Annotated in this window: 90 protein-coding genes and 1 tRNA gene (1 of these 91 running past the window's edge); 35 read left to right on the top strand and 56 right to left on the bottom strand. The window is 39.0% G+C overall.

The features are described from left to right. Positions 1 to 481: 481 nt before the first annotated feature. Positions 482 to 688: a hypothetical protein gene (locus QQK06_RS08100; protein WP_284244153.1), complete on the bottom strand. Its 207-nt coding sequence runs from the start codon at positions 686 to 688 to the stop codon at positions 482 to 484. A 152-nt stretch (positions 689 to 840) separates the two neighbouring features. Here QQK06_RS08100 and QQK06_RS08095 point away from each other — a divergent pair, with 152 nt between their 5' ends. Both QQK06_RS08095 and QQK06_RS08090 read left to right on the top strand, forming a co-directional pair. Next, a complete protein-coding gene (locus QQK06_RS08095) occupies positions 841 to 1,218 on the top strand; it encodes a hypothetical protein (RefSeq protein ID WP_284244152.1) in 378 nt (125 codons plus the stop codon). Positions 1,219 to 1,298: 80 nt separating this feature from the next. Beyond that, positions 1,299 to 2,273 (top strand): S41 family peptidase, encoded by a 975-nt coding sequence (locus QQK06_RS08090; protein WP_284244151.1) that lies wholly within the window; start codon positions 1,299 to 1,301, stop codon positions 2,271 to 2,273. A 22-nt stretch (positions 2,274 to 2,295) separates the two neighbouring features. Here the strand turns inward: QQK06_RS08090 and QQK06_RS08085 are convergent, their stop codons facing one another. Further along, the gene (locus tag QQK06_RS08085; protein WP_284244150.1) at positions 2,296 to 3,291 is read right to left on the bottom strand and encodes a substrate-binding domain-containing protein; all 996 of its coding nucleotides are present in this window, start codon (positions 3,289 to 3,291) and stop codon (positions 2,296 to 2,298) included. Positions 3,292 to 3,375: 84 nt separating this feature from the next. Further along, positions 3,376 to 4,152 (bottom strand): AraC family transcriptional regulator, encoded by a 777-nt coding sequence (locus QQK06_RS08080; protein ID WP_284244149.1) that lies wholly within the window; start codon positions 4,150 to 4,152, stop codon positions 3,376 to 3,378. A gap of 159 nt (positions 4,153 to 4,311) precedes the next feature. On the opposite strand from QQK06_RS08080, the gene QQK06_RS08075 reads away from it, so the two are divergent. After that, entirely contained in the window at positions 4,312 to 5,472 is a 1,161-nt protein-coding gene (locus QQK06_RS08075; protein WP_284244148.1) for a trans-sulfuration enzyme family protein, read from the top strand. A 154-nt stretch (positions 5,473 to 5,626) separates the two neighbouring features. Then, positions 5,627 to 6,853 carry a S41 family peptidase gene (locus QQK06_RS08070; RefSeq protein ID WP_284244147.1) on the top strand — a complete coding sequence of 409 codons (1,227 nt, stop codon included), beginning with the start codon at positions 5,627 to 5,629 and terminating at the stop codon, positions 6,851 to 6,853. A 77-nt stretch (positions 6,854 to 6,930) separates the two neighbouring features. Here QQK06_RS08070 and QQK06_RS08065 read toward each other — a convergent pair whose 3' ends face one another. From QQK06_RS08065 to QQK06_RS08055, 3 genes are all read right to left on the bottom strand, one after another. Beyond that, positions 6,931 to 7,365, bottom strand: a complete 435-nt coding sequence (locus QQK06_RS08065) for an organic hydroperoxide resistance protein (protein ID WP_284244146.1) — start codon at positions 7,363 to 7,365, stop codon at positions 6,931 to 6,933. A gap of 126 nt (positions 7,366 to 7,491) precedes the next feature. Then, positions 7,492 to 7,938, bottom strand: a complete 447-nt coding sequence (locus QQK06_RS08060) for a MarR family winged helix-turn-helix transcriptional regulator (protein ID WP_284244145.1) — start codon at positions 7,936 to 7,938, stop codon at positions 7,492 to 7,494. A 58-nt stretch (positions 7,939 to 7,996) separates the two neighbouring features. Further along, positions 7,997 to 8,263: a hypothetical protein gene (locus QQK06_RS08055; RefSeq protein WP_284244144.1), complete on the bottom strand. Its 267-nt coding sequence runs from the start codon at positions 8,261 to 8,263 to the stop codon at positions 7,997 to 7,999. A gap of 159 nt (positions 8,264 to 8,422) precedes the next feature. On the opposite strand from QQK06_RS08055, the gene QQK06_RS08050 reads away from it, so the two are divergent. Continuing rightward, entirely contained in the window at positions 8,423 to 9,658 is a 1,236-nt protein-coding gene (locus tag QQK06_RS08050; RefSeq protein WP_284244143.1) for a Zn-dependent hydrolase, read from the top strand. Here QQK06_RS08050 and QQK06_RS08045 read toward each other — a convergent pair. After that, entirely contained in the window at positions 9,653 to 10,186 is a 534-nt protein-coding gene (locus tag QQK06_RS08045; RefSeq protein WP_284244142.1) for a TetR/AcrR family transcriptional regulator, read from the bottom strand. The two genes, QQK06_RS08050 and QQK06_RS08045, sit on opposite strands and share 6 nt — an antisense overlap. A 118-nt stretch (positions 10,187 to 10,304) precedes the next feature. On the opposite strand from QQK06_RS08045, the gene QQK06_RS08040 reads away from it, so the two are divergent. Further along, the gene (locus tag QQK06_RS08040; protein WP_284244141.1) at positions 10,305 to 10,808 is read left to right on the top strand and encodes a DUF8051 family protein; all 504 of its coding nucleotides are present in this window, start codon (positions 10,305 to 10,307) and stop codon (positions 10,806 to 10,808) included. 20 nt (positions 10,809 to 10,828) lie between these two features. Here the strand turns inward: QQK06_RS08040 and QQK06_RS08035 are convergent, their stop codons facing one another. Together QQK06_RS08035 and ppc are read right to left on the bottom strand one after the other, a co-directional pair. Beyond that, a complete protein-coding gene (locus QQK06_RS08035) occupies positions 10,829 to 11,047 on the bottom strand; it encodes a DUF6500 family protein (RefSeq protein ID WP_284244140.1) in 219 nt (72 codons plus the stop codon). 128 nt (positions 11,048 to 11,175) lie between these two features. Next, on the bottom strand, positions 11,176 to 13,737 hold the full coding sequence (ppc, locus tag QQK06_RS08030; RefSeq protein ID WP_284244139.1) for a phosphoenolpyruvate carboxylase: 2,562 nt from the start codon (positions 13,735 to 13,737) through the stop codon (positions 11,176 to 11,178). Positions 13,738 to 13,818: 81 nt separating this feature from the next. Between ppc and QQK06_RS08025 the strand changes: the two genes are divergently transcribed. Both QQK06_RS08025 and QQK06_RS08020 read left to right on the top strand, forming a co-directional pair. Then, positions 13,819 to 14,766: a LysR substrate-binding domain-containing protein gene (locus QQK06_RS08025; protein ID WP_284244138.1), complete on the top strand. Its 948-nt coding sequence runs from the start codon at positions 13,819 to 13,821 to the stop codon at positions 14,764 to 14,766. 115 nt (positions 14,767 to 14,881) lie between these two features. Continuing rightward, complete coding sequence (locus QQK06_RS08020; RefSeq protein WP_284244137.1) at positions 14,882 to 16,711, top strand: SLC13 family permease; 1,830 nt, start codon at positions 14,882 to 14,884, stop codon at positions 16,709 to 16,711. On the opposite strand, the gene QQK06_RS08015 is transcribed toward QQK06_RS08020, so the two are convergent. Continuing rightward, positions 16,706 to 17,593 (bottom strand): LysR family transcriptional regulator, encoded by an 888-nt coding sequence (locus tag QQK06_RS08015; RefSeq protein ID WP_284244136.1) that lies wholly within the window; start codon positions 17,591 to 17,593, stop codon positions 16,706 to 16,708. The genes QQK06_RS08020 and QQK06_RS08015 overlap by 6 nt on opposite strands. Before the next feature lie 166 nt (positions 17,594 to 17,759). On the opposite strand from QQK06_RS08015, the gene QQK06_RS08010 reads away from it, so the two are divergent. Further along, the gene (locus QQK06_RS08010; protein WP_284244135.1) at positions 17,760 to 18,446 is read left to right on the top strand and encodes a hypothetical protein; all 687 of its coding nucleotides are present in this window, start codon (positions 17,760 to 17,762) and stop codon (positions 18,444 to 18,446) included. Between the two features lie 96 nt (positions 18,447 to 18,542). On the opposite strand, the gene QQK06_RS08005 is transcribed toward QQK06_RS08010, so the two are convergent. Next, on the bottom strand, positions 18,543 to 20,858 hold the full coding sequence (locus QQK06_RS08005; protein WP_284244134.1) for a CocE/NonD family hydrolase: 2,316 nt from the start codon (positions 20,856 to 20,858) through the stop codon (positions 18,543 to 18,545). 186 nt (positions 20,859 to 21,044) lie between these two features. On the opposite strand from QQK06_RS08005, the gene QQK06_RS08000 reads away from it, so the two are divergent. Beyond that, positions 21,045 to 23,162: a winged helix-turn-helix domain-containing protein gene (locus QQK06_RS08000; RefSeq protein WP_284244133.1), complete on the top strand. Its 2,118-nt coding sequence runs from the start codon at positions 21,045 to 21,047 to the stop codon at positions 23,160 to 23,162. A gap of 18 nt (positions 23,163 to 23,180) precedes the next feature. On the opposite strand, the gene QQK06_RS07995 is transcribed toward QQK06_RS08000, so the two are convergent. Then, complete coding sequence (locus tag QQK06_RS07995; protein ID WP_284244132.1) at positions 23,181 to 24,959, bottom strand: sensor domain-containing diguanylate cyclase; 1,779 nt, start codon at positions 24,957 to 24,959, stop codon at positions 23,181 to 23,183. Between the two features lie 217 nt (positions 24,960 to 25,176). Here QQK06_RS07995 and QQK06_RS07990 point away from each other — a divergent pair, with 217 nt between their 5' ends. Further along, on the top strand, positions 25,177 to 25,926 hold the full coding sequence (locus QQK06_RS07990; RefSeq protein ID WP_284244131.1) for a substrate-binding periplasmic protein: 750 nt from the start codon (positions 25,177 to 25,179) through the stop codon (positions 25,924 to 25,926). An 18-nt stretch (positions 25,927 to 25,944) separates the two neighbouring features. Here the strand turns inward: QQK06_RS07990 and QQK06_RS07985 are convergent, their stop codons facing one another. The 3 genes from QQK06_RS07985 to maoP form a co-directional block, all read right to left on the bottom strand. Next, a complete protein-coding gene (locus QQK06_RS07985; protein ID WP_284244130.1) occupies positions 25,945 to 27,933 on the bottom strand; it encodes a flavohemoglobin expression-modulating QEGLA motif protein in 1,989 nt (662 codons plus the stop codon). Beyond that, complete coding sequence (gene gshB, locus QQK06_RS07980; RefSeq protein ID WP_284244129.1) at positions 27,917 to 28,963, bottom strand: glutathione synthase; 1,047 nt, start codon at positions 28,961 to 28,963, stop codon at positions 27,917 to 27,919. The genes QQK06_RS07985 and gshB overlap by 17 nt, the downstream gene beginning before the upstream one ends. Positions 28,964 to 29,109: 146 nt before the next feature. Next, positions 29,110 to 29,466 (bottom strand): DUF413 domain-containing protein, encoded by a 357-nt coding sequence (maoP, locus tag QQK06_RS07975; protein WP_284244128.1) that lies wholly within the window; start codon positions 29,464 to 29,466, stop codon positions 29,110 to 29,112. A 209-nt stretch (positions 29,467 to 29,675) separates the two neighbouring features. On the opposite strand from maoP, the gene QQK06_RS07970 reads away from it, so the two are divergent. The 5 genes from QQK06_RS07970 (at position 29,676) to QQK06_RS07950 (ending at position 35,875) form a co-directional block, all read left to right on the top strand. Further along, positions 29,676 to 30,506 carry a LysR family transcriptional regulator gene (locus QQK06_RS07970; protein WP_284244127.1) on the top strand — a complete coding sequence of 277 codons (831 nt, stop codon included), beginning with the start codon at positions 29,676 to 29,678 and terminating at the stop codon, positions 30,504 to 30,506. Between the two features lie 222 nt (positions 30,507 to 30,728). Beyond that, entirely contained in the window at positions 30,729 to 32,312 is a 1,584-nt protein-coding gene (locus QQK06_RS07965) for an alkaline phosphatase (RefSeq protein ID WP_284244126.1), read from the top strand. A gap of 11 nt (positions 32,313 to 32,323) precedes the next feature. Further along, positions 32,324 to 34,138 (top strand): alkaline phosphatase, encoded by a 1,815-nt coding sequence (locus QQK06_RS07960; RefSeq protein WP_284244125.1) that lies wholly within the window; start codon positions 32,324 to 32,326, stop codon positions 34,136 to 34,138. Between the two features lie 99 nt (positions 34,139 to 34,237). After that, positions 34,238 to 34,945, top strand: coding sequence for a hypothetical protein (locus tag QQK06_RS07955; protein WP_284244124.1), 708 nt, complete (start codon positions 34,238 to 34,240; stop codon positions 34,943 to 34,945). 51 nt (positions 34,946 to 34,996) lie between these two features. Beyond that, the gene (locus QQK06_RS07950; RefSeq protein ID WP_284244123.1) at positions 34,997 to 35,875 is read left to right on the top strand and encodes a kinase; all 879 of its coding nucleotides are present in this window, start codon (positions 34,997 to 34,999) and stop codon (positions 35,873 to 35,875) included. 26 nt (positions 35,876 to 35,901) lie between these two features. Here QQK06_RS07950 and QQK06_RS07945 read toward each other — a convergent pair whose 3' ends face one another. From QQK06_RS07945 to QQK06_RS07920, 6 genes are all read right to left on the bottom strand, one after another. Next, complete coding sequence (locus QQK06_RS07945; protein WP_284244122.1) at positions 35,902 to 36,891, bottom strand: WD40 repeat domain-containing protein; 990 nt, start codon at positions 36,889 to 36,891, stop codon at positions 35,902 to 35,904. Next, on the bottom strand, positions 36,888 to 37,349 hold the full coding sequence (locus QQK06_RS07940; RefSeq protein WP_284244121.1) for a methyltransferase family protein: 462 nt from the start codon (positions 37,347 to 37,349) through the stop codon (positions 36,888 to 36,890). Before QQK06_RS07940 ends, QQK06_RS07945 begins: the two co-directional genes overlap by 4 nt. 145 nt (positions 37,350 to 37,494) lie before the next feature. Continuing rightward, on the bottom strand, positions 37,495 to 38,025 hold the full coding sequence (locus QQK06_RS07935) for a VOC family protein (RefSeq protein WP_284244120.1): 531 nt from the start codon (positions 38,023 to 38,025) through the stop codon (positions 37,495 to 37,497). Between the two features lie 153 nt (positions 38,026 to 38,178). Next, positions 38,179 to 39,960, bottom strand: a complete 1,782-nt coding sequence (locus QQK06_RS07930; RefSeq protein WP_284244119.1) for a M61 family metallopeptidase — start codon at positions 39,958 to 39,960, stop codon at positions 38,179 to 38,181. Between the two features lie 73 nt (positions 39,961 to 40,033). Then, the gene (gene purU, locus QQK06_RS07925; protein ID WP_284244118.1) at positions 40,034 to 40,894 is read right to left on the bottom strand and encodes a formyltetrahydrofolate deformylase; all 861 of its coding nucleotides are present in this window, start codon (positions 40,892 to 40,894) and stop codon (positions 40,034 to 40,036) included. A 111-nt stretch (positions 40,895 to 41,005) separates the two neighbouring features. Further along, positions 41,006 to 41,236, bottom strand: coding sequence for a VF530 family protein (locus tag QQK06_RS07920; protein WP_284244117.1), 231 nt, complete (start codon positions 41,234 to 41,236; stop codon positions 41,006 to 41,008). 163 nt (positions 41,237 to 41,399) lie between these two features. On the opposite strand from QQK06_RS07920, the gene QQK06_RS07915 reads away from it, so the two are divergent. Both QQK06_RS07915 and QQK06_RS07910 read left to right on the top strand, forming a co-directional pair. Then, positions 41,400 to 43,280, top strand: coding sequence for a methyl-accepting chemotaxis protein (locus QQK06_RS07915; protein ID WP_284244116.1), 1,881 nt, complete (start codon positions 41,400 to 41,402; stop codon positions 43,278 to 43,280). 252 nt (positions 43,281 to 43,532) lie between these two features. Then, complete coding sequence (locus QQK06_RS07910; RefSeq protein WP_284244115.1) at positions 43,533 to 44,354, top strand: substrate-binding periplasmic protein; 822 nt, start codon at positions 43,533 to 43,535, stop codon at positions 44,352 to 44,354. A gap of 63 nt (positions 44,355 to 44,417) precedes the next feature. Here QQK06_RS07910 and QQK06_RS07905 read toward each other — a convergent pair whose 3' ends face one another. Together QQK06_RS07905 and QQK06_RS07900 are read right to left on the bottom strand one after the other, a co-directional pair. Then, positions 44,418 to 45,146 (bottom strand): glutathione peroxidase, encoded by a 729-nt coding sequence (locus tag QQK06_RS07905; RefSeq protein ID WP_284244114.1) that lies wholly within the window; start codon positions 45,144 to 45,146, stop codon positions 44,418 to 44,420. 137 nt (positions 45,147 to 45,283) lie between these two features. Further along, positions 45,284 to 48,151, bottom strand: a complete 2,868-nt coding sequence (locus tag QQK06_RS07900) for an ATP-binding protein (protein ID WP_284244113.1) — start codon at positions 48,149 to 48,151, stop codon at positions 45,284 to 45,286. A 178-nt stretch (positions 48,152 to 48,329) separates the two neighbouring features. Here QQK06_RS07900 and hutG point away from each other — a divergent pair, with 178 nt between their 5' ends. Both hutG and QQK06_RS07890 read left to right on the top strand, forming a co-directional pair. After that, entirely contained in the window at positions 48,330 to 49,115 is a 786-nt protein-coding gene (hutG, locus tag QQK06_RS07895) for an N-formylglutamate deformylase (protein ID WP_284244112.1), read from the top strand. A 38-nt stretch (positions 49,116 to 49,153) separates the two neighbouring features. Beyond that, a complete protein-coding gene (locus QQK06_RS07890; RefSeq protein ID WP_284244111.1) occupies positions 49,154 to 50,515 on the top strand; it encodes a formimidoylglutamate deiminase in 1,362 nt (453 codons plus the stop codon). 69 nt (positions 50,516 to 50,584) lie between these two features. Here QQK06_RS07890 and QQK06_RS07885 read toward each other — a convergent pair whose 3' ends face one another. Next, positions 50,585 to 50,944: a hypothetical protein gene (locus QQK06_RS07885; protein WP_284244110.1), complete on the bottom strand. Its 360-nt coding sequence runs from the start codon at positions 50,942 to 50,944 to the stop codon at positions 50,585 to 50,587. Positions 50,945 to 51,088: 144 nt separating this feature from the next. Here QQK06_RS07885 and ccoG point away from each other — a divergent pair, with 144 nt between their 5' ends. The 3 genes from ccoG to QQK06_RS07870 all read left to right on the top strand — a co-directional run bounded on the left by ccoG (position 51,089) and on the right by QQK06_RS07870 (position 54,218). After that, positions 51,089 to 52,516, top strand: a complete 1,428-nt coding sequence (gene ccoG, locus QQK06_RS07880) for a cytochrome c oxidase accessory protein CcoG (RefSeq protein ID WP_284244109.1) — start codon at positions 51,089 to 51,091, stop codon at positions 52,514 to 52,516. Between the two features lie 14 nt (positions 52,517 to 52,530). Beyond that, entirely contained in the window at positions 52,531 to 53,505 is a 975-nt protein-coding gene (locus QQK06_RS07875; RefSeq protein WP_284244108.1) for a serine/threonine protein kinase, read from the top strand. An 80-nt stretch (positions 53,506 to 53,585) separates the two neighbouring features. Beyond that, positions 53,586 to 54,218 carry a thiol:disulfide interchange protein DsbA/DsbL gene (locus QQK06_RS07870; protein WP_284244107.1) on the top strand — a complete coding sequence of 211 codons (633 nt, stop codon included), beginning with the start codon at positions 53,586 to 53,588 and terminating at the stop codon, positions 54,216 to 54,218. A 56-nt stretch (positions 54,219 to 54,274) separates the two neighbouring features. Here the strand turns inward: QQK06_RS07870 and QQK06_RS07865 are convergent, their stop codons facing one another. The 4 genes from QQK06_RS07865 to QQK06_RS07850 form a co-directional block, all read right to left on the bottom strand. Further along, complete coding sequence (locus QQK06_RS07865; protein WP_284244106.1) at positions 54,275 to 56,410, bottom strand: SHOCT domain-containing protein; 2,136 nt, start codon at positions 56,408 to 56,410, stop codon at positions 54,275 to 54,277. A 49-nt stretch (positions 56,411 to 56,459) separates the two neighbouring features. Further along, positions 56,460 to 57,113, bottom strand: a complete 654-nt coding sequence (locus QQK06_RS07860; protein ID WP_284244105.1) for a single-stranded DNA-binding protein — start codon at positions 57,111 to 57,113, stop codon at positions 56,460 to 56,462. Between the two features lie 142 nt (positions 57,114 to 57,255). After that, the gene (locus tag QQK06_RS07855) at positions 57,256 to 58,227 is read right to left on the bottom strand and encodes a PEP-CTERM sorting domain-containing protein (protein ID WP_284244104.1); all 972 of its coding nucleotides are present in this window, start codon (positions 58,225 to 58,227) and stop codon (positions 57,256 to 57,258) included. Positions 58,228 to 58,387: 160 nt separating this feature from the next. Continuing rightward, positions 58,388 to 58,464 (bottom strand) — tRNA-Arg (locus QQK06_RS07850). Between the two features lie 210 nt (positions 58,465 to 58,674). Here QQK06_RS07850 and QQK06_RS07845 point away from each other — a divergent pair. From QQK06_RS07845 to QQK06_RS07820, 6 genes are all read left to right on the top strand, one after another. After that, positions 58,675 to 59,667 (top strand): efflux RND transporter periplasmic adaptor subunit, encoded by a 993-nt coding sequence (locus tag QQK06_RS07845; RefSeq protein ID WP_284244103.1) that lies wholly within the window; start codon positions 58,675 to 58,677, stop codon positions 59,665 to 59,667. Between the two features lie 5 nt (positions 59,668 to 59,672). Beyond that, positions 59,673 to 62,699: an efflux RND transporter permease subunit gene (locus QQK06_RS07840; RefSeq protein ID WP_284244102.1), complete on the top strand. Its 3,027-nt coding sequence runs from the start codon at positions 59,673 to 59,675 to the stop codon at positions 62,697 to 62,699. 18 nt (positions 62,700 to 62,717) lie between these two features. Further along, on the top strand, positions 62,718 to 64,775 hold the full coding sequence (gene prsK / locus QQK06_RS07835) for an XrtA/PEP-CTERM system histidine kinase PrsK (RefSeq protein WP_284244101.1): 2,058 nt from the start codon (positions 62,718 to 62,720) through the stop codon (positions 64,773 to 64,775). Between the two features lie 13 nt (positions 64,776 to 64,788). After that, positions 64,789 to 66,141, top strand: coding sequence for a PEP-CTERM-box response regulator transcription factor (gene prsR, locus QQK06_RS07830; RefSeq protein WP_284244100.1), 1,353 nt, complete (start codon positions 64,789 to 64,791; stop codon positions 66,139 to 66,141). Between the two features lie 51 nt (positions 66,142 to 66,192). After that, positions 66,193 to 68,961 (top strand): XrtA/PEP-CTERM system TPR-repeat protein PrsT, encoded by a 2,769-nt coding sequence (gene prsT, locus QQK06_RS07825; protein ID WP_284244099.1) that lies wholly within the window; start codon positions 66,193 to 66,195, stop codon positions 68,959 to 68,961. Positions 68,962 to 69,139: 178 nt separating this feature from the next. Continuing rightward, on the top strand, positions 69,140 to 70,009 hold the full coding sequence (locus QQK06_RS07820; RefSeq protein WP_284244098.1) for a PEP-CTERM sorting domain-containing protein: 870 nt from the start codon (positions 69,140 to 69,142) through the stop codon (positions 70,007 to 70,009). Positions 70,010 to 70,085: 76 nt separating this feature from the next. On the opposite strand, the gene QQK06_RS07815 is transcribed toward QQK06_RS07820, so the two are convergent. Genes QQK06_RS07815 through QQK06_RS07795 form a run of 5 tightly spaced genes read right to left on the bottom strand, consistent with a single transcriptional unit; the run spans position 70,086 to position 75,836 of the window. Further along, entirely contained in the window at positions 70,086 to 71,114 is a 1,029-nt protein-coding gene (locus QQK06_RS07815; RefSeq protein ID WP_284244097.1) for an XrtA/PEP-CTERM system-associated ATPase, read from the bottom strand. Between the two features lies 1 nt (position 71,115). Beyond that, positions 71,116 to 72,711 (bottom strand): TIGR03016 family PEP-CTERM system-associated outer membrane protein, encoded by a 1,596-nt coding sequence (locus tag QQK06_RS07810; RefSeq protein ID WP_284244096.1) that lies wholly within the window; start codon positions 72,709 to 72,711, stop codon positions 71,116 to 71,118. Then, a complete protein-coding gene (locus QQK06_RS07805; protein WP_284244095.1) occupies positions 72,674 to 73,558 on the bottom strand; it encodes an XrtA-associated tyrosine autokinase in 885 nt (294 codons plus the stop codon). Before QQK06_RS07805 ends, QQK06_RS07810 begins: the two co-directional genes overlap by 38 nt. Positions 73,559 to 73,560: 2 nt before the next feature. Then, entirely contained in the window at positions 73,561 to 75,150 is a 1,590-nt protein-coding gene (locus tag QQK06_RS07800) for an XrtA system polysaccharide chain length determinant (protein WP_284244094.1), read from the bottom strand. Between the two features lie 50 nt (positions 75,151 to 75,200). Further along, positions 75,201 to 75,836, bottom strand: a complete 636-nt coding sequence (locus QQK06_RS07795) for an XrtA/PEP-CTERM system exopolysaccharide export protein (protein WP_284244093.1) — start codon at positions 75,834 to 75,836, stop codon at positions 75,201 to 75,203. A 223-nt stretch (positions 75,837 to 76,059) separates the two neighbouring features. Between QQK06_RS07795 and QQK06_RS07790 the strand changes: the two genes are divergently transcribed. After that, a complete protein-coding gene (locus QQK06_RS07790; protein WP_284244092.1) occupies positions 76,060 to 77,463 on the top strand; it encodes a TIGR03013 family XrtA/PEP-CTERM system glycosyltransferase in 1,404 nt (467 codons plus the stop codon). 32 nt (positions 77,464 to 77,495) lie between these two features. Further along, positions 77,496 to 78,581 carry an adenine nucleotide alpha hydrolase family protein gene (locus QQK06_RS07785; RefSeq protein ID WP_284244091.1) on the top strand — a complete coding sequence of 362 codons (1,086 nt, stop codon included), beginning with the start codon at positions 77,496 to 77,498 and terminating at the stop codon, positions 78,579 to 78,581. Between the two features lie 45 nt (positions 78,582 to 78,626). Here QQK06_RS07785 and QQK06_RS07780 read toward each other — a convergent pair whose 3' ends face one another. From QQK06_RS07780 to QQK06_RS07730, 11 genes are all read right to left on the bottom strand, one after another. After that, a complete protein-coding gene (locus QQK06_RS07780) occupies positions 78,627 to 82,394 on the bottom strand; it encodes an Ig-like domain-containing protein (RefSeq protein ID WP_284244090.1) in 3,768 nt (1,255 codons plus the stop codon). Between the two features lie 136 nt (positions 82,395 to 82,530). Then, positions 82,531 to 84,228, bottom strand: a complete 1,698-nt coding sequence (locus QQK06_RS07775) for an asparagine synthase-related protein (RefSeq protein WP_284244089.1) — start codon at positions 84,226 to 84,228, stop codon at positions 82,531 to 82,533. Next, positions 84,229 to 85,392 (bottom strand): carboxylate--amine ligase, encoded by a 1,164-nt coding sequence (locus QQK06_RS07770; RefSeq protein WP_284244088.1) that lies wholly within the window; start codon positions 85,390 to 85,392, stop codon positions 84,229 to 84,231. 13 nt (positions 85,393 to 85,405) lie between these two features. Continuing rightward, entirely contained in the window at positions 85,406 to 86,383 is a 978-nt protein-coding gene (locus tag QQK06_RS07765) for a polysaccharide deacetylase family protein (protein ID WP_284244087.1), read from the bottom strand. Between the two features lie 2 nt (positions 86,384 to 86,385). Beyond that, a complete protein-coding gene (locus tag QQK06_RS07760) occupies positions 86,386 to 87,549 on the bottom strand; it encodes a hypothetical protein (protein ID WP_284244086.1) in 1,164 nt (387 codons plus the stop codon). A gap of 30 nt (positions 87,550 to 87,579) precedes the next feature. Continuing rightward, entirely contained in the window at positions 87,580 to 88,758 is a 1,179-nt protein-coding gene (locus QQK06_RS07755) for a glycosyltransferase family 4 protein (RefSeq protein ID WP_284244085.1), read from the bottom strand. Positions 88,759 to 88,838: 80 nt separating this feature from the next. Further along, positions 88,839 to 89,963, bottom strand: coding sequence for a glycosyltransferase (locus tag QQK06_RS07750; protein ID WP_284244084.1), 1,125 nt, complete (start codon positions 89,961 to 89,963; stop codon positions 88,839 to 88,841). Further along, entirely contained in the window at positions 89,953 to 91,299 is a 1,347-nt protein-coding gene (locus QQK06_RS07745) for a phenylacetate--CoA ligase family protein (protein WP_284244083.1), read from the bottom strand. The genes QQK06_RS07750 and QQK06_RS07745 overlap by 11 nt, the downstream gene beginning before the upstream one ends. Before the next feature lie 9 nt (positions 91,300 to 91,308). Next, positions 91,309 to 92,814, bottom strand: a complete 1,506-nt coding sequence (locus QQK06_RS07740) for an oligosaccharide flippase family protein (protein ID WP_284244082.1) — start codon at positions 92,812 to 92,814, stop codon at positions 91,309 to 91,311. A gap of 18 nt (positions 92,815 to 92,832) precedes the next feature. Next, positions 92,833 to 94,173 carry an O-antigen ligase family protein gene (locus QQK06_RS07735; RefSeq protein WP_284244081.1) on the bottom strand — a complete coding sequence of 447 codons (1,341 nt, stop codon included), beginning with the start codon at positions 94,171 to 94,173 and terminating at the stop codon, positions 92,833 to 92,835. Between the two features lie 48 nt (positions 94,174 to 94,221). Beyond that, a complete protein-coding gene (locus QQK06_RS07730) occupies positions 94,222 to 95,277 on the bottom strand; it encodes a GNAT family N-acetyltransferase (protein WP_284244080.1) in 1,056 nt (351 codons plus the stop codon). Positions 95,278 to 95,400: 123 nt separating this feature from the next. Here QQK06_RS07730 and QQK06_RS07725 point away from each other — a divergent pair, with 123 nt between their 5' ends. The 3 genes from QQK06_RS07725 to QQK06_RS07715 are packed head-to-tail and all read left to right on the top strand — an operon-like array spanning position 95,401 to position 99,969. Beyond that, positions 95,401 to 96,474, top strand: coding sequence for a glycosyltransferase family 4 protein (locus QQK06_RS07725; RefSeq protein ID WP_284244079.1), 1,074 nt, complete (start codon positions 95,401 to 95,403; stop codon positions 96,472 to 96,474). Between the two features lie 11 nt (positions 96,475 to 96,485). Beyond that, positions 96,486 to 98,003, top strand: a complete 1,518-nt coding sequence (locus QQK06_RS07720; protein ID WP_284244078.1) for a hypothetical protein — start codon at positions 96,486 to 96,488, stop codon at positions 98,001 to 98,003. 13 nt (positions 98,004 to 98,016) lie between these two features. After that, positions 98,017 to 99,969, top strand: coding sequence for an acyltransferase family protein (locus tag QQK06_RS07715; protein ID WP_284244077.1), 1,953 nt, complete (start codon positions 98,017 to 98,019; stop codon positions 99,967 to 99,969). Positions 99,970 to 99,987: 18 nt separating this feature from the next. Here the strand turns inward: QQK06_RS07715 and QQK06_RS07710 are convergent, their stop codons facing one another. From QQK06_RS07710 to QQK06_RS07670, 9 genes are all read right to left on the bottom strand, one after another. Then, positions 99,988 to 101,109, bottom strand: a complete 1,122-nt coding sequence (locus tag QQK06_RS07710; RefSeq protein ID WP_284244076.1) for a glycosyltransferase — start codon at positions 101,107 to 101,109, stop codon at positions 99,988 to 99,990. A 126-nt stretch (positions 101,110 to 101,235) separates the two neighbouring features. Beyond that, positions 101,236 to 102,225, bottom strand: coding sequence for a THxN family PEP-CTERM protein (locus QQK06_RS07705; RefSeq protein ID WP_284244075.1), 990 nt, complete (start codon positions 102,223 to 102,225; stop codon positions 101,236 to 101,238). A 161-nt stretch (positions 102,226 to 102,386) separates the two neighbouring features. Then, positions 102,387 to 103,658: an exosortase gene (gene xrt / locus QQK06_RS07700; RefSeq protein WP_284244074.1), complete on the bottom strand. Its 1,272-nt coding sequence runs from the start codon at positions 103,656 to 103,658 to the stop codon at positions 102,387 to 102,389. A gap of 81 nt (positions 103,659 to 103,739) precedes the next feature. Further along, on the bottom strand, positions 103,740 to 106,445 hold the full coding sequence (prsT, locus tag QQK06_RS07695; RefSeq protein WP_284244073.1) for an XrtA/PEP-CTERM system TPR-repeat protein PrsT: 2,706 nt from the start codon (positions 106,443 to 106,445) through the stop codon (positions 103,740 to 103,742). 50 nt (positions 106,446 to 106,495) lie between these two features. Next, positions 106,496 to 107,350, bottom strand: a complete 855-nt coding sequence (locus QQK06_RS07690) for a ThiF family adenylyltransferase (protein WP_284244072.1) — start codon at positions 107,348 to 107,350, stop codon at positions 106,496 to 106,498. Between the two features lie 129 nt (positions 107,351 to 107,479). Further along, complete coding sequence (locus QQK06_RS07685; protein WP_348541176.1) at positions 107,480 to 108,241, bottom strand: PEP-CTERM/exosortase system-associated acyltransferase; 762 nt, start codon at positions 108,239 to 108,241, stop codon at positions 107,480 to 107,482. Between the two features lie 214 nt (positions 108,242 to 108,455). Continuing rightward, a complete protein-coding gene (locus QQK06_RS07680; protein ID WP_284244070.1) occupies positions 108,456 to 109,478 on the bottom strand; it encodes an NAD-dependent epimerase/dehydratase family protein in 1,023 nt (340 codons plus the stop codon). Between the two features lie 29 nt (positions 109,479 to 109,507). After that, a complete protein-coding gene (gene tviB / locus QQK06_RS07675) occupies positions 109,508 to 110,788 on the bottom strand; it encodes a Vi polysaccharide biosynthesis UDP-N-acetylglucosamine C-6 dehydrogenase TviB (RefSeq protein ID WP_284244069.1) in 1,281 nt (426 codons plus the stop codon). Between the two features lie 145 nt (positions 110,789 to 110,933). Next, a complete protein-coding gene (locus QQK06_RS07670; protein WP_284244068.1) occupies positions 110,934 to 111,758 on the bottom strand; it encodes a patatin-like phospholipase family protein in 825 nt (274 codons plus the stop codon). A 180-nt stretch (positions 111,759 to 111,938) separates the two neighbouring features. Here QQK06_RS07670 and QQK06_RS07665 point away from each other — a divergent pair, with 180 nt between their 5' ends. Further along, entirely contained in the window at positions 111,939 to 112,625 is a 687-nt protein-coding gene (locus QQK06_RS07665) for a S1 family peptidase (protein ID WP_284244067.1), read from the top strand. Positions 112,626 to 112,668: 43 nt separating this feature from the next. Here QQK06_RS07665 and QQK06_RS07660 read toward each other — a convergent pair whose 3' ends face one another. From QQK06_RS07660 to QQK06_RS07650, 3 genes are all read right to left on the bottom strand, one after another. After that, complete coding sequence (locus QQK06_RS07660) at positions 112,669 to 113,676, bottom strand: NAD-dependent epimerase (protein WP_284244066.1); 1,008 nt, start codon at positions 113,674 to 113,676, stop codon at positions 112,669 to 112,671. Beyond that, a complete protein-coding gene (locus QQK06_RS07655) occupies positions 113,676 to 115,019 on the bottom strand; it encodes a UDP-glucose dehydrogenase family protein (protein WP_284244065.1) in 1,344 nt (447 codons plus the stop codon). The genes QQK06_RS07660 and QQK06_RS07655 overlap by 1 nt, the downstream gene beginning before the upstream one ends. An 82-nt stretch (positions 115,020 to 115,101) precedes the next feature. Beyond that, positions 115,102 to 115,343, bottom strand: partial view of a divergent polysaccharide deacetylase family protein gene (locus QQK06_RS07650; protein ID WP_284244064.1) — the 3' portion only. It continues 529 nt past the right edge of the window; the window shows 242 of its 771 coding nt (coding positions 530-771); its start codon lies beyond the right edge, outside the window — the gene reads right to left on this strand; it ends in the stop codon at positions 115,102 to 115,104.

Here is a 115,343-nt window from a genome sequence, read left to right as displayed (position 1 = left end):
ATAAAATACGAGAAAAGTCGTAATTAAGAGGGTTAATATTGAAATATTAGTCGGCTCATGACCAGATAATGCGTGATTTAGAGCGCATGATTGAACTAACTTATTAGAAGTATTAGTGATTTTTAGTGCAGCTGTTTAATGTAAGCTTTTATAAAAGCCGATGTGATAGGATTCTACTTTGAGGTGTTCTGTTGACAAGATTTGCAATTTTTTGTTCGGCTTAGCAGCATTAAACTGATTGATATAATGCTAAAAGCTATACTGGCAAATACTGGAGTAAGGTTACTATTTTCAGTGATATAGATAGCTGCTGATAGCATCAAAAAAAGTACTCCTGAAAATAAGCACAAATAAATTAATGTGACATTTTTCATTACTCACACTCCTTAGTTTCAATTAGAGGCTCTGGTTATGCGACCACAACTTATTTCACTGTATCGATAGCATAACCTTGATTGTGCTATTAGCAAATTATCGCCGATTAAACATTAGTGTTTTTGCCATTGACCAAGCGAAACGCCCACACTGCAAGTAGTGCTGGGATGATGCAGCCAATGCCAGATATCCACATTGGGATCAAGGTGTCATTGATAGAAATGGTCAGGTTGAAAATAATTCTCAGTAAATGGGCCAGTGCTACCAGTGCAAATAAGGTTCCCGATACCAAGTAATAACATTTACTGTTCATTTTTTGATTGTCCGATTGCTGGGCCATTTATTGGGTATAGCGTATTTTTGCATTAAAAGAGAATGTAGCCTGATGAATAAATGATGCTAAACTGAAGGCACTTTTATCATTATTAAGCCGAGATGTTGTTCAACTTAAATAAAGCCGTGAGCTTGTTATTTTCGTTAGCGTTAGTGGTAGCGTTGGCTTTTTTGGTGATGCTTAAAGAAGCAAAACCTTTATCTGAGTTTCAATCTACTCCGTTGGGCGTCAGTGAAATATCATCGCAATTTAAGTTGATTGATGCACAAGCAGTATTACTCAAGCTGCCTCAAGCGACTCGCTTTAATCACTTTCAGCAACTATCGACAAAGTATCTTTATGTTGTTGTTCTGGCTATTTTCTTTATCTCAGTAGTGAATTACCGTTTTTATCAAAAAATAATCTTGTTACCACCTTGGTATGTACGGCATCGATATTATGCTGGTTTTCGGCGTTTAGGTTGGAAAATCAGTAATTTGTTATATCAAAGAACATCCCTCTCGTATTAGTCATTGCTACTTCGACATTTATTATTCCGCTGTGTTAAGCATCAGTGGTCGGTTAGTAGTAGTTAAAATTAAGGTTAAATATGAAAAATATCATTAAATTTTTATTGATAGGGTTGTCTCTGAGCGCTGTTAATATTTACGCGCTTGCGCAAGGCAATGAAGACGGTACCCTTTCACAACAAAAAATATCTAAAATTATACATAAAACAATAGATGCGCTTGAGCATCACTACTTATTCCCTGAAAAAGCTCGTTTAGCAACAAAAGTGTTAACTTATCATTTATTATCGGGTGAATTTTACCAAACAAGTCAACCCGCAGAATTAGCAGAAAAACTTCGGGTATTGCTACGCCAGAGTACAGGCGATAATTACTTTGATGTGATTGAGCACAATTCGCGACTAGCAATCGATCAGCAAACCAATAAAGAACAAAGTAACGGATTACAATTTCGCACACTTCAAGCTGAGATATTATCTGGTAATATCGGCTATTTAAAGTTTGAGCGCTATTATTCCCTAGGGGTGGCAAAGCGAGATGTTGATAACGCTTTTCACTATTTATCTGATGTGCAAGCAATGATTATTGATTTGAGAACAGTCGACAGAGGAGCACTCCCATTAGCGCAATATCTTAGTAGTTTTTTTGTTGAACCAGGGACAAATTTAAGTGACATTGCTTATCAGCAGCAGACAAAAATGACACCATTATTGGCGATTGAACATAATGATTATGCTCGGTTTCGGCAAAACTTTCCTGTGTATATTCTTAATTCTGCATTTGTTGCCGGTGCATGGGAATTTTTTAGTTACACCCTAAAACATTTTGACAAGGCAGTGATCGTTGGAGAACAAACTATCGGTTTCGGATACCTAACCAAGCCGATAAAAGTCAGTGAATATTTTACTATCAGCATGCCTTGCGCCTTAACGCAGCATCCTGTGACTCATGCTAACTGGGAACAATTTGGGGTTACCCCTGATTTTAATGTCGATGCCGGTGCCAGCTTTGATGTCGCGTATAAGCTGGCTAAATCCTACTTAAATCAAGATTAGTATAATGATGCTGACGGCATTATTAGTGATTTTTAGTGCAGCTTTTGACATTTTTCTCGGTACAGTAATGATAATCTAAATAGTAATATTGCTGTTTTGGCAGCTGCTTTTTAGTCAGATAGTTATAGAGCAGTTCGGTGCCAAAGCGCCCCATTTCAAACGGTTTTTGTCCGATATTGGCGGTAGATAACCCCAATTTTAGTGCTTTTAGCTGAGTATCTTCAGTATCGGCAGAAACAAAGACAACATCATTTTTGTTTATTCGTGTCTTATATGGGGTTATTTGCTTAATATAATCTGGGCTGAATTGGGCAAAGCCTGCTACGGCTAAAAATATCAGCGGTTGCTGCTGTAAAATCATGGCTTTAAGTTGATGAACTGCCACTGAGCGTTTGCCTAAACTGAATAATGGACAGCGAGGGTGTTCATACCAACCATTTTGACCGTTAATTTTATCCGTTTTCTGGCCTGAAAGCGCAAAGCGAACTCCGGCAATGCGCTCGTTTAAGTTTGGTGTTGTTTGATGACCAGATTGTAAGCAAAGCATTTGTTTTTCATCGCTTTGGTATTGTTTGATAAATTCCCCTAATGCTCTGCCAAAATCGAAATTATTGGTACCAACATAGCTTAATCTATGCGTTTGATGTTCAGGCAGCAAATCGGAATCAAAGGTAATCACCGGAATGTTTTTTTGTGCTAACTCTGTTAATGCGCCATTAACTAAAATGGCAGAATCAGTAGTGGAAATCAGTAAGGCATCTATACCCTGTTTCATTAAGGCATTTACTTTAATCACTTGTGCGCGCACATCCTGATAATCATCTGGGCCATCATAAATGCAGTCTATCTCTTGGTGTGTTTTGGCGAAATGCAAACAGCCTTTATAAGATTGCTGATAGAAACTATCGTTTTTGGTTTTGCCAACAACGGCAACACGCCACTGGGCATGAGCTGTTGGGCTAAACCAGACTAGTAGCAATAGCTTTAACAAGACAATAGTAAATAGGTGATTGATCATAATTTTATGATAATACTTAGTTTGATGGTTCAAGCTAAGTTATTTGGGCCACGCTAATAGCTTGGGCGTTAAATGACCTTTATGTCAAGAAATCAATCGCTTTATATAGATCGATGGTGAACAGCTGAACTGGCTGATAAATGCTGTATTAAAGGCGCTTAAACTGCTATAGCCACAATCTCGGGCAATGTGTTTAATGCTTTTATTATCATTTAACAGCTTGATGGCGTGCATTAGCCGCACTTTTTGTCGCCATTGGCGAAAATTTTCACCGAGTTCGGCGGCAAATAATCGGCTCAGTGTTCGTTCTGAAGCGCCACAGGTATTGCCCCATTCATTTAAAGTCTTATTGTCTGCCGGATGGGTTAAAAGGTAATTACAAATTTTTATAAGCCTAGAGTCTTTAGGTTGGCTGATTAATATCGGTTCGTTTTTTGCCGCGGTTAATTCCAATGCGATCAAATTTGCTATCTGTGCGGCTCTACTACCAGTGGAGTAACACAGCGGTTCTTGTGCTAAGGCAATGATCAGTTCCCGCATCAGTCGGCTAACGGCAATCACTTTTAGCTTAATTTCTTTCTGATAGGCGGATGGCTCAATATAAAGAGTTTGCATGGTCACTTTGCTGAGCATCATGATTGAGTGTCGCGTTTTCGCCGGAATTAGTATCGCTTTGTTATTCGGTATCAACCAAATATCACTGGCAATTTTCAGTTGCATTAATCCTTGAGTAGCAAATAGCAGTTGATGCTTTCTATGGTGATGTTCCGCGACTTGACTATTGTTTGGGAACTTTTTTGTCATTAGCGCGTAATCTTGCTTTAGTTGTTGGTAATCAGCGGAGTGGGTACTTTTAGTCATCTGCTAGTAATTCGTCTGAATTTAGTTTGTTTTTGTCATGTTTTCGAAATCAAGTCAATTTAGAATAAATTGAACCTGTTGTCTTAGGAGTCGTTTCTTACTTGCAAACAGTTTTGACAGAAATTACACACAGAATGGCAAAATAATAACGGAGAAATTGTGAATAACATCAGTACTAAACTAATTCATCAAGGCCGTGAGCAGGCAACAGCTTCGTTTTCAGTAAATCCGCCCTTAGTTAGGGCATCAACTACTGTATTTCCTGATCTTGCATCCTATAAAGCGTCATATCAGGGGCTGGCATTTGAAACACCTCGTTATGGCCGCTCCGGCACTAGCACTGTGATGGAATTTCAGTCGGCGATGGCGGCTATCAGCAATGCTGAGTCCTGCATTGCGACCTCTTGTGGTTTAACCGCCTGCCTTTCTGTTCTTGCCGCGTATGCAAAACCGGGAAGACAGATATTAATTCAGCGTGATGTGTATGGCCCGGTAAAAGCATTCGCCGATAGTGAGCTTGCGCAGCTAGGAGTGGAGGTGGAATATTTTGCCAATGAGCAGGAATTAGACTCATTAATAGATAATCATACCAGCTTGATCTATACCGAGGTGCCAACCTCACTGACGATGAAATTAATTGATATCAAAAAAATCTCGGCAATTGCCAAATCCCATCAAGTGCCGCATGCCTGTGATGCTACCTGGGGAACGCCAGTGTTTTTTGATGCCCACAGATTCGGTATTAATCTGGCGATCCATGCGGCGACCAAATATATTAATGGTCATTCCGATGTATTATTGGGAGCGATTACCGGCAGCTATCAGGATCTGCAACTGGTGCGTGATTATTGTCAATTACATGGTAATTATGCTGCGCCAGATTCATGCTGGCTGGCGTTACGTGGACTGCGTACCTTAAGTGTTCGCTTAGCACGTCATCAGCAAAATGCGCTATATATCGCCAGCTGGCTAAAAGCACAACCTCAGGTGCAACAGTTATTATTTCCGGCACTACCTGAGAGCCCTGATTATCAATTGTGGCAACAGTTATTTAGCGGTGCGGCCGGGCCATTTTCGATAGAGTTAGTTCCATGTGACGATAAGCAGTTTGAACGCTTTATTAATAGCTTAACTCTGTTCGGCATAGGCACCAGCTGGGGTGGCTTTGAAAGCCTGATAATGCCGGCGGTGCCGCATCATTTGCGTGCTACAACGACACAAAAACATCAAAAACGCTTAGTACGTTTACATATAGGGTTAGAAGACAAGCAGGACTTATGTGATGATTTACAGCGTGCGTTTAAAACACTTGCGAAATAGCTAATGCTATAGTTCCAGCGATTATTAATAATGCTTTGAATTTAATTGATTTTTTAGCTAGTAAAAGATTAGCAACTGATTACAATAGCGCTTATTGTTTGTTGCTTGCCTTTTGCAAGCAACGATTTTAATTAATAAAGACTAGCAGATGAAAATGAGAAAATATTTTGGGTTATTGTTGCTATTGTTAACTCCAGTGAGCCAGGCAATTAATGCCGAGCGAGCTTGGAATGAGCTTATTAGCGTATTAAAAACAGATTATGCTTACCTTGATCGCCTGGATGAAGATTTTAGCCGTTTAACAGCCGATTTTCGTGCTCAGGCACTAAAGGCGACTTCAGAGCAGGAATTTATCGATCTGGCACAATCATTTTTGCGCAACTTTGCCGACCCTCATCTGAATCTGGGGCCTTATGACACTAATGATTACAGTGTCTATCCCACAGGCTCAGATATCTATGCTCAGTTAGTAGACGGAACAGCTGTAATTATCGATATTAAATCCGGTTCGGCAGCATTTGAGCAGGGGTTACGCCCGAAAACGGTGATTAGTGCTATCGATGGTTTAGCTATCGAGCAAGCGATTGAGCGCGTCGCGGGTAGAGTTAAAGATAAATTGACACCGCGCCAACAGAATTATGCCTTGAACATTGCACTTGGTGGTAAACGCTATCAAAAGCGAACTTTAACCGTTATTAATAATAACGAAGAACATCTGCTATCACTTGCTGCAAGTTATACCAGTATTAATCAGCTTAAAAATGGCCCTGCAGTGAGTTTTAAAGCAATAAATGGCATTGGCTATATTCGCTTTAATAATGGTTTAGGTAATGAAGAAACCGTTCGTCAGTTTCGTCAGGCATTGGCAAATATTAAGCAAAGTCATAGTTATATTATTGATTTGAGAAATACGCCAAGTGGTGGCAATACTGGCGTCGCAGAGCCGGTACTTTCTCACTTTGTTAGTAGTGAACAGGTTTACCAGCAATATCAACAACAAGCAGACTTGCCTTATCAACAGACGGTAATGAAGCAAGCTACTGTCAGTCCGCAAGTACCATTGATAACGAAGCCTTTTGTTGTACTCGCCGGACACTGGACTGGCAGCATGGGAGAAGGTATGACCATAGGTTTAGATGCGCTTGGTGCAAAAGCAGTGATCGGTGCTCCGATGGCGGATCTTTTAGGTGGTATTAAGCGGGTAGAATTAACTGAAAGCGGTGCCTGGTTGGAATTGGGATTCGAACGTTTGTATCATGTTAATGGCAGTTACCGAGAAGACTTTGTTCCTGAAATTAAATTAGCTGCTGCGGATACTGATGAACAAGGTCAAGACCCGGCCTTAATGTCTGCACTAAAATTACTTGGCAGTAGCAAGTAATGTTTAAATCCTGCTTGCTACTGAAGATTAGTGCACGACTTAACGTCAATGCACTAATCTCAGGTATAAAAGCATTTTTATTTCGCTGCAACATCAATGTTAGTAGTGATATCTATATTGCCACGGGTGGCGTTTGAATACGGACACACCTGATGAGCAGTATCTATAAGCTGCTCTGCCACTTGTTGTGTTAAACCCGGTAAACTAACATTTAAGTCAACTGCGATAGCAAATCCCGCTCCTTTAGGATTTTCACCTATACCAACAGTAGCTGTTACTGATAAATCATTAGGCAACGCCAGCTTTTGCTGTCCTGCAACAAACTTAATTGCACCAATAAAACATGCTGAGTAGCCTGCCGCAAATAATTGCTCTGGATTAGTACCGGCGCCGTCATTACCCCCTAATTCTTTCGGTGTACTAAGTGCGAGGTTTAATCTATTGTCAGTTGAAACTGAGCGCCCTTCGCGCCCGCCAGTTGAAGTCACTTGTGCTTGATAAATTCGGTTCATAATTATTTCTGCCATGTAAAATAAAAGTTGCGATAATAGTTATCGCGATAATTAAATTGTTCAAATAAAACCCAGATCGTCTGGGCTTTAAAATAATGTTATCGCGATAATCATTATTACACAAGTTTATTTTAACAAATTATCTTTCAATGAGAGTAACTGTTCTCTGAGTGAGATAATTTCGGCTTCAGCAATACCACAAGATTCAATAATACATTGATTGACTTTTCGGCCTTGTGCTTTAAGTGCTATCCCTTTATCGGTTAGCTCGATACTGAGTGTACGGTCATCTTCCAGTCCTCTGACCCGTTTAATTAAACCATCAGCTTCCATCCGTTTAATCACAGGGGTTAGTGAGCCGGATTTTTGCCCTAGCCTATCGGCAATACTCTTTAAGCTAATACCATCCTTTTCCCAAAGAATAAGCATCACTGTGTATTGCGGATAGGTTAATCCTAGCGGCGTTAGGTATTCCTTGTAGAGCTGAGTCATGGCCAAAGAAGTGGAATACAGGGCGAAACAGAGCTGATTATCCAGTAATAGGTATTTATCTTGTTGCTTTTTTTGAGACATAGAAGCGCGATAATAGTTATTGTGATATCCATATCATACGTGGTTTCACCGTTAATCGCTAATTTAACCAGCCATTGCGCTTGAGGATTTTTGCCGTACGTTGTGCCAACGTAGTTAACTCCGCCAGATCTGCCAGGCTTGGTTGTTGAACGTCAAGGTTTGCCTGCCAGTAGCTGAGTTGGTCATCAAGCATTTCGATCATTTTTTTTGAGCAGCCTAAACAACTACCATGACAAAGCTGGGCTTCGGTTAAGTGCAACGGTAGTTCTTGTTGGATCTGAGTGATCAGTTGTCGCATTACGATCGCTACGTTAGGTTTTGCCATCTTGTTGTAAAGCTCATTGATTGCCATCATTGAATAAAGATAATTTAATAAATTTACGCTTTGGCGGTTTTGACCTGTCGCAAATAAAAAAGCAATTGGCCTGACAAATGTCAGTTATTTTCTACACTTTGGAGAGGGAACTTATTTATAGGAGGCAAAATGCAGGTCAATATCGAGCGGCTTAAAGAAACCTTATTCACTCTTTCAAATTTTGGTTATAACGAAGCAGACAAAGGTATTTATCGTCCTGGTTTTAGTGAAGCAGATATGGCAGCTCGGCGTTGGTTAATGGCGTTAGCTGAAAGTGAGGGCTTTAACGCACATATGGACGGAGCGGGTAATGTGCTGATTCGCTTTGGTCCTGACGATCAACCGGCGGTGGCTATTGGATCTCATTTAGATTCTGTCCCTGCTGGTGGTATGTTTGACGGCTCATTAGGCGTTATTGCCGGTCTGGAATGTTTACGGGTATTTAAAGAAAATGATGTCGAGTTAAAATATCCGATATGCGTTATTGCCACGTCAGAAGAAGAAGGCCGTTTTGGTGGTATGTTTGGTGCTCAGGCGTTAACTGGAAAATTAACCTTACATGACATCTATACCATGCATGATGCTGACGGCTATCCGCTGGCAGAAGCGATGCAACACTGTGATTTAGATCCGATGCAAGCATTAAGTGCAGCATTAAACCCCGAAGATTTAAAATGCTTTATTGAATTACATATTGAACAAGGCCCAGTACTGGATCAAAAGGGAATTCAACTTGGCGTAGTTGAGGGGATTTCTGGCGTCTTTAAATGGATAGTAAAGCTGCTCGGCAAAGCGGATCACGCCGGCACGGCACCAATGGAGATGCGCAGCGATGCTTTTATGGGGCTGGCCGATTTTGCTCATGAAATTAACCGTATTATAGACGAAGATGGCACAGAATATAGCCGTATTACCGTTGGTAAAGCTGAGCTAAAACCAGGTTTTGCTCATACCATTGCCGGTGAAGTGGATTTTACTTTAGTGGTTAGAGATATGAGTCAGGAAGTGATGGAAGCTTTGAGTCTGGCTTGCCGTAAAACACTGTCAGCAATAGCCAGACGCCATAAATTAATGTTTGAATACGAACAGGTTAGCTGGCTGGAACCACAACATTGTAGCGCGCCGTTAGTTGATTTTATCGACCAACAGGCACAGCAGATGGAACTAAACTACCAGCGCATGCCAAGTGGCGCCGGACATGATTGTCAGTTCTTTACCAGCATTACTGAAACCGGGCTGATTTTTATTCCCTCGGTTAATGGTGTCAGCCATGCACCAGACGAATGGTCACACTGGCACGATGTTGAAGCCGGAGCAAACTTATTATTACGCTGTGTTGAGCAAAAAGCCCGCACTAAGCTATAGTTTTTTACTTAGCCAGGACTCTATTTCACTAAAGTCGGTTTGTGCGCCATTAAAGTAGCGCATTAGCAGTGTACCCATTAGCAGACATAATACGGGTTGGTTATCTTCTTGGCTGACAAATTGCGCAATCAGTTTTTCATATCGTTGATTAGCCAGACACATACTGTCATCTTCGGCAATATCTTGTGGTGAACGGCCACGTAAGTAATCAAAAAGCAGTGACATTTCACCGGGGAATGTCGGTTCTATTTCTTTGATAATCTGCATTAATTGCTGAAGTTTGCCATTACTGCTATTTGCTACCGCTAACTCGTTGTCCGGCATATCAAATTGAGTGATTAAATCGGTACAGGCATGGAACAACGCCTTTTTGGTCGGAAAATAATGGTAGAGCGCACTTTTGGAAATCCCTAACTCGTCGGCAATTTTTCGCATTCCCAAGCCGCTATAACCATATTGAGAAAATAGCGGAATGGCATTTTGTGCAAGCTCGATACGGTAAGCGTCGTGATCAATTTTTTTGGGCATAAAGGTATTAAATAATTTCGTCCGATTGGACTAAATTATATTGACAAGTTTGCAATGATGCTATTAGTATTTATTTAGACCGGTCGGTCTAAATAAATATACCGAGGAGTTGCGATCGATGAATTATGCGAAATCTACTATCTACGTTTTAATACTGGCTATTATCACGTTAGCCTGGATGGTGCCTGGCGGTCCGGTTGAAACGCGGGATTTCTCCCATCTTGCCCCGGAAGTTGCTTGGTCGTTTAATATTTTTTTAACTAGTTTGATGCTGGTAGCAATTGCTCTGGTGTATTTTATGTTTAAAAAACAGCGCTGGGCTTATCAGTTAACTGGTGTTGTAGGTTTAGCCTTTTTCTTAGTGTTCTTATTGGATTTAGCTAAAATATTTCCAGTATCGCCAGATCCAATGTCGACGTTATTATTTGTCTTGGAGATCGCTGGTGTAGTGTTTGGGCTGTTGTTGAGTTGGTTGTCTTATCAAGCTATTCGATTGAGCGAACAAACGTTTTGGGTTAGCACTATCACTATCCCAAACAGTTTATTATTCATTGGGATCGGCATGCTAATTTTTGGTGCTTTTGTTGTATATTTTGCTACTGCATCTACTCTACGTTTTTAGCGATTAGCATTGAGCAGCGACTATAAGTTATTTTCTATCATGGTTTTTATCTTTTCTGCTTTCTCAAAATGATCGAGCTGATGAGTTTGTATCCACCAGGTTGCAGCTTCCATTAGTAATTCTGGCTCGGTATTTTTATTGGCGAAAAAAGCATAAAAAGAGATGCCAACATTATTACCCTTAGTGGCGATTTTCTTTTCGCATGTTGCTATGATTTTGTTTCTTAAGCTTGCTCGCATATCTATTCCATATAAAAAAGGCTGAGGTTTTAAACGCAGTTAGTACGGTTAAAACTCAGCAATTTTGTCACAGTGGGTGGCAGAATAGAAAACTAATTTGCTAGCCGTTATTTCTTCGCTACTATTTTTTAGCCAGTATTACGCATACCTGTTGCTATCCCGGTCATGCTGACCATCAGTAATTGTTCGCATAGCGGATGTTCCGGCTGTTTTCTTAGGCGCTTTAACGCTTCTATTTGCAGTAAATGCAGTGGCAGCAAATAAGGGCGACGTAATTGGAATGAAGCTAAGTTCCATTGATCGCTTTCCAAGGTTTCACTTTGTTCCAGTAACGCCAGAATTGTTGCCTTATCAGCGCTTAGCTGTGTTCTTAATTGTTCACCTAATGGCTGTAATTTAGGCTCAACCAGGTGTTGATCGTAGAGTTTGGAAATATCGGTATCTGATTTTAGATAAACCATTTCAGTGAGCGATATTCGTGCCCTAAAATATGGCCAATTGCTGAGCATATCTTTAATTGTTGCTTGATGCTGTTGGGTAAACTCTGCGATTGCCTGACCAAAACCGAGCCAGCTTGGTACTACCAATCGGTTTTGGCTCCAGGCAAATATCCACGGGATCGCTCTTAAGGACTCAATACCACCATCTGATTTACGCTTACTCGGTCTGGATCCCAGTGGTAATGACGAAAGTTCTTGCTCTGGGGTTGCTTGACGGAAGTAGGTGACAAAGTCTTCCTGCTCACAAACATAGTCGCGATAGATTTCACAACCACGCTGCGCCATTTTATCCATCAGCTCACGCCAGTCTTTTTTCGGTGCTGGCTGTGGTTTCACTAAGCTGGCTAAAATCGCGCTGGCATATAAATGTAAGCTGCGTACTGCCAGGTTGGGTAAACCAAATTTATAGCGAATAGTTTCCCCTTGTTCGGTTACTCGTAAGCCACCTTCTAATGTGCCTGGTGGTTGTGAGGCAATTGCAGCATGAGCTGGACCGCCACCACGTCCAATTGTACCGCCACGGCCATGAAATAATTTAAGCGTGACCTGATGGCGTTTCGCTACTGCCACTAATGATTCTTGTGCTTGATATTGTGCCCAAGCGGCGGCTAACACGCCGGCATCTTTTGCGGAATCGCTATAGCCGATCATTACATGTTGGGCGTTATTGGTGCGCTTGGCATATTCACTGTCCGATAAAAGAACGTCGATTACCTGAGCGGCATTATTTAAATCATCTAAGGTTTCAAATAGTGGCGCTATCGGCATATCCCAGCTAACACCGGTCGCTTTCATTAGTAAATTTACTGCCAGCACGTCACTTTGGTGGCTGGCCATAGAGATCACATAAATACCTAATACTTCCTTGGGTTGCTCAGCAATGAACTTAAAGGTATCTAATACTTCTTGGGTTTGTTCGCTCCAGTGAACGTCAGGTAGGAGTGGCCTCGGGTTATTGATTTCCTGCTGTAAAAACTGACAACGTTGCTGTTCACTCCAGGATAAGTAATCTCCTAAGTTCAATGCGCTGACAATTTCAGCGATCGCCTGATCGTGAAACTCACTGTGTTGACGAACATCGAGTTTGACTAACGAAATGCCAAAACAATGTACTTTACGAATGACATCCAGTAATAAGGAATTGGCGCTACGGGTTAAACCAGCGGCTAACAGGCTTTCACGACAGCGGTATAATGGCTGCAATAATTCTTCAGGACTGGCGATAACGCCATGGGTTTTATTATTTTTAAGCAGTACGATACTGTGTTCAAGCTTAGCGATAGTTTGTTTTAATAAGTTGCGATAGGGCCCAATATTATTACTATCTGCCTGAATAAGACCGTCACTTGCCTTATTCATTGATAACTCAAGGTAGAGATTTTGAAAATCTTCGAGATAAAGCTCCGCAGCCATTAAACGTGCCTGAATAATTGCCTGTCTACTGAGTTTGGCGGTGACAAATGGGTTTCCATCACGGTCACCAGCCATCCAGCTCGCCATGGTAATAGGTCTGGCATCTAACGGTAGTGTTTGTCCGCTAACTTGTTGACATAAATCATCGAGTTCTCTAACAAAAGTTGGCACCGCGTGCCAGAGACTGTTACTGATGGCATTTAAGCCCCAGCGAGATTCATCTAATGGCGTTGGTCGTTGCTGACGTATTTCATTGGTGTTCCAGGCTTGCTCAATGAGTTCTTCGATACGACCATTCAGTTCAGCCCCAGTTGTTGTCAGTTGTTCGGCAATTTCATGGTATTTATGAATAAAGGTACGTCTATTAACTTCGGTTGGATGCGCAGTGAGTACTAACTCAATATGTAGTTTGTTAATGGCAGCAAGAAATGCCTGTGCATCGACATCGCCTATTTTTTCTTTTAATGATTCCAGCGGATGAGGTAAATCCAGCTCAGCTAGTCCTTGCTCACTGGTGGTATGCTGTTGTTCCGCGACATTGGCTAAGTTTAAGAATTGGCTGAATGCGCGGGCGTAAATTAATAGTTTTTGCTCGTCGCATGACTGAAACAGAGTTTTTAATTCTTCAATGGCGAAATCATCGTTGGCGATCCCGTCTTTCGCCAAGAGTCGAACACGTTCAATATTGTCTAACCACTGTTGGTCGGTTTCATTGGCGATGGTTTGCCCTAACACGGTACCTAATGCACGGATGTTCTGTGAAATTGTCTCTAACATAGCAGGTCTCATTTCGCTGTAATCAATTAAACGATTTTTATCTTAGAAGTGATTTATAATAGAATCTAATATATATTTTTAATGAAAGTCATAGATAAAATTCTATATATGGGTGTAAAACAGCCAACAATTAGGCAGTTACAGTTGATTCAGGCATTGGCTCGCTATCGTAGTTTGTCGGTTGTCGCGGAAAAATTATTTATTTCTCAGCCATCGGTATCGATTCAGCTCAAGAATTTAAGTGAATTAATCGGATTACCCGTCTACCAAATACAGGGCCGTATGGTTGAGTTAACCGATGCCGGTTATGCCATTTTACGCAGTGCAAATCAGATCTTTCAGGCATTAGATAATCTGCAAACCGATATTGATAATTTACAGGGGGTAGTGACTGGTACTTTATCTATTTCTGTTGTCACCACAGCGCAGTATTTTCTGCCGCTATTATTGGCGGCATTTAACAAGCGTTATCCGCAGGTGGACGTTAAATTGGAAATTGGAAATCGCGACATGGTCTATGCGCGTCTGCGGGAGCATCAAGATGACTTTTATTTGTTCAGCCAGATCCCCGAAGATGTCGAAGTGGTTGAAACGCCATTTCTGACCAATGAACTGGTCGTTGTGGTGCCAGAACGTCATGAATTAACCTTATTACCGAGTGTTAGCCTCGCGCGTTTAAGCCATTACCCTTTTATTTTGCGTGAACCGGGTTCAGGTACGCGTGAAGTAACACTGAAGTTATTTCAGCAACATGGATTTAACCTGCGAGAAAAAATGACTATTGCCAGCAGTGAAGCGATAAAACAGGCTGTTGCCGCCGGGCTAGGTATCTCGGTATTAAGTCGTTTCAGTTTGGATTTTGGTATTCTTCCCGGGGTGAAAGTGCTTGAGGTCGAACACTTTCCTGTGCGCAGCCAATGGCGCTTAGTACAAAATGCCAATCGAAAACCCAGTTTATTAGCCCAGGCATTTCAACAATTTATGCTGGAAAACGGTGGTGAGATATTGCTAAATGCCGTGCGTAAGTAGGGATTTCCCTGTTTTTTGACCGATTTTCATTAACTTTTCGATAAAAATCGCATTTTATCTAAGCTAATGCTAACGTTTATTAACAGCAGTTATTAGTAGTGAAGCGAATTGGATCGTGGCCATACCTGAATTACCGAATTACCATGCACTGGCGATGTTGTTTATTACCGTGCTGGCATTATATATTTTTCGTCGCGATGATATTCCGCTCGAAACCTCGTCATTAGCGGTATTAGTGATCCTGTGTCTGATCTTCACCGTTTTTCCGTTTGATATTGCTGGCAAGCATTTAGAGCCCTCATCGTTATTTTTTGGTTTCGGCCATGAAGCACTAGTGACGGTTTGTGCCTTAATGATTATTGGTCACGCGTTAGTACGTACCGGGGCGTTAGTGCCTGTTGGTCGCTCACTCGCTAAATTATGGAAAATCAGCCCAACACTTTCGTTATTAATTACCTTGATCATTGCTGGTACCTTAAGTGCGTTCGTTAATAACACGCCAATCGTGGTTTTGCTGTTGCCTATTTTGACCAGTGTTGCAATCCGCACTCATACCGATACCTCTCCTATGTTATTACCTATGGGGTTAGCTACTTTAGTTGGCGGCATGACCACGACTATTGGTACTTCCACTAATTTACTGGTGGTCAGTGTTGCCAGTGACATGGGGTTGCCACGAATGGGGATGTTTGATTTTAGTTTGCCAGCGATAATTGCTGCCAGCGTTGCGATTATTTATTTGTGGTTAGTTGCTCCTAAACTATTACCGCCGCGATCTGGGTCTTTACCTGATACTTCGCCTCGCTTATTCAGTGCTTATCTTAATATTAATGAAGACAGTTCTGCTAATGGCAAGAAAGTTTCAGAAATATTAAAAATGACAGATGATCAAATGACCATTGAGTCGATTCAGCGTAGCCCTGATTATCGTAACATTATGCCGTTACCAGATACGGTGTTAAGAGAAGGAGACCGTCTGCATATTAAGGATAATCCGGAACAGTTAAAGGAATTTGAATCGGTATTACAAGCAACCTTGTTTTCAGGTGCTCATAAAGTCGATGACGATCATCCATTAAATGCGGAAAAACAGAAATTAGCGGAAATCGTGGTGATTCAGGCGTCTGAATTAGTAGGGCGTACCTTGCGAGATGTCCAGTTTGCCAAGCGTTATGGTATTTCGGTACTGGCATTACATCGTGACGGTAAAGCGATGGAAATTGGTCGCCGTAGTATAGGTAATGTTGTGATTCATACCGGAGATGTTTTGTTAGTGCAGGGGGATGCCGAACAGGTAGCAGTACTGAAAGAAACTCAGGGAGTTTTGGTCATTGATGGCGCATCTGACTTACCTTATTCACAAAAGGCACCGATGGCGTTAGTGGTATTATTTTTCGTTATTGGTATCGCAGCTGTAGGGATTTTGCCAATTGCCATCAGTTCGATTTGTGGCATCTTAGTATTACTGATCACTAAATGCTTGGACTGGAGTGAAGTTTCAGCAGCGTTAAACAGTCAGGTGGTGCTAATTGTCGTTGCGTCGTTGGCGCTGGGTTCTGCGATGATGCAAACCGGCGGCGCGGAATATATTGCGCAACTTTTCGTTGCATTGGCCTTTGATTTACCGCCGGGTGGTATTATTGCGGCGTTAATGTTGATGCTGGCGGTGTTAACTAATATCGTTTCCAATAATGCCGCAGCGGTTATCGGTACGCCGATCGCCATTTCGGTAGCAACCCAATTACAACTCCCGGTGCAGCCGTTTATTTTAGCCGTTTTATTTGGTGCAAATTTAAGTTATGCCACCCCTATGGCTTATAAAACCAATATCTTGGTGATGAACGCCGGTGGTTATCAGTTCTCTGATTTTATTAGAGTTGGTTTGCCATTGATTGTATTAATGTGGATCTCGCTATCTTTTTTATTAAGTTGGCTGTATTTATAACTCGAGCATGTCATTTAACTGTTGCGCGAGAAAATCCATCATTAGACGAATTTTTCGGTTGTGCTGAACATCGGCATGACAGACGAGCCAAAATTCAAGGCTGGGTATTTTGAGGTCAGGCAAAATGATTTGTAGTTCCGGCCAGCGTTGTAATAAATAACTATGAGTAATAGTGATACCAGCGCCCTGACGAGCGAGTTCAATTTGCAACGGCAGGAAGTCGGTTTTAAAGATAAAGTTTTTATCAGCTAACGGCCACTGTAATGCTTTGAGCGCATTAACAAATACAATGTCGCGATCAAAACCAATTAATTTATGCTGCTCTAGTGACTTGAGTGTTTTTGGGACAGGAAATTTCTTAAAATATTCGCTACTGGCGACGGCGTTAAGCTGGATATCTTTGAGGCGTCTGGCAATAAGATCTGGCTGGCTTGGTCTGAACATTCGCAACGCGATATCAGCATCTCGTTTATGCAAACTGGTCGCTTGGTTTGAGATATTTATTTCCACCTGAATCTCAGGGTATAGCCGATTAAATTGCGCTATGATTGACGGCAAATAATACAAGCCGAGCACTTCATTTGCTGTTATCCGAATACTGCCTGTCAGCGATAGGCTATCGCCAGAAGCTATTCTGTTAAATTGTTCAGACGCCTGGTTCATCAGTTGTGAACTTTCCAGTAACCGTTGCCCTGCTTCAGTTATTTTTAACCCTTGGGTGCTACGATCAAACAAAGTGACGGTCATTTGTTGCTCTAACCGTGCTAATTGTCGGCTTAGCGTTGGCTGTGATGTACCCAGTTCACGGGCGGCTTTTGATAGACTACCGAACTTGGCTAATGTGTAAAATATTTGAATTAAATCCCAAGGCAACCGTGGCATATTGATTTCTTATGTTTTTAGATTAATTTTGTACTGTTATTCAAATATGAATAACGATGGTAAAATATTAGCTGTTCGTAAATAAAAAATAAACCAATAAACTAATTGGCAACTATATTGTTACTGGCATGTTCTGGCAGTAAACAGGTTTATCAAGGAGTCAATTATGTTCGTTGGTCATTATGCGGTCAGTTTAGCGTTAAAGTCGGTGGAGAAAAAAGCGTCGCTAGGCCTGTTATTTATTGCGGTACAGTTTCTCGACATTGTTTTCTTTCCACTCACTTTATTGGGAGTAGAAAAGTTTCGCTTGGTAGAAAATTTTACCGAATCCAGTCATTTTGAACTGCTATATATGCCGTTCAGTCATAGCTTGTTCGCTGTAATTTTATGGACGATAGCAATATTTGTCTTAATAAGATATTTACTGGTTTACAAATCAGGCAAGCATTTTAAAGTTGCTGCTGTGCTAGCTTTAGCCGTGTTTTCCCACTGGTGGTTAGATCTCATTGTCCATACGCCGGATTTACCATTGACATTTGCTGATGCTAATAAGTATGGATTTGGCTTATGGCAGCATGCGTTTGCGACCTATTTGTTAGAAGCTGTGTTACTGATATTTGGGTTGTTCTTTTATATGAAAAGCACTGCTAACATTGAACCCACGTCTGGAGTACTTGCGAAATATGGTATGCCGATATTTGTTGTACTACTACTTGCTATAAATGTCATTAACATTTTTGGTCCGTTATCAGCGCAAGACACCAATCAAAGCATGGCCGTATCTGCACTCGCTGCTTATTTTATACTTGCCGTTATTGCCTGGTGGGTAGATCGTAAGCGGCAAAGGCGATAATTTGTCATAAGTCGTGAGTAACGCAGTTAGCCTTATTGCTGATATACCAATAGGCAATAAGGCCATGCTACGATTAACTGTGTTTTAACGATTAACCTACTTAGTCTCATTCCAAGGTTTAAGTGGAATATTGATTTGGCTGTCGTTATACCATTTGATAATTAATGGCTCGCCAGCATCGGCAATACTTTCATTATTAACCTCTTTCCCTGAGCCCATATTAACTTGGGCCTGATGGTTTTTATTAACGTTTAATACGATAGCTAAGCGGCTGCCTTTTTTAAGCAACTTGGCGGTCATTCTTGCATCGATAATTGGTACTGTGGTCTTTTTCTGTGGCACTAATAAGGTACGTTTACTACTGTCGTTAGCGTAACTTGCCCGGCTGAGATAATGAGTGAGGTAAAATGCCTTGCCAGACGGGTCGATTTCGTAAAAGTTATAACCAATATCAACGTCTTTTTTGTTAATTTCGATGGAAAAATGCCCTGTGATTGCTCCGGCTAATTCTTGTGTTTCAGTCAGTGGTGCCGTGATAAATACCAAGCCATTGGGGTCATTCAACTGATCCTGAATGATTGGCCAGGGCAATAGATTGTGCTCTGTGGTTCTGTCAGTTAAATCTATGGTTTGTTTAAGATATGCCAGTTGCTGTTCTGGGGAAGTTTGCAAAGCATAATTTGATTCTTGGTTTTTCGTCGTTGATAAGTAAAACTTTGTCGCTTGCTGATTAAGCATGGCAAATGACGAGCTATGACGCCATTGATTGCTACCCATTAATTGATAATTAACTTTATCTTGCAATAGCTTAGGTTTAGCTGTGTGGTATAACAGATGATCAAACCAGCCAAACACTATTTCTTCAGTATCTTTTTCCAGTGCGACAGCATCTAGCGGATAATTACCGAGGTGAGATCTCGGCTTATTTTGAGCACTCCAGTGATCATAGGGGCCGATTAATAAAGTATGGTTAGCGTTTTGATTATAGCGATAATGACGTTTTAAATAATCGATTGCCGAGACTTGACCACCATCAAAATATCCTGTGATGGTAAGCACAGGGATATTAATATTGGCGTATTCTGCTTTGACTGGCACCATTGCCTGATAGTAATCGTCAAAGCTTGGGTGTTGTAACCATTTTTGAAACCAAGGATTAGCCTGACCAGCCAATTTATCAATATCGCTAATTGCTTTGCCGCTGGTAAAAAAATCAGTAAGTAATTGGTTACTTTTTTGCCAATTGGTGTACACGCTGTTATCTACAGTATTGTTGTTAGTGACATGAAATGCCCATTGATAGTTAGCTGTCAGCACTATGTTGTTTTCATACGGTAAGCCAGTGATCAAGCTTGCTGCTGTATATGGTGCAATTGCGATTAACGCTGGGTGCATATGTTTTGCAGCGGCCCATTGAGTAAAACCGTTATAACTACCACCATACATCATGACCTTACCATTACTCCAAGCCTGCTTACTGACCCAGTCAATGGCACTAGTAGCGTCTTCCCCTTCGTGCTCCCAAGGTACTATGGTGTTTGAGCTCGAACGCTTACCTCGAGAATTAACCACTACACCGATATAACCATGCGCTGCTGCGTGTGTGGCAGTTCTGGTATGAGATTTTTCATCGGCATAGATAGTAAATTGCATCGCGGCTGTTTGTTTACCGTGTTGGTTTTTCTTTCTGACGATGGTGGCTGCCAGTTCGACCCCATCAGGTGTGGTAATTAATATTTCAGGTTCAATGTGATAACGTTTTTGATTTTCTTGAGCGATTAACTTGTTACTCATTGGTAATACATTTGCCAACACTCGATAAAGGTGACTATTGACAATGAGTGCGATGGCCTGATCTTTCGTTAATGTGGGCAATGTTTGATATCGTTTAAAAATATTAAAGGCATAATCCTGTGCCCCCGGTAAAGACCAACCTAAGGCGGCTTCTAATTGATACAGAGATTCATCATTCATCGCTACTAATGACTTTGATAACGTATCGGTTAACAGTGTACTAAAAGACGAGTGATTGTTTTGCTTAAGCAAGGTTTCACTATGTAACCGATAATGTGAATAGCTAATAGCATTGGGGTGCTCAGCGATTGTCGTTAGTAATTCTTGATGACGATTTAAGATCGATAATAACGCGACTTTGTCGAACATTTCCTGCTGGTTGATCTCTACAGTGGATAGCTGATTGGCAAGGATGAATAGTTGTTGATGAAAACTATGCTGTGTTAACAGCGTCAGTGCATCCTTACTGGTAGTTATATTGGCGGCTACTAAGGCTGCTGGCGTTTTGAATGTATGCTTAGTTTCTGTTGCTTGGCTATTTACTGTGAATAGCAAATAGAGGCAGATAAATAAAACGTCGTGCCATTTGGCTCTGAATGAAACGTCGTGATTGGTCATTATTTTCCTCGTTAAAGTTTAGCTGTGGCTAATGGCGGTAGATGCTATGATTTCAAACGAGTGATGTCGTGAAATCATTGGGATTTGTTGTGACTTTTGATGACCAAAGTATGGTTTTATGATATTTTACAGGTAGTTAACTTGTTTTTTGGTTTTTGTTTCTGAACAATTTTTTTAGGCATCCTAATGCGTTGGCAAATAGCAGAGTATATTTTTTGTGATCAGCAACAAAACTTAGTATCCGAACACGGTGTACAGCAGCTGGAACCTATGATGGTGGAATTGCTGAGCTATTTTTGTCAGCATCCAGATCAAATTGTCAGTAAAGATCAGCTAATTGAACAAGTATGGCTCGGGCGCATTGTTACTGATAATGCGGTAAGCCGACTGGTTACTAAACTGAGAAAAGTATTTGATGATGACGCCCGTCAGCCGACGTTTATCGCAACATTTCCGAAAAAAGGTTATAAATTTATTGCACCAGTGGGTCGGCTTACTGATAAAAAAGCGCTGGCAGTACAAGAGAATCGTTTAGCTGAAAGTGAGAGTCAATTTGAGCCTAATGATGTCTCGTCAGAGTTACTACACTCACAAGCAAGTGAGTTAACTGCTGCTCCGGGTTTAATGGCGCAGACTAAATTGATAACTGTGCTATTTGTCGCTGCTATTGTTTTGTTCGGATTGTGGTGGCAGTTGTTAAGACACTCAACCCAAGTGCCTGCTAATTATGCCAAATTGATCACTTCAGACGCCGGTGATGAAATGTTCCCAGCATTTTCTCCTGATGGTACTCGCCTTGCCTATATGTTAATGAAAGCGGACGGGATTCATCTGATGGTTAAAAATATCCAGGATGAAAGTGTTGTTGAAATTGAACATGGTAAAGGCGTAGGAGTTGGGCCAGCCGATTGGAGTGACGATGGTAAACAAATTGTCTATTTAGTAGCGACGCCAGAGCGATGTCAGTATTTTATTCGTTCGGTTGAGGGGCAAAAATTTGGCCAACCTCAATTAATCCATAATTGTCCTGCGGGGAGTTATGGGGGGATTATTTTTAGCCATGAGAATCATCGTTTAATTTATGCAGAAAATCATGGCAATAATAGCCCTTATTCGTTATTCGAAATTAACTTAATCACCAATAAAACTAAGCGATTAAATCAACCACAAGTGTATTTAGGTGGTAATAACCAGTTTGATTTACACCCTAGCGACAATAAATTACTGATTTCTTCACCCGATAAACAACAGTGGGAAGGCTTTTATTCTCTGGACTTGGACAGTGAACAATTAATCTTATTGTTTAAACAAGATGCTTATATTTGCTGTGGTATCTGGGATCATAGTGGTGAGCGTGTGGTGCTAATGGGAGAACATCCTGCCTATCAATTACTCAGCTATGATTTAGCCGGTCAGGATCGTCAGGTGATTTATTCCGGCAGTAGAGAAATTCATTGGCCGCGTCGCCATAGCAATGGCCGAGATTATTTATTTTCTTCTGGGACTGATAACGCCAATATTCATTTATTGAATTTAGTCACTGAAAAACAACAGGTGATTGCAGATGCAGTCGTTGATGAAAGGTTGGCAAGTTTTGCAAATAAAAGTCAGCAACTGGCGTATATTAGTTTGGCATCAGGCAGTGAAGAAATTTGGCTCTTTGATCAGAAAAGCCAGCAGCGTAAAAAGCTCAGTTATTTTAATGATGGTCGACATTATATTGACTTAATGTGGTCACCGACCGATGAACATTTACTGGGGCTAACGCTAAATGAAATTCATCTGATCGATGCTGTTAGCGGTGAGTTTAAGCGTCTAAAAATTTCACAAAATGAAATTCGTGGTGTGTCATTCAAAGCAGAAAACGTCATTAGCTATAGTGTCAAAGAGCAAAACCAGTGGCAGGTTTATTACTATCAATTGGCAACAGATTCAGTAACAGCAGCAGAGAGTCAATGGCAGTTTATTCAATATCATACCAATCCAGAAAATACCTTATGGTTAGATCAGGACGATCAACTTTATGCCGGCGTTCAACCGCATGCGGTAAATAATCAGCAATTGGCAAAACAGTTGCTCTCTGGCCGACAATTCAATTTAAAAAAACGCGGTGATTTATGGTTTTGGTTTGAGCGAAGTAAGTCCAGTGGCATCATCAGTTATAACGAAATAAGTGGGCAAACTCAGCAGTTAGTGGAAACGTTTGCGGTGCATTTTGATATTGCAAATAACCAACTATTGTTTAGTAATACTGAGTTGGTAAATACCAATATTTATCAAACTCAGGCGTTGGTTGCCGAATAGCATTAAGTTGGCAGAAAATTAGCTCTGTTGGGAGGACTGATGATTGGCGACATGTAACTGGTTTTTACCACTATCTTTTGCGTAATAAAGCGCGTTATCCGCATGATTAATCATCGACTCTAAGCTGTCTAATGTAAGTGGTGCGCCATTAAGTTTATTGTTTTCACTGCCAGCTAAGCCAATGCTTGTGGTGACTGATATTAGTGTATTATCAATTTGTACTTCAAGTTGTTCAATAACTTGGCGAATACGCTCTGCTTGCTTAGTTGCTTGAGTTAATGAAGTTTCTGGCAAGAAAATTATAAATTCTTCTCCTCCCCAACGGGCACAAATATCGCCTTTTCGACTCGCATTGCTAATACACTGAGCCACTTGTTGTAACACCTTATCACCAATCTGGTGCCCGTATTGATCATTAATATTTTTAAAAAAGTCGATATCAAGTAATGCAATGGTTACGTCGCGTCTTTCTCTGATAATGTTTTGCCAAACTGGTTGAGTAATTACTTGAAAACCTCGACGATTATTGAGCTGGGTTAAGGTATCGGTACAGGCATAGTGCTCGGCAATGATTTTATCCATTTTAGCTAAACGAAATTGTCGCGCTAATATTACTGCAAGCAAAATAGCTTCGAATGCCATACCAACTTCAATGGCTTTGAAAGTATAGTCATTATAAGGTACTAAAAAACCAGCGACAGCGAGTGTCGAAATAGTGATGCAGATTGCTGCAGTTACAGAGGACAATAAGAAAATCACCGCAAAGGGCTTTTTCGCTTTTAAGGCGAAAAAGCCCATGGCGACAAATAAAATAACGAAACAGGTATTTAAGATAAACGCTAAGATCATGGAAAAAAATAGCTGGTTGAAAATAAAACCAATGAACATGCCTGTTGGGATCACTATCGTTATTTTGCTAACGAAGCGGTCTAATTTAGCAGCATACTGCGAGGTTTGTAGCAAAGTTCGTGCAAAGTGCAGGCCTGCAATGCTATAGGTTATCATCAGCGATATATCTAACCAGTCTTGGAAGTAAGGACCATAATCAGGTGTGATCAGGGTGTGTAATTGACCGGTATATGACAGGCTATTGATAACAAAGCCGATTAAATAAAGGCTATATAGGCCATATTCTTTTTGTCGGATAAAGACAAATAATACCAGGTTGTATAAGGCAAGCGCCGACATGATGCCGTATAGCACACCATATTGATATGCAGAGGTGATATCGCGAATTATTGCTTTATCAACGCGACTTAATCTGACAGGAATTGCCATTGGACCTTTAGTTTCAACACGAATGTAGACTTCGGTGATGCCTGGTGGAAGCGATTGTTCAAAGGCGTAAAATTTATATGGCATAGGACGTTGGTTAAATGGATAACCATCGCCACCGACAATGTGACGGACGACTTTTTCTTCATGCACTAGCCAGGTATCAATGTAGTCTAACCAAGGAGTTTCAATAGCTAAACGATAATTTAGTTGGCCCATACTATTGTTCACTAGGGTAAATTTCATCCATGCTGGCGCAACGCCTATACCTAAAGAGATAGAGTCACTTTGTCCGCTTTTGATGACGCCATTGGTAAACAAAGCTTGTGCCTCGGTTAACGAAAGCTTTATTTCTTTTTCTTGGAAATACTCGATGGAATGACCAATGGCCCCTTCTTCAAATTGTGCAAGGTCGATAGTATTGGCTTGAGTGGTGTTTATCGCACTGATAGCAAATAAAATGATAACAGATAAAGGTATAAAGCAGATGTTGAAGTAATGTTTACACTTGGAATTTATCATGACGCCTATTACCTAGTCACTACTATCAAACAGAGAACAACCGAGATATTAATAATCATAACACTGTAATGACATTGTCACTAATTTAGTGCCGTGCGAAATAAAGATCACATCAGCAGATATATCCGGTGCTCATACCGATTATTAAGCATTTTTTGCCAAATAGTTATTGTGCTGTTACGCTTAAATAACTCGTTGAAAGGATTGAATAATCATTGTGGCTAAAATAATTCATTATCTGATATTGGTTTTATTGCTGACACTATCTATAGCATCGTTTGCAAAACAGGAGTTGCGCATTGGGGTTGGTAATTTTCCACCTTTCTTTATTGAAAAAGGTGAACGTGGCTTATTTTTAGAAATTACTAATGAAATTTTCAAACATTTGCCCGAATATCAGATCAAGTATGTCTTTATGAGTAACCATCGGCTGGCGTATGAAATCAATAGTGGTCAGTTAATCGACGTTGCTTGTAATATCTTTGCTAACAGTAAAGTGAATGCCTTTCTTTCCGAGCCGCTATTTCGTTATACCGATGTCGCCATTACTCGAAAAGATAAACATTATCAGATTAACTCTATCGACGATTTACAAGACTTATCGATAGCTGCATACCAAGGCGCAAAAGATTTATTAGGAGAAAAATATCGGCTGATGGCTGAGTCTAATAGTCAATATAGTGAACACGCTCATCCTAAAGATACTACTTTTTTAATGGTCTCAGGCGCGAAAGATGTCAGGGTAGGCGACATCAATATTTTCTTACATGATATCTATAATCCTCATATTCGCGCGAAAAAACCGCTTGATGTCAAAGATTTCACTATCCACCCGCTATGGGCAAATGTTTATTCTTATATGGCTTTTAAAGATGAAGCTATCAGAAACAAGGTAAATAAGGTGATCAAAACATTAAAACAAGATGGCAGTATAGAGGCTATTTATACTAAATATCATATTCAGTAACAGCCTCTTTTTATAACGTTACTTTATTGAATTTACAATAAAATCTAAAACGTTGTCACCTGAAGGCCGATATGTGAGATCGAATAACGGCTTTGGCTTTTTCAGCATACCCCGTTCAACAATTTCATTAATAATATTAAAATCCAGCAATCCGGTTTTTCCGATCAATAAGTTATCGATAGATTGTTCTTTAGTTAAGCTAAGGATATCGCTAAAACCACGTAAATAAAGATAGTCTTTGGTAAAACCTCCACCACGGTATACTCGGGTAGTTAAGGTAAAGGCGGCACTTTTTTCCAAAGCAAATTCATTCATTAATGCATGGAAGGTCTTAACAAAATCTCCATGTTCTAACATATAGTTAACGGCAATGACTCGTAGCGCAATAATCTGCAAGCGTTCCAGCGTTAAACTGCCGGAACAGTATTCACTATAGAGTGCCAGTCCTTCCTGAGCATGGGTATTGCCGGCTAAGCCTAAACTAAAGACTTTTAATGGTTGTTGTTTGGCGTAAAGTGTAGTGAGCATATGAATGCCGAGTTCATGATAGGCAAAGGCGTGAAGTTCCTTCTCACTAAATTCGGCATTTTTATTGATCAGCAGTTGCGCTTTTTCATTATTGACCATCGCCTTAGCAACAATTTTACTGGATTTTTCAATCTTACACTTTAATCCCCAGGCGTCGGCCTGAGTTTTAAAATAGTCGATAGCGCGATCCGCGTTATATAGTGGCTGCGGTGTTAGCGTCTGATGATTTAAATGCAGTAAAAATCTGGCGTTGGCAATATCGCTATGATTGGGCTCACCGTAATACTTTAATGAATTATATAAAAACTCATCACTGCCAATGGTGGTTAATAAATCGATTTTACTGGCGAGATTATCGATCACATGACGATAGAGCTGTTGTATGTCGGCATCCGGGACATCATCTACTGGCAACTGATATAACAGCTCCCTAAATTTATAGGGATTGATATTGAGTTGTTTGTAATTAAAATTTGGTGCGATATAACTGTTTTTCTTGAGGAACTTGTTACGTTCTGCCACCAGGTTTATCGGGTTGATAAAGTTTAAGGTTTCAATGTTTTTGCAGAGTGCGAACAGCTTTTTATCCAGTGTCAGCACTTCCTGGCTGATATTGGACGATAAAATATCGGCTTTTTGTGTTTGGCGGCGCTTACCGTAGCGGCGCATAAAAAATGCTGCCGTTTCACTAATGGCATTTTTGAAGCCAGCTTTTAGTTCTTCAAGTACCAACGGGTATAATTCACCACTGTCTTCATCCATAAAGACTTTTTTTACTTCGGTTGGCAGTACTAGGGTATTGTCAAAATGAGCATTAATATGGCTGATCAGGTAGCCGCGGCCATGAAATACTTCGTCGGTGGCGGCTCTGACTTCCATATTTGGCAGGCTGATACGATTAAGCTGCTTCTCAAAGTGTTGAACAACTCTGCCCCAGCGTTCAATATCGATTTGTCCGGCACCGATGTTAAAGGTTGGGGTATCGTTTGCAATACGTCGGTAGTTATAGGAATGAATATCAAACACTATGGCATTTTTAAATTGCTGCTCCACTACCGTTATTATTGCCGAGAGTACATTATAAAATGCCTGGTGTTTTTTATGGCTTTTATTCCGTTGTGCCGTGCTTAACGGCTTTTTCCATACTTGTTTGTTCCACGCGGTTTTGAAATACGTCGATAGGGTTTTGGCCCGGTTTAAGTCGTATTCAAAGCGAGAATCGTTACCGATAAGCTGGATCGGAAATGAAGAGATCAGCTCATCAGTATAAGGATCTTCTTCATAAAAGCGCTCTTGCTTATTGAGTAAAAAGGATTTTTGCAGCTCAGTTCTCAGCTGATGACCGTTATGAATTGCGGCGCAGATAATTGGCGCATATTCATCGATTTTAACGATAAATGCCCCTGATTCTACTTGAGCATGAAAACATTCTCGCTTTTTGATCCGAGCGATGCACTCTTGTTCAGATAGCGTTAGCATCTTCGATCACCTGTCTAAACTGAGTTTTACGGCTCATCACCAGCTCTTTGGCATGGACAACACTTTCGACGAAGTCGATCACTTGTGCTTGCAATTTCACCCGATTCAATTTGTTGATCCGGACAATACCGCCTGGGCTCAGTACATTGACTTCTATTAACTTACCACCGATGACATCGATACCGGTAAAGTAAAGGCCATCACGTACAAGTTTAGGACCTATGTATTTACAGAGTTTTTTCTCTTGTGCGGTTAATTTGTGTTTCACTACTCGGCCACCGGCATGGACATTTGCCCGGACATCATCTGATGCAGGAATACGTTTCATCGCGCCAATAGCTTCACCGTTGAGCATTAATATTCTGACATCGCCTTCTTCTGCACCATGGACATAATCTTGCAAAATCACATAGTTACTACCTTTGCCGTGCTCGTCACCGCCAATATAAAAATCCAGTAATGAACGAAAGCTCTGACGGGCACTTTTTTCTAACACGATCACACCACGGCCACCAAAACCATCCAGTGGCTTAAGGATCATTTTATCGCTGTTTGACTCGTTAAATATTCGCTCTAGATAGTCGCGGTTCTTCGAAACATGAGTTGCCGGAATAAATTCACTTTCAGTGTCCTGAAATGAAGCGGTATAAATTTTATTATTGGCGACTCGTAAACCATCAATATCATTCATGATAAAGGTATCACCACGTACTGAGTCGAGAAAGTTTAGTGCTAAGGTATCTAACGGCGGGTTGGCACGCATAATAATAGCATCAAACCCAGCTAGCGGTAGCTGTACTCGTTTAAATCTAGCGTTTTTATGAAAACTGGGGATGTTATCGGAAACTTTAGCTGTTTTGGTGAACACATCACAAAAAGCGCTGGCAACACTGTCTCTGATGGTTAAATTATTAACGGTTGATAGCGCAACGGTATGCCCACGTTTGACGCATTCGTGAATGAGTCTAAGCGTAGAATCTGATTCCGCTTCTACGCGATCCCATGGATACATAATAAAACAAATTTTCATGTGCAACGCCTCAATTATTTACCCCGCACATTAATGTGCTAATTTTGCGCGGAGCATACAGAAAACTGATAATCAAAGCTTGCGAATAATTTTTGTCGATACGAAAAAAATTATTTGTTTATCGACCCTAGTCTTTCCTGTGCTGGTTAAAGGGTATCAAGCGTGCTGTCTTGAGTCGTTTCATGTATTGGGGGCATTTCTCTTTGGCTACTTTTGGCAAAACCGTGGTGCACTTTGCTTTTTGCTACCGCATTAAGGTATTTTTGCCATAGCTTGACGCTATAAATAGCATCTGGGGTGCCTGTGTTGATTTGCAGCACAAATTGCTGCTCTTCTTCATTTTCAGGCATTAAGGTACCATTAGTTAGTGCGTCAAAGGTTGCGCCGTATATTTCAAGCTCCATTGATTCGCGTTTATTGAAATTACCACTTCTGGATAGGCCATGAGGGAATACTTTATCGCCAAAGAATAAAGTTTTGCCTTTTCTGATTTCTGTTTGCATGTGTGTTGCTCCTAAAATTTACTCAACAATAATGATGAATAGCATCAGGTTTGAAAGCGATCCGGTGTTGATTAACATCAGTCGTTTTCAAATAAATATTGAAACGTCTCGAATGTAAGAGAAAAAATTTTAAATTAAAAACAAAAAATATTTGTCGCCACGATAACTTTTATTTAAATTTAGACTTTCTCTTTTTCTTGGTATCTATTGTGGATATTCGAGTTTTCAAAACTTTTATTGCTGTTGCGGAAAATAAGCATTTTGGTCGCGCGGCTGAAACCCTTTATATTACTCAGGCTGCGGTTAGTGCGCGTATTAAACAACTGGAAGAGTTTTATTCTACTCAGTTGCTTATTCGTGATAAAAATAACCTGAGATTAACGCCTGCAGGTGAAGCTTTGTTGTCGCATGCTCATCTGATGGTCAGTCAAATGGAACAGTCGAAAATATCATTATCGATTGCCAATCAACAAAAAGCCTCATTTAATATTGCTGCGACACCAAATGTTTGGGATGCATTTTTTAGCTCGCGTATTCATGACGCATTAGCCTTGTTTGATCATCTAGTATTGGGCACAGAAATGTCGGTGCGCGAAGCGATTCAGCGCAAACTGTATGACCGCACCATTGACGTCGGTTTACTGACAGATCCAATTAAGGATGATGACTTTGTTAATCAGTTGATTGGCCATTTTGATTTAGTGTTAGTGGGGAGTTGCTCGGAGCTAGCCATGCTAGAGCAGGATTATATTCTGGTTGATTGGGGCATTACTTTTCATCGTGAACATGCGTTGCATCATAAATTGGCACCTAGCTTTAAAACGTCAACTGCAATGATGGCCCTGGAAGTGATATTAGCTAAAGGAGGCTGTGCATATTTACCAATGGAGCTGGTCAGTGAACAACTGAATAATAACACTTTGTATTTAATCGACAGTAGCTTACAGATAAAACGCCCGATTTATATGGTCTATCGTAAAAATACCATCAATGAATCTTTGGTGGATCAGTTTAAAGCGCTACTGAGTAAAATTCAGTAATATGATGCCGCATTTAATTGTTTTTCGGTAAAAATTCGAGTGCTGCTTTGGTGTGTGATGATGTCTGTCACTTTTCTGCCATCAAACGGTAACTATTTAGTCACATAGCATCCATCTAAGTGTCATTTTCCCCCTTTAGGATTCTGCTATCCCAAATGCCAGATCACAAATATTTGTACTTTGGGATAGACAAATAAAACATAATTCTCAGAGGAAAGAAATATGAACTCTACATGGGTTTCACTTTCAGCATTATCGTCACTTATTATTTCATCGGCAGCCTTTGCCGATGTCGTACCAAGTGTACAAAAAACAAGTAGCTGGTATACCGATGCTCAAGCAAGCATCGTGAAAAAAACGCAACAAACACATACAACTAAAGCAAAAAACGTCATTTTGTTTGTTGGTGATGGAATGGGGATTTCTACTCTAACTGCGGCGCGAATTTATGCAGGGCAATTAGCAGGTAAGTCAGGGGAAGAAGGCTATTTAAGCTTTGAGACTTTTCCTTATTCAGCTCAGGTTAAAACTTATAATATTGATGCGCAAACCCCAGATTCTGCCGGTACTATGACGGCGATGATGTCTGGTGTTAAAACCGATGCCGGGGTTATCGGCGTAGATGCTGATATTGAACGTGGTGATTGTGCTACTGTCGCAGGTAATGAGTTAGTGACGGCAATTGAACTTGCCGAAATTAAAGGTTTATCAACTGGTGTGGTATCAACAGCTCGTATTACGCATGCAACGCCAGCAGCGACTTATGCTAAATCGGCGGACCGTAACTGGGAAGATGTCTCTGACATGCCGAGCGAGGCGGTTGAACAAGGTTGTGAAGATATTGCTGCTCAATTAGTCAACTTTGAACATAACTTGGAAGTACGCTTTCCGGGTGTCGATGTTGATGGCCTTGAAGTCGTTATGGGCGGTGGCCGTCGTCATTTCTTGCCAAAAGATGAAGCTTCTAATTCAGCGGATGCCAGAAGTTCTGTTGAAGGTGATCGTACTGATGGTCGTGACTTAACCGCAGAATGGCAAGCGATGTATCCAAACGGTCAATACGTCATGGACCAAACCGGCTTTGATGCTATCGATGCAGCAAATACTGAGCGCGTCTTTGGTTTGTTCAATGAATCGCATATGCAATATGAAGCGGATCGCGCTAATGATATCTCAGGCGAACCATCGTTGACTCAAATGACCACTAAAGCAATTGATGTCTTAGATAACAATGCTAAAGGTTATATGTTAGTGGTGGAATCTGGTCGTATTGACCACGGCCATCACGCGGGCAGTGCTTACAACGCGTTAACAGATACTGTTGAATTTGCTAAAGCCGTACAAGCGGCGGTTGACGCAACAGACCCGGAAGAAACGCTGATCTTAGTGACTGCTGATCACAGCCATGTATTTACCATTGCTGGTTACCCAAAACGCGGTAACCCTATTTTAGGGAAAGTGGTTGGTATTGGTAGCGAAGAACCAGCATTAGCGGCTGATGGCATGCCGTATACTACGTTAGGTTATACCAATGGCTTAGGTTTTAGAAACTTGGTTGCAGAAACTGATGCCGATGCCTCTTATAGCGATGAAGCAGATAGTGGCCGTAAAGACTTAACGTCTATTGATACTCAATCTTCTGGTTATCACCAAGAAGCTTTGATCCCTAAAGGCTCTGAAACCCATGCCGGTGAAGATATTTCGCTTCATGCCTTTGGACCAAGCGCACATTTAGCCCAAGGGGTTATCGAACAAAGCGTACTATTTCATATCATCAACCAATCACTTGGTTTAATCAGCGAGTAAAGGGGCAAACAATGAAATCATTAAAATTACTCTCATTATCTATGTTAGTTGCTCTTACAGCTTGTGATGGAGATGACGGAAAAGATGGCACAATTGGCAGCAATGGTGTTAATAGTTTAGTTAATCAAACGGTATTAACGGTTGGTAACGCACATTGCGCAAATTCAGGTGTACAAATTGATTCAGGGTTAGATGTAAATGGCAATGCGCTATTAGATGATGATGAAGTCACCACTACTGAATATGTTTGCTCGCCGGCATTAAATCAAGCATCAGGCGAAGGGGTGAGTGCAACGGTTAACAATGCTTGGTTTAGCCAAGGTAAGCGTCAGGTGGCTAAAGCTGCGCTTAATACTGATGCCATTGTTAATGCTGCGGGTAAAGCGAAAAATGTGATCTTATTTGTTGGTGACGGTATGGGCGTATCTACGGTAACCGCAGCCCGTATTTTTGAAGGTCAGCAACTGGGTAAAATGGGGGAAGAACATCAATTAAGCTTTGATAAATTCCCATATTCAGGTTTTGCTAAAACTTACAACGTTGATGGTCAAACGCCAGATTCGGCCGGTACGATGACCGCGATGATGTCAGGGGTAAAAACTGATGTTGGTGTGATTGGTGTTGGAGAAGGGGTAGAACGGGGCAAATGTTCAACGGTTGCCGGAAATGAATTGGTGACTGCACTGGAACTGGCTGAAATTGCCGGAAAATCAACCGGGGTTGTTTCAACCGCACGTATCACCCATGCAACACCCGCTGCTACTTATGCAAAATCAGCTGACCGTAACTGGGAAGATATCTCCGATATGCCAGCATCAGAAGTCGCCGCAGGCTGTGAAGATATTGCTTCTCAGTTAGTCAATTTTGAAGCTAACCTAGAAACGAAGTTTGCTGGTGTTAATGTTGACGGTATCGAAGTGGTCTTCGGTGGAGGTCGTCGTCATTTCTTACCAAAAGATGCGGCGTTTAATAGCGCAGATGCTTCTAGTGCTATCGAAGGTGATCGTACTGACGGTCGCGACTTAACCGCTGAATGGCAAGCACAATATCCAACAGGTAATTACATCGTTGACAGTGCTGGTTTTAATGCAATATCTGGTGACAGCACTGAGCGGGTATTTGGTCTATTTAATGAGTCACATATGCATTATGAAGCAGACCGTCAAAACGACTTAGTCGGTGAGCCGAGCTTAAGTGAAATGACGGATAAAGCGATTGATGTCTTAGACAACAACAGTAAAGGTTATTTCTTGATGGTGGAAGCAGGTCGTATTGACCATGGTCATCATGCAGGAAGTGCCTATAATGCCTTAACAGATGCGGTTGAGTTTGCTAAAGCAGTACAAGCAGCGGTAGATTCAACTGACCCGGATGAAACCTTAATTATTGTTACTGCTGATCACAGCCATGTATTTACTATTGCGGGTTACCCAAAACGCGGTAACCCTATTTTAGGTAAAGTGGTAAGTATTGGTAGTGACGAACCGGCATTAGCGGCTGACGGTATGCCATATACTACCTTAGGTTACACTAACGGATTAGGTTTCAGAAATTTAGGTAATGAAACTAATGGTGACGCATCTTATAACGATGCTGCAGTGACTGAACGTCAAGACTTAACTTCCGTTGATACTACAACTTCTGGTTATCATCAGGAAGCATTAGTGCCTATGGGATCTGAAACGCATGCTGGTGAAGATGTTGGTGTTTATGCTATCGGACCAGGGGCGCATTTGGTGACGGGTACTAATGAACAAAGCTTAATTTTCCATATTATGGACCATGCGGCAAGTTTAGTACTTAAAGCAGAAGCGGCAGCGGAATAATCTACAATAGACTAAAAATCTAGATACTATATTCCATAAAACTGTCATCTAAGGTTGGTATAAGTAGCGATACGTATACCAACCTTTTTTATTAATAACATGAAGAAAATAATTTTACTGTTCCTATGCTTTGGCGCATTAGCACATGCAGCACCTCAAGCTGATTGTGACCAAAATCATCTTATTGCCCATTACCGTATTGACCAGCATCAGGCTAACCAAACAAAAACATTAGATCAGACTTTGGTGCGTCAGGATAATCAGCTGATCCAGTTATTTTCCGGTCAACAATATGGTGATATGTGGCTGAAACTGCCAAACGATAAATTAATGTTAACTCGCTTTTTTCCGGCTGAGCAACGAGCGATTGAATACCAAGCAGAAGATATTAAAGGTAATTTGCTTGGCTCAGATTTTTGGCAAAAAAAATGGCAACTGCTCTCGCCGCAACTGCTTGATAAGATGCCTGTCAGTAAACAAACTGGCAATGGATGCCAGCTAGTTGAACATAGACAATGGCAATTTCAAGATACAAGTTACAACTTACGTTGGTTACCTAATCAACAGCTAATTGAACGTTTTGAAGTGAGTGATAATGGCCAATTAATCGAAAGCTGGCAATTGACTAATATTGAAACTGGATCAGAAAAAGTAAAGATATTTATCGCACCTATTAGTAACTATCAAAGCACTGATTTTGCTGATATTGGCGACAATGAAGCAGACCCGTTTTTCGCCAAAATGATCACTCAGGGGTTTACTCAACAGTTAATCAAACATACTGAGCTTGAGCAACATCGTCATTAGTTAACTGCTATCAGACTTGTTATGCTAGTAGGTAGTGATTAGGGATACCTTATGTTCAATGACTTTATTCGCCGCCATCAACTTTCTGCCAGTTTTGCTACTGTGGCAGAACAATACTATCTGCCTTTAGCTCATCGTATTACTCAACAGGTGGAGCATTGTCAACAACCCTATTTTGTCGCGATAAATGGCTGTCAGGGCAGTGGTAAGTCAACCTTGGCTGATTATCTAGCAAGCTATTTAAGAGAGCAATGCCAGCTTAACGTAGCCGTATTGTCGCTCGATGATTTTTATTTATCGAGTGAGCAAAGAAAACAGTTGGCACTTAAGGTACATCCGCTATTTGCCACTCGTGGCGTGCCAGGCACTCACAATGTCCAATTACTTCAGCAGGTATTAAATAAATTGAAACAAGGAGAAACGAATTTTTGCCTACCACGTTTTAATAAAGCCACCGACGAACCTGAGCATATTACTAACTGGTCTTATATTAGTGAACCAGCAGATTTGGTGATAGTTGAAGGTTGGTGTCTAGGAGCTGTGTCTGTCGAACCGAGTAGTTTGCATCTTCCAGTTAATGAACTTGAGCAAAAGCAGGATCCAAAGGCGCGCTGGCGGAGCTACTCTAATGAGGTGCTGGCGTGTGATTATCAGCCTTTGTACTCGTTATTTGATTATTGGTTGTTATTAAAAGCACCGTCGTTTACCTGTGTTTATCAATGGCGCTTAGAGCAGGAGCAGAAACTCGCTCGTCAAAATAAGCTAGCTGAACATAAAATTATGTCTGAGGCTGAGATTGGTCATTTTATTCAGCATTTTCAACGATTGACCATGACCTGCTTGCAACAGTTACCGACAAAAGTTGATTGTCAGATGTTGCTTAATAGTGAACGCGATATTGAACGTGTGATTTATAAGACTAGCTCATAGTTGAACCATTACTGACTTTTACTTATTTAGCTAATTTCAGGAGGCAGATCCCACGTTTGATAGACACCATCGCTGGTGATAGTGGCTAGCGTAGTATTGTTGATAAATTTTAATGTGATCACCGATGCACGGTTACGGTTTTTATTTTTAAATGTTAACCACTGAGCACTGAGTTTTCCTGTTTTTACTTGCCATAAGCGCAGTTTTTGTTTTGGTGATGCACTGGCCAGCCATAAGTTATTGCTAGAAAATTGCGAGTCATTAAATTCTATAAACTTAATGTGACTGTTAAGCTCGGCGAAGGGTTTACCTATTTTTAACAGCCAGAAAGATCTGTCTTTAACTGCGTCTAGAGAAAAGCCTACTTTGCCATCACCACTCATGGTGACATGATTGACTCTGGAGTGATGATCAAAGCTATGAATCACTTTACCCGTTTGGGTATCCCAGAGCATGGCGGTTTTATCGCTTGAACCAGTAAAGGCTTTGTCGCCGTCATCTGAAATGCTAACGCTATTAATATCTAAGCGATGTGGTTTAAAGGTGGTGATCTCATTACTTTTTACAGCGACAACACTGGCCTGGCCGCTACGAAAACCAAAGATTAATTTACGTTCATTTGCCGACATCGCAATATCGTTAATAATATTGTCACCAGCACTCCAGACGGTGATCAGGCGACCTGTTACTAAGTCATATAAATGGACATTTATTCGGTTTGAAGTATAGAAATACTGATTGCTTGTTGAGATGCCGACCAGTTCAATCATTTGCGCTTCCAGTCCTTTCAAACATGGAAATACTTTTGCATTATTTTTATTTTGCCATAAACACACCTGCTTACCGGTACTGAGCAAGCTGTAACTACCATCATCAGAGATAGCAGCTGCCTTGAGCACCTTGTCGCTGTAGTGTTGTTCCAGTGTGGCTGGTGAAGTATAAATATCGTTTTCTGAGCAGGCAGTTATCAATAGTAATAGGCTGAAAATGCTGAATTTTTTTATGATCTTGTTCATATCCAGCGCTTTACCTGTTTGCAATAATCAATATATTGTTGTTGAAAGAGTTTGGTCAGCATTTTTTCTTCCGGCTTAATTTGAAAATAGGTCATATAGAGTACAAATGCCACTACAAAAACTAATGAAATTGGGTTACCGAGGAAAAATGCCCAGCCAATTAACGCTAACGCCATACCAACATACATAGGGTTACGGGTAATTTTATAAATACCTATATTCACTAATGCACTGCTGGTTTCTGGTTTTATCGGGTTTACTGTGGTCTGTGCTTTTTTAAACGCTAAAACCCCGATTAGGGCTATTACAAATCCCGTTGCTAGCATCAACAAAAACACAGTTATTCGCATGGTGAAACTTAATGGATAGAGAGGAAAATAAGGCTGGCTTAACCACATCAATAAAGCAGACAATATCACTAACAACACCGGAGGAATTTTCAGTTCTAAGCAACGCATGGTAATTTTTATTAACTAAAAGAGTAAGTTTGATAAAATATTATGTCACTAAAAAAGCAAATTTCCTATCGGCTCAATTTATATCACGCAAAAAAAAGCCTGCTGCCAATCAGCAGGCTTTTCTGTTAACGCGAAACTGTTAGTGCTAGTCTTGCTCGTGTAACCAGGCAGCGTGTTTTGGTGCTCGTTTTGTTACCGCCCACTCTTCAATCATTGCAGGTGCGACTTCGTTAAGCTGTTTATATTGCTCTGGTGTGCCAATATCAGCAGCTAGCTCTAAGCGATGACCGCTTGGATCAAAGAAGTAGATTGATTTAAACACTCCATGGTTAACCGGACCTAAAACATCGACGCCTTTACTTTCTAAAGATTCCTTCGCGGCAACTAAGGCATCAAAATCAGCGACTTTTAACGCTAAATGTTGCACCCAAGCTGGAGTATTTTCATCACGCCCCATGTCATCAGAGTTAGGTAATTCAAAGAAGGCTAAAACGTTGCCCATACCTGCATCAAGGAAGATATGCATATAAGGATCTGGTGCTTTAGTTGATGGCACTTCATTTTCTGCGATTGCCAACACTAGGTCCATATTCAATTTATCTTTATACCACTCAACGGTTTCTTTAGCGTCTTTACAGCGATAAGCGACGTGATGTACTTTCTCAATTTTAATCATAATAGCGGCTTCTTTTGTTTAGCATTAGATAGCAGCATAGTACAGTAAAGTGCAGAGATTTAGTAACTTTTGTTACTAAATCTCTAGCCTGAGACCAAAAGAATTGTTAGTTAAAGTTTACAATCTTTGTATATTAGTCTCTATATCAAGTGGTTAAGAGATGATTTTTCGCCAGTTTTCACTGAGCTTAGCATCTTGTTCCGTTAGCGTTATTGCAGCTAGCGGTGAATCAGTAAATGCCAGTTCACTGATGATTAACTGATCATCTCTGAAATAATGACAACTAACCTTAGTGGTTGCGGTTAAGTGCTCAGCCAGGCTTTGCAATGACTTGTCGGTGATTTTAAGGCCGTTGACCGCAACTAAAACATCATTAACTGCAAGTCCTGCAATAGTCGCTGGCGAATCTTCACTCACCTGACTTATTTTAACGCCAAGCGGTTGAGTAGTGTATTGGGCACCGAGATAAGGGCAGTAGTCTTCGCTTTCTGTGGTTTCCAAATTATTTAATAGTTTGAATTTGCATGGGGTAAAGCTGACTCCTACTTGTGCCAATAATGGTGCTAGCTCAATACGTTGTGCACTTTGTAATAACTCTGTCAGCGCATCGCCGATGTCTTCACCGCATAATATATTGGCAATATTGATAAAATCTTGTTGTTCGGTGCCTATGCCTGGGCGGCCAAAATGCATCCATAATTCACGCATTAGGTTATCTAAACTATATTGCCCCTGTGATTTACTGCGAATTGTTAAGTCGAGCCATAATGCGATTAATGCTCCTTTAGTGTAATAACTAACGATATTGTTAACCGCATCAGGTCCTTGTTGGTAAAACTTGGTCCAAGTATAAAAGCTCGACTCCAACACGCTCTGTTTTAGTTCGCCTTTGCCGCGATATACCCGGGTTGCGGTTTTCGCCAGTAATTGTAAATAATCACTAAAACTGATGATGCCAGCCCGGTACAGCGAGAAGTCATCGTAATAGGACGTAATACCTTCATAAGCCCACAGCTGTTCAGTATAAGACTCTTGTGCTAGCTGGTAAGGAACAAAGGCTTTTGGCTTAATGCGGCAGACATTCCAGGCATGAAAATATTCATGTGAGCATAATGACAAAAAGGTTTTGTATTCATCAGTTAGCTGCTCAGGTTTATTTGGGTTAGGTAAATCAAAGCGGCTGGCTTGCAATATTGTAGAATTCTTATGCTCCAAGCCGCCAAAACCTTTAGCGAGTAGATGAGTAATAAACCAATATTCGCTAAACGGTGCTTCGCCAAATAAACTGATATGATGCTGGCAAAGCTTACTGACATCGCGGACGATTCGCTCACGGTCACCATAATGCTCACTGGTGAACACCATATGATGCGTCACCCCTTCTACTTCAAATTCAAAGCTGTCAAAGTCGCCCAGAGCTACTGGACAATCAATAAGCTGAGCATAATCCTGAGCGAGATAGTCACCAAATTGATATTTTTCCGTTGATTTGGCACGCGGCATACCGGTAGCAACTCGCCAGTGATGAATAGAATCAGCTGGTATTATCGTTAATTTGCATGGCATGGTCGTTAACTCATTAATGGCTAAAAAGCAGGAACTGCCATTAAAAAAGCCACGCTGACTATCTAAATAGGCGGTGCGTACCGACAGATCAAAGGCAAAAACCTGATATTTTATTTCGACTACATTATCAGTGGCTATTAATTGCCAGCTTTGTTTATCCAGAGGCGTGATTTCGATCGCTTGCTGTGAATTGGATTGTGCCGTTATGCTGATGATGTTTTTAGCAAAATCTCGGATCATATAACTGCCGGGCAACCAGGCAGGTAATGACAAAGTGTATTCTTTATCTTTTATCGTTTGAAAGTGAATACTTACTTCAAATAGATGGCTATTTAAGTTACTGGGTTTTATTTGATAATGAATTGTCATAAGGGTCAGATTTTTCGCTAACAATAGAAGATGAAGTTAATGTTAGCGAAAATCTGATCAGGCGTCTTGTGCTTTAAGCAAGAATAACGGTTTTATCGCCGTTTAAGCAGATACGCTGTTCAACATGCATTTTCACTGCGTGACTGAGCGCTGTCGCTTCAAGATCGTGGCCGAGGTGCACCATTTGTTCTATGGTGTAAGTATGATTGATCGGTTTAACTTCCTGGACAATGATCGGTCCTTCATCAAGATCGGCGGTGACATAATGAGCGGTTGCTCCTATTACTTTTACGCCGCGCTGATGAGCTTGATGGTAAGGTCGCGCCCCTTTGAAACTAGGTAAAAACGAGTGATGAATATTGATCGCCCTGCCACGTAATTGTTGACACATATCATCTGATAAGATTTGCATATAGCGAGCAAGTACTAATAAATCAGCAGCAGTGTTTTCCATTATCGCTAAAATGGCCGCTTCTTGCTCTGGCTTGTTATCTTGCGTGACCGGTAAATAATGAAATGGAATGTTATGCCACTCAACTAATGACTGACAGTCTTGATGGTTAGAAACCACGGCGACAATATTGGCGGGGAGCGCTCCTGCCTTCCATTTGGTCAATAGTGACACCAAGCAGTGATCATATTTTGAAACCGCCAGCACAATGTTGGGAAAATGATTTTTTTCCCTTAAGCGATATTGCATATTTAGTGGCGCAGCGAGTTCATCAATGCCTTGGGCAAACTCATCGGCAGCTACTGTCATATTACGATCATCAAAGGCAATACGCGAAAAGAAAGTTTCGCTATAAGGGTCACTATATTGTGCAGTTTCGGTAACAAAGGCACCGTGTTCGAATAAATTTTGTGTGACTTTGGCCAGTACGCCAGTGGTGTCTGGACATTGCCAGGTTAAGATATATTGGTTGATTTCACTCATAGTTTGATTACAAAAAATTGGACTGCTTTGCAGTTTGCCGCTTTTCTTTGCGGAGAGCTAGCATAAATTGCTATAGCGTAGACCTGGGTGGCATATTGAGTGATGTTAGACTCACGCTTTATGCACCAGATGTTTATGTTTGATATAAAAATTTTCGACTTTTTCCCTCGCCCAGGGAGTTTTCCGCAAGAACTTTAAACTGGATTGAATACTTGGCTCGTGGGTAAAGCAGCGAATGTTGATTTCCTGACCTAAGGCGCTAAAGCCAAAATGATCTACCAGTTCGGTGAGCAGAGTTTTTAATGTGATGCCATGTAATGGATTATAAGGTTGATTATCCACAAGTTTTTTCGCTATGGGAAAACAGAATTACAGTTTATCATGACACTGTTATCTTTGCTGTACAAAATAGTAGAGAGCGTATTTGTAAGTGGCTTGGATCTTAGATAAGGCAGTGCTAAGGTATTGAGCGAAATAATAAATTATAATAACAAGAGAGTTTAGCGTGTTGCAGTTAAAATTTGCTCATAAAATTATACTGGTTAGTGCGGTGTTATTGCTGTTAGCACTACTGACATCGACCAGTATCAATTATATTTCGTTAAAACATGATACCCAGGATAATTTAAATCGTGCCATTGATGAAATAGGTCATTCAGTTGCCGGCAATATTGCCAATTGGTTGAATGGCAAACTACGAATTATTGAATCAATCGCACAGACAACGTCAGCGAAACCACAAAAACCTGTGGTATTAAAAGCGGTGCAACAGGCGGCTAAAGCTGGGCTATTTAAAAGTGCATATGTCGGTGTGGAAAGCACTGGCGAGTTCATCTTAGATGATCAGCAATTAGAGTTACCAGCAGGTTATGATGCCCGTAAACGTCCCTGGTATACCCAAACCAAACAATCAAGAGAGTCTTCGTTCACCGAACCTTATATGGATGTCACTATTAATAAGTTAGTGATTTCTCCCGTAGCGCCGGTGGAAGTTAATGGTGAATTTATCGGGGTTGCTGGTGGTGATATTCTACTTGATGATATTTCTGAAACGTTAAACGCGATTGATTTCTTAGATATAGGTTACGCTTATTTAGTCACAGCAGAAGGAAAAATTCTCAGTCATCCACAACCAGACTTCGTTGAGAAAAATATTACTGAATTGTTAGGGGTTAAGCCGAAGTTTGTTAAAGAGCTGAACGAAATTAATGATCAGCAGATTGTCTCTTTTATTCCTATTACTGGCATCAATTCAGTGAATTGGTACGTTGGGGTGTTACTGAACAAAGAAAAGGCGTATAAGCCGTTGGTAGAAGCTCGTAACAGCGCGATACTGGTAGCGGTGATCAGCTTGTTAGTAACGGTTGTCTTACTGCATTTATTGTTTAATCATTTAATGAAGCCTATTTATCGACTCAATACCGCTATTAAAGATATTTCACAGGGGGATGGTGATTTAACGCAACGTTTATCCGTTGATACCCAAGATGAAATTGGTCAGCTCTCAGAGAACTTTAATGGCTTTATCGAACGCATTCACCTTGCAATGCAGCAGGTTCAAGCATCTGCTAATGTGTTGAATGAACACATAGAGCAAGTACGACAAAGCGCCCATTCTGGAATTGAAATGGCTGAACAGCAGTTAGGCCGAGGCACTAATGTTTCCAGCGCCATTACTGAATTAAACAATTCATCAGATGAAATTTCTGCCAATGCGGCAAATGCATCAGAACTTACCTCGGCAATGCAAAATCAATCACAAGAAGGGATGTCGGCATTAAACGCGAATATTGAATCGATTTTGCAACTATCTGGCACGATGGAAAGCTCTAGTGGTGATATCGAAAAACTCAGAGCGGAAGCCAATAATATAGCTAATATTTTAGATGTGATTATGGGCGTGAGCTCACAAACTAACTTGCTTGCGCTTAATGCTGCTATTGAAGCAGCGCGTGCCGGTGAAGCAGGCCGTGGCTTCGCCGTGGTTGCTGACGAAGTACGACAGCTGGCACAACGTACGCAGGACGCCGCGACTGAAATTGAAAATATAATAGAGAACTTACAGCAAGGCACTATTTCTGTCGTGAATTCGATGGAAGAAAGTCAGAGAAATAGTCAAGCGAGTGTTGAAAAGGCCAATGTTGCTGATGAAACCATGCAGACTATCGTAGGGTCACTAAAAGAAGTGGATAATGAAAACCACGCGGTGGCGGAAGCGACCAAGCAACAAAGTGATGTCATCAAGTCTATTGATGAAGACATCATGCAACTGATGGAATTGAACCAGCAAGGGGTCAGTAATCTACAGCAAACCCAAAGTGCCTGTGATAGCTTACAACGTGAATTTAGTGATCTGAATCAGTTAGTTGGACAATTTAAAGTCTAAGCGTGCGTGCTTTGTTGGCGACAAATCATTAAGGCAAATATTGATGAATATTGGATAAAAAAAGAGCGTATTTGCTCTTTTTTTTATTTGAGCATTATCAAGTATTGGTGATAAGGAGTGAATGCTGGCATTCTGCTATAATTTATAGAGGTGTTGATCTTTCAAGTTTGTTTTTGCAGCAAAGAACAACAGCCCCAAATGAAGTTTATTGATTGCTTTTTGATAGATTCGCTTTAAAGGATATTATTCCTGATGAAGAACGCTATATTGTTTCTTCTTACCTGCCTCATTGCCATTGTGTGTAAAGCACAACAAGTAGAAATAGCTACGCATGACATGTTACCCCCATATATCTATACGGACGAAAAAGGCAAGTTGACCGGTATATATATAGATATCGTTAATAAAGCCGTTGCACGAATGCCAAATTATCAGGTCACTTATAAAGTGTTACCTTGGGCCAGAGCAAAGATGGAAGTAGAAAAAGGGATCACATTTGCGCTTCTGCCACCTTATTTTCATGCCCATGATTGGCATACCATGACTGAGCCAAAGCGACCCTATATTTGGCCATATTCGCTCCCCTTACATATACAGCGTGATGTGGTGGTGTGCAATGAAAAGGTATTAAGTACTGCTAGAGTTAAATTTCCCGATGATTATCATGGGCTTAAATTTGTGATGTCTAGGGGAGACGGACGCTCTGGTGAAGAATTTGCGCAATTGGTAAAACAGCAAAAGATTGAAGTGCTATTGATTAATGACGCAAAAAGCATTGTTCCATCGCTACTCACTGAGATGGCTGATTGTACTGTGATCTCACAACTGCCCTTTGCTTGGCATGTAAAGCAACTGAAAGAAAATGGCCTTTATCAAAGTTATGACAAGAAAGCTGTGGTGTTGAAGGAACTTGCTGTCATTTCGAATAATAGCGGACATTTGGGCTACACGGATATCAATGCCGAGAAAAATTTTCCATTCAAAAAAGACTTTACTATAAAATTTGATATTGAAATTTACAAAATGAAGCGTAGTGGTGAAATTGAGCAAATCATCAAACGCTATGTAAATTAATGTAATAGCAAGAGCCGCATTTAGGTGCAGCTCCTGTTGGCGAATTAATCAGTAAAACAACGATTAACTAAAGTAACTAGCTAGTGCTTCACTGCCACCTATATGTTGGCCGTCAATGAAGGTTTGTGGCACGGTATCATTACCGGTTACGGCTTTTAGTGTGGTTAGTGATAGGTTATTGGCGACGTCGATTTCCTCAAAGCTTAATCCCTGATCACGTAATAATGCTTTGGCTTTCTTACAGTAAGGACAAGATGGTTTAGTAAAAATCGCGATCTTTTGTTGTTGGACTGCTTCAGGGTTAATGTAAGCAAGCATGGTATCAGCGTCTGATACTTCAAATGGGTCGCCTTCTACGTCTGGCTCTATAAACATTTTTTTGATAACACCGTCTTCTACCAGCATGGCGTAGCGCCAACTACGCTTACCAAAACCTATGGTTGATTTATCAACCAGCATACCGATAGCCTGTGAAAATTCTCCATTGCCATCAGGAAGAAAACTAATGTTTTGTGCTTGTTGATCTTGTGCCCACGCATTCATAACAAAGGTGTCGTTAACCGACAAACACAAAATCTCATCAATACCTTGCTGGTAAAATTGTTGTGCTAATTCATTGTACCGTGGTAAATGTGTAGAAGAGCAGGTTGGTGTAAAAGCACCAGGTAAAGCGAAAAGCACAACCTTTTTATTTCTGAAAATTTCGTCGCTGGTACGCGTTAGCCACTGTTCATTGTCACGAATGGTAAATGTTACCTGGGGGACTGAATGACCTTCTTTATTTGCAAACATAGCTAATACCTATTTCGTTGTTGAGTGATTAATAAGTGTTATTGTCAACTGGAAATTGCAATAGGTATAATCGTTAATTGTTATCGATATGATAGCTAATTTCTATTAAATTGCGGGTAGGCGTATTGTATTTCTAACTAACCATTACGTTTCGTTTGTAGCATGCGGTAGGCATGGTTTAATTTGTTAGTTATCTCTTCTTGTGGACAAGGTTTGGCCATATAGTCGTCAAAGCCTGCTGCGAGACAATTTTCTGCCGCGCCACTTAAGGCATCAGCGGTAACAGCTATCAACCAAACGGCTTGTGGTGGTTGCTTTCGAATTGCTTTTGCCAGCTCAAAGCCATCCATTTTCGGCATATGGCAATCAGAAATGATAATGTCATAAGGAGCTTGTTGGTGCATGGCGAGCGCCTGTTCACCATCGTAAGCAACATCTGCTTCAATATTGAGTCGTGCCAGCTGAGCAGTCAGCACTTTAACATTGACTAGATTATCTTCTGCCACTAATACTCGGATATCAGCAAAGCGATTATCAGCGGGAGCGCTGGTATTACGGTCACTTCTTCGGCGATCTGTTGTCTCGAGTTTGATTTCAGCCTGTTTAAAGGTTAAGTCGAAATAAAAGTTGCTGCCTTGATTTTTCTGCGATTCAATTTTAATCATTCCTCCCATGGCAATGACGATTTCCTGACAAATACTCAGACCTAATCCGGTACCACCAAACTTTCGGGTGGTGTCGCTATCCGCCTGTATAAAAGGAGTAAACAGCAGTTTTTGTTTTTCGGGAGGTATACCTATGCCGGTATCGCTAACACTGATCCTTATGGTGTCGTAGTGTTTATCTGCCTGTGATTTATTAGCGAGCTTAGTGATTGATAAGGTAATGCTCCCCTGATCAGTAAATTTAATGGCATTACTCATTAAATTATTTAGCACCTGATTAAGCCGGGTCGGATCGGTGAAATAGCTATGAGTGATGCCTGAGTCAATATTCAGTTTCAGTTTAATATCATTATTTTTCTCAATATGCTGAAAGCTTTTAATCACGTTTTGACTTAATAACCGTAAATTAACCGGCATCGACTCTAAGGTTAGTTTGCCAGCTTCCATCTTGGAAAAATCTAAGACATCATTTAACAATGCCAGTAAGTGGCGCGCGGAGCCTTCTAGTGTTTCCAGCAATTCACTTTGTTCACTGTTGAGCTTGGTATAGTTGAGTGCTTCTGTCATTCCTAACACCCCATTCATTGGAGTGCGTATTTCGTGGCTCATATGGGTTAAAAACGTCACTTTGGCCTGAGCTGATTTCTCCGCTTCTTTTCGTGCAGATTCTGCCAGTGCTAAGGCGTGTTCAATCTTTTTTTGGGCAGTTTTCTGGACCTGAAGCTGGCGGTAATAGACCCAAAAAACGATTAAAGCAATTAATAAAATAGTGAGAAAGACATAACTCGCCTGACGATAGGCAATTTCAACCTGTGCTTGGACATTGGCTTCAGGAAATGCTGATTGACTCCATTTAGCGTACATGGCATCAAATTGATCGGTGGATAAGGCATTAATTGCTTTGTTTATGATGGAAACTAACTGGCTGTGCTCGTTACTTGTGGCAAAAACCAGTTTGGTTTTATTGTCAAACTGCGGAAAAGGGCGTGATGTTAAGTTAGCATAGCGATTTTCTTTGATCAGAAAAGATGTGGTTAAGGAACTACCGACAAAGACCTGAGCTTTACCTTCAGCAACTGCATTGATGGCTTCACTAGTGGTGTCGTAGAGCGATATACGGGCTAAAGGATATTTCTTTGCTAAACGTGCTGTGGTTGCTGCTTCTTTCACTGCGGCAATCGACAACTGATTAAGATCAGCAAAACGTTCGACCGTAGTAATACTTGGGTTATAGGCCAAGCTATAACGGATGGTAAAATAAGGAATACTGGATTGGTAATGACTTTTGTTGTTTTGCTCAACATCTACCAGCAGTTGAGCCTTGCCTTGTTCTATTTGTCGCTCTAGTTGCTCTCTGTTCTCTACATACAAGGGTTTAAAAATAACACCGGTTTTTTGGGCAATAAATCTAAGCAGTTCAGTGGTAAACCCTCGATCGGTAATATTGGCAAAGCTTTTGGTAATAATAAATGGTGGATTTCCTTCATTAGCAACAGGGTAATGGATAACATTATTATTGATCAGGTACTGTTTTTCCTGTTCACTGAGGTTTTGTCCGTACTGACCAAATGTGAGAATAAAATTAGAGTCTTTCGTTAGTTGATACTTTTCATTCCAGACATTGGCTTGGCTGGTTTTTACCGCTCTGATACTGTCATTGATCAGGTACATTAACGCCCTGTCGTCGGCCCGGGTGGTAAAATGTAGTGTTACCTGTGGCACTTCTTGTTGGTTGATATAAAAATTTTGGTTAATGCCAAACTGCTCCAATTTATTGGCAATGATCCAAGGGCGGGTAGAATAGATGGCGTCATATTTATGGTAATTTTCTACTAATGCATCTACGTCGTTAAAATATTCTCTTTCAATATGGCTGGGTAAAAAGTTTAATGCTTTAGTGTCTTGAGCATGGATCGCAATTTGAATGCCGTCTTCAGTGTTTTTATTGACGTTGCGAAAAATGCTTTGTCTGAATTTTAAGTAAGGGATACTAAATAGTAGTTGTTGTTCAGCGCTTTGATAGATATTAATGGCGACAATATCGAGCTGGTTTTGCTTAAGGGCAGTTAATGCATCGGTTGTCGGTAAATAAATAAAGCGAACCTCAACCTGATGATCGATTGCCCAAATTTGCCAGTATTCTTTTAAAAAATTTACTACACGTTCGAATGGTTCAGGTGATGCGGCTTTAAGGGTAGCGTCATCTGGCAACGCGATACGAAGTACTCTTTCCTGAGAAATATTCGGACTAGCATGATTGACTTCGCTGCTAAATACTCCACCGACTGCACTATTCAAGCAAAGATACAGAGTGATCAGTTGAATCAGTTTTATCGGCATAAATGGCTAATTTTTAATAAGTTAATTTATAAATATTAACCATATTAGATAACTGAGGATCGCGCAAATAATACTGAGTTTTAATTGGTAGTCAGGATTTTAAAAATAATGCGATTGGCGCTATAACTGATAACATGGTAAATTATCGCAAAAGTTGTATATACAATTAGGTGGTTAAATGTCGAACAGTTATCAATTACATCAAGGTAGTGTGCCTTTATTGATTAGTATGCCGCATAACGGGCAGGAAATTCCTCAAGATATTGCATCCCGGATGACGAGTGCAGCAATGGAAGTGCCAGATACCGATTGGTATATTGATCGCTTATATGACTTTGCCCGTGCTATGGGGGCTTATATTTTAATGCCGAGATATAACCGTTATGTTATCGATCTCAATCGAGATCCTAAAGGAGTTAATCTCTATCCCGGGGCTAATTCTACCGAATTATGTCCTACTACGGCGTTTGATTTATCTGATATTTATCTTGCCGGGCAGCAGCCGGACGAACAAGAAATTGCTGGTCGGGTTGAAAAATACTGGCAACCGTATCATCAAGCGATTGATAATACTTTGCAGGAGCTGAAAAAGACCTATGGCAAGGCGGTGTTGTTAGAAGCACATTCTATTTTGTCACATGTACCGAGATTTTTTGAAGGCCAGCTACCTGATTTTAATTTTGGTAATGGTGACGGTATTAGTTGTGATGCTGAATTGTTAGCTCAGGTTCAGGCACTGGATTACAGCCCTTATACCATGGTGACTAATGGTCGTTTTAAAGGGGGATTTATTACCCGGCATTATGGTCAGCCAGCCAGTAATATTCATGCCTTGCAATTAGAATTATCACAAATTACTTATATGAATGAGCCAAGTGATCAATATAACGAAGAAAAAGCCGCACAGGTAAAAGAGAAACTGAAAATGTTAGTTCAGTGTCTGATAAATTTTAGTCGTTGTTAGTTATGTTCAGTTATTAAAAAGTACAGAGAGTTATTATTATGAAACTACACGCGCAGCGTATTTTACTGGCGGATGGCTGGAAAACAGATCAAACACTTACGATAGAAAATGGCGTGATCACTGCGATTAATACAGGAGTCGACCACACCGCTGAGTCAGTTGGTACAGTAATTCCTGGTATGGTTAACTGTCATTCCCACGCTTTTCAGCGGGCATTTGCCGGTTTTAGTGAACAAGGCAGCGAAGGTCAAGACAGCTTTTGGACCTGGCGCAAAATCATGTATAAGTTTCTCGGTCAGTTAACTGTCGAACAGGCGCAACTCATTGCGACTCAACTTTATATAGAAATGCTAAAAATGGGCTATACCCGGGTTGCTGAGTTTCATTACTTACACCATGCTCCTGACGGCAGTAATTACCCTGAACTTGCTGCAATGTCGCGGGCACTGTTTGAGGCCGGAAAAAATTCGGGTATAGGCTTAACCTTATTACCGGTATTATATCGCTTTAGTGGCTTTGGTCCTTTACCTGCCAATGATGGGCAAAAGCGTTTTATCAACTCAGTTGAACAGTTTAATCAATTGGTTACTGACTGTATTGCATTGAGTAACGACTATAGCAATACGAATGTTGGCATAGCGCCACATTCGTTAAGAGCAGTAGATCTTGAGTCATTGAGTGCAGCTGTTGAGCACGTTCGCACTTATGATACTAAGGCGCCAGTGCATATTCATATTGCAGAGCAGCAAAAAGAAGTGAATGATTGCTTGGCGCATTATGGTAAGCGGCCGGTGCAGTGGCTATTAGATAATATGACATTGGATCAACACTGGTGTTTGATCCATGCGACACATATAAATGAAACAGAACGTCAGGGTATTGCAACATCTGGTGCTATTGCCGGGATCTGCCCGACTACGGAAGCAAACTTGGGGGATGGTGTTTTTCCAACAACAGAATACTTGGCAGAACAAGGGACTTTTGCTATTGGCTCTGACAGTCATATTTCCGTTAACCCTATTGAGGAGTTACGTTGGCTGGAGTATGCGCAACGTTTAACTCGGCAGCAAAGAGCGGTATTGGCGAATAGTGAAGAACTATCTGTTGGCCGTAATTTATGGCAACGAGCCGCACTCGGTGGTGCGCAAAGTACCAATACTAATGTTGGAGAGTTAACTGTTGGTAAACAAGCGGATTTATTAGTGTTAGATCAGAATCAATTATCTCTCTTTGCCCACAGTGAGCAACACTTGTTAGACAGTCTGGTATTTGCTACTCAGAGCAATGCAATAGATAAAGTGATGGTTAATGGTCAATGGGTGATAACAGATGGTAAGCATAGCGAAGAAGAATCAGTGAGTCAGGCGTTTGCTAAATTGCTCGCTAAATTGTCCGCTTAAATAGACTTGATATAGCACTTGATAAAAAAGGGGAGCCATATAGCTCCCCTTTTTTATTATATAATCACACTAAAACAATGATTGGTAAGGACTTATCGCATCACAAACTACTTTCTGATTGGTGTGATGTAATACTGGTGAGTGGTTTTTCTTGCTATTACAGTATTTGTTGAAAAAGTCTTTAATCTGCTCTCGGGATGAGGTGATTTCTTTAATAAAGCCTTGCTCATCTTCATTAAATTGCTCAAATTTTGCTTCCAGATCACGATAAATTTTTGCTGGGTTTAATCGCACTTTGGTGTCGGTGGCATCAGAAAATGCTTCTAATAAAGCGGACTTTTGTTGCTCGTACCAGTCAGTAACTTCCGGTTGCGGATAAAAGTGTAAAAATAATGCGATAACAACGATTAAGATCAATAAATTCTTCATGTGATGTCGTATAATGTTAGGTTATTACAAAAACAGTCTATGTAGTGTCAACATACTATCGTTTGCTTTAAAATGCCACGATTAAGTAATCTATTCCTTCGACACAAATATAGTAGAGATGGATTTAAGTGGTTAGGAATTGTTGTGAAATCAGAAAAAGACAACCCAAAAGTTCAGATTCCCGTTAAAAATATCAAGATTCATCAACCGACACAGGTAGAGCAATATAAACCCCGGGATCAGATCTATGTTCGTAAGGTCACCGGTTTTTTCCAGCAATTGCGCCGCAAAATGAATTTTTTCTTTCTGGCGATGTTTGCGTTATTACCCTGGTTGCAGTTTAACGGCCATCAGGCGTTATTGTTTGATATATCTGAACAAAGGTTTACCTTATGGGGCTTAACCTTGTGGCCACAAGATTTAACCTTGCTTGCCTGGTTATTTATTCTCAGTGCGTTTTTATTGTTTTTCGTCACCACCTTTTTAGGCCGAGTTTGGTGTGGTTACCTCTGTCCGCAAACAGTATGGACCTTTATTTTTATCTGGTTTGAAGAAAAAATTGAAGGTAGTGCTAACCAACGGAAAAAATTAGATAGTCAGCCGTTAACTGTTAACAAGTTCTGGCGTAAGGCCTTTAAACATTTTTGCTGGCTGATGTTTTCATTATTGACCTCGCTCACTTTTGTTGGCTATTTTGTGCCGGTCAAAGAAGTTTTTATTGATTTTTTCACCTTTAATACCAGCTTTGCTGTCGCATCAACTGTCTGGTTTTTTGCTCTTTGTACTTATGGCAATGCCGGTTGGATGCGGGAGATCATGTGTTTGCATATGTGCCCTTATGCGCGTTTTCAGTCTGCGATGTTTGATAAAGATACGTTTACCGTGTCTTATGATTATAATCGCGGTGAAAATCGTGGCCCGCGTTCACGCAAACAAGACCCTAAAGTATTAGGGCTGGGTGACTGTATCGACTGTAATTTATGTGTTCAGGTTTGCCCTACCGGCATCGATATTCGTAATGGTTTACAATATGAATGTATTAACTGTGGTGCCTGTGTTGATGCCTGCGATGGTGTGATGGAGCGGATGAAATATGACAAAGGCTTGATCCGCTATACCACGGAACATGAACTCGAAGGCAAGAAGGTTCATTTAGTGCGTTCAAAGTTAATAGGTTATGCCGTGGTGCTTTTAGTAATGGTGAGCTTACTATCAATGGAAGTTATTAATCGTAAACCGGTTTCTTTAGATATTATTCGTGACCGCACTGAGTTGGCGAAAGAGAACTTTAATGGTGAAATTGAAAATGTTTACACCTTAAAGATTTTAAATAAATCACAAATCGATAACAAATACCGTTTATCGGTGCGTGGTATAGAAAATACTAAATGGCACGGTGAACAGGAAGTGTTGGTAAAAGCCGCTTCAGTTTATACATTACCAATGAGTATTTCTGTTGATCCCTATGAATTGGATGGTTATATGACTGACATTACCTTTGTTGTTGAATTAGTCTCAGATGAAGATCAGGTTTCATTAGAACATGAAACTCGATTCTTTAATAAACGCTAAATTAAGTATTATTGATGTCAGTATTTGATTTTACATCACTGTCGCCGGATTTGATTTTAGACGGCATAGAAAGCGTTGGCTTGCGTGTTGATAGCGGCTTATTAGCATTAAACAGCTATGAAAATAGAGTCTATCAGTTTCATGATGAGCAACTACAAAAGTATGTGACTAAGTTTTATCGGCCTCAGCGCTGGACTCACCAGCAAATTCAGGAAGAGCATGATTTTTCTTTAGAATTGGCGGCGCAAGAGCTACCTGTTATTGCTCCATTGCAATTTTCTGGTCAATCGTTGTTTGAATATCAAGGTTATCCGTTTGCTATTTACCCTTGTAGAGGCGGGCGAATTTTTGAAGTTGATAACCTCGACCAGTTAGAATGGATGGGACGATTTATTGGCCGGATTCATGCGGTATCCCGTCAGCAGAAGTTTAGTTGTCGTCCCAGTTACCATACTGATGAGTCTCTTTATCAGGCGAGAGAAATTATTGCGCAATCTGGTTTTGTTCCTGATTATTTAGCGCAATCATTTTTTGTGATCCTTGATCAGGTCATTGAAGTCGCCGCTCAGCAATACCAACCCAATGAATTGATTCGGCTTCACGGCGATTGCCATGCTGGTAATATATTGTGGACAGACAATGGTCCACACTTTGTTGATCTTGATGATAGTCGAATGGGGCCAGCGATTCAGGATATTTGGATGATGCTTTCAGGAGACCATCAGCAGCAGTTATTGCAGTTAGATACTTTAATCGGTGGTTATGAGGAATTCTGTTCGTTTGATCATCAAGAGTTTGCCTTAATTGAAGCTTTGCGCACCATGCGTGTGGTTAATTATATGGCCTGGCTATGTAAACGCTGGCAAGATCCTGCATTTCCGTATAGCTTTCCTTGGTTTAATACGGCAAAATATTGGGAAGAACAGGTGTTAATGTTAAAGGAGCAGATGTCTGCATTACAGCAGCCACCACTAACTTTAATGCCGTAATGTCTGTTGAGCTTTGTAGATAAAGTGAAGATTAAGGAACAGCATTAGTTTATTCACGTCAAATAATAGTAGGAATCCCAATGAAAAAAATAATGACTTTGTTAGGCATAATGCTAGTGTCTATGTTGGCAAATGGTACAGAATATCAGGAAGGTAAGCATTACGTTAAAGTCAAAGAAATCGCCGTTGAAACGCCTGAAGTAAGGGAGTATTTCTCTTTTTATTGTCCTCATTGTTTTCGCTTTGAACCACTAGTTGCAGAAATAAAAAAAGCACTACCTGAGAAAGCGGTGTTTGTTAAAAATCATGTCGATTTTTTGCCAGGTGCCTCGAAAAAAATGCAGTCTCTATTAACCAAAGCGTTAATTACCGCGCAAAAAATGGATATTGCAGAAAGTCAGATTGAAGCAATATTTAAATATATTCACGTTCATCGTGCGGTTTTTACTTCTGAAAAAGATGTCCGCAATGTTTTTGTTCTTAATGGGGCCGATGGCGAGCAATTTGAGCGTTTAATGGCCAGCGAGGAAGTTGCTAAGGCGGCAGCACAAATGAAGAGTAATCAGGATGCTTTATCGCAGAGTGGCGATTTAAAAAGTGTGCCTACTATTATCGTCAATGGCAAATACATGATTCATGCTCATGATTTAGATAAAGAAAACTTTGTTGAAGACTATAATAAGTTGGTGAAGTATTTGTTAGCTTTAGGATAGTTTTTACCGGAATTTGATAAAAAGCGAGATTAAGTCTCGCTTTTTTAGTTTTACTATTAGGGTAAATTAAGGATTTTACTTTTAGCCTGTTCAAACTCTTGTTCAGTCAATAAGCTCTGCTGTTTTAGCTGTGCAAGTTTTTCCAGGGCTTCAACGATAGACAGGCTGGTTAGTTCCTGCTGTAGTTTTTGTTGGGGGTCTAAATCTGTTTGAGCCGCATTACTTGTGTTTTCTTTAGTCTTATTAATACCTTCAGTCGTTTGTGCTAACTGAGCTGTTGTATTGACGTCAATTGCTTTGCTTGGCTGCTGAGCCTCCTGGGAAACCGTGGGTTTTAATATCGATTCTTTAGTCTCAAGCTTTTCTTTTATTTTGCTATCAGTGTTGGCTAATGTAACTTCTGCTTGAACGGGAATTTTTCTCGCCTCGGTATGCTGTGGATTCATAACCGAAGATATTTTCCAACACCAATCGATAAGTTGCTCAGTGGCTTGTTCAAACTTAGCTTTAGTCAATCGCTGGTTGCCTTTACGAAAATAGTTGCATACCCGATAACTATTTTTATCACTATCGGTTATCAGTAATTCACATTTTCTGATCCTGTCGTCGACCATTTTTTCACGTTGCTCTTTTGCTATCTCAGCTATCACAGCTCGTTCTTTTTGATTTGAAAAAGCGCCTTTTTTATTTTTTCTAACAGTAGATAGGCATTCGCCATTGAGGTAAATAGAACTTTCAATTATTTGAGATAAAGAGAGCTCAAGTGAGGGGTCTTTATGGTGTCTTTGGTACAGTGCTATCTGATTTTCTGCTTCATTTACGTCAAATTGAGCATATTGGCTATGAAGATATTTTTTGATCGTTGGTAATGCAGAACGTTTTGATAGCCAAATGACGATTAAAATCACGACAATTACAATCATTGCAATGAGGTAGACTAAGCTGCTTTCAGGCGCTTGCTGTTTGATGTTTGATTGTTGCGTTGTGGCTAATGTTTGAGCGTTATCGGCTAATAAATGCAAAATAGATGCATTTGACTGATTGAATATTATAGGTTCATTTTGCTGATCTACTACGAGCATTAGCTCAGCATCTGCTGATATTTCTTGTCGATTAAATTGGTGAATAATCTCTGGCTGCTCAGGTGATTGCGAATCAGTAGACATCAGTCGCCACTGATCTTGCCAAGATAAATATAAGACTTTATTGCGCTGACTTTTTAGCTTATTTCCGCGGTAGACAATACTGTTAGAAATTTTGCTCTGGGCCGCTGAATAGAAGGTATTAGCCTTCACTGAAGATTCAATAAAATCACTGCCTAAGGTGATTTGTGACCAGTTAAGCTTTTGTTTTAATTCATGATTAATAAATAATGCTTCGGTATGTTGTTTTGACCAATAAATGGAATGAATCTTACCTAAGTGAGCAGCAACAATTTCATTATTAATGGTTATTTGTTCGATAAAGGGATTGGACTGCGGAACTCGATAATTTTTTGTACCAAATTTTTCCGGTTGAATCCTTAATATGGCGCCTGAATAAAGAGGAATTTTTTGATAGTTTTTGTCTGTGCCTAATGTCATTAATAGCTGGCCATAGTTATCTTGCCAAGGTTGAATAAAAGGACTAAATGACAATTGTTCTATTGTGATATCTACACTGGGTACATCAATCCGTAGTATGGTTTTATGCCCGCCTCTTTTTAACGTCAGTGATTCGGTTTTATCTTTGAGTTGCCATTCGCTTAATACCAGCTGGTACGGAGTTGCTTGCTCAAATCGATAAGGGCTGATTGGGTTTGGATTGGCTTCTTCATTCGGTTTTTCAATATGAGCAGTGTAAAAGCTTAGGTAACCGACTTGCTTTGATAAGTTAAAGGCGGGGTGTGTGGTAAACGCAGTGAGGGCAATAAGATTTGGATAGAAAGTTTTCAGATCCAGCAAAGCCGGCGCTTGTACTTGTTCGTTATTGAGTATGCTTATTTGTCCTTGGCGATTAGCTAGGAAAAATTGTGTTGATGATCTTGGGTTTTTTACAAGTTGTCGCCAGCTTGGAGCATGCTCTGGGTTAGGTAATTCTATTTCTTTAATTTCAAATGATTGTGCGTAGCAGTTAATAGCTGACATTAGTGCCAGATGGAGAACAAGATAAAACTTGTTGATCAGGGAGAAGCGAAAAATTCTGTTTATCATATGCGTTTACTGATTTAACTCTACCTTGAAGTAATTGTTTTTCATGATATTAGCTTGTTTTTTGTAAGACAACATGCTGCGCATCAATTAATTGTGATTTACTGCTATTATTGAGATAGCTTAATTTACCATCGATTATTAACTCATCTCCTATCATCACAGTGTCATTTAAATAACCTGCTTGTTTTCCCCAGACATGAACCGTGCGAATAATATCTATGCAGCGTAGTTCTTGTGATATTGGGGAGTAGACATAAAAATTCAGATTTAATGATAGCTCTGCTAATTGTTGATTTTTTTCTGTGGTGACCAGTTTGACTTCACTGATAATTTTACCGCTACACTGTAATTGATTAATTGATTGAGTATAACCTTTAGGGTATCTATGGGCGTACGTGGCGTGAATAATTTCTCTATTGGACTTTTTACTGTTTACCATAAAGCCCTGAATTAACAAGATATCACCTTTTTCTGCTTGCAACAGGCTGCGCTCAACGACATCGCCGATCATTTTAATGGTGTGATAATGGGTCCATTCTTTATATTGGCCAGTTTTTTTATCGTACCATTTGCTGTGCGTTGCCACAGTGAACTCTGCAATTGCGGTCACCGGATTAGCCTGATAACGAATATCCGGTTTAGCGACCAAATTACCTAGCAAGGTGATCGAGCATAAATGATTTTGCGGGATCGATTGACTCATAGTTAATGAAGTTAAATAACAACTACTCTACGTGAGCATAAAGTTATTAGCAATAATATGTTGTTGAAGTATCTAGATAATTTATTAATAATAAAAATGCCCATTGTGATAATGGGCATTAACTAGTTAATGCTATTAATGATTAAGTGCGAACTCTTCTATATGTTAATAGCATGATGGCTAAACCTAATATAGCAATCGTTGATGGTTCTGGAATTTGTACTGTGTCAGCAGGGTCTCGGGCCCAGACACTTAGATGAGATAAACCTTTACCACCAAAATCTTCACCTAAATTTAATGTACCACCTAAAACAAACGCTGTAGTAAAAGCACTGGGATCAGCAAATAGTAGATTGCCATTATCAATTTCATTTTGAAAAATATCTTTGAAATTAAAATCGTAAATAGCCCAGCCACCACCACTTTTTTCGTTACCGGATTTTACCGAAAAAGCTAAGTGATCAAAGGTAGATTTACCGATGATATCTTGTACTGTTTCGACAATGTCTTTATCGGTAGAAAGTGTCCAACTCAATGAGGTACAATCGCCAAATCCTTCTTCATCTTCGTCTTCGCAGGTGAATGATAATCGTAAAACATCAGAAATAGCTAAAGTCATCGATTGATCATAAGAAGTAATACTGCTGTACTGACCAGATAGTTGATCATCGCCTGCTTCAAATTTTCCTAAATGAATCCAGCCAGGATCTGTGGCATTACCATCACCATCAATATCTTGTAAATCAGATGGGTCGATAAATTCTAAACCACTTAACTGATCTCCATTATAAGGGCCGGAAGTAAAAATAGCCCCGTTGAGCAGACCATCGCCATATTCTCCAATATTATTATCTAACGGTGGTACTTGAGAGTCATTGCCACCAAATAAGCCGATACATGAAGTTGCGTCATAGGGGCCGGATAATAATAAATTACTTCCTGTAGCACCTCCAGTGTTTGCAGAAATATCTAAATCTGAAAGGTGAATAGAGTCGAGTGTCGCGGTTGAAGTATCGCAAGTGGCTGTGTTAGCAATAATACCTGCATGAGTAACTGCTGAAAAAATACCCATTATCATTGCATAGCAAAATATGCGAGATAACAGTTTAAACATTGTAAAACCCCTTTCGAATAAAAAATGGATTGTTCTGATTGATTAAAAATTACGCATAAAAAGTGCCACTTTACTAAGTGTTTGAATGGGTTAAGTTATATTTGTTGTAATTTTTCACCAATTAAAAAAGTGTAAAATTATCTGACAGAAATGCGAGGGGTGGCGCACCCAGCAGGAGTCGAACCTGCGACCTCTGCCTCCGGAGGGCAGCGCTCTATCCAGCTGAGCTATGGGTGCATAATAGTGAAACGCCGCAATACTAATGGGTATCTAGGCGCTTGTCTAGAGCATCTTATTAATTATTTGTTTGGCGCTGTTGTTTCTACCGACAATAGGCTGTTTTTACCCCTAAGCCTTATGAATTTAATGTACATTTATCGTGTGTCGGCTTAAAGTAGCACTATAATAAATGCTAGTTACATCAACAAGGTAGTTACAGTCGAAGCTATGAAATATTTTTTTAGTTACATAATCGTCTTTTCTATATTGATCCCACAACTTGTTACTGCTCAAAATTATGAGTTGGCACAAGTGTCAGTTGCACCTTATGAAAAGTCTTTTACCCGTGCAGGCAAGGTAGCATTTAAACGTACATTAAACCTGTCATTTAAAAGTAGTGGTTTTTTGAAAAAGCTATCGGTTGACGAAGGGGATTTTTTTACTCAGAACCAACCATTAGCTTCATTAAATACCGAAGAGCTAAAAGCTGATAAAAATGCGAAGTACAGCCGATTGCTGCAGGCTAAACGAGAAGTCAATCGCATTAGGAAATTAATTGAGCAGGAGCTGAGTACTCAACAGCAGTTAGATGCAGCACAAACTAATGTAGATACAGCAAGAGAAGCTTATCAGGTTGCTTTTTATAATCTTGAAAAAGCAGAAATATATGCACCATTTGATGGCGTGGTATTAGCTAGGTTTAGTGAATTGGCTGAATTTCATGCTCCTGGACAACAAGTGTTATCGGTAGCGGCAATAAATAATAACTTAGTGGTTAAAGTAAGTTTAACCAATGATGAAATTACTTTTGTTAAACAGGGGCAAAATGTCCGAGTCAGGCTTGCGAATCTGGGTGAGGTCAGTGGAGTTATTTCTAAAGTACCGGTAATGAGTAATACCGATGGTCAATTATATTTAATTGAAATATTGTTAACGGGTATAAAGGCTGGTAGTGGTGTTGTCGCAGGACAGTTGGCTCAGGTTGATATTGATTTTGTTACCGAAAAATTTGTTTATAAAGTGCCAATGAGTGCCTTGATAGAGATGGATGAATCGGGTAATGCGATATTAATGACCAAGTCAGATGACAATAGCTTCGTGTATCAAACATTCTCGGTGTTAAATATTGATAATCAGTTTATTTACCTGAGCACGGAAAATCACAACGAAGCATTAGAAATTGTTACTCAAGGCTGGCAACAGCTGAAAGTAAGCGAGTAACGGATATGAAGTTACCTCGTATTGCAATAAATAATGCGCAGTTTACTTTAACGATTGTTATTTTACTGGTATTGGTAGGGATAGTTTCCTATTTCAATATGCCTCGCTCTGAAGATCCTCAATTTGATATTCCAATCACCTTAATCGAAGTTATTTATCCCGGGGTTTCGCCAAATGATATTGAAACCTTAGCGGTTAACCCTTTGGAGCAAGAATTTGCAGATATTGAAGGGATCAAACAAATAGAAACCCAGATTAAAAATGATGGTGCCCGCATCGAAATTAAGTTTATCTATGGTAGTGATCCGCAAATTGCCTTTGATGAGGTTAAGCAGGCGGTTGCTACAGTGAAGCCTAAGTTGCCGAGTGATGTGCAAGATGTGCTAGTGCTCAAAGCGACGCCGACCAGTGTTGCAGTGGCTCAATTGGCGTTATGGAGTGAGCCGATAAATTATAAAGAAATGGAGTTCTACGCAAAAAAATTAGAAAAGCGCCTAGAAACCATCGCCAGTGTGAAAAAAGCGGATATCTGGGGTTACCCGCAGCAAGTCGTGTCTATCGATCTTAATTTAGATTTACTACAGCATTATGGGTTATCGGTTAATCATATTAATCAGGTTTTACAGGGGCGGGCACTCAATATAACACCAGGATTTCTTGATGCCAGCAGTCGTCGTTTTAACGTTAAAGCCAGCGGTAATTATCAGCAAGTTAGCCAATTAGCAGAGACTGTGATTTATTCTAATGCTGAGTTAGTGGTTAAGCTGGAAGATGTTGCTACCATAGAGTTTGGTCATGCTAAGCCATCATATCTGGCGTATTTCAACGAAAATCCCGTGATTTTTATTACGTTAGAGCAACGAAAAAATACCAATATTTTTGATTTAACTAAACAATTAACGGCAGAAGTTGATGATTTTCGTCAACAACTGCCATCAAATGTTAAAGTCACTACAATATTTGAACAGGCAGACAGTGTCGAAACTCGCGTAAATGGCTTCTTTGATAATTTATGGCAAGGTTTAGCGTTAGTCGGTGTGATGTCATTGTTATTTTTAGGGGTAAGGGAAGCATTGGTCGTGATTGCCGTGATCCCTTTGTCGTTTTTAATTGCCATTGGCTGGTTAGATTTTGCTGGTTTTGGTCTACAGCAAATGTCGATTGTTGGCTTAATTATCGCACTAGGCTTATTGGTGGATAATGCTATTGTGGTGACTGAAAGCATTCATCGGGAAAAGAAGCTGCGACTTAACTTAAAAGAAGCGGCAGCATCAGGTACCAGTAGGGTGGGTTGGGCGATTACTAGTGGTACTGTCACTACTATGTTTGCGTTTTTGCCTATGCTGATGATAGCCAGTGATACCGGTGACTTTATTCGTTCTATGCCGGTGACTGTGGTGTTAGTATTACTGGCTTCCCTTCTGTTGGCGTTAACCTTTACACCGTTATTATCAAGTAAACTATTTCAGAGCAAAAGCAGTAAATTTAAAATGTTGCAGCACTATGTTAATGCCTTTGCCCTGAATCATTATAAAAGCTTACTGAGTACATTGATGAAAAGAAAGCTGCTGGTTGTTGTGGTTTTTATAATTGCATTAGCCGGGATGTTTTCTTTGTTTAGCAAAGTGGGGTTGAGCTTATTTCCTAAAGCGGAAAAGCCTATGATGTTAATTGAGGTGGAAGCACCGCGAAATTCCTCTCTCGCTTATACTAATGACGTCGTGCATCAGGTTGCCGAAAAACTGAAAGGTTATCAATTAGTGGATGAGCTTGCCCTGAATGTAGGCAATTCTAATCCGAGAATTTATTACAATGAAGTGCCCAAGCGTGGTGTCGCCAATTATGGGCAAATACTTGTCGTGCTGTCTATGTTTGATGAACATCAAATCAGTCAGTTGGTAGCACAGCTTCGCAGTGAATTTTCCAGTTGGCATCAGGCAAAAATTACCGTAAAAGAATTTACTCAGGGACCTGTAACTGATCAACCTATTACCGTGCGCTTAATGAGTGAATCATTAACAGAACTAGAGGTTGTCGCTAAAGATCTCGGCCAATTTATGGCGAACCTGGATGGTGTAATTAATATTGAAAACCCTATTGGTTTGGCAAATACCGAATTGGTTATGGATATTGATTATGAAAAAGCGGGGATGTCAGGTATTGATATTAATCAGCTTGATTTGACACTGAAAACCATTATTAGTGGTAATTATGTTGGCCAGTTTAGTGATAGTAATGGTGAGAGTTATCCGATTTTGGTCCATCATAAAAATGCTGATTTGACCGTGCTTGATAAGGTGTATATTGCTAATAAGTTGGGACAATTAGTGCCTTTATCTCAGGTGGTTTCGGTTGAACTTGCGAAAGGGCATTCAGAATTTTTCCATTATCAAAAGCAAAGGATGGCGAAGGTTTCTGCTGATGCTGATCATGGTTATTCTGTGACGGCGTTAACACAACAGGTGGTTAGCTATTTAGATAATTACCCATTTCCTGTTGGCATGTATTACACCTTAGGTGGGGAAGAAGAGTCTCGACAGGAGTCTTTTGCCGGGCTTACACAAATTATGATCATCACCGCGATAGGAATATTTTCTGTACTGGTATTGCAGTTTAAGTCGTTTATGCAGCCGTTAGTGATCTTTACTTCGATTCCTTTTGCGATTGCTGGTTCTGTTATCGGCCTTTATTTATTTGAACTGTCATTTTCGATGATGGCGTTTATTGGCTTGATCAGCTTGTTTGGCATCGTGGTGAATAATGCCATTATTTTGATCGATACCGCTAATTATAATTTTAGCCAAAGCGGAGATATGCGCCTTGCTATTTTGGATGCAAGCGCTACTCGTTTTACCCCGATATTATTAACGACATTAACAACTATTGGTGGTTTGTTACCGTTAACTCTGTTTGGTGGCAGTTTGTGGCAGCCATTAGGTGTTGTGATAATTTCTGGGTTATGTGTTTCGGCGATTGCCAGCTTTATGTTGGTACCTATTTTGACGCAGCTATTTACTCGAACTAATTCTTAGTAGAACAAAGCAGGAAGTATGGAATTTATTGGACTTGTTGGTTTTGCCTTAAGTGCAGCCGCTTATTTAGTTTTTACTTTATTGATTTTTGCTGCCCGTAATAAGTCCTTATTAGCACAGTGGATGATCATATCTGCATTGAGTACCCTAGTTGCCAATGCTATTGCTTTTGCCCAGATTAACTGGGGCTTTAACTTGCAATGGGTAATGTTGGCAGATGGCGTTAAAATCGCGTGTTGGTCGATAATGCTATTGATTTGCAATACTGAGCTTACTTCTATTCGGCGCCTGCTAACTAATTATCATATTCGACAGTATGTCAGTGTCTGGGCACTGTTGATGGCAACATCTTGGTTAGCGACCTATCTGCTCGATTATTCATATGAATATTTATTTTTGTTGTTTATTATTTTAAATCTATGGACGTTAGTGTTAATTGAGCAGCTTTATCGTAGTGCCGATGACCACGTGCGCTGGGCAATATGGCCATTGATCGTCGCGTTAGCCAGTGTTGCTATTTTTGATTTTGTTTTATATGCCCAGGCGACCATGGTTAATGGAATTGATTTTGATTTTTGGTATAGCAGGGGCTTTATTGCTTTGGTGATATCGCCACTGCTGCTGGTCAGTACCCGGCGGGTAAAAAATGGTTCGGTGAGAATTTTTGTATCCCGACAGGTGGTGTTTTACAGTTCTATTTTGATGATGGCAGGTATTTATCTGCTGATTATGGCATTTGCCGGTTATGTTATTAACTATCTTGGTGGTCAATGGGGTAGTGTCGTTAGCATTGGATTTTTAATGCTTAGTGGTATTGTATTGGTGGCTTTATTGATCACTGAATCACTCAGACGTAAGCTAAAAGTTTTTATTGCTAAAAACTTCTTTGCCAATCGTTATGAATATCGAGATGAATGGCTGGATTTGATTGAAAAAATTGAAACTACCAGTGCTGAAAACTATTATCAGATGGCAACCACCATTATGATGTCAAAATTAAACGCCCAAGGGGGCGCGATTATCAAGAAAAAAAATGACTTACATTTTGATATCAAATTTTCTCAAGGGTTAGCATTAAGCGATGCGTTTAATTTGCAACTGGCTTTGGTGAGTCGATTTTGTCGAGAAAAAGGCTGGATTGTTGATGTTGACGAATACGAGGTGAAGCCTAGTATGTATCCTGAGCTTAATATTGATGTCGATTTGTGCCATAGCTTTCATGTTCGGATTATCGTGCCTATTTTTATTGGCAAAGCGTTTTACGGTTTATTCGTGATAGGTCGAGTGCATGATCTGAAACAGCTTAATTGGGAAGATCGTGATTTATTGTTTGCGGTATCAAAGCAACTGGGTAATTTTATTTCGCTAAATGAGGCGAATGATGAGCTAGCTGAAGCAAAACAGTTTGATGCCTTTAACCGGATGTCGGCTTTTTTACTTCATGATTTGAAAAATATCCAGGCACAATTAGGCTTGATCACTGCTAATGCAACAAAGCATCGTGATAATCCTGAGTTTATTGATGACGTCTTTGAAACTGTTGACTCAGCGACCGAACGGCTAACAAAAGTGTTATCACAACTAAGAAATAAGCAGATTGTTAACACAAAGGCACGAGAAGTTGCTCTTGATAAGGTCATTGAAAAAGTGGTTGAACAACGTAATATAGAACAACCGCAGGTTATAATTGAACAACTAGCACCGTGCTCTGTTGCGTTAGATCAAGAAAAGTTTCATTCAGTACTTAATCATTTAATTCAAAATGCGCAAGAGGCAACAAGTGATAATGGCTGGGTTAAGGTGAGTTTATCTGTATCGAAAGAGCTGGCTTGTATAATGATTAATGATAATGGTTGCGGGATGAGTGAAACTTTTATAAAAAATCGTTTATTTAAACCATTTGATACCACCAAAGGTAATGCTGGGATGGGAATAGGTGTCTATGAAGCAAAACAGTTTATACAAAGTATTGCCGGTAAAATTAGTGTGAAAAGTAAAGAAAACGAAGGCACTGTATTTGAAATTCAGTTGCCACTTAAAAGATTAGATAGACAATTAGAGAATAATTTAGGTTAAGGACTATATCAGCATGGAAAAACTGTTGGTTGTTGATGACGATAAAGGAATTCAAAAACAATTAAAATGGAGTTTGTCGGATTATGAAGTAATATTGGCGGCTGATAGAGAAAGTGCTATTGCAGCAGTGCGCCGTTATGAACCTAAAGTAGTGACTCTAGATTTAGGCCTGCCACCTGATGAGGCGAATGCAACTGAAGGGCTTGCTGCACTGGAAGAAATTCTCAAAATTGCCCCACATACTAAAGTGATAGTGATCACAGGTAATGACGACAGAGAAAATGCCTTAAAAGCGATTGCGCTTGGTGCGTATGATTTTTATCAAAAACCGATAGAATCGGAAGTGATAAATATTATTGTGGCGCGCGCGTTTAGTGTTGCGTCATTAGAACAAGAAAATCGTTTAATGCGTTCTGTTGGTGGTAACGACATTGGCATCATAGGTAATAGCGAGTCAATTGAACGACTTAGAATGATGGTTAAACGTATTGCCCCGACGCAGATCACTGCATTATTGCTTGGTGAAAGCGGTACAGGTAAAGAAGTGACAGCTAATGCCGTTCATTTGGCAAGTGAGCGAAGTAACAAGCCATTTGTAGCAATAAATTGTGCGTCAATTCCTGAAACTTTACTGGAAAGTGAATTGTTTGGTTTTGAAAAAGGCGCATTCACAGGTGCTGTTCGCACGACTAAAGGTAAAATTGAATGTGCGGAGGGTGGCACTTTATTTCTTGATGAAATTGGTGACATGCCGTTTAATCTGCAAGCTAAATTGTTACGTTTTTTGCAAGAGAAAAAAATTGAACGTTTAGGTGGTCGGCAGGAAATTGAAGTCGATGTCCGTGTGGTGTGTGCGACCAATCAAAACCTGGAAGAAATGGTTGCTAATAAAACGTTTCGAGAAGATTTGTTTTATCGCGTCAGTGAAATTACCCTAAATATTCCTCCGTTAAGAGAACGTGATGAAGATGTCCTCATTTTAGCGCAGTTCTTTTTGCAGCGTTATGCTCAGGAATATAAAAGTAATGGCAAAAGTTTTTCTGATGATGCCCTGAGTGCAATAAAAGCGCATAAATGGCCGGGTAATATCCGTGAGTTGCAAAACAAGGTGAAAAGTTCGGCCATTATGGCGACCGGTACGCAAGTTACTGCGATGGATTTAGGCTTTTTTGATCATACAGATACCGACTTAGAATTGAATTTAAATCTCAGACAAGTAAGGGAACAAGCGGAATCTCTCGCAATTCAAAAAGCTTACGCATTAACTGAAGGCAATATGTCAAAATGCGCAGAATTATTAGGAGTGACTAGGCCAACACTCTATTCCTTAATTGAGAAGTACTCATTAAATATTAATACAGCATAACTACATGGTTTATTTGTTCCTTGTATTGAAACAGTAAATTTGGGGTCCCCATTGAAGTTGAATTTTATCAAGATAATCACTGTCGTTGTTTTTGTCATGTCTCTATCAGTACGTGGGGAAACGGCAGATCAATTATATGAAGAAGCCTTACAGGCCTTTAATCAAAAAGAATATGCTCAATCGATAGTATTGCTAAAAAATACTATGTTTGAAAATCCTCGTCATTTGTCAGGGCGAATCTTACTTGGTAAAACGTATTTGCTGCTAAGTGAATTTGCTAATGCAGAAAAGCAGTTTAAACAAGCATTAACCGATGGCGCTGATAGTAGTCAAATATTGATACCTTTGGGTCAATCCCTACTGTTACAAGGAAAATATCAGGAGTTATTAGATACCTTAACGGTGACCGAGCAAACAACCCTTATTGCTACAGAGATTTTCTCATTAAGGGGGAGAGCATTTTTAGAGCTTACTCAATATGATTTGGCGAAAGATGCATTTGACTCAGCCATAGCTCGTGGTCCACAAGAAGCTGTAGGTTATCTCGGACTTGCTATTCTAGCCCTTAAACAGGGAAATATATCGGTTGCCGATAAATGGATTGATAAAGTCTTCGAATTAGAGCCTGATAACGCAGAAGCGTTACAGTTAAAAGGTGATATTTACTACCAGCAAGGTAAATTGGCGCTAGCAACGACGCTGTTAAATCAAAGTTTAATGGTAGATGATCATAATTTGAGAACACGCTTGTTGTTGGCGGAGATTTATATTGCTGAGTCTAAGATAGAACAGGCGTTAGAGCATATCTCTTTCGTCCTAGAACTTAAGCCTAATTACCCTAACGTTAACTTATTGTATGCATTTGCTTTATTTAAATCAGAGAAAAAAAATGAAGGGACTAAAGTAGCAAAAAATATCTCGTCATATTTGAGTAAATTAGATAGCGAAGATTTAAACCGTTATCCGTCACTCAAATTAATTCAGGGTATCAGCTTATATATGCAAGAAAGTTGGGAAAATGCATATAGTCATCTCAATTTTTACGCTAAACAATTTCCAGGGCATGAGCAAAGTCACCTGATGGTGGCAAATATGGATATTAAATTCGAGCGCTATCAGTCGGCGTTAGAGATACTTGAGCATTATAATGGCGAAGCAAAATCACTTGAGTATTGGCAATTAAATTTAGCGGTATTGGTTAAACTGGGGAAATTTTTTGAAGCATTAGTTGTTGTTGACCATGCGCTGGCACAATATCCAGAGCAGTTATCATTGCTCGAATATAAAAGTAAGTTGTTTTTAGCAACCAACAACTTATCTGAAGCATTAATATTGTTAGAAAAAATGTATCAGCGTGGAGAGGCAAGCGAACAATTGGCAATACTGTTAGGGCAGTTGCAGCTTAGTATGACGCAGGTAGATAAGGCGGCAAAAATTGTTAGTGAGTTACTTGCTAAGCAACCTGATAACCCTGTGTATTTAAGTTTATCTGCCGGGATAGATTTGCAAAATGATAATAGTAAAAGTGCTGGTGAAAAACTAAGAAAAGCTTTAACAAAAGCGCCTAAAATGCTGCAACTGTACGTTAATTTGTATTATGTCTATATGATGGAAAATCAAGTTAAAAACGCGGCAGATATTCTTAATCAGGCATATAAAATTAGTCCAAACCAGCCGTTGCTGTTAGTTAAATTAGCGGAATTATCAGAAAAGTTAAATAATTTTAATACTGCTAATAAATGGCGTGAGCGTTTGTATCAATTACAACCGGATGATGCCGATAATCTCGTCCATTATGCAGATAACTTGATGAAAATAAACCAAGACGAAGCCGCGTTAAAGTTGCTGTTACGTCATCGCATCGATTATCGGCTAAATGCTCAATACTTATCACGTTTGGCGGCTGCGCATTTAAAGCTCAAACAGTGTAGCGATGTGGATCAAGTATTGGGAGTGTTGTATGGTTTGTCATTGAATAATGCCAAGCAACTCGTCGCGATTGCGGATATGTATCTGCAGTGTCGTCGATTTGAACTTGCTCATCGGGCGTTGTCATATGCTGAATCATTAGATATTAATAATGAAAATGTACAATTAATGAGAGCACGGTGGCTGCTTGACATTAATCAGGCACAGTTAGCATTAAAACTATTACAGCCGATAGCAAAACGGGGTCACAAAAAGGCACTCCAATTAGAAATCAGTGCATTTGAGTTTTTGGAAAACTATCAACAGGCAATACTGAGCGCTCAGCAGTTGTATAGCCAGTATCCCTTACCCATTCATGCTTATAAGCTGTTTACGTTACTAGTTAAAGTAAATAAGCATGAAGAAGCTACTGCACTACTGGAACAATACTTAAGTCATTCAGATAACGTAAATATCCGGCGAGTGCTTGCTAAAGCATATTTGAATCAGGGTAATAAAGAAAAAGCTGTACTGCACTTTACAACCTTGGCGATGAATTTTAATGATGCAGAATCTTATCGTCAGCTTGCTATTTTGCTATCAGTAACAAACTTGAAACAAGCGGTTGATTATGCAAAAAAAGCACGTGAACTTAACGAAAGTTCTCCGGCAATTGCGGCAACTTATGGTTGGTTATTAGTGCAATTTGGTCAAGCAAAAGAAGGGCTTGCACATTTAAGGTTTGCTTATGCACGTAATGCAAATCAGCCAACCTTAATGTATCGAATAGGTGAGACATTATTAATGCTAGGGAAACCAGCTCAGGCAAAACAATATTTTCAACAAGCGGTTAAATTTGATTTTCCTGATGCTGAAAAAGCACGTTTGCAGCTTGAAAAGCTTATTGATTAGTACCATTTATTCGTTTGTTTTTCGTGTCAGTATATTTTACAGTAGTGAAAGTCGTTTGTTTTTATGTGCTTGTAATTACTGTGTTTTTTGAGTTGGCCTGAATTTTGCTTTGTAAGGGTAGTTATTCTTTGCCTTTGTGATTCTATGAATTAAAGGCTAGCGTTTAAGGAGTTATAGCGTGAAGCATCCATTACAATTAGTATTAATTACCTTATTGGTATTCGGTAATGTAAGTACTGTATGGGCGAAAAAATCAATAAACGAATGTGATGTATCAGATCTACAGATTACAACATTGCAATTGTTAGATGGCAGTGAGCCAGTTACTTTAGATGTTCCAGCAAGTTCAAGTGATTGTTTAGGAGCATATTATGGTAATAATAGTGAATTTATTAGCCCGAATGAAAATTTAGGCTACGATGAAGATGGTTGGTTAAATAAAGACAGTTACAAGGGCTGGTGGACTGGTCCTGGTGCCTTTGTTGACCAAAGTGATCTTTATGATCTGGATGGTGATGGCGTTGTTGATGATCCAGGTTGGGTATATGTTGGTAAAGATGAAGGCAATGGCTTTAAAGGTCAAACAAGCTCAAATGGTGAAACCTCTTATAGCTTTATTGATGACTTGATCACTTTTGATAACTGTTTAGACAAGAAAGGTAAAAGTACCTCTTGTGTTGGTGGTGAAGCAGTTAAAGGTGAGTGGAGTTACACTCCACCAGCAATGAATCCTGATGAGCTAGTTGACTTACTAGGTGGTAGCTTCTTTGATCAGGTAGCGATTATTTTTAAAGCAGGTAATGCTTTTGCTATGTATAACTTTAGTATTGAAGAATTAAAGTTAGACCCTGTTTTAGCCGGAGATTATAACTATGCATTTACCGGTACTTGGGATATTAGTGAAGTACTTGGCGGAAGCGCATTGTCTAACTTTAGCTTTTGGGCCCGTGATCCTGTTGACGAAACGGTTCAAGTACCAGAACCTCCAACATTATTGTTACTGATTAGTGTGTTTGCATTAATGTTACGTAGAAAATTGAAAGCATAGAAAATATATCATTCTGTAACTAGCAATAAAAAAGCCCTTTTTAAAAGGGCTTTTTTATTTTTTGCTAACTACTAAGCTATGGCTCTATATTTTGTTCCGCATAAAGTTTACTCTTATGCTTGAGTAATTTATCAACATAGCGCGCCATCTTAACTTTTTGCTTGATTGACGATTCTAGTATTTCTTCAACTTCGCGTAGTACTTCTTTTATATTCTCAACATTTTCAACCGAATTGACCACAACTTGCTGTGCTGGTTCCTGACTCTTAAGCTCAGAGCTGTTTAATGAGCCTGTAAGCTCGACTTCCATCTCTTCTGCTACATTCATAATCGCTTCAGTCGTTATTGCGTCTAACTCTTCTAAAAAGCCAAATAACAATAGTCGATCAACAAAAATATTTATTTTGCGTGGTACGCCTAAAGTTTTTTCGTGGATAAGCTCAAAAGCACTATCTGAAAATAAATTTTCACGATTGCACCCTGCTTGATGTAGTCGATGATTAATGTATTCTTTTACTTCTTCTACCGATAATGGTTTTAAATGAGCTGAAGCAATTATACGTTGGCGAAATTGCTCCATATTGGGTGCTTGAATAATGGGCTTTAATTCTTCCTGCCCTAATAAAAAGCTTTGAATCAGCGGCTTATTGTCTAATTGAAAGTTAGATAGCATACGGAGCTCTTCAACGGTTTCTGAAGGCAGATTCTGTGCTTCATCAACAATCAGTAACGCTCGTTTCCCTTGTTTGTTCAGGCTAATTAGAAACTGCTCAATTGCTTGTAACAAATCTGCTTTGCTATCGCCTTTACATTCGATATGAAATTCGGAAACTACTAATGCCAGTAGTTCCTGAGGATCTAACTTAGTCGTTACCAACTGTGCTGCTACTATGCTTTCGTCACCTATCTGGTTAAGCAAGTTTCTGGCTATCGTGGTTTTTCCTGTGCCGATAGGGCCTGTGATGACAATAAAGCCTTCTCCCTGATCTAAACCATATTGTAAGTAAGATAACGCTCGTTGATGATGGCTGGAGGCAAAAAAGAACCTGGGATCTGGACTTAACTGAAATGGCTTTTCTTTAAAGCCATAGTAATTTTCATACATATTAAAAATCTTTTGTGATTTTAAAGGCCACTCGACCTTCTTCGTAATTAAACTGTTGAGTATTTGAACTACGATTGACATGGGCTAATTTAAAATCAACTGCCAATCGACTATTTAGGGATTTTGTATAACTGAGCGAAATACTACGGTAGCGATCTCTTCTTTCGATATCTGTATGTTTTCGCAGCCAGTTATCAGTATATGACGAACTAAGGCTTATATTTGAATGGCCTGAAATAGCACGAGACGCTGAAAAACTTAGATAAGTCTTATCGTCTTCATTTCTGGTTTCTAAATCCTCCCGATTGGAAAGTTCTGCGGTAAGCTTAAACTTTGTTCTGCTTAACGCTAGTTCGCTGTTCCATGAAAGGGTTTTATACAGAGAAAACACATTATCTTCGGTGAGTTCATAGTCACTGACATTAACTAGCTGAAATTGATCAAAATCTATATCTTGATTACTACTAATAAAGCAATTATTTAAGTCAATGCTATTACCACTAGGACACCAAAATGCGCCTAGTTCGATAGCTTGATAGTGTCCGCGAGTGAAGCTTTTGACTTCTTCTATATAGCTAATTTCGTTGCTTAATCGTCGATTTCGGTGTTGCAATGTTAAGCTATAAGTATCACCAAAAAAACGCTGTGAATAACCAGCATTTATCGATGTTCTAACCGATGGCTGCCAATTAATACGTGAGTCAATATAATTCCCTAACTTTTTCCCTTCTAAATCAAAGCTAGTGCCTATCGGGGTATTGTAAGATACATCTAGATATAACCTTGGTGTGACTAACCATCTAACACCGACGCCGTAGGAATTAGATTCTGTTGACCTGCCACGCTGGATTGTACCGGTATTATCTTCGTCGAAATAACGTAAAAACGGGTTCACTTTCCACTGGGTAATTAAACCTAGTTTCATTTCCCCTTGGTAGCTTTTACTCGTTTGACCTTGGTTTTTCCGTTCTTGGTATTGACTATCAACATTCCAGAATATGTTGCTAACGGAGGAGCCATTTTCAGATAACAACTGAGAACTATATCCTTCGAAATTACCAATATCATCTTCTGATTGAGCGAGATTATATTTTATATTGGAATTTATATGAAATTGGCTATTACTTACTTTGTAAGCTAACCCGCCACTGTATCGTTCAACCCTAACTGTATCGGCTGATACAATATCTGCTAAGGAATTTTTGGCATTATTTCTCGATCTATTATCAATATCAGCACTTCCCATTAATGAGAAGCCTTGGCGACCCAACTTTAAGTCAAACTCGCTACTTAGCGTATGGTAATCGTTATCCAGTGAATGATCATGACTGTATGCAGCATAAATACTGCTCGAAGACAGGGCAAATGTCAGATATTGAGATTCAAACTGAGTATTAATATCAACGCCTGCCTGGCTGACCAAGCTTGACTGCTTCTCACTTATTGAGAGTTCAACGTTATCGGTTAGCACCTCATTAACTATTAGATTTGGCGAAAATAACCACTCACCAGCATAGGCTGGTTGAACTAGGCAAGCTGCAGTAATATAAAGTGCTAATTTAGTCTTTTTCACCGTATCCGTAGCCATAATAGCCATACAAATCCTTATGAGATCTAATTGCTTTATTCATAACAATGCCAAGAGCTAAGTTTTCGTTAAGTGACTCTGTAGCGGCTTTGATACTTGCTATTGTCGTTTTGGATTCTTCTACCACTACTATTGCCTGGCCAACTAAATTGGCGAGTACTAGGGTTTCTGTTACCCCAATTAAAGGGGGACAATCAAAAATAACAACACGATCAGGATATCGAGTGGCAAGTTCATTAGCCAGAGCAGCCATTCTTTCACTTGCTAACAGTTCATTAGATAAGTGATGAGGTTGTCCAGCGGGCATTACCCTAAGGTTGTCGATATTGGTTTGGAAAAGTACATCGCTGACGTTTTTATCAGGTTGTAGTAAATAATCAATTAATCCTTCTGTTTGTTCTATTCCCAGTTCTCTGTTTATGCTGGGTCTAAGCACATCAGCATCAATAAGTAGCACTTTTTTATCTTGCTCTGAAGCTATACTTAACGCGAGGTTAATGGAAACAAATGTCTTACCTTCGTTTGGTTTTGCACTACTAACCATAATTAAATTAGGATGGTTTAACAATTTAGCGCCACTACCAAAGGCATTGTTTAACAATTTACGCTTTATTTGTCTAAATTCATCTTTAATACTTTTACGCTCACCCGTGTCAACAAGATAACCTCGTTCATTTAGACTTTCAGTATCTATGTTAAGAGTTTTTGGATGCCTTGCTTGTTCATCACTGATGGTAGATTCATGTTGAGAAACTTGCTCTTTAGGTGCATTTTCAGAGTCCGCAGAAACTTCTGAAGTCGCTTTTGTTGCTTCTTTTGCCGCCTTACGAGCTAACGCTTTTTCAATGGTACTCATTCTTAAAGCATTCCTTTTATTGGAGCCATAACTTGTTCAGGAAAAATTGAATAAATGATAAAACAGGCTAAAAGCAAAAATAGTAAAGTATTGGAGATAATAAAGACAATAGTCTTCCTCTTATGCCATTGCTGTAAGCCCAATTTTTCAGCCGCAGAAACTACGCCGAAAACGGGTATACCAGTTTCTTTAGTTATTTGATTTCGAGAGGTAACAACAGGATTTATTTGGCTAACTAAAAATGATAAACCTAATCCAATCCCTAATCCTACCACTGTACTCGCTAACAAAAATAAAATTCTTTTTGGCCCTGTTGGTTCAGCAGGAGCTCTTGGTGGATCAATAATTCTAAAATTGATTTTACTCGTGGTTTCATCTGCTTGTTTGGCTAGCTGCGCTGTTTCTTTACGTGCTAACAGTTCTTCATATTTTTTCTTAGTGATATCATAACCACGGTTTAATGCCGTCAGCTCTGCTTCAATTTCAGGTAAAATATGAATTTTATTTTCTAGATCTTCTACCTCTTTGGCATAGTTATCTCTTCGTACCTTGATAGAGGCAACTTGATTTTCCAATTGATTGATTTGGATCTGCAAATTTTGAATAACTGGATTCTGGGAAATTTGTTTGGCTGATTCATTACCTGAACGACTAGCTAAATAGTCCTGAATTTCTTTTTCTTTCTGAGCCAATAGGTGATCTAAACGGTTTTTAGCTTCCTTAACATCAGGGTGTTGTTCTGTATATTTTAGCAGTAATGAGTCGAGTAACGACTGGAGCTCTGTGATTCGCCCGTCATAACTGGTAATGATGGTATTTGAATCCTTAATATTTGATTGCGTGTTTTCTTTTGGTACATTTGAAGACGCAAGTTTGCTTTTCGAATTTTTAAGTTGAGATTCCGCTTCTGAAAGACTTAACTCGATAGCTTTAAGTTGCTCTTTTGCAATGCTTAACTTGTTATAATAACCGCCATATTGATTAGGTAAAACATTACTGTATTTTTGTTTAAATTCAGTAAGTTTTGCTTCATCAGATTGCAGGCGGCTTTCATATTCCTTTAATTGCGTGTCTAAAAATTTTCCTGCCGTATCTGTATCGCTACGATTTTCACCTAAGGTGTTTTCTATAAATACAGTTAGCGCTGACTGCACCACATTCTTAGCCATTTCAGGATCTTTATGTTGATACGAAATAGTAAAAATGTTTTCACGTCGCCCTCCTGTTTTTTTGATAACTATATCTTCTTTTAGATTATCGACAAGTTCTTCGTAATCCTTTGGAGTTGCTACCTGTATATCGAGATCAGTCATACGAGTGATTCGCTCGATATTTGGACGGCTCAATAGGGTTTTGACCATGAGCTGAATTTGTTGGTCAGTATTAGTTTCTACTGTTAATCCTTTAAGGAGGGGTCCTAAAATTGATTGAGTGTCAGCATAAACTCTAGCCTCAGACTCGTAGACATCATCCATATTGACAATTAATATCCACAACAAAGGGCATATTGCCCACGTAGATACCATGATGTATCGACGCTTTAACCAAATTCCTTTTAAATAATCTAAGACTTGTTCTAATAACTCTTGCATTCCTGACCTCTAAACTACAGGGGAGTAAACTTTAATTGGATAAAGTAATGTTAAAACCATGTTTCTGGAATTACGATAATATCACCTGGAAGCACATCAACGTTAGCCGATATTTTTCCATTTTTAATTAAGTCTTCAATCAATATGGTATATTGTTTTTGCTTACCATTTTCAATTCGAACTAATACTGCACCATTGCCATCGGCAAACTCTGTTAATCCGCCCACTTGAATCATGACGTCGAGTAAGGTCATATGTTGTACATAATTAACCGCTTGTGGTTGCGCAGCTTCTCCTATTACCCGGATTTGCTCACCAAATGGGCCGACAAAATCATTGACTGTGACAGTCACAACGGGATCTCTAAGATATTTCGATAAAATCTCTTCTATTGTTCTAGCTAATTCTGTTGGCGTTTTACCTGAGACAGGAATATCTTCAACTAGTGATGTAGTGATCATGCCATCAGGTCGAACTTTGAAGGTGCCAGAAACTTCGGGATTACGCCAAACGAAAATATTAACAGTATCACCTGCACCAATTAAATATTTATATGAATTAACATCAACAGTTTTAGACTGATGTATTGTCGCAGGAGGAAGCGAAGGCGAACTGCAGCCTGAGATAACGTAGATAATACAAGTAACTACTAAATATTTTAAATTCTTGAACAATCGATATTCCATGGTTTTAACCTTTTTAAAGTTATCGCAAAACAGTTATAAACTACCAGATTCTATTTGATTTTTATAGCCGATGCACTTATTAAATTGCTGTAAAAAAAAAGTAAATTTTGCTAGTATGCGTTTCGTGGTATTTATATTCATCCTAATACTCATTCTAATAATTGCCAAATTTAATGAAAACAACTGGTTATTGTAAACTTTTATAAGGGAATGCTCGTTATTTATGTCTAGTCCAAAGTTTCGTGATTTGTCGTCAGGAAGCAAATCTCTCGTTATTATTGAATTATTGTTGTTTGCTAGTGCCTTTCTGGTTTCATTTTACGGTAATAGTGTTATTACAATAGTTGAACATATTGAAATTCCAAAGAATTTCATCTTTATCTATGCGTTTGTATTTGCGTTGGTTGTGCAGCTGTCATCACTGGCTTTAGGATTATATAATTCTAAACTCAGAGAAAGCTTCAGAGGCCTAGTGCGCCGAATATTAATGTCGGTGGCAATAGGTTTCTTTATTGTTGTTCTAACAAATCCTCTATATGCAAAAAATGCATTGCCAATTGAATTATTAGCTGTTGCGTCCTTGATTAGTTTTTTTGCTATTTGTTTGTTTCGTTATATCACTTATCGAGTTGATTTTTTTGGTTTAAATAAACGTAATGTCTTGGTGCTGGGCGCTGGTGAACGGGCTTCAATTATTGAAAAACGTATGCGTCGCGGTGTTGATCGACAATGTTTCTTTATGCATGGCTTTATTACTATGGATGGCGATTCGGAACAAGGCATAGTTAATGAGAATAAAATTGAACTCGATGGCTCATTAGTTAGCTATGCGTTGGAACATGATATTGATGAAATAGTTGTCGCAAGTGACGAACGTCGCAATAACTTACCTGTAGATGAGCTTTTTGCCTGCAAAATTCGCGGTGTTGAAATCACGGAGATTTTAGATTTTATTGAACGCGAAACAGGTCAAATTGCGGTTAATTTAATCTATCCAAGTTGGGTGATTTATTCCAACGGCTTTGCATCAGCAAACCATTTAAGAAATACACTAGATTGGATCTTCAACGCCAGTATCGCATTTTTCTTGTTTTTGGTTACCTGGCCGGTAATGTTGATCACAGCGATTTTAATAAAGCTTGATGAAGGGATGAAAGCGCCAATATTTTACCTACAGGAACGCGTTGGTTTAGATGGACAAGCGTTTAATATCTATAAATTTCGTAGTATGCGTGTTGATGCTGAAAAGCATGGAGCACAAATGGCAACAGAGAATGATGACCGGACTACGAAAATAGGTAAATTTATTCGTAAGTATCGTATTGATGAATTACCACAGATATACAACGTTATGCGTGGTGATATGGGCTTTGTTGGTCCACGCCCTGAACGTCCAGAATTTGTTCAACAGTTGATTAAAACTATTCCTTATTATAATGAAAGGCATAATGTTAAACCGGGATTGACCGGATGGGCACAGTTAAAGTATCCATACGGTTCGACTGAAGAAGACTCATTAGAAAAATTAAAATACGATTTATATTATATTAAGCACAGAAGCTTTATGTTGGATATGTTGATTCTAATTCGAACTGTTGAAATTGTGCTTTTTGGCAAAGGACGATAGTCTTTTGAACTAAACTTTCTTTAAGGGATAGTATGGAAGTTACAGCAATTGAACAATCTGTAAGCGAAGATGGCTCAATAAATGTAAGGGTCAAAATAGCTCAGAAATCAGACTTACAGTTAAACTTTCAAGGGGCAGAGCAACTTCCTTTTCTCAATGATTGTGTTTTTCTTTCTTTATATATTCAGTCTATGCAAGAAGGGACTGATTTAACTTTTCCAGATAAATTTCCTGTTTCAGCAATGTTAGTTGAAAACTTGGATAAGCATCAGAACATATTTACAAAGTGGTATAACGAACACCTTCATCCTATTGATGTAAATGTCAAAACAGTGACGCAAGATCTTGAGGCTTCAGGTAAAGTATCATTATTCTCTGGCGGTATAGATTCTTATTATACTTATGTAGAAAAACAGCGTGAGTTAAGTCATGTATTTTTATGCATAGGTATGGATATTCAACTGGAAGAACAAAAAAAAATTGATTTAGCCGTTGTTCAATATAAAGATTTTGCTCGAAAACATAATAAAAAACTGTTAATCGCAACGACCAATGTACGTCATGTTTTTCCAGGAGCTAAATTGTCTACACAGCATGCAGCTCTATTCACTGCACTTGTATTGGCCTATGGTTTAGAAACTTTATATATTCCAGCATCGCATAATATTGATGAGTTGTTTCCATGGGGGAGTCATTTATTGACAGATCCTTTATTGTCTAACGGTTTTACGCAAGTCATTCATCATGGCGCTGTTGCAAGAACCGAAAAAACGGCGGGGATTGCTGAAAATAAAGATGCGCTAGATAGTATTCGTATTTGTAATTCATCTGAAGAGTTTAATTGTGGAGAGTGTGAAAAGTGTCTCCGCACTATGTTTGCATTGGCGGTACTAAAAAAGGAAACTGACTCGTTACCTCTATTACAAAATAAGCTGCAGTTTCTAATAAAGATTAAAATTTATAATGATAGTCAAGCGACGTTCTGGCAAGACAATTATCAGCTAGCGATGAAACATCAATGCTTCGAACTTGCTAAGTATGCAAAAGCTATTGTCCGAAGTTATCAATGGCGACAATGGATAAAGCAGGGAATTTCACTGTTACGTAATCGAGCTTAATGATTGCGAGAATTCTCGTTAGCAGGAAATACCTGCTAACGAAGCTTAATTACAGCTTTTTACTGTAAATGTTGCAGAGCTCTGACCTACATTTCCCGCCTTATCGTAACCATAAATGGTTAACTCTTTGGTAAGATTAATATCTTCCGGTTGATAGATAGTTGAAATTTCATTTGTGGATAAAGCTGTGTCCCAGATAATGACATCATCCAGACTTCCTTGATATCGTCTATTATAAAAATCAGGATGGTTCATTGGCTTGCCGATTGATAATATTTTATCAGAATTAAAGGGCCAGCTGATTTCTTGTTGAGCAATTTGCTTGCTAATTACCTCTTCACCATTAATAAAAATAGCTACCGTCTTATCATGCTTACGGATGACAATATGTTGCCACACATTAAGGTTTATAGAATTAGCAGGTGTTTGTACTATATTCGTGTCATTGGCGTTGTGGGTGTTATCACCTGATGACCAGGAAATAGACAGTTCGTTATTATTTCGATGAAAATTTGGACCTAAATAGATGGCCCAGCCTTGCTCATTTCCTATGTAATCCCAGCTTTGAGACATTAACATACCTGTACCGTTATCTGGCTTTATCCAAAATGCAATGGTGAGATCATTAGTTATTGGGATCTGAGTGGTATCAAAATTAATTTCGCTGCTTTGGCCATTAAAACTAATAGCGCTATGAAGGGGATCATTAGTAAAAATAACATCTTTTGCTGTGCCTATTAGATGACTACCATCGCGGCTAACAATGGTGTTAGTCTCAAGATCAAATGGTAAATAGGCCAACGATTTGAAAATGGGAATAGCCTTATTAATTTGATATGGCTGGCAGTTATCCAGTTTGACCTGTTCGTTATCCAATTCCAGCACGCAATGACTCACACTATAATTATCTTGCACCTGATATTGCACACTAACGTCATCACAAAAGGTTTCATTACTTTCAGGAGAGTTTATAGTAACAACGGGGGCTACTCTATCTGGGGTTAATGCGGTAAATGAAACTGATTTTTCATTATAACTGCCAAATTTATCCCAAGCTTTGACTGTTAACTTATGGGCTTTATCAGCCAAAGCATTTGACTGCATTGTATGGCTATAGGGGGCTTCAGAAAACGTTGCTAGTTTTTCATTATTTAACCAAAACTCTGCCAGTGCTACGTCATCACTATCAGAAATTTCGGCATTAATCTCAACTAAATCACTAATAGCTTGCTCCGGCATCGGATTAATTATATTGATAGTAGGAGGTGATACCGGAGGTGTTGGCTTAATTATTTGCCAATTACTTTGTGTTTTATAAGTTTGAACACCTGTATCCCAATTTGACTGCCAGATTCGGCAAGTATCTTCATCATCATTTTCAGCGCAAAAGTAAAGTGTGGCAAAGGCTAATATGTTACCGATAGGCCGGTCTGTTGTGGGTAAAACTGGGAAATCGGTAACATCAACAGTGAAACTTAGTTCTTCAAGTGTTTCACCTGGAGCAAGGCTAGGTATTTTCCATACGGCTGCGTCATAGCGGTTATAGCCTGATTGATCTACTTCTGAGATTTTAAGTAAACCATTCGGGCTCGATTTAAGTACATTACTAAAAACAACTACATTTTTAGCCGTAATCGTGCCGACGTTTTTTAACTTGAAGGTGAATGTAATGGATTCTCCCGGGCTGAAATATGTAGCGTTATGTTGCTGGGTGAGTGTTAAAAGGGGGGCGCTATCTTTGTAACTTGGCAGAGAAGTTTCCGGCTCGATTAAAAAATCAATATTAGCTGTTCCTTTAAACCACCAGTTAAATTTACGTGGTGGTGCTAGGCGATAGCTACTTAAACCTGCATCAGGCGCAGAAGTTCTAATCCAATAAGGGAAACTATAGGTAATTACCGAATTATATAGTTTTGCGATAACAGTTAAATAGTTGCTATCACATTGAGTTAACGCGCAAGAAGCAAAATAAGCGGCAGCAAATGTTTTGATAACATCTGGTGCATGCTCTAAGTCTAGAGAGCCATCATTGCCCTGCTGCTGAGCAGTGAGGTCGATACCCGCTATATAATGAGGAACATAATAACTGTCTTTACCTTGCCAGCCTTTCCATTCATATAAAGAGACTCCTTCTGTTTTGAAAAAGTCAGCCATTTTGATAATGAAATCTAAACTGGTTAGATCTTCGGAATGAATATAATAGCGTTCGATAGCATCGATCAGATAAGCTGACATCCAAGGGCTAGCGATATAATGCTCTCCTCCTTCGCCGTGAGATTCGGCGGTATGCATTAATCCGCCAGTTTTTGGGGCTCCATCAACTGGATTTTCCTGCATATTTTTTAGTGCGAGAAAGGTATTTGTCGCTTTTGTCAGATAGGCTTGTTCTCCAGTCATTTCATAGGAAGTCACATAACCTAATAGTTGTACAGCAGCATGGCGTTCGGTCCAAAAGTTGCTATTTAAGGTGTATTCAGTATGAAATGAATCCCAAGCTAAATTTAATTTATTAAAAGTTTCAGGAATTTCAGAAGTACCTTGAAGAATATAGTTAGTTACCAGACTTTCACCATAGCTATATTTCATATCATTTGAGCTTTTTAATGAAAAATAGCCATTATCATTAATATGCTTGAGATAAAACTGTGATGCTCGGTGTGCTGCACGCAGGTATTTATATTCTCCTGTTTTGAAAGCCAATTGATAGATGGCCATAGCCCGGTCAAATAGCCAAGCTGCATAACTATTTCTATGAGGAATTAAGTTGTCATCTAATACCCTTGGGTCAACACGATTAATTGCGGTATCGCCAAATAATTGAAAGGCATTATCGTATGCAGATAAATCTGGGTGACTCCCTACGGGCAATAGTCGAGTTTTGATGACGCTATTTCCATACCATTCAGGTGAAAAAACAGCATAAACAGCAGGTTCATATATTTGTTCACTCGCTGGGTATTCTTGATCGTTAACTAACAGCCAACTATCTTCAACTGGTGTCAGTTCACGGTCTACTGTAGACCTTCTGCGTCCCCATTCTAATATAATAGTTTTTGGAGCTAGTTGTTGATATTCATCAAGATTGAAGCTGGTTTTTATTTGAACAATAATGGATCGAATGCTTTCGTAATGGACGCTAGTTTCATGCCAAGGTAAAAGTTGCCTTGTCGCTACAGGTATTTCGTTGCCGGATTCATCTAAAAGGCGAAATTGAGTGATATTGGTGATATAACCTCGTGGAAATGGGATGCCAAAAGATGCCTTAACTAAGGTATTAGCAGTAATATTTTCGTTAGGAAACAGGGTTATTTCAGTTTGCCCATAACGTGTAACTATTGGATGAAAACTCCGTTTGGCTTGTTCGTTAGAAGCTTGAGTTGAAAAATGAAATGAGTAAGGAGCAATATTTTTTTTATTTTCACCGGTGGGATTTAGACTGAATTTGTAATCTGAAGAGTAACTTAGCATTGTTTTAGGTATAAAGGTGATAGATTCATTTTCTACCATTATTTTTCCGGCTACTTTTTCATTATCTCGGTATAATTCAATATCATTTGCATTTAAATCTGAAGATATTACATCGGAAAGGGCTATTGTGATGTTAGCATCTACTGGAACATCTGATTGAGACGTGTTTGGCATATGGTTGATGACAAAAATCTGAGGAGTAGACTCCTCGGTGATCGGGCTTTCAGAGAACTCTTGATTGACTGAGGTCGTAGTGTTGCTATTTTCTGAACCTCCACATGAAATTAATGAAAAAATAACAATTAATATCGATATATTTTTTAACTGTAAAAAATGATGAAGCATATGAGGACCTTAGATCTTCCGTGAACTATCAGACAGAATAGTTGCTTAACTGATGATATGTCTTTGATAGTCTAAGTATACACGATAATAGGTTACTCGCATTTGCCTACACCGTATTAAAGTTTTATGACGGGCTTTAATCGTTATATTTAATGTTAAATTCCGTAAATAAAATATTTAGTGCTGCTATTGTCCAACAGGTTTCGGTGTCCAGTTGTTCAGCAGGCACAAAAATGAAATCATCTACGGCTTGTTCGACATACTTTTTAAGACCTGTGTTCAACCAGGTTAGGTGAGGTGCAGGAAACCCTTTTTTAGCTAAATACATGAGTTCAGGGGCGAAGAATTGTTCTCCTATTTGTCTTAAAATAGGTTTGACAAATTCGCCTGTTATCGTCTGTTCAATGGGTAAATGGGCAGCAAAGTTCATCACATCAATATCGACGAATGGACTGACTAATTCCAAACCAAAGTGAGCCGCTAACGCTCCAGTTTCATGAAAATGATTATCGACGTCTGTATCTAGAGCAAAGCGCTTGATTTTCAATAAATCATTGGTTAGAGCATCTGCATGTTGTGGATAGCTGTTAAGTTGCTGCAGTGAGTAATTATGATTGTTCAGCGAGATTGATTTTTTCAAACACTCAAGTGTGTACTCGTTTATCGCTAATTTATTCGTTTCTTGAATATAGTCTTCAACGGTATCACTCAGTAATTTTTGTATCTTACTTTTACTTGCTAAACGACTAATCAAGTATTTAGAGCCTGGAAGCCATTTAGTTAATTTTTGTACTTTCTGTTGTTTTTGCTGTCTTTTGAGGTAACGTTTAAGAGAATTATTGCCGAATAAGGTATCGGCAGCTTCACCATAAATTACTTGAGAAAACTCGTTTTGCAGTTTTTCAAAAAGTAGGTAAAGAATAATTGAACTTTGAAAACGAGGTGCTTGTTCAGTAATTAAAGCGCATTGTTTAAATGCATCAGCGATTTCATTGTCGCTTATGTCGATGACTCTATGTTCTATATTTAATGTTTCGGCAAATTTTATTGCTGTAGCCAGTTCTGGGTTTTCATGCTCGATTGAGCGGTGAGATATTGCGACTAACTGATGTCCTGCGTGCTGTGCAAGTGCGGCTAAAATTGACGAATCGACCCCACCAGATAATAAAATAGCAATTTTTTTACCTGGTGCTAACATTTTGTTTAAGGCACTTATTATTAGCCTTTTAGTTTCTTGGGTTAGTTCAGCTAAAGAACCATTATTTAATTGATAATCCTCTACCGAAGGCAAAGTGTAATAACAGTGCTTTTGGGTAATACTATCAGCTTTTATCGTCCAATAATGACCCGAAGGTACTTGATAAACACCAGAAATTAAACTGTGCTCACCAGTAATCCAACGATATAAGAACTCTTCTTCTAATGCGGTTGGGTTTAATCTATCTCCGTTCGCCTTTAACGACGCTAGCTTATTGCTAATAGACCACCCATTTGATGTTTGTTTTAGGTAAAGGCGATTTCCCCCAGCTTTATTGCTATATAGGGTGAATGAACTATCAGACTTGCTCACTTGAACAATTGAAAAATGACCATTTAATTGTGTGACACTGTTAAGTATTTCTGTCTTGCTAAAATAGGCTTTCCTATCAGCTGCTTGATTAAATGCATTGTCTTGAATATAGCCAACTACAAAGATATGGTCATGATCGGTCTCAATATAGCTAATTTCGCCATCGATAGAGCAATTTAACTCTTTGCCTTGGTAGTGTTTGCTAGCTTCTATAGCGTCAACTGTATCAACAGCAGTGTTGGCTAAGATAGTAATACTTGTCATTTAGTTAAAGACCTTACGCCATAAGGATTTAAAAATACCTGTCAGTTGTCTGCTTGCTAAAATAACAGCAGGCATTGGGTCCCACCAAGTGAAGTAAATATAGACGTGGCGTTTTGTAAATAGATTTTTTAGGTATTCTTTGGCTATTGAAGGTAATGACTCACCGTCACTTAATCGGGAAAATAAATCTTCATAAAAACTAACAAAAACAATGTTATTTTGCATTTTATTTGCAGTTGGCAGTTCTTGTTTAGTTGCTAATAGGTAAGTGGCATAGGCATTATTGATACCACAAGAGGTATCGAAATAATTACACATGCCTAGGCGAGGATTGATTTCAATATATTTATAAATTTCATCTTTTGGATCTTGCTTAAACTCTACCATGGCGGGGCCAGTATACTTTAATGCTTTACCTAATTTTTCTGATAATTTGATGACATCTTCATTATATTGACTGATAGCGTAGCTGGTAACACCGTAGTGAGAAGGTGACAAACGTAAACGATTAAAAGTAAAAGCTTGCGTTATATTACTATTTTCATCGAAAAAACAGTTACAAACCCATTGTTGCTTGTCTGGTCCCTCAATAATTTCTTGCGCTATCAAATGGTCCAGTTTATCGCCAAACTGACTGAAAAATTGTTCAAGTTCAGGCTGACTATTAATAATAATATTTTTACTTCCTAAGACCATATGTTTATGCGATCTTGGTTTAATGATAATAGGTAAGGAAAGTTCACTACTTAGCTGTTGCTGATTATCGATATGTTGTACTGTTTTGGGGATTGGGATCACTTCACCAACGGTTAATGTTTCTTTCGCTTTATCAATGAGTACTTCTGCTAAGTGACTATCAGGAATGATAAATTCACAATTTTGTCTAAGCACTTCTTCATGTTCAGTTAAAAATGTGACAAACCAATCTGACGTCGGCACTATTATCGTATTTTTAGGTTGTGTTTTTAAGGTCGCCAATAACCATTGGTGTTGCTCTTCATCGGTCGTACCATCTATGTACAATTTAATTGTAGGTACTTTAGATTTAAGCGATATGTCGCCTTTATCTCGTGTTATTACCTGACATTTCACCCCTTGCAGGTAAAGGCTTCTTACTACACCTAAGCCATTTGGTCCTGCGGCAAGCACTATAGTGTTTGGCATATTAGTCAACGTCCTATTTATTTTTTACGATAATATTTTTTAATTCTTTAACAGTGCAATTCCCATCTACCGGTAAACGCCTCAGTTGATAACGCTGATCAGCAGCAAATGAAAGTACCACACCAGGGATAAAAGAAAAGGCGAGTTTGTATCCTGCTTGTTTGGCTAATTGTTGTGTTAGTTTACTAAAAGCTGAGCGTCCCCCAACAGGATAAGCAATTGAAGTAGTGGCTTTGTTTAGGTGCTGTTCAATAATAGCTTTAGATTGCTCTATTTCTTTTTTTTGCTCAGTTTCATTTAAATGTGACAATATGCTGTGGCTTAGCGTGTGTGAGCCAATATGCATGCCATTATCAGACATTTCTTTTGCTTGTTGCCAATTAATAAAAAGCGAAGAATTTCTTAATGAGTCTGGTATATGGCATTGGCATACATTCTCAAGTTCTGCAATTTTATCTGGCATAGTTCTGCTTTGATCTTGCTTAATGACTCGTAATACTTTTCTTATTTTTTCAATCGCTGAACTATTTGATATATCGATACTTTCTTGCCAATTCGTTAGCTTGATTGACGGTACTTTGGTATGACGTACTATCCAGGCAATTTCATCCCACCAAGGAATGTGTGGAGCATCTAAGTAATCTGTTGCGATATAAAACGCTGCTGGCGTGTTATATCGCTTTAGGATTGGATAAGCTACTTCATAGTTATCTATATAGCCATCATCAAACGTGATTAATGCATACTTTTTATCTAACTTGGTATTATTTTCAATTTTCTCGATCAGCTGTTCAACACTGATTGGTACAAACTTGTCATTGAAAAATTTGATATGTTGTTCAAATCTTTGTTCGGTGCAACTAAAAACATTAGGATCAAACGCGCTTTTTTCTTCATCACCAATTCGGTGATAGTTAAAGCAATAGACACCATTTGGTAAAAAAGGCCATGAACACTTAGTGTATAACTGTTTCAGAACTGATTTGATCACTGTTATGACGCCTTATAGTTTGGAGCCGCCACCACGTAGTCACGATAATCATTTGGATTACCTTGTTGGCCAGCTTCCGCCGCTTTGACGATATTATACATTTCGCGTGCAGAGACGTAATGGAGTGCGTAATCTTCCCCATCGTTGTATTTTTCTTCAAGGTATTGGCACATATCATAAAATGGTTGGCCTAATAGGGTGTCCATATCTTGTTCTTGTGTGCCATGAGTATGTACTTTAATAAATAGCCAGTCTGGCTTACCTTTTACGGTAATTGCGGTATCTACCCAAAGATCAACACGATCTTTTGTTGGTGGCATGGAGGTTCTGATATCACTGTTTTCTATCTGAGGAATAAAGCCTTTTTTACACTGTTTCCAATTTAAACCTACAGGACCTGTGATCAACATCAAATCTCCCCAAGGATTGCCTCCAACGGTGACCACTTTCCCGGTATTATGTGATTTAGGTTTTTCAGGGTCATCTTTGGCATAATAGATTTCATTAACCATTGCTGGCTGTGTTGGGCTAGGAGCAGATGGAAAGGTAAAATCAGCATAACAACCAGTTTCTTTTAATACGATTAATTCATCATTAACACCGCACATATTACCACTGGGTAGGCTGTTATCTAAGCACCAATTACCATGAATAAAGGTATACTGTAATTTTCCACTTTGTTCATCTCTAACAAATGCACCATGATTTTCATGAAGTGTTTCAGTGAAGCGCTCTAGCGTATTGCGCAAGTTTTCGCTGGTGTCATTATGGTGATGTAAATGAATTTCAATTTCCCCCATCCCTTGGGCGCAAAGGTCAGTGATCTTATCTAAATGTTCACGACGATATTCTTCTTCAGGATAGAAAAATGAGTGTTTGGGGTAACAACCGTCGGCATCTTTAAATTGTTTAGCTACTTTTGGATAATCTTGATGCCAACGTTCGACACGATCACATTCTTGCTGATAAGAAACATCCTTACCCCACATAGGTTCATAATGATCGACAAAACAAAACATGATGTGCTTAGTTCCATCTGTGTTCGATGAAAGAAATAGTTTACGTTTAAGGTAATGGCCAAGCCATAAATGCATATGTTTCTTTCTAATAATTAACACTAATGCTAACGATATTGTGATAATAAGAACGAGCAACGTTAATAACATTTATTTTTATTCCTTTAATCGAGATGTTGCTTATAAGCTAATAAGAGATAACAATTGTTGAGCATTATGTTTCCATTGACGTTCGTTTTCTATATAGGAACGAGCATTTTTTCCCACTTGCTTTTGCAATGCGTTATTTTCGGCGATAGCTAGCGTTTTATCAATACAAGCTTGTCTATCGCCAGCAGCGAATAACCAGCTTGTTTCGTTGTCTTTGACCACTTCAGCAATAGGGGTAAAGTCTGGCGCAACCATGCCTTTGCCCATTGCCATAAACTCAAATAACTTCATCGGCGAACCATAGTTATTTGAATCTGGTAATATACCAAAATCCATAGCTGATAAGTAGGTACTTACTTCTTTATGATCAACTCGTCCCGTGAGAATTACTTGATTTTCAATATCTGCTTGCTTAATGCGTTGCTGAATCGGGGCAAAGCTAACACCATCACCGATTAACAGCAATACGATATCAGGGTACTGCTTTAATTTATCTGCAATGATATCGACAAACCAATCGATGCCATGCCAGTGGACAAATGCTCCAACATAGCCGATAACGGTTTTATCATTGATATTAAGCTGCTGACGTAACTTTGTTGCTTTTTCATCATCGATAATAAAGGCATCTAGGTCTGCAGCATTAGGGGAAATGACCGAAGGTGCGATTTCACCAAATTCTTGTTGGGCAATTTGTTGAAATTCACTGGAAATAAATACTAAGCCTGTGGCATTTTTAAATATCCAACGCTCAAACTTTTTGGCTAATGAGACAAAAAATAACTTTCTGACACGATGTACTAAACAAGAGTCATTAATTTCTAATACGATGGGAATATTACGTTTTTTAGCCCACCAAACAGATGAAAATAAAAATAGTGAATATCGCTCGTAAATCATCTCAGCGTTAGTTTCATTAACTGCTTTGCGTACCCTAAAGGCAGAAATTATATTAAATAGAATTTCAATTAATTCGAATACAAACTCGGGTGTATATTTGGTTAGGTTTGTTAATGAGGCGACTAATCCGCTCTTTTTGGGAGGAATTTGTTTTTTAGCACTTTGATCCTCTTCGGTTTCCGGCTCCGCACCTGGTAAAGATAAAATGCTAACCTGATGGCCTAACTGACGTAGTCCCTTAGTGACACCGCGAATGTGTACCCCTTCAGCGCCTTTTCCTCTGGTTCTATGATGAAATAGAATATTCATTTAGCTTAAAGCCTTTATTAATATTATTGTCTGTTACCGTAATTTTCCCATATGCTAGCAAAATCGTTGCTTGGGAAAAATCATTTACTTTCAATTAGCTCAATTAATTGTGTTTTGTTTTTTTGCCATGAAAATTGTTGGCTATGTTTTTGAATAGCACATTTGTTCCAATGATTGGCCAAAATGAAATTGATCGCGTCAGCTACTGCGAGGTCATTTTCTTTTTCAATGAGTTTGCCGCAGATGCTTTCATTGATGATTTCAGGTATTCCACCTACTTTGGTTGCTATCACTGGCTTACCACAAGCCATTGCTTCTAGTAATACATTGGGTACACCTTCGTGGTAGCTTGGCAAGGCCAACGCGGTGCAATGGTTAAGCCATTGAGGAATCTCATCGTGATTAATTGCGCCTAACAATGTCACTTTATCGGATATGTTGTATTGCTTGCAAAGTGCCATTATTTGATTCTTCATTACCCCGTTGCCAGCAAAAACCAAATGTAATTTCGGGTGTGTTTGATGAACCTTATTGAAACCATTGAGCAGTTCCATCACACCTTTATCGTACTTTAAGTTACCTATAAATAATAAATAGTCATTACTGTATGGCGCTGCTGTTGGTTGAGTGAATTTTTCATGATTAACGCCATTGTAAATCACCTGAATTTTGTCTTTATCTATGCCAAGAGCGATCATTTTTGTCGCTAACGCTTGAGATACTGATAAAATCCCTTTTGCTGTTTTGCTCATTTTTACTACTTGTTGAGCTCTAGCTTGATGCTGACATTGAATATCAATGTCACTGCCGTGAACTTTAAAATAAAAGTCCGCTTTAAATAACTTACTCAACCAGCTAGATGCGACGGCATCAGGAAAAGCCCAACTAGCTAAGATTTTTTGTGGTCTTAATTGTTTTAACCAAAAACCGGAATGGCAAACAATGGAAAGAAACATATAAAGCGAGTATAAGCGGCGGCCAATTTTGGGAGTAAAAAAGTAGGGGACATAACGTTTATTGCTCGTCTGCTTAATTTCCTTCCTATGTTTGAACCAGTCAATAAATGCGATCGGTATGATAAAGTAAAGATCGTAGGCAGTAGCTAATGCTTCAAATTGCTGTTTATTAAATGTTGCTCTATTTGGTTCCCAAGGCAGGGGGAATAAATTAGTAATAATAAGTAACTTAGTTTGACTAGACTTCACAGATAGTCACCCTATGCTTGCCTGTTTTAGTTAATGGAATCTCTGCTACTTTTTCAATATTAATCATTAAGTCATTTTTACTGTATTTATTGATCTCATCATAAATAGCTTGCTCATTTTGAGGGGAAAATTGTTCGTTGCAAACTAGCTTAATGGTAATACGGTCTAATTCTTTCTGAATAACTTGAAAACGTTCAATACCATTAAATTCTTTGAACATATGAGGAAATAACTCTCCTGGTATGGTAGCGCCAGAAGGTGTTTTAATGATATCGAGCTTACGTCCATCAATACTACTGATCAGTGGCAGAGGATTACCACAACTACAAGTACTATTTTCCAGCGTTGCTTTATCGCCATTGATATATCTTATTAACGGCATGCCATAGTTATATAAATCGGTGATAACAAGGTCTCCTGATTCTCCTATGACCGATTTTTGTTGTTGATCAACAACTTCTACGATTAAGTGATCTGAGTTTATGTGTAAATTTCGTTGCTGCTGGCATTCGGCTGCAATCAGCATAAACTCTCTACAACCGAAAGTATTATAAACAGGTGCCTTGAAGGCTTTTTCTATGGTGTCTCTTTGAAAGTCATGTAACTGCTCTGCACCAGTTAATATTCTTTTCGGGGCTTTAACTTGGCAATTGTGCGTTAAAACATAACGAGCTAATTCATATAAAGGGTTTACATAAGAAACTATCGCATCAGCTTGATATTGATTAATATCATCAATATATGATTGCATGTTGTTCTGGTTCATCGCAAAAGAATTGAGCATTTTTCTATGATAAAAGCCATGATAAAGCGCATTTTTAATTGATTTAGCCTGACTAGGATTACCTAAATCTGCTCCCCATAGATAAAGGGTTTTCACTCCAAGCCCTGCACCTAACCAACCATACCCACGCCACATAACGGCTTCTCTTCGCGTATTACTGGTTAAATCTAGTTCAAATGTAAAAGGTTGTCCGGTTGAACCACCTGTAGATTTTTTTACATTGTTCGGGTGAATATCACTGGTAAACTCTTTATAGTGTGTTCTGATATCTGATTTAGTGACTAATGGCAATTTTTCAAAATCTGCAAATGATTGAATATCCTGAAAAGACTCAATTCCGGCATTTTTCCAAATCTTTGGATAAAACGTCGTGTGTTCAAAAGCGTGCTTGAGCAACTTTTGCAGTTCAAGCCATTGCCATTGTTGTAATTGTTCACTGTTCCAAGTTAGGTGTTGCTGGTATTCATTGAGCAGTGGAATTAAGTTTTTGCCCTTTATTTTGTCATAGACAGGCATGATCACATGCCTAAATAGTGGGGTATAAAAATCCATATTAATCACTTAAGTTGCTTTTAAAAAAGGTAATTTTGCCGCTATTGTCGTAATTGTTTTTTGTTTGATGTCTTTATTAAGCAAGACTAACCAATTAATCAGCACAATAAAGGGACATAAAACGATACCAGATGTAATCAGCATTAGCCAATTGTGAGCCATGTAGTTGGCTAAAAGGTATTGGCCGATTATGCCTACACTATAGGTTAATACTATCGATAGCAGAAAGCCTTTTAATACCGGTGTTAAGTTAAAATTATTGTATCGTTTCAATAATAAAAGGTTAAAAACGACATCAGTCATAAAAAAGCCTATTGCAGATCCTAACGCGATGCCAATAAGGCCAAAGTAGTGGGATAAAACAATTGAGCTGATTATGTTACAAATAGCACCGGATAAATTTGTCAGCGCTAACAGTTTGTGATTGGCTTGCGCCAGTAATACTGCTTTGGTTGACCAGCTGAGTGCACGACAGAGAAATGTAAAAACTAGAATGTTCATTAACCAAACGGAATCTTCGAATTCTTTGCCAACCCATAAAATAATGAAAACCCCGCCAAAAACGAATAGCGTCTGATATAAGATACTATAAACTGTAATGTTAATGAGAGAAACTTCGTGAAACATGACTTCCATGTTTTCTTTTCGAGCGACCATACGAGTAAAGACCGGCTGAAATATTGCGCTGATCGATTTGGCAAATCCTTCAACTAATGTACTTAGCCGATTAGCTATGCTGTATATAGGAACTAAGGTTAATTCAAATAATTTAGTAACTAATATTGGTGCTGACTTGGTATTAATTGAGCTAGCGACGCCACTAGCGATAACATGTTTTGAGAAATGAAATAATTCTTTCAATTCACTAACACTAATCAAGGAAAGGCGAAACACTAACGGAGGATATAGCTTTTTCACGTAAACAATTTTTAATATGTTACTGAGAAAATCCGCGACTAGTGTCGCCGCCACCGCTCCCCAGATATGCATTTCAGGAATGAGGATAAAGACTAAAACCGCTTTTACAATGGAGTTAAAAGAAGAAATGTTGGCGTCAATATCATAACGTAACATGCCTGAAAAAAAGCCGTGGAAGGCATTCATAAAAAAATCCCACAGCACTTTAATTATTAGTACTGTGGTTATCGCTGAAAAGGTGATTTGGTTGGCATTGTTAACATCGAGTATTTCCGGAAATTGAGCCACGGCAAATAAGCCTAGGCTGGAAATTGCGCCTAAGGTGCCAAATAGCATAATACTGGTAGAAAATATTGTATTGATATGGGTGTCATTTTTCTTTTCCAGTGCGATCGTAACTTGTCGTTGTACGGCAGCAGGAAATCCCAAATCAATGACATTAAACCAGCCTAAAATTGATAACGTCAGTAGCCATAAACCATAGTCGTTAGTGCCTAAGGTTTTAATAAAAAAAGGGGTTAGCAATAATGAAATTGCTACCATAATAATATTTTCTAACAGTCGGAAAAATGAACTGGCAAATAATTGTTTAATCATTGTTGTCTTATCTGTTGCTTAGAGGCCAATTTTCATCGCGATGAATACGGTAAAAATGATTAACCATGAGTATCTGATACTTTTGAAAACCATTGCCGCAGAGAATAACTCTTTAAGTTCTGGTCTTATTTTTAATATTCTTAAATGACTTGCCGTTAAAAGGCCCAAGAAAATAAATAACAATAGACTGTAACTTCTACTTAAGAAAAAAGCGGTGATCATAAATCCGACCATCGAAAAAAAGATAGTTTTATTGATTGTAAGTTCTTGTTGGTATTCTTTTTGACGTTGCTCAGATGCTGAATCATCATCAAGTGTGGAATATTTCTTCATTAGTAAAAAGCCAACTAACATCGAAAGGATGAGTACGCCTCCCCAGATTGAGTAACCTAATACACCTAATTCAGCAGCGATATGTATATACGAATTGTGAGCAACCAAATTATGTTCTTCAATGAAATTACCCATACCTATGCCGAAAATGGGGTTACTCAACAGCATGTGAACGCCCACATACCAGGCATCTAACCGGCCATGGGCGGAAGACTCTGAGGAGGACATGCCGCCAAAAGAAGCTAATAGTGTTGCGACTAAAGGGGCAACAACTATGGAAAAGATAATGAGTTTGGTACCAGCCTTGGTAAAGAGAAAATAAACACCTACTATGCCTATAATACCAAGTAGAGTGCCTCGAGAACCAGTCATATACACGCCATAGAAGATGGCGGTAATCACACCGAGCATGATCATTTTTTTGAGGAAATTTCCCTGATGCAAGAAATAAAGCGCAAATGGAAAGTTCATTACTAAAAACATGCCCAGATCATTTGGGTCGCTAAAAAAGCCAAAATAAGTAATACGAATTTCCTGGCGAGCGACACTACCGACGCTTCGGCTTCCTCCTATTCCGGTGCCATATTCACCGTTGTAACTTGAAAATTGTAGGTGGCCATTGTAAATCATGATCAGAGCTGCAATTAAGCAGAGATACATGATGATATGTTGTCGTTGTATGCTGGTAACGCAATTGCTAAAGAGAAAAAAAGGAATAGCGGAACTGACGATCATGATATTTGCTTGATATAAACCACCACTAAGCCAGCCATTTAATAAACCAGAAGCAATGATAAGTGGGATCAGTGAAAATAATAAATAGTGCTGCGGCATCAAGTTAATTGGTCTTAGTGTTAAAACCGTTAACAATATGGTGGTAAGCGCGAGTACCTTAATAATAATCCAGTTAGACGTTTCATAAGAAAACTCATGAGGACGGACTAAGACAAAAATTGTATAAAGCACCAAAAAGAAAAATGCGACAGTGGCGTTTTTTTCCTTAACTATTGGTAATCTTCTCGTCATTGATGGCAAATTCCTTATATACGGCTACGATACGCTCGGCATTATATGCTAGTTAGTCGCTATCTTCTGCAAAATTTTAGCGACTTTATTTCTAACGGGTGAAAAATTTATAGCCAAGTTATACATCGGGGATTCTTGACACTTAAATTTACCCTTATAGCTATCATTCACAGGCCCCATCATAAAATCGTAGTATTGTTTGTTGCAGTGCTCGATTGACCATAAATGTAAGGCGAAACCCGGAGATAATTTGTTGTATTTTTCCTCATTCCAGCCACTTTGATAAAAATAACAAGTATTTTCATCCTGTAAATAATAATGAATGGCGATAACTTCGCCATTAACAGATAACGCACTGATAGCCGTTTTATCACGCTGTGCTAACAACGTTAAATGAAAGCTTTCGAATTGTTTGCTACTAAAAGCCCCGGGCAATTTTTTCTTTTGCCACCTAGTTTGATGAAATTGTTTCATCTTATGCCAGTAACTGGTGTGTTGTTTAGGGGAAACCCAATAAAATTCGGCATTTAATTTTGCAAGTTGGTTACGAGAACGTTTATAGCGATTGACGTTGTTTTTGCTTAATGTCTTTATGTTCCAGTTGTTAGTGGCTATATAGTAGCGGGTCCCTGCATTTTGTTGACTGAAGATTGTCGTATCTGCTTGTATAAGGCTGGTGATATTTGCTTCTGGTTTAATTGCTCTGCTGAAAAAACTATTAAGGTTTGTTTGCCACTTTTGTTCAAAAAATAAATTAAAAACATCATCTTTAAATGGTTTTAAAATTAATAGATCCACATACTCAGAGGCAACTTCCATCGCTTCAGGCTCTCCCTGACCGAGTAAAAATAAATTATTTTGCTCAATCCAGTTATTGTTACGCTGATAGTAAAAAGGGAACAATGCTACTAAATTATCTTGATGAAAAAAGGCATAACAGTTCAGTTGCCAATTGTTTTGCCAATATGTTTTGTACCAAGTTAATAGCCATAGCGGAGAGGTGAAAATGCAACCATGGTTAGCGCGATTGTTTAAATTTTCCCACTGTTTTTCTAGCGAGATTAACTGCTCAGTATTTTCAATTTTTTTACAAATAACGCTCATTAGAACTCTTGTTAATTATGATAGCCAATCAGCCTATTTTTCTTGAGTTTATACTTTAATAAAGCTGGAAGTCATCGTTATGTTACCGCATAATTGTCAAAATTTAGAAACTAATTATTAACAATGGACGGTAATCAAAATTCAACTGCAGTTCTACACATTGTCTCGAGCTTGGAAGTAGGGGGAGCAGAGCGCTTTGTCATTGACTTATGTCAGGTACAGCGAAATAAAGGAGCTAATGTTGCGATTTTATCATTTGGTCAGAGTAGTGATCCATTAGTAAAAGAATGCGAAAACGGCGAAATTGAGGTTTTTCACACCCAATCTGGCAAATTGAATAAATGGCGCAGTGCATATAAGGCGCTTAAAATTTTTGATGTCATACATTTTCATTCGCCATACCCATTAAAGTTTTTATTACCAGTGTTGCTTTTTTGTCGAAGTAAAAAAATTGTTTATACCCGCCATGGTGCAGATCCATTAGCTGGTAGCACTTGGCGTTGGACACATAAAATTGCCCGTTATTTTGTAGATCAAATGAGTTTTGTCTCAAAAGAAGGCGCACAGGTGTTCGAACGCTCTCATGGTTGGCATAATATGACTAAGCATGTTATCGATAATGGTGTTAATTTAACTGAGTTTCAGCCAGAAAAAACTCAGTTCACAGGTTTACGCTTAGGCTCTGTTGGCCGTATGGTATCGTTAAAAAATCAAATAAGTTTATTGCGTGCAGTAGCGCGATTAGCGCCGGAAACACAAAAGGCAATTGAGATCCATTTCTTTGGTGATGGACCATGTTTAAATGAATTACAGCAATTTAGTGAAGAGCAGCTGAGATCATCGAATATCGTTTTTCATGGCATGGTGGCTAATAGAAATACGATATACAATAGCTTTGATGTCATGGTGGTGACTTCTGAAACAGAGGGATTATCGTTAGCAATAATTGAAGCGATGGCATATTACTGTCCAGTAATAGCAACTAAGGTTGGCGGTAATCCTAAATTGGTTGAGCATCAAAGAAATGGTTTGTTGTTTGAGTATAATGACGATGAAACGTTAGCTTCTTTGATTAAAACAATATTGGATGACAAAGCTGTCATCGAGCAATATGGTGCCGTTGGTCGACAAAAAATAGAGCGACAGTTTTCATTGTCAGCATGTGCTGATAAATATAATCAATTATATATCGATTAATGGTGGCTCTTATGGCGTTTATGAGAGTGATGTTCTTGTGTGCTTTTTTTCTAGTTGCTGTTACTAGTGCCAGTGCACAGGAGCAAGGCAGTATTGCTTTAACTGTACCGCAGTTAGATGGCAGTTTCTCACTGCTGGTACCACAAAACACTGTTACTATTTCGAGTAACATTAATATTTATGATAACAATATAAGAATTCCAGCAGAGGTGAGCTATACACTTCTATGGCCAAATTCTGCCAATCAAAAGTATCAGTACGTCAGAATTCTCAACATCAAACTGTTAACTAAACCTTCTACTAAGTTATTAACTTTGAGATGGCAAACAGGCACAAAGTTACTTTCAGAAACCAGTAAAAGTGAGAAATTAAATAGTCGCATTATTTATCCGAATAGCTCTTGGCTAAGAAAAGCTTTGTTGCTAACAGATGACTTAAATGTTGACGATACATGGTACCGTAGTATTCAATCTTTAACGGCAACTTATCTGGCCGATGAAGAGGCATTGACAAAAAACAACTATCCTCGCAATAAAGCGAGTCAGTGGCTTTACGACAGGCCGCAGGCGTTTTATCAATTGTATCTTGCGACTAACAACCATCAATGGAAGCGCTATGCCGATCGTTTTGTGACTTTTTATAAAAGCCAGATAGATGATGAGGGGTTTTTCAAGCTGGCAAAACCTGAAGATGTTAAGTATTTGATGGGCCGGTCTTTAGTTTATCATCACTTGTTAAATTACAGCGAATCTTCGTTGGACGTTCTAGGAAGGTTATATAACGCATCGCTTTCATGGGATGCTGGCTATTCAACGGGGCGCGGCTTTTGGACTGAGCGTCATCATGCTGCGGCGCTTAATGTTGCGATAAGTTATTGGGAATTAACTAATAAGCAAAGTGCTAAAGATAGAATTGAAGAATTAATTAATACGTTACTTGCGATGACTTTTACACCTGAGAATCAATGGCCGGTAAGTAATTGTCCTCAGCACACATTTAATGCTCATGAAGGTTGGGGAGATGAGTCCCCCACCTGCTCACCTTGGATGATGGCGCTTTTGGCGGATAATCTATGGCGTTATTACTGGCTAACAAATAGTGATAAGTCACGTCAGTTATTAGTTGCGTTTGCAGACTTTATCGCAGAAAAAGGAATTTTTATTGCTCCAAAAGGCAAAATTAAGGGGCAAATAATTCCTAAATATTTAGTGTCATTGCAAAATAGTAAGCAAGAGGAGCTCGACGCTTGGTCAGACCGACAACATACCTGTGATGTCGCATCTATGATGGGAAAAGGCTTATATGTTGAGAAAATTGAGGGTGGGCGACTAAAGACTAACACCTTGTCTGTATTTAAAAAAATCTCCAATTTATGTCAGGCACAGCATGTAGCCATTAATGAAAAATATAAATATGTAAAATTAGAACGTTTAACCAGTAAGCCTCCAAGAAAGTTTAATTGGCAGTATTCTACCACTGACGATTTACCATGGTTAATGTCAGTTTTAAATCAAATAGAGCAAGATTAATAGAGGATGTGTTTTGAATTATCGTAGTGATATTGATGGCTTAAGAACGATAGCAGTATTTACCGTTATTTTGAATCATGCAGGTATAGCACTTTTTTCAGGTGGTTTTGTTGGTGTAGATGTTTTTTTTGTAATATCTGGTTTTTTAATTACTTCAATTATTTACCCTAGAATCGTTGAAAATACATTTAGTATGGGCTGGTTTCTTTCACGACGAATAAAGCGTTTAATGCCTGTGTTATTTTTTGTGATTTTTGTCACTGCTGTTGCCTTCACATTCGTCATGTTGCCGCAAGATTTGGCTACGTTTTATCAGAGTATTGTCTGGGTGGTTTTATATGCGGGCAACTTTTTTATGTGGATTCATCATGGTGGATATTTTGATGGGAATTCGCAAGAAGCTCCATTATTGCATACTTGGTCCTTGGCGGTGGAAGAACAATATTATTTCGTTTGGCCAGTGATGCTGATTCTTTCCGTTCGCTTGTTAGGGCCAAAAGTGACTGCTTGGCTATCAGTGATTTTATTTATTGCCTTAACTATTTTTTCTCAGTGGGGAACTGAAGTCACGGTTGGCGCAGCATATTATTTATTACCGACACGCTTTTTTGAATTATTGCTTGGTTCATCATTAGCTATTTTTTGGCATAAGTTACCTGAAGTCAAAACATCGGTACATCACATTTTATCAATAATTGGTGTAACGCTTATTTTAGCCAGTGCAGTTTTTTTAAACGAGCACTCGTCATTCCCTGGTTACAATGCACTGTACGCGACTATTGGTACTGCAATTTTAATTTATAGTCAGCGAGGTGTAATTAACAAATTCTTATCGACTAAAGCGATGGTTTATAGCGGAAATATTTCTTATTCGCTCTATCTTTGGCATTGGCCTATTTTTACTTTACTGCGCTATATGTCGATAGAATTAACCGCAGTCGTGCAGCTTGGTGCTATTCTATTTACATACCTGTTATCTATGCTTTCTTATCAATATATAGAGCAACCATTAAGGCATAGCAGAATTAATGCGTTTTTACCTATTGCTATCAAGTTTTATACGGTTCCGGCGATGTTAATGATAGCTTTTGCGTTAGTTGGAGTATCTCAGCAAGGCTATCCAGAGCGATTTGAGCCGCAAATTGTCAATATGGAGAAGGCATTAAATACCCATTCAAGCGATTCTCGCAAAGCTTGCCATTCGGCATTTAGGGAACATAACAGGCAGCCTGATGCTAGTTGCATATTCGGTAACCATACAGCTGAGAATAAAGGTGTTTTTATTTTTGGTGATTCTCATGCCAATCATTTAGTACCATTTGTTCAAGAGCTTGTAAAAGATGCTGGGTTGTGGGGACAGGACTATACGATGGATAGGTGTCTGCCAGTTGGTGATCTTAACTGGGGCGGAAATCTATATAAAGCACAACGCTGTAAAGCACGTAATGCTGTTGCATTACAGCATATGGAAGAGCAAGGTTTTGCTTATGTTGTATTAGCTGCATCGTGGCCTGGGTTCGATACGCGCAGAATTTTTAATGAAACAGCACGTGTTACCGATATTGAAGAGATAAAAACTCTTTTTCAACAGAAGCTTATTAATACAATAGACCATATTGTTAAGCAAGGTGTTACGCCTATCCTATTTGAAGATACACCAACTTTAGCAGGCAAAAGTCCTAAATGCCCTATTAAGCAGATTCTCTATGATGAATCATTGAGTTGTGAGATTACATTACAGAATAATAGATTTATCTCGGATATATTTAGTCATGTACAATCTTTGTATCCACAAACTATTGTGATTAAGCCAAGTGAATTATTTTGTCAGCAACAGCGCTGTACAATGCAAATTGAGAATATTCCTCTATATCGCGATGATGACCACTTGAACGAAGAAGGTGCTAAGATCTTGGCAAGAAAATATCTAGCTCAAGTTGGAAATCCTATTCGTAAATTAAAGTAGTAGCGCATAAGCTACTACTTAATGTTTTTTCCATAGGGTTGTCATATCGTCGGTGGTAAAGTACTTCCAGCATGCTATTAATGCGGCTAAGTTTAGACTGCAAAAGCTAATACAAGTACTCATTAAGGGGAGTTTTAAATTACGGTTTCGGACTAAGTAGCCAAACAGTGAATAGCTGTAAAATAAGCCCTGGCTTATTATAATTGCCGGTTGAAGAGGCGTAGTGATAAAACAACTAGAAATAAATAATAAAATTAGCGCAAACGGCATTACTAACCTTGCAATTTTATGTGATAAAAATTGAAAAAATAAAGGGTTATCTTTAATTGAAAGTAGCCAAGGCATTTGTTTAACCAATTGGTAGTTGCCTGCTAGTGTTCTTACCTTGCGGGTGAACTCTTCTCCAATGGTTGTTGACGCTCGATCGTAAGCAATGGCTTGCTCACAAAACTTCACTTTATACCCTTTTTTCACCATAGACAGGGGAATGTACATATCATCTAAGAGTGAATCACTAGGTATATTAGGTAATAACTCAGTTCTCGCCATATATATTGCTCCAGAGACACCGAGTAACGAATTTAAATCACTTTCTTTAATTCGAATCGCTTTTTCGTATTTCCAATACAGGCCTTGTTCGTCCGTCTCATCATGAGTAATTATTTTCAGGTTACCACTGGCGGCGCCAATATTCTTCATAGTTACCGTGCTGGCAAGTTGCTTTAATGCGTCACGATTAAAGCTTTGGCGAATATCTGTAAAGGCTGAGTAAGGTGTTGATATGTTATTAAACGCATAAGATAGCGCGTAAGATTTTCCCTGGTTTTCCGGGTAATGTAATAGCTTAACGGCAGGGTTATCTATCTGAGCTATTATTTTATCTGGCTCATCGGTTGAACCATCAGAAATAATTAAAATATTGAGCTTGTCTTTGGGGTAGTCACAAGACAGAATATTTTCAATTCTATTTTTTAATAAACTAGCCGAATTATAGACACATAATACCACAGTAATTGGTGGTAATTGCTCATCAGTTAATATTGATGGCAGAGTGTCTTTTTTTACAAACTTTAAAAAAAGTGGGTAACCAATAAAGGTATAGATAAGAGTTAATAAACTACTGAAAAAAACAATGCTCATTATTGAATCGGTTTTCCTGAGAAATTTTTATACTGGGTATAATAAGGAAAAAATAGAAAAAGTGTTTAATTTTTAAATAAAAAAAACCGACTTACGTCGGTTTTTTTATTTTAAGACGTTGTTCTATTATGCTTTCTTACGACGTAATAAGCTGAATCCAACGATACCTAAACCAAAGATAGCTAAAGTAGAAGGCTCTGGAACTGTGCGGATTTTGAATTCTGCAGCAAGTACGTTGTCATCTTCTTCAACGGTAACGAAACCGTAAGGACATGAAGTGCTTACATTATCGTTAAAACACTCATCAGATTCTAATGTTTTTAAGCCAGAGATACGAGTTGTTACTAAGTAAACTGTATCACCCCAACCTTCAAGAGGTTGGTGATCTGCGCCCATTAGTACAAATGGTACAGTAAATTCTAAGAAATCATCACCAACAACAATAGGTAATTGTAAGTGCTCTAAACCTGTTACTTGGAAAATATCGCCACAACCATTAACATTGCTACCTTCACCGTTAGCAAAACCGTCCGGACATTGTGCGGCGTTATTGTCAGTTTCGTAGAAGTTAATGCCAAATGCTAATTGTGGAGCAAAATATGGTGCATTATCAAGCAACACATTTTCGTCATCACCGAAAGCTTCCCAAGACGCAGGTGTTAATGCTAAACCATCTAATAATGTTGCGTTAGTTAACTCGTCATCATTAATTTTGTAGTTATTGTGGTTTACATTAGTACCTTGAGCCCATTCCCAATCGTTAGTTGTTAAGTTATCGTTTACAGGACTGTCGATAACTAGGCTACTTTTTTGACCGTTACCATCAAATGCAGGAGTACCCCACTCTAACGTTGTTGCTAAAGATACATCGTTACCATCAACTACACCGTCAAAATTAGTGTCTAGTACATTAGCATCACCACCAGTTGAGTCACCACTTGCAGCAACATCATCATCAGTCCAGCTGTTTTCGCCATATGAATCATGAGTACCAGCCCAGTTTAAGAAACCAGCTTGGTTGCTATAGCTCCACTCTGTTACTACACCAGCAGTTGCTGTGCTGGAAATAATTGATGCTGCTAATATAGATGCGCAGACTTTTAGTTTTGAATTCATGCTCTTTCCTTAGCTGTTAAAATGTTTAAATAAATAATTCTTGCACAAGGAAAAGCATGTAGTGTGCCAAGATTTAAAACTTCTTTTAATTCAATTGTTTGGGTGTATTTTTTTGTAAGGGCTATTTAGCAGGTGTAAAAAAAACTGACAATATCGAACTACTATTTATCGGCGCTTATTTTCCATACTAGCTGTGAGTCGCGTATACCTTTTAAGGCATTGAGTACTTTAAGCTGTTTGAGTTTCGCTTTACTTGCTGTCGCAGAGGTGCCACTAACAAATTGGTATTTTACTGTGTAACTAGCATTACTATTTCGAACGGTTAACAAGTGCCAGTCGTTATTGATTTCACTATGTGTTACTTCATATCCTTTAGGGATAAACTGATTTTCATAATAATCAACAGTGTTTCCTATTTTGAGTCCATCAAATTGATAAATATATGTTGTAACTTTGTTATCAGTAGAGACGCACAGAGAGTGGGCGCTAATAATATCTGGTCTAGGATGCTCGTTTATATTTTTAAGGCAATTCATTGGTTGCTTAGTAGAGGTGTCAGATATAAATAATGCCTGGCTGAGTGATGAGCCAACTAATAAAAGCAGAAATACTGATATTAAACTCTTATTGTTGACCGGTACTGGTTTATCTTCTACCTGTTTAGTCGTTGTGTTTCCGATACAATATTTCTGACCAAAGGCAAATAAAAGTATCATAAATGGAATATAAAGGTACCAGCCAAAGGTATTATGATCTGTCATTAACTCGCTTTCCATATTGCTAAAATGACCAATCAAAATAAGCGCTGTGATCCTGATCCAGTTAGTTACCAGTGCGCCGACTATTGCTAATAATAAAAAACTAGTCGCGGACTTAATATTTTCAACATACATAAAAATAAAGAGTGAGGAGACCGCAAGAGAAACAATTAAATAACGCAGACCGCTACATCCTCCAGCAATTTCAAATATTCCTTCAGGAATGGTAATCGTATTACCTTCGACAAAGATTGGAATACCTGAATATTTCATCATAAAGGTTACTGCGCTGGTAGACAGTTCTTGTAAAGGAGTGGTTAAAATACCCCATACTGGGATTATAAATATTAAAAATAATGCCGGGAAAAGTACCTTGAGATTAGGCTTGAAAATAACAGCAATAATAGCAGTGTAAAATAGTATCAAAAAAATCCGAAAGCCAGTGGTAAATTGGGCGAATGTAAAAATAACCAAGGTATACAGGATAATAATGGCGCATAGTAATAGCGCCAAATTCAACTTTTCTTGAAAAACTAGTCTACCTTCTGTAAATAATTGCCAATATAGGTAAGCTGATATAAATGGTATCAGGTAGGCGTGAGAATATGTGCCATCATCAAAACTAAATTGCCATATATTTTGAACAATCTGAAATTGGCTGGCAAAGGTTAGCACCGTTGCCACCAATAACACGATTATCGGTAAGTTTTTGAGACTGTTCATTCAGGTTTTATAATTATCTTTTTAATTTAATAGTTAGCTTGAAGGCATAGTGTTCATTATCTGTTCAGCCAATTTGGGTTGATTATTGGCTTTATAGGCAGATGATAAATGCGTCATAATCTCTTTGTTGTTAGGTTTGTACTGATTTGCACGAGTTAACACTTCTATTGCTTCTGCCAACTTGTTTTGCTTAGTCAGGATAGTGCCGTAAGTATCTAAAATATCGGGGTTTTCTGGAGCAAGTTCAGTCGCTTTTCGAGCATGCTTTTCTGCTTGGGCAAATTCATTTTGCTGCGCATAAATCCATGCCAGGTTATTGAGCATCGAGACATTATTAGGAGTTATCGTCAATAATTCAGCATAGTATTGTATTGCTTTTTCTGGAGTCGATGATGAAATATACAACTCTGCTAATAAACTCTTATACTTTACTTTGTTTGGGTATCTCTCTGCTAATTGCGCCATGATATTTATCGCTTTATTTATTTCATTATTTTCTCTGTATGAAGAAGCTAAATATATGGCAGTGCTTTCCTGAGGGTTTACGTGGTAAGAGTTTAATAGGTATTTTATTGCTTGAGCATAGTCTTTTTTCGCCATTGCTAATTGTCCTTGTATACGCAAAATGAACGCATGCTCAGGCTGTATTGCTGCAAGGCGATTAATACTTTTTTCAGCTAGAGAAAACTGAGAGGTGGCCAATAAATAATATGCTTCTAACGATTGCAATTGAAAGTTTTGTTTGAATTGTTCTAGCGATAATGCTTGACGAGTTGTTACTAAAGCATCTTGATAGTTTTGCTGTTGTTCATGCCATTTTATTTGGCTTAAAAAGGCACTTTCGTTTTTCGGTTGAGCTTGTTGCCAGCGAATATAAACAGCACTTAACTTATCACTTTGCTTAGTTTGCAATAATATATTTTGTAAGGTTTGAAAGTAAGCGTTAGGTAATTTTGAATAGTCGTCCAGTGGCTCAAGTATTGAGAACCCATCTTTAAGTTTGTTTTTTATAGCGTATCTGCGAGCTAAAATGATTCTTGGCCAAACGGCTGTAGGTGAGCTATCGATAAATTTAAGTATTTTCTGTTCCAATAATTCATCGTTGTTTTCTGCAACTGCATTGTCAATTGCTAACCTGTATGCGTAAGGGTATTCCAAATCTATTGAAAATAATTTATCTAACTGCTTGTTAGATTCTGCATAATTTTTATTCTCTGCGGCAATAACTGCTAAATTAAATAGTGGAACAATATTGTTTGGCTCTAATGCTAATGCTTGGGTAAAGAATGCTTTCGCATCCTCCTTTTTATTTGCTTTAATGGCAATATTACCATTTAATATTAACCCAGCAGTGCTTTTAGGATTTTGCTTTATCCAGCGCTTCGCAATTTTCTCCGCCTCTTCTATTTTTCCTGCATCGGCATAATTTAATGCTAATGCTATATTGGCGCTTTTAAACTGGGGTGCTAATTGAACTGCTTGCTCCAGTTCTTTAATCCCCGAATTGTCGTCATTAGCAAGTTTAAACATTCCTAATAGAGCTTTAAATTGGGCATTGTCAGGCGCGAGTTGGGCAGCAGAATTAAACATTTCTTTTGCTAATTCGACGTCACCTAAATTGGCGTATTCTTTGCCTAAATTGGCGTATAAATTGGCATCATTGGAGAAATGATTTAGCTGAGTTGTTAATTCATCATCATACCCCAACTTTACTTGTAATATAGCAAGGAGCTTATTAACTTGATGGTTTTTCGGTAAGTAATCTGAAATCGCATTTAATTGATAATATGCTTGCTCATTTTCACCTAACTGGAAACTACTTAACCCGGATAGCATTTGAGCAAGACTGTTATCAGTGTTATTTAAGGCTTTATTGGCAAGTGATTTAGCTAATTCAAAATTTTGTTCAACATAAGCTATTTGGGCAGCCAATATATTCACGGTAGGATTATTGTCGTTATGTTTACGTAAAGCCTCAATATGAGGTTTTGCCGCCTCGTATTCTCCTGCTTTTATATAATTGTGAGCAATTAACACTCTTATCGCAAAGTTTTCAGGCTTGCTATGGTAATACTCTAGGTAGGTAATAGCAGCTTGCTTATATTGGTGGGCTTTACTATGAACACTTCCTTTAAGTAAAGTAGCTTCATGAAACTGAGGATTCTGTTGCAGTATCTGGCTTAGGGTTGCAATAGCCTGATCTGTATTTTCTTGATAAGCAGCAATTAGGGCGCTACCTAATTGACTATATTTTGATTGATTATCAATTGTATTAGCCTTATCTACAAAATCCATTGCTTCTGTCAGTTTATCTAAACTTAAGTATGCTTGGCTTTGCATGATTAAGGCTCTAATTTTGCTTGTTTGTTGCTGAAACGTTTGTGCTGATAACGTGCTTAGTACCTTTTCAAACTTATTTAGAGATAACTGTGCTTTGGCTAAGGCTAAAAGGGCTTCTTCATGTTCGGGATTTTGTGATATAGCGCGTCTAAATTCTTTTTCTGCAGCTAAAAACTGATCTTTATTAAGGTAAATTGCGCCTAATAGATATCGTGCTTCTGCTTGCTCCGGATTTTTTTGTAAAATATTTTTTAAACTAATCGTTGCGGTTGAAAACTCTCCATTATCATATTGGGTTTTAGCCTCATTCAATAAGGTGGCTTCATCTTTTTGCTCTGTGCATGCTGAGAGTGAAAGTAATAAAGTGAAGAGTAGGGTAGGAAACATTGTTCTTATCATTATAAGTCCTTTTGAACAAATCGGCAGAGATTAATAATATTTCAGTTAGTTTACTGATTGACAATATTTTTAGCAATGATAAACATCACTCTAGGAACAATGCCTGCATTGCCAAATGGTCGCCATGTTTTAACAAATTTATTTCGATAGGCGTCGAAGTGCATACCATAAGGAGCGCAAAGAATTTCGCCGCGTTTTAACAATATTTTAAGCGCATAAGTTTCTGCGATACCTGCGCATAGGTTCACTGCCATGGGGGTGGAAGGTCCGCGCTTTTCCTTAAAGTTGACTTTTGAGTCATCCACTAGATATGGCCGTTGAAGCATAGCTGGTGATAAACCGATTAAAAATTGGATTAATTGCTCTTCTTCTGTTTTTTTATCTTCAAACCTAAAATACTCTTCATAGGTCATTTTGCCTGGCATAAAGCATAAAAATGCACACCCCATGCCTAAAGGAGCCGCGGTGACTACAGGAATATTTTTTTCGTAGCATTTTTTAAAGACAGTTTTTCTGGCGGATAGAGCAAAAAAATCTAGGGCATCAACATATAAATCAACACCGTCTAAGAACTCATCAACATTATGTTCAAATATGCCTTCTGGAAATGAAATAATATCAGATTCAGGGTTAATATCCTTGGCCATTTTTTCCATAACGTCGACTTTCTGCTGACCTAACGTCGACATAAATGCGCCTGATTGGCGGTTAAAGTTATGCACTTCAAAGTCATCAAAATCAGAAATATTAAAATTTGCTATACCCAAACGGGCTAAAGTAAGTAAGTGAACGCCCCCAACTCCCCCTGCACCGGCAATGGCAACACGTTTATTCTTTAATAACAGCTGCTCCTCTTCCGTAACCCATCCAATATTTCGGGAAAATGCCTTGTTATAATCGAACATGTAAATCCTTAACTAATTATCTTTTTCGAGTCTCATAATATAATGATTGATAAATGTAAAAAGTGCTATGTCGGTAGTGGGAAATGGCGATATTTTGATATGAAAGTAATATGGCTTAGAAAAATATCACTAACTATTTTTATTGATCTTTGGTAATTGTTTACAAATATCTTCTCTGATCGATAAATAAAGAGCAGAAAAACCTGGGGTGAGGTTTTCAAGAAAAATGTTGGGGTTGATGTAATAAGGTGCCCTGAGGCCATGATATTCAATGGCTTCACCCAGTTGAATAAACTTAATGCCGACAAATTTCATGCTGCGGGCAAGACGCGGTTCCATCATGACATAAACATGGTTCATACCAGTATTTATTGCCATAGTCGCAGCCGCCATATATAAACCAATGGCAATAAACGGAAAGCAACGCAATTCGGTTTCTGAATAGGTAGATTCACTGATAGCACCAGTTGCAGAACCTTTAAATTTATCGCTGGCACGGCGACGGAAGTCAGCTTTTACAGCAAGCCTTGAAATTTCACAGATTTCACTACGGGCAAAGTTGCTGGGATGTAATTCTTTATTTTGAATTGAGTCTAGGCAATATTTTTCCAGCGGCAGTAATTCGTCTTCATTCCGTGATTGAACCACTCGAACACAGCTGGTATATATGTCTGAAGGCTTATGTTTGATCATGCTAAAGATAGATTGATCATCAAATTCATCTTTTTCTTTACCTTCTTCCTTGATTTGCTCAAACGCTAATTCTTCACAATAGACATTATGGCGGATTTTAAAAACTTCATCACGCAGTGCAGAAGTAGTTGCAACTTCTGGTGCAAGAAACTGAGTAAAATGCTCAGCAATGTTTTTAGCATCATGATTGACTTTCATTGACACTATTCTCTTGGTTACATCACCAACTACTGGGGTGTTTAAGAGTTTTTTGCTCCAGCTCATTTAGCTATTTGCTCCAAAATATTAATGCGTCCTTGCTAGCTAATATTTTAATTATTTTTTGTCTAACGTGATTAGCTTTCTATCGCTACAGTATAGATGAGTATCCATGTAAATCATTATATTGTTGCTAATTACTTGATCTAAATTATTAGCTGACATTGTTTAAGTACCAAGGCATAGCTTCTAATATACCTTGTTGTACTTTATGACTCGGGGTATAGCCTAAATTATTGATTGCCTTATCAACATTTGCTTGTGAATGACGTACATCGCCTTGTCTGAATTCACGGTATTCTGCACTTTTGTTGATAGTGATCCCGTTAGTAATTAAGGCGTTTTTGATGGAATCAAATAAATCATTTAACGTAGTACGATCGCCAACAGCAACGTTATAGACTTGTGCTCGTGCTTCCTCTGGCCCTGTTGCTGCTAAGATATTCATCTGCACGGTGTTTTCGATATAGCAAAAATCACGACTGGTTAAGCCATCACCATTAATAAAGACTTGTTCATCTTTAATCATTGCCGCTGTCCATTTCGGGATCACCGCGGCATAAGCACCTTCAGGATCTTGCCGGCGACCGAAAACATTAAAATATCTTAAGCCGATACATTTAAAATCATATGTTCTTGCATAGACATCAGCGTATAGTTCATTCACATACTTGGTGACTGCATATGGAGAAAGGGGATTACCGATATTTTCTTCGACTTTAGGTAATGCCGGATGGTCGCCATACGTTGAGCTACTCGCGGCATAGACAAAGCTGGATACTTGATTTTGTTTCGCAGCTTCTAACATATTAAGAAAGCCGGTAATATTAGCTGAATTAGTGGTTATAGGATCCGCAATTGATCTTGGGACTGAACCTAACGCTGCTTGATGCAACACATAGTCGATATCTTTACTTGCGGTTAAGCAAGTTTCAAAATCTCGAATATCACCTTCGATAAAGGTAAAGTTTTGCCATTGTTGCTCTGTTACCAAGCTTTTAACTTCGTCTAAATTTTTTTGATAGCCAGTAGCAAAATTATCCAAACCGACAACGGTTTGATTGAGTTTCAGTAAAGTTTCTAATAAATTAGAGCCAATAAACCCAGCGACACCAGTGATTAGCCAGGTTTTTTGGGTATTGAGTAAATTTTGCTTAACTTGTTCAAACTTTGACACAAAAATTTCCTATAATTTTATTGGATTTATTATAGTCGCATATCGACGCTTGATTTATCTAACACACATTTTAAATCATATAATACGTGTGTCTCTTTGCCGTACGCTTTAATGTTTTCAATGCCTAATGCTTTAAATTGTTCATGAGCAACGGCGAGGATAATAGCGTCATAATGATTATTCTGTGGGGCCTCAGTTAATGATACATCGTATTCATGTATGGCTTCTTCGTTAGCACACAGTGGGTCAACAATATCAACGTTAATATTATATTCTTTAAGTTCTCGTATGATATCTATGACTTTGGTATTACGTAAATCAGGGCAATTTTCTTTAAAGGTGAGTCCCATTACCAATACATTTGCTTGTTCAACCTGGATGCGTTTTTTAAGCATTCCTTTCACTAGCTGAGAAACAACGTATTCACCCATGCCATCATTGAGTCTTCGGCCAGCTAATATCATCTCTGGATGATAACCAACCGCTTGGGCTTTATGAGTTAAGTAGTAAGGATCGACCCCGATACAGTGGCCACCAACGAGTCCTGGGCGAAATGGTAGGAAGTTCCATTTTGTTCCCGCAGCTTCCAGTACTTCTAGAGTATCAATACCTAGGCGGTTGAAAATAATCGAAAGCTCATTGATTAACGCGATATTGACATCGCGCTGGGTATTTTCGATTACTTTTGCTGCTTCTGCCACTTTGATCGACGACGCTTTATATGTACCCGCGGTAATGATTGAACGGTATAAAGCATCAACTTTTTCTGCGACTTCTGGGGTAGAGCCAGAGGTGACTTTTAAAATGGTCGGTAAGCGATGAGTTTTATCGCCGGGGTTAATTCGCTCTGGCGAGTAGCCAACAAAGAAATCTTGATTGAATGTCAATCCTGATACTTGCTCTAAAATAGGAACACAAGCTTCTTCTGTTGCTCCAGGATAAACGGTAGACTCATAAATTACGATGGAATCTTTTGCAATGACCTTACCCAATAGTTCAGATGCTTTTTGTAATGGCGTTAAATCTGGTTGTTTATGATCATCAATTGGGGTCGGTACAGTGACAATATAATAGTCACAGCCTTGAATATCTTCAGGGCGATTCGAGCAGGATAACTGTTTGGCTGAAGAAAGCTCGTTGTTTTCAACTTCCAAGGTCCGATCATATCCCTGATTAAGTTCATCTACTCGTTGCTGATTAATATCAAAACCTATGGTGTTGAACTTTTTGCCGAACTCTACGGCTAAAGGTAAACCGACATAACCAAGACCAATAACTGCAACTTTTGCATTTATTATCTGTTCCATCATTACTCCATCTAAATATACAATCAATGCAGATACAAAAAATTAACAATGCCAGCATTGTAACGGTAATATTTAGTTTTAACTAGATATAACTGATATATAGATATAATTATCTCAACAATTTGTGAGTATACCTGAAATGAAAAACTTATAGTGCCTGAATTTTAAGCGGTAATATTTTATGTACTGTGTGGTAGCCTTTGAAATATAAAGCTTCTTTTTGCTCTGGCGTCATCGTAAAGTCGACGGCTGAAGAAGTACCGGTGTTGATGACGACTGTATTGTGCCAAAACGCATCATTAATATATTCGCGAGATATGGTGGTCATAAAGGTGCGGATTAATAAGCTAATGTATTGCACTATTGGGAAAAGTCCGGTGGTTTTAATTTCGTCATATTCATAATCACCTTTCAACCTGAAACAAATGACCGGAGTACCGTCTTTTGCCCAATCTCTATGCAGGGCATCTTCCGATAAAATGCTGCCATCGACCATTAAATGTTTTCCAAACTTTTTAAAGCTAAACACTAGTGGAATGGACATTGAAAATCGTACCGCCAGCGACACTTTGACATCTGGGGTACGCTCTTTATTGAATATTACTGGCTTGCCGCGTGCGACATCGGTAGCCACCACATGTAAGTTATAGTCCATTTCTTTAAAGGTTTTACCATGCAGTAAGCGGTCTATCCAGCGCTCAAAAACGTCGCCGGAGCTTAGGCCTCCGTTACGAATGAGTTTTAGCAAGGAAAATTCACGGAATTGATTATAATCTGTGTTTAGTGCGATATGTTTTACTTCTGCTAAGGTCAGCCCTGAAGCAAATAGGCTGCTAATTATACTGCCGCCTGAGACGCCGACGATATTATCAAAATCGATTTGGTATTCTTCTAAAGCTTTTAATATACCAACATGAGCGGGTAACCGGGTGCCACCGCCTGCAAAAATGGGAACTATTTTCTTTTTTTTCACGATATTTCCCTTATTTCTAACTAACTCATTGTTACGCTTATTGTTATGATAAATAATAGTCTAAGTTGCGCAAAAATCTCTAAATAAATTGTCTTTAAGGAAATTATGGTGTTGAAAATCTTGCTGGTACTGTTTGGATTGTGTACACACTTTTGTGTCTATGCTGATTTAGTAACTACAGTGAAGAATATCAAGTCATCTGTGGTCGGTATCGGGGTCTACACTCCGACTGGCAGGCCAAAAAATAAGCTGAATGGTTCTGGTTTTGTTGTTGGTAATGGAAAGTATGTGGCTACTAACTATCACGTGGTGCCAGAAGAACTAGATCAAAGTTTATTGCAACAACTAGCGGTGTTTGTTGGTTCAGGAAAAAATGCTCTGGTAAGAAAAGCGCGCTTAGTCGATGCATCACAAAAGTATGACTTAGCATTGCTAGCGATTGAAGGCGCTGCCTTACCCGCTGTTCAATTAGGTAATAATGATTTTATTGCCGAGGGTAGTGAAGTTGCATTTACTGGTTTTCCTATTGGTGCGGTACTGGGCTTATATCCGGTAACGCACCGAGGAATTATTGCCAGCATTACCCCAACCATCACGCCAGTGACTGACGCTCGGCAAATAAATATTGCGATGCTTAAACGTTTACGAGATCCATATTTAGTCTATCAACTGGATGCAACTGCTTATCCGGGGAATAGTGGTAGTGCATTATATCGACGTGATAATGGTGAGGTAATTGGCGTCATTAATAAAGTTTTTGTCCAGCAATCAAAAGAAGGGGTGATATCTAACCCAAGTGGCATTACTTATGCGATTCCCATTAAGCATGTTCTGGAACTATTAGCAAAAAACGATATTGCTTATTAAAAAATAATACTATTTTTTGTTTAATTAACAAGTAAGTTGCTGATTAAACATGGTAGAAGCTCTTATACCACTGAACAAAGTTTTCAACTCCTTGTGCAACGGTTGTTGATGGTTTATATCCTGTAACGTGAAACAAATCTTCAACATCAGCATAGGTTTGATATACATCACCTGCCTGCATAGGCATCAGTTTTTTCTTTGCTACCATTCCTAATGACTGCTCAAGTGAATGAATAAAATCGAGCAATTTAACTGGATTACCGTTACCAATATTAAAAATTTTATAAGGCGCAGAGCTATTAGCGGCAGAGCCTGTTTCTACTTGCCACTGTTCATTTTTTTCAGGAATGACGTCTTGAATTCGTAAAATTCCTTCAACAATATCATCAATATAGGTAAAGTCTCTGCGCATATCACCGTGATTATAGATATCAATCGCCTGACCTTCGACAATAGCTTTAGTAAATTTAAACAATGCCATATCCGGTCTGCCCCAGGGGCCATAAACGGTAAAAAAGCGCAAACCTGTGGTCGGGATACTATATAAGTGTGAGTAACTGTGTGACATCAACTCATTTGACTTTTTCGTCGCTGCGTATAAGGAAATAGGGTGATCAACACTATCAGCAGTTGCAAATGGTGTTTTACTGTTTAAGCCATATACTGAGCTAGATGATGCGTACACCAAGTGCTCAACATTATGATGACGGCAACCCTCAAGAATCGTTAAATGACCGACCAAGTTGGCATCAGCATAAGCCATTGGGTTGTCAATAGAATAACGGACACCTGCTTGAGCTGCTAAATGAATCACCCGATTAAATTTTTCTTGCGCAAAGAATTTAGCTATACCTGTTCTGTCTGCCAGATCGAGCTTCACAAAATTAAAACTGTCAAACTTTATGAGCTTGTTTAATCTTGCCTGCTTTAAGCTGACATCATAGTAATCATTGAGGTTGTCTAAACCGATAACCTGATGCCCCTGCTGGCAAAGTCTTTGTGCGACATAGAAGCCGATAAAACCAGCGGCACCAGTTACCAGATATTTCATTAGTTTTCTCTTTTTACACTGTCGCCACGACCGATGGCGTAATAGGCAAAGCCGCGTTCTTTTAATAGCTGAGGATCATAAAGGTTTCGTCCATCCACTATTACTTTATGACTTAGAGAGTTAGCAATAAGCTCAAAATCAGGGGCTCTAAATTGACTCCATTCAGTACATACAACTAAGGCATCGGCTGATTTTAGGGCCGATTCCTTAGTGCCAACTAAGGCTAAATCTTTCCGATTGCCGAAAATACGCTGACACTCTTCCATTGCTTCTGGATCATAGGCCTGAACGTTTGCCCCTGCTTGCCACAGTGCTTGCATTAATACAATCGACGATGCTTCACGCATATCATCGGTTTGCGGCTTAAAGGACAGTCCCCAAACAGCAATGGTTTTACCTGCTAGCTCACCATTAAAGTGGTTAGTTAAATGAGTAAATAATTTTTGTTTTTGTCTATAGTTGACAGACTCTACTGCTTCTAACAATGCTGGCTGATAGTCGATGCCATTGGCGGTACGAATTAACGCCTGAACATCTTTGGGAAAACAGGAACCGCCATAGCCACAACCGGGATAGATAAACTGATAACCGATACGAGAATCTGAACCTATGCCGTGACGTACTGCTTCGATGTCTGCACCTAGTAGTTCTGCGAGATTCGACATCTCATTCATAAAAGATATTTTCGTTGCCAACATGCAATTGGCGGCGTATTTGGTTAGCTCAGCAGAGCGGACATCCATAAAGATCATGCGATCATGGTTACGGTTAAACGGCGCATAAAGTTCGTGCATCATAGCGCGAGAACGCTCGTTTTCTGTCCCTATAATTATTCGATCCGGCTTCATGCAATCACTGACCGCTGCACCTTCTTTTAAAAATTCTGGGTTAGAAACGACATCAAAATCAAGTTCAATATTTCTAGCGTTTAGTACTTGTTTAACTTTAGCGGAAACTTTATCTGCTGTACCAACTGGCACGGTTGACTTGTCGATGATAATTTTTTCATTGCTCATATGCTGGGCAATGGTTTCTGCCACCGCTAAGACGTATTTTAAATCAGCAGAGCCGTCTTCATCCGGTGGAGTGCCAACTGCGATAAACTGGATAGTACCATGGTCAACACCTCGCTGAGCATCGGTAGTGAAATGCAGTTGGCCGTTTTGATAAGTTTCTTCAACTAGCGGAGTGAGCCCTGGTTCATAAATTGGGATGATGCCTTTTTTCAGGTTAGCTATTTTGTTTTCGTCAATGTCGACGCACATCACATCGTGACCAACAGACGCTAAAACGGCGGCTTGTACCAAGCCTACATAGCCGATACCAAATACAGTGATTTTCATAAAAATTCTTATCTTGATGTTATTAACAATATTTTACTGTTTATCAATTAGGCCCGCAATGGAAGTTAACAAAATGATAACTTTATTCAGCCAGACTTGGTGGTTCAGTTGTATTTGCCAATGGTAATAAGGCTGATATGCCGACAAGATCAATATCGTGTCTTGTTAATTGTGGAATGAGATAATGCAGTGCTTCAATGGTTTCTGGATGTGGATGAGCAATAGCCACTACCCGCTTATATTTTTTGGCCTGATTAATTAATTGAGCAAATTGACCACTAATGTACCTTTGGTTAAGTTCATTATCTAAAAATAAATGTCGGC

Origin of the sequence: Thalassotalea insulae, from assembly GCF_030161395.1 — a bacterium.
Classification (GTDB): domain Bacteria; phylum Pseudomonadota; class Gammaproteobacteria; order Enterobacterales; family Alteromonadaceae; genus Thalassotalea_E; species Thalassotalea_E insulae.
The sequence above is the reverse complement of the archived record's forward strand: the minus strand, read 5'-3'. Positions and strand labels throughout refer to the sequence as shown.

Bases quoted from the DNA above. Each gene is read 5' to 3' on its own strand.
- QQK06_RS08040 (WP_284244141.1), top strand. From the start codon at position 10,305: ATGAATTATGCGAAATCTACTATCTACGTTTTAATACTGGCTATTATC.
- QQK06_RS08050 (WP_284244143.1), top strand. From the start codon at position 8,423: ATGCAGGTCAATATCGAGCGGCTTAAAGAAACCTTATTCACTCTTTCA.
- QQK06_RS07865 (WP_284244106.1), bottom strand. From the start codon at position 56,410: ATGATAAACAGAATTTTTCGCTTCTCCCTGATCAACAAGTTTTATCTT.
- QQK06_RS07655 (WP_284244065.1), bottom strand. From the start codon at position 115,019: ATGAAAATCACTGTATTTGGTATCGGCTATGTAGGCTTGGTACAAGCC.
- QQK06_RS07795 (WP_284244093.1), bottom strand. From the start codon at position 75,836: ATGGAATATCGATTGTTCAAGAATTTAAAATATTTAGTAGTTACTTGT.
- QQK06_RS07960 (WP_284244125.1), top strand. From the start codon at position 32,324: ATGAAATCATTAAAATTACTCTCATTATCTATGTTAGTTGCTCTTACA.
- QQK06_RS07760 (WP_284244086.1), bottom strand. From the start codon at position 87,549: ATGTTATTAACGTTGCTCGTTCTTATTATCACAATATCGTTAGCATTA.
- QQK06_RS07935 (WP_284244120.1), bottom strand. From the start codon at position 38,025: ATGATTAAAATTGAGAAAGTACATCACGTCGCTTATCGCTGTAAAGAC.
- QQK06_RS07855 (WP_284244104.1), bottom strand. From the start codon at position 58,227: ATGTTTAAACTGTTATCTCGCATATTTTGCTATGCAATGATAATGGGT.
- QQK06_RS08015 (WP_284244136.1), bottom strand. From the start codon at position 17,593: ATGCCACGGTTGCCTTGGGATTTAATTCAAATATTTTACACATTAGCC.
- QQK06_RS07910 (WP_284244115.1), top strand. From the start codon at position 43,533: ATGAAGAACGCTATATTGTTTCTTCTTACCTGCCTCATTGCCATTGTG.
- gshB (WP_284244129.1), bottom strand. From the start codon at position 28,963: ATGAAAATTTGTTTTATTATGTATCCATGGGATCGCGTAGAAGCGGAA.
- QQK06_RS07660 (WP_284244066.1), bottom strand. From the start codon at position 113,676: ATGAAATATCTGGTAACTGGTGCCGCTGGTTTTATCGGCTTCTATGTC.
- QQK06_RS07720 (WP_284244078.1), top strand. From the start codon at position 96,486: ATGGCGTTTATGAGAGTGATGTTCTTGTGTGCTTTTTTTCTAGTTGCT.
- QQK06_RS07815 (WP_284244097.1), bottom strand. From the start codon at position 71,114: ATGTATGAAAATTACTATGGCTTTAAAGAAAAGCCATTTCAGTTAAGT.
- QQK06_RS07900 (WP_284244113.1), bottom strand. From the start codon at position 48,151: ATGCCGATAAAACTGATTCAACTGATCACTCTGTATCTTTGCTTGAAT.
- QQK06_RS08085 (WP_284244150.1), bottom strand. From the start codon at position 3,291: ATGATCAATCACCTATTTACTATTGTCTTGTTAAAGCTATTGCTACTA.
- QQK06_RS07725 (WP_284244079.1), top strand. From the start codon at position 95,401: ATGGACGGTAATCAAAATTCAACTGCAGTTCTACACATTGTCTCGAGC.
- QQK06_RS07840 (WP_284244102.1), top strand. From the start codon at position 59,673: ATGAAGTTACCTCGTATTGCAATAAATAATGCGCAGTTTACTTTAACG.
- QQK06_RS07845 (WP_284244103.1), top strand. From the start codon at position 58,675: ATGAAATATTTTTTTAGTTACATAATCGTCTTTTCTATATTGATCCCA.
- maoP (WP_284244128.1), bottom strand. From the start codon at position 29,466: ATGCAAACAGAAATCAGAAAAGGCAAAACTTTATTCTTTGGCGATAAA.
- QQK06_RS07800 (WP_284244094.1), bottom strand. From the start codon at position 75,150: ATGCAAGAGTTATTAGAACAAGTCTTAGATTATTTAAAAGGAATTTGG.
- hutG (WP_284244112.1), top strand. From the start codon at position 48,330: ATGTCGAACAGTTATCAATTACATCAAGGTAGTGTGCCTTTATTGATT.
- purU (WP_284244118.1), bottom strand. From the start codon at position 40,894: ATGAGTGAAATCAACCAATATATCTTAACCTGGCAATGTCCAGACACC.
- QQK06_RS07945 (WP_284244122.1), bottom strand. From the start codon at position 36,891: ATGAACAAGATCATAAAAAAATTCAGCATTTTCAGCCTATTACTATTG.
- QQK06_RS08060 (WP_284244145.1), bottom strand. From the start codon at position 7,938: ATGTCTCAAAAAAAGCAACAAGATAAATACCTATTACTGGATAATCAG.
- QQK06_RS07785 (WP_284244091.1), top strand. From the start codon at position 77,496: ATGGAAGTTACAGCAATTGAACAATCTGTAAGCGAAGATGGCTCAATA.
- QQK06_RS07985 (WP_284244130.1), bottom strand. From the start codon at position 27,933: ATGCTAACGCTATCTGAACAAGAGTGCATCGCTCGGATCAAAAAGCGA.
- QQK06_RS08005 (WP_284244134.1), bottom strand. From the start codon at position 20,858: ATGACCAATCACGACGTTTCATTCAGAGCCAAATGGCACGACGTTTTA.
- QQK06_RS08090 (WP_284244151.1), top strand. From the start codon at position 1,299: ATGAAAAATATCATTAAATTTTTATTGATAGGGTTGTCTCTGAGCGCT.
- QQK06_RS08070 (WP_284244147.1), top strand. From the start codon at position 5,627: ATGAGAAAATATTTTGGGTTATTGTTGCTATTGTTAACTCCAGTGAGC.
- QQK06_RS08010 (WP_284244135.1), top strand. From the start codon at position 17,760: ATGTTCGTTGGTCATTATGCGGTCAGTTTAGCGTTAAAGTCGGTGGAG.
- prsR (WP_284244100.1), top strand. From the start codon at position 64,789: ATGGAAAAACTGTTGGTTGTTGATGACGATAAAGGAATTCAAAAACAA.
- QQK06_RS08080 (WP_284244149.1), bottom strand. From the start codon at position 4,152: ATGACTAAAAGTACCCACTCCGCTGATTACCAACAACTAAAGCAAGAT.
- QQK06_RS07730 (WP_284244080.1), bottom strand. From the start codon at position 95,277: ATGAGCGTTATTTGTAAAAAAATTGAAAATACTGAGCAGTTAATCTCG.
- QQK06_RS08045 (WP_284244142.1), bottom strand. From the start codon at position 10,186: ATGCCCAAAAAAATTGATCACGACGCTTACCGTATCGAGCTTGCACAA.
- QQK06_RS07805 (WP_284244095.1), bottom strand. From the start codon at position 73,558: ATGAGTACCATTGAAAAAGCGTTAGCTCGTAAGGCGGCAAAAGAAGCA.
- QQK06_RS07940 (WP_284244121.1), bottom strand. From the start codon at position 37,349: ATGCGTTGCTTAGAACTGAAAATTCCTCCGGTGTTGTTAGTGATATTG.
- QQK06_RS07710 (WP_284244076.1), bottom strand. From the start codon at position 101,109: ATGAGCATTGTTTTTTTCAGTAGTTTATTAACTCTTATCTATACCTTT.
- ppc (WP_284244139.1), bottom strand. From the start codon at position 13,737: ATGTTAGAGACAATTTCACAGAACATCCGTGCATTAGGTACCGTGTTA.
- QQK06_RS07955 (WP_284244124.1), top strand. From the start codon at position 34,238: ATGAAGAAAATAATTTTACTGTTCCTATGCTTTGGCGCATTAGCACAT.
- QQK06_RS07905 (WP_284244114.1), bottom strand. From the start codon at position 45,146: ATGTTTGCAAATAAAGAAGGTCATTCAGTCCCCCAGGTAACATTTACC.
- QQK06_RS07745 (WP_284244083.1), bottom strand. From the start codon at position 91,299: ATGGATTTTTATACCCCACTATTTAGGCATGTGATCATGCCTGTCTAT.
- QQK06_RS07950 (WP_284244123.1), top strand. From the start codon at position 34,997: ATGTTCAATGACTTTATTCGCCGCCATCAACTTTCTGCCAGTTTTGCT.
- QQK06_RS07780 (WP_284244090.1), bottom strand. From the start codon at position 82,394: ATGCTTCATCATTTTTTACAGTTAAAAAATATATCGATATTAATTGTT.
- QQK06_RS07740 (WP_284244082.1), bottom strand. From the start codon at position 92,814: ATGATTAAACAATTATTTGCCAGTTCATTTTTCCGACTGTTAGAAAAT.
- QQK06_RS07735 (WP_284244081.1), bottom strand. From the start codon at position 94,173: ATGACGAGAAGATTACCAATAGTTAAGGAAAAAAACGCCACTGTCGCA.
- QQK06_RS07870 (WP_284244107.1), top strand. From the start codon at position 53,586: ATGAAAAAAATAATGACTTTGTTAGGCATAATGCTAGTGTCTATGTTG.
- QQK06_RS07790 (WP_284244092.1), top strand. From the start codon at position 76,060: ATGTCTAGTCCAAAGTTTCGTGATTTGTCGTCAGGAAGCAAATCTCTC.
- QQK06_RS07885 (WP_284244110.1), bottom strand. From the start codon at position 50,944: ATGAAGAATTTATTGATCTTAATCGTTGTTATCGCATTATTTTTACAC.
- QQK06_RS08025 (WP_284244138.1), top strand. From the start codon at position 13,819: ATGAAAGTCATAGATAAAATTCTATATATGGGTGTAAAACAGCCAACA.
- QQK06_RS07890 (WP_284244111.1), top strand. From the start codon at position 49,154: ATGAAACTACACGCGCAGCGTATTTTACTGGCGGATGGCTGGAAAACA.
- QQK06_RS08000 (WP_284244133.1), top strand. From the start codon at position 21,045: ATGCGTTGGCAAATAGCAGAGTATATTTTTTGTGATCAGCAACAAAAC.
- QQK06_RS07685 (WP_348541176.1), bottom strand. From the start codon at position 108,241: ATGAAAGTCAATCATGATGCTAAAAACATTGCTGAGCATTTTACTCAG.
- prsK (WP_284244101.1), top strand. From the start codon at position 62,718: ATGGAATTTATTGGACTTGTTGGTTTTGCCTTAAGTGCAGCCGCTTAT.
- QQK06_RS07965 (WP_284244126.1), top strand. From the start codon at position 30,729: ATGAACTCTACATGGGTTTCACTTTCAGCATTATCGTCACTTATTATT.
- QQK06_RS07810 (WP_284244096.1), bottom strand. From the start codon at position 72,711: ATGGCTATTATGGCTACGGATACGGTGAAAAAGACTAAATTAGCACTT.
- QQK06_RS07755 (WP_284244085.1), bottom strand. From the start codon at position 88,758: ATGAATATTCTATTTCATCATAGAACCAGAGGAAAAGGCGCTGAAGGG.
- QQK06_RS08065 (WP_284244146.1), bottom strand. From the start codon at position 7,365: ATGAACCGAATTTATCAAGCACAAGTGACTTCAACTGGCGGGCGCGAA.
- QQK06_RS07995 (WP_284244132.1), bottom strand. From the start codon at position 24,959: ATGATAAATTCCAAGTGTAAACATTACTTCAACATCTGCTTTATACCT.
- QQK06_RS08100 (WP_284244153.1), bottom strand. From the start codon at position 688: ATGAACAGTAAATGTTATTACTTGGTATCGGGAACCTTATTTGCACTG.
- QQK06_RS07875 (WP_284244108.1), top strand. From the start codon at position 52,531: ATGTCAGTATTTGATTTTACATCACTGTCGCCGGATTTGATTTTAGAC.
- QQK06_RS07770 (WP_284244088.1), bottom strand. From the start codon at position 85,392: ATGCCAAACACTATAGTGCTTGCCGCAGGACCAAATGGCTTAGGTGTA.
- QQK06_RS07705 (WP_284244075.1), bottom strand. From the start codon at position 102,225: ATGAATTCAAAACTAAAAGTCTGCGCATCTATATTAGCAGCATCAATT.
- QQK06_RS07775 (WP_284244089.1), bottom strand. From the start codon at position 84,228: ATGACAAGTATTACTATCTTAGCCAACACTGCTGTTGATACAGTTGAC.
- QQK06_RS07930 (WP_284244119.1), bottom strand. From the start codon at position 39,960: ATGACAATTCATTATCAAATAAAACCCAGTAACTTAAATAGCCATCTA.
- QQK06_RS07860 (WP_284244105.1), bottom strand. From the start codon at position 57,113: ATGAGTCAATCGATCCCGCAAAATCATTTATGCTCGATCACCTTGCTA.
- QQK06_RS07690 (WP_284244072.1), bottom strand. From the start codon at position 107,350: ATGTTCGATTATAACAAGGCATTTTCCCGAAATATTGGATGGGTTACG.
- QQK06_RS08055 (WP_284244144.1), bottom strand. From the start codon at position 8,263: ATGGCAAAACCTAACGTAGCGATCGTAATGCGACAACTGATCACTCAG.
- prsT (WP_284244073.1), bottom strand. From the start codon at position 106,445: ATGATAAGAACAATGTTTCCTACCCTACTCTTCACTTTATTACTTTCA.
- QQK06_RS08035 (WP_284244140.1), bottom strand. From the start codon at position 11,047: ATGCGAGCAAGCTTAAGAAACAAAATCATAGCAACATGCGAAAAGAAA.
- tviB (WP_284244069.1), bottom strand. From the start codon at position 110,788: ATGATGGAACAGATAATAAATGCAAAAGTTGCAGTTATTGGTCTTGGT.